This is a genomic window from Bradyrhizobium sp. Ai1a-2 (genome assembly GCF_000426245.1).
Taxonomy (GTDB): Bacteria; Pseudomonadota; Alphaproteobacteria; order Rhizobiales; family Xanthobacteraceae; genus Bradyrhizobium.
Genome location: NZ_AUEZ01000039.1, coordinates 1 through 83,079, shown reverse-complemented (window position 1 = coordinate 83,079; position 83,079 = coordinate 1). Strand labels below are relative to the sequence as shown.

Annotated in this window: 79 protein-coding genes, 1 tRNA gene, 1 pseudogene and 1 riboswitch; of the genes and pseudogenes, 38 read left to right on the top strand and 43 right to left on the bottom strand. The window is 63.7% G+C overall.

Translation table 11 applies throughout. The features are described 5' to 3' along the window. From K288_RS0123920 to K288_RS0123910, 3 genes and pseudogenes are all read right to left on the bottom strand, one after another. A pseudogene (locus K288_RS0123920) lies at positions 1–260 on the bottom strand (IS110 family transposase); the annotation flags it as partial. A 90-nt stretch (positions 261–350) separates the two neighbouring features. Then, on the bottom strand, positions 351–1,577 hold the full coding sequence (locus K288_RS0123915; RefSeq protein WP_027581839.1) for an ABC transporter substrate-binding protein: 1,227 nt from the start codon (positions 1,575–1,577) through the stop codon (positions 351–353). Positions 1,578–1,827: 250 nt separating this feature from the next. Then, positions 1,828–2,754, bottom strand: a complete 927-nt coding sequence (locus K288_RS0123910) for a methyltransferase domain-containing protein (RefSeq protein ID WP_027581838.1) — start codon at positions 2,752–2,754, stop codon at positions 1,828–1,830. Between the two features lie 134 nt (positions 2,755–2,888). On the opposite strand from K288_RS0123910, the gene K288_RS0123905 reads away from it, so the two are divergent. The 5 genes from K288_RS0123905 (at position 2,889) to K288_RS0123885 (ending at position 8,276) form a co-directional block, all read left to right on the top strand. Beyond that, positions 2,889–3,929, top strand: coding sequence for a ligase-associated DNA damage response exonuclease (locus tag K288_RS0123905; RefSeq protein WP_043160538.1), 1,041 nt, complete (start codon positions 2,889–2,891; stop codon positions 3,927–3,929). Next, a complete protein-coding gene (locus K288_RS0123900; protein ID WP_027581836.1) occupies positions 3,926–5,785 on the top strand; it encodes an ATP-dependent DNA ligase in 1,860 nt (619 codons plus the stop codon). The genes K288_RS0123905 and K288_RS0123900 overlap by 4 nt, the downstream gene beginning before the upstream one ends. A 100-nt stretch (positions 5,786–5,885) precedes the next feature. After that, entirely contained in the window at positions 5,886–6,191 is a 306-nt protein-coding gene (locus K288_RS0123895) for a DUF6460 domain-containing protein (protein ID WP_027581835.1), read from the top strand. A 17-nt stretch (positions 6,192–6,208) separates the two neighbouring features. After that, on the top strand, positions 6,209–6,943 hold the full coding sequence (locus K288_RS0123890; protein WP_027581834.1) for an MBL fold metallo-hydrolase: 735 nt from the start codon (positions 6,209–6,211) through the stop codon (positions 6,941–6,943). 4 nt (positions 6,944–6,947) lie between these two features. Next, positions 6,948–8,276, top strand: coding sequence for an MATE family efflux transporter (locus K288_RS0123885; protein ID WP_027581833.1), 1,329 nt, complete (start codon positions 6,948–6,950; stop codon positions 8,274–8,276). An 88-nt stretch (positions 8,277–8,364) separates the two neighbouring features. On the opposite strand, the gene K288_RS0123880 is transcribed toward K288_RS0123885, so the two are convergent. Further along, entirely contained in the window at positions 8,365–9,462 is a 1,098-nt protein-coding gene (locus K288_RS0123880) for a quinone-dependent dihydroorotate dehydrogenase (protein WP_027581832.1), read from the bottom strand. Beyond that, positions 9,459–9,803 (bottom strand): DUF952 domain-containing protein, encoded by a 345-nt coding sequence (locus K288_RS0123875; RefSeq protein WP_027581831.1) that lies wholly within the window; start codon positions 9,801–9,803, stop codon positions 9,459–9,461. The genes K288_RS0123880 and K288_RS0123875 overlap by 4 nt, the downstream gene beginning before the upstream one ends. Before the next feature lie 183 nt (positions 9,804–9,986). Between K288_RS0123875 and K288_RS0123870 the strand changes: the two genes are divergently transcribed. The 5 genes from K288_RS0123870 (at position 9,987) to K288_RS0123850 (ending at position 15,065) form a co-directional block, all read left to right on the top strand. Further along, on the top strand, positions 9,987–10,643 hold the full coding sequence (locus tag K288_RS0123870; RefSeq protein WP_201449715.1) for a helix-turn-helix transcriptional regulator: 657 nt from the start codon (positions 9,987–9,989) through the stop codon (positions 10,641–10,643). Between the two features lie 457 nt (positions 10,644–11,100). Beyond that, complete coding sequence (locus K288_RS0123865; protein WP_027581829.1) at positions 11,101–11,559, top strand: cupin domain-containing protein; 459 nt, start codon at positions 11,101–11,103, stop codon at positions 11,557–11,559. A 65-nt stretch (positions 11,560–11,624) separates the two neighbouring features. Continuing rightward, complete coding sequence (locus K288_RS46375) at positions 11,625–12,095, top strand: SgcJ/EcaC family oxidoreductase (RefSeq protein ID WP_084799711.1); 471 nt, start codon at positions 11,625–11,627, stop codon at positions 12,093–12,095. Between the two features lie 189 nt (positions 12,096–12,284). Further along, positions 12,285–13,694: an MFS transporter gene (locus K288_RS0123855; RefSeq protein ID WP_043160528.1), complete on the top strand. Its 1,410-nt coding sequence runs from the start codon at positions 12,285–12,287 to the stop codon at positions 13,692–13,694. Positions 13,695–13,853: 159 nt separating this feature from the next. Next, positions 13,854–15,065 carry an NAD(P)/FAD-dependent oxidoreductase gene (locus K288_RS0123850; protein ID WP_027581827.1) on the top strand — a complete coding sequence of 404 codons (1,212 nt, stop codon included), beginning with the start codon at positions 13,854–13,856 and terminating at the stop codon, positions 15,063–15,065. A gap of 144 nt (positions 15,066–15,209) precedes the next feature. Here K288_RS0123850 and K288_RS0123845 read toward each other — a convergent pair whose 3' ends face one another. Then, a complete protein-coding gene (locus K288_RS0123845; protein ID WP_244443230.1) occupies positions 15,210–15,992 on the bottom strand; it encodes a class II aldolase/adducin family protein in 783 nt (260 codons plus the stop codon). Positions 15,993–16,229: 237 nt separating this feature from the next. Between K288_RS0123845 and K288_RS0123840 the strand changes: the two genes are divergently transcribed. Continuing rightward, positions 16,230–17,162 carry a 2-dehydropantoate 2-reductase gene (locus tag K288_RS0123840; protein ID WP_027581825.1) on the top strand — a complete coding sequence of 311 codons (933 nt, stop codon included), beginning with the start codon at positions 16,230–16,232 and terminating at the stop codon, positions 17,160–17,162. A gap of 174 nt (positions 17,163–17,336) precedes the next feature. After that, entirely contained in the window at positions 17,337–18,092 is a 756-nt protein-coding gene (locus tag K288_RS0123835) for a carbonic anhydrase (protein ID WP_027581824.1), read from the top strand. A 232-nt stretch (positions 18,093–18,324) separates the two neighbouring features. Here the strand turns inward: K288_RS0123835 and K288_RS0123830 are convergent, their stop codons facing one another. The 5 genes from K288_RS0123830 to K288_RS0123810 form a co-directional block, all read right to left on the bottom strand. After that, entirely contained in the window at positions 18,325–19,965 is a 1,641-nt protein-coding gene (locus tag K288_RS0123830; protein ID WP_027581823.1) for a lysine--tRNA ligase, read from the bottom strand. Between the two features lie 61 nt (positions 19,966–20,026). Beyond that, positions 20,027–20,947: a transporter substrate-binding domain-containing protein gene (locus K288_RS0123825; RefSeq protein WP_027581822.1), complete on the bottom strand. Its 921-nt coding sequence runs from the start codon at positions 20,945–20,947 to the stop codon at positions 20,027–20,029. A gap of 176 nt (positions 20,948–21,123) precedes the next feature. After that, positions 21,124–21,714, bottom strand: a complete 591-nt coding sequence (locus K288_RS0123820) for an SCO family protein (RefSeq protein ID WP_027581821.1) — start codon at positions 21,712–21,714, stop codon at positions 21,124–21,126. A 21-nt stretch (positions 21,715–21,735) separates the two neighbouring features. Continuing rightward, the gene (locus K288_RS0123815) at positions 21,736–21,900 is read right to left on the bottom strand and encodes a hypothetical protein (protein ID WP_244443229.1); all 165 of its coding nucleotides are present in this window, start codon (positions 21,898–21,900) and stop codon (positions 21,736–21,738) included. A 240-nt stretch (positions 21,901–22,140) separates the two neighbouring features. Next, positions 22,141–22,605 (bottom strand): hypothetical protein, encoded by a 465-nt coding sequence (locus K288_RS0123810; protein WP_027581819.1) that lies wholly within the window; start codon positions 22,603–22,605, stop codon positions 22,141–22,143. A 277-nt stretch (positions 22,606–22,882) separates the two neighbouring features. On the opposite strand from K288_RS0123810, the gene K288_RS0123805 reads away from it, so the two are divergent. From K288_RS0123805 to K288_RS46370, 3 genes are all read left to right on the top strand, one after another. Beyond that, entirely contained in the window at positions 22,883–24,541 is a 1,659-nt protein-coding gene (locus K288_RS0123805) for an FAD-binding dehydrogenase (protein WP_027581818.1), read from the top strand. A gap of 65 nt (positions 24,542–24,606) precedes the next feature. Beyond that, complete coding sequence (locus tag K288_RS0123800) at positions 24,607–24,957, top strand: RidA family protein (RefSeq protein ID WP_027581817.1); 351 nt, start codon at positions 24,607–24,609, stop codon at positions 24,955–24,957. Between the two features lie 121 nt (positions 24,958–25,078). Next, the gene (locus K288_RS46370; protein ID WP_084799710.1) at positions 25,079–26,206 is read left to right on the top strand and encodes an SbmA/BacA-like family transporter; all 1,128 of its coding nucleotides are present in this window, start codon (positions 25,079–25,081) and stop codon (positions 26,204–26,206) included. 79 nt (positions 26,207–26,285) lie between these two features. Here K288_RS46370 and glk read toward each other — a convergent pair whose 3' ends face one another. The 3 genes from glk to K288_RS0123775 all read right to left on the bottom strand — a co-directional run bounded on the left by glk (position 26,286) and on the right by K288_RS0123775 (position 29,245). Continuing rightward, entirely contained in the window at positions 26,286–27,254 is a 969-nt protein-coding gene (gene glk, locus K288_RS0123785) for a glucokinase (RefSeq protein WP_027581816.1), read from the bottom strand. A gap of 26 nt (positions 27,255–27,280) precedes the next feature. After that, the gene (locus tag K288_RS46365) at positions 27,281–28,684 is read right to left on the bottom strand and encodes a GH1 family beta-glucosidase (RefSeq protein ID WP_043160535.1); all 1,404 of its coding nucleotides are present in this window, start codon (positions 28,682–28,684) and stop codon (positions 27,281–27,283) included. A 105-nt stretch (positions 28,685–28,789) separates the two neighbouring features. Continuing rightward, positions 28,790–29,245 (bottom strand): CBS domain-containing protein, encoded by a 456-nt coding sequence (locus K288_RS0123775; protein WP_027581815.1) that lies wholly within the window; start codon positions 29,243–29,245, stop codon positions 28,790–28,792. Positions 29,246–29,293: 48 nt separating this feature from the next. Between K288_RS0123775 and K288_RS0123770 the strand changes: the two genes are divergently transcribed. Further along, complete coding sequence (locus K288_RS0123770; RefSeq protein WP_343208305.1) at positions 29,294–30,382, top strand: universal stress protein; 1,089 nt, start codon at positions 29,294–29,296, stop codon at positions 30,380–30,382. Positions 30,383–30,507: 125 nt separating this feature from the next. Here the strand turns inward: K288_RS0123770 and K288_RS0123765 are convergent, their stop codons facing one another. After that, positions 30,508–31,530, bottom strand: a complete 1,023-nt coding sequence (locus K288_RS0123765) for an ABC transporter substrate-binding protein (protein ID WP_027581813.1) — start codon at positions 31,528–31,530, stop codon at positions 30,508–30,510. Between the two features lie 275 nt (positions 31,531–31,805). Here K288_RS0123765 and K288_RS0123760 point away from each other — a divergent pair, with 275 nt between their 5' ends. Together K288_RS0123760 and K288_RS0123755 are read left to right on the top strand one after the other, a co-directional pair. Then, positions 31,806–32,480 (top strand): helix-turn-helix domain-containing protein, encoded by a 675-nt coding sequence (locus K288_RS0123760; protein WP_201449714.1) that lies wholly within the window; start codon positions 31,806–31,808, stop codon positions 32,478–32,480. Positions 32,481–32,506: 26 nt separating this feature from the next. Next, positions 32,507–32,710 (top strand): hypothetical protein, encoded by a 204-nt coding sequence (locus tag K288_RS0123755; RefSeq protein WP_027581811.1) that lies wholly within the window; start codon positions 32,507–32,509, stop codon positions 32,708–32,710. Between the two features lie 27 nt (positions 32,711–32,737). Here the strand turns inward: K288_RS0123755 and K288_RS0123750 are convergent, their stop codons facing one another. Next, positions 32,738–33,814 (bottom strand): alpha/beta fold hydrolase, encoded by a 1,077-nt coding sequence (locus K288_RS0123750; protein ID WP_084799709.1) that lies wholly within the window; start codon positions 33,812–33,814, stop codon positions 32,738–32,740. A 251-nt stretch (positions 33,815–34,065) separates the two neighbouring features. Between K288_RS0123750 and K288_RS0123745 the strand changes: the two genes are divergently transcribed. After that, entirely contained in the window at positions 34,066–34,284 is a 219-nt protein-coding gene (locus tag K288_RS0123745) for a ChaB family protein (protein ID WP_027581809.1), read from the top strand. Positions 34,285–34,383: 99 nt separating this feature from the next. Here the strand turns inward: K288_RS0123745 and K288_RS0123740 are convergent, their stop codons facing one another. Further along, a complete protein-coding gene (locus K288_RS0123740; RefSeq protein WP_244443228.1) occupies positions 34,384–35,310 on the bottom strand; it encodes a universal stress protein in 927 nt (308 codons plus the stop codon). A 162-nt stretch (positions 35,311–35,472) separates the two neighbouring features. Between K288_RS0123740 and K288_RS0123735 the strand changes: the two genes are divergently transcribed. From K288_RS0123735 to K288_RS0123725, 3 genes are all read left to right on the top strand, one after another. Then, complete coding sequence (locus K288_RS0123735) at positions 35,473–35,838, top strand: nuclear transport factor 2 family protein (protein WP_027581807.1); 366 nt, start codon at positions 35,473–35,475, stop codon at positions 35,836–35,838. Between the two features lie 241 nt (positions 35,839–36,079). Continuing rightward, the gene (locus tag K288_RS0123730) at positions 36,080–37,138 is read left to right on the top strand and encodes a class I SAM-dependent methyltransferase (protein WP_043160525.1); all 1,059 of its coding nucleotides are present in this window, start codon (positions 36,080–36,082) and stop codon (positions 37,136–37,138) included. 139 nt (positions 37,139–37,277) lie between these two features. Next, positions 37,278–38,810 (top strand): aldehyde dehydrogenase family protein, encoded by a 1,533-nt coding sequence (locus tag K288_RS0123725; RefSeq protein WP_027581805.1) that lies wholly within the window; start codon positions 37,278–37,280, stop codon positions 38,808–38,810. Positions 38,811–38,827: 17 nt separating this feature from the next. Here K288_RS0123725 and K288_RS46360 read toward each other — a convergent pair whose 3' ends face one another. Further along, a complete protein-coding gene (locus K288_RS46360) occupies positions 38,828–40,354 on the bottom strand; it encodes an amino acid permease (protein ID WP_084799712.1) in 1,527 nt (508 codons plus the stop codon). A 197-nt stretch (positions 40,355–40,551) separates the two neighbouring features. Next, positions 40,552–40,625, bottom strand: a tRNA-Gly gene (locus tag K288_RS0123715). Positions 40,626–40,799: 174 nt separating this feature from the next. Here K288_RS0123715 and K288_RS0123710 point away from each other — a divergent pair. The 4 genes from K288_RS0123710 (at position 40,800) to K288_RS0123690 (ending at position 43,117) form a co-directional block, all read left to right on the top strand. Continuing rightward, on the top strand, positions 40,800–41,639 hold the full coding sequence (locus tag K288_RS0123710; protein ID WP_027581804.1) for an AraC family transcriptional regulator: 840 nt from the start codon (positions 40,800–40,802) through the stop codon (positions 41,637–41,639). A 57-nt stretch (positions 41,640–41,696) separates the two neighbouring features. Continuing rightward, positions 41,697–42,056, top strand: a complete 360-nt coding sequence (locus K288_RS0123705; protein WP_027581803.1) for a VOC family protein — start codon at positions 41,697–41,699, stop codon at positions 42,054–42,056. Positions 42,057–42,185: 129 nt separating this feature from the next. Next, a complete protein-coding gene (locus tag K288_RS0123695) occupies positions 42,186–42,587 on the top strand; it encodes an SRPBCC family protein (protein ID WP_027581802.1) in 402 nt (133 codons plus the stop codon). After that, entirely contained in the window at positions 42,587–43,117 is a 531-nt protein-coding gene (locus tag K288_RS0123690; RefSeq protein ID WP_027581801.1) for a hypothetical protein, read from the top strand. The genes K288_RS0123695 and K288_RS0123690 overlap by 1 nt, the downstream gene beginning before the upstream one ends. 68 nt (positions 43,118–43,185) lie before the next feature. Here K288_RS0123690 and K288_RS0123685 read toward each other — a convergent pair whose 3' ends face one another. Then, positions 43,186–44,631 (bottom strand): MATE family efflux transporter, encoded by a 1,446-nt coding sequence (locus K288_RS0123685; protein ID WP_027581800.1) that lies wholly within the window; start codon positions 44,629–44,631, stop codon positions 43,186–43,188. 358 nt (positions 44,632–44,989) lie between these two features. On the opposite strand from K288_RS0123685, the gene K288_RS0123670 reads away from it, so the two are divergent. Both K288_RS0123670 and K288_RS0123665 read left to right on the top strand, forming a co-directional pair. Beyond that, positions 44,990–46,327, top strand: a complete 1,338-nt coding sequence (locus tag K288_RS0123670) for a sorbosone dehydrogenase family protein (protein WP_027581799.1) — start codon at positions 44,990–44,992, stop codon at positions 46,325–46,327. A gap of 210 nt (positions 46,328–46,537) precedes the next feature. Continuing rightward, the gene (locus tag K288_RS0123665) at positions 46,538–46,771 is read left to right on the top strand and encodes a hypothetical protein (RefSeq protein ID WP_027581798.1); all 234 of its coding nucleotides are present in this window, start codon (positions 46,538–46,540) and stop codon (positions 46,769–46,771) included. Positions 46,772–46,932: 161 nt separating this feature from the next. Here K288_RS0123665 and K288_RS46355 read toward each other — a convergent pair whose 3' ends face one another. After that, a complete protein-coding gene (locus K288_RS46355) occupies positions 46,933–48,747 on the bottom strand; it encodes a chloride channel protein (RefSeq protein ID WP_051334687.1) in 1,815 nt (604 codons plus the stop codon). A 237-nt stretch (positions 48,748–48,984) separates the two neighbouring features. Between K288_RS46355 and K288_RS0123655 the strand changes: the two genes are divergently transcribed. After that, positions 48,985–49,440, top strand: a complete 456-nt coding sequence (locus K288_RS0123655) for a MarR family transcriptional regulator (RefSeq protein ID WP_244443231.1) — start codon at positions 48,985–48,987, stop codon at positions 49,438–49,440. A gap of 40 nt (positions 49,441–49,480) precedes the next feature. On the opposite strand, the gene K288_RS0123650 is transcribed toward K288_RS0123655, so the two are convergent. Further along, positions 49,481–50,092, bottom strand: a complete 612-nt coding sequence (locus tag K288_RS0123650; protein WP_027581796.1) for a TetR/AcrR family transcriptional regulator — start codon at positions 50,090–50,092, stop codon at positions 49,481–49,483. Between the two features lie 103 nt (positions 50,093–50,195). Here K288_RS0123650 and K288_RS0123645 point away from each other — a divergent pair, with 103 nt between their 5' ends. Continuing rightward, a complete protein-coding gene (locus K288_RS0123645) occupies positions 50,196–50,936 on the top strand; it encodes an SDR family NAD(P)-dependent oxidoreductase (RefSeq protein WP_027581795.1) in 741 nt (246 codons plus the stop codon). Positions 50,937–51,256: 320 nt separating this feature from the next. Beyond that, positions 51,257–51,583 carry a hypothetical protein gene (locus K288_RS52585; RefSeq protein ID WP_027581794.1) on the top strand — a complete coding sequence of 109 codons (327 nt, stop codon included), beginning with the start codon at positions 51,257–51,259 and terminating at the stop codon, positions 51,581–51,583. Positions 51,584–51,835: 252 nt separating this feature from the next. Here K288_RS52585 and K288_RS0123635 read toward each other — a convergent pair whose 3' ends face one another. Further along, on the bottom strand, positions 51,836–53,248 hold the full coding sequence (locus K288_RS0123635; RefSeq protein ID WP_027581793.1) for an adenylate/guanylate cyclase domain-containing protein: 1,413 nt from the start codon (positions 53,246–53,248) through the stop codon (positions 51,836–51,838). A gap of 707 nt (positions 53,249–53,955) precedes the next feature. Here K288_RS0123635 and K288_RS0123630 point away from each other — a divergent pair. Beyond that, a complete protein-coding gene (locus tag K288_RS0123630; protein WP_027581792.1) occupies positions 53,956–54,864 on the top strand; it encodes a LysR family transcriptional regulator in 909 nt (302 codons plus the stop codon). A gap of 322 nt (positions 54,865–55,186) precedes the next feature. Then, on the top strand, positions 55,187–55,960 hold the full coding sequence (locus K288_RS0123625) for an enoyl-CoA hydratase/isomerase family protein (RefSeq protein ID WP_027581791.1): 774 nt from the start codon (positions 55,187–55,189) through the stop codon (positions 55,958–55,960). 58 nt (positions 55,961–56,018) lie between these two features. Here K288_RS0123625 and K288_RS0123620 read toward each other — a convergent pair whose 3' ends face one another. Continuing rightward, positions 56,019–57,125 (bottom strand): 2'-deoxycytidine 5'-triphosphate deaminase, encoded by a 1,107-nt coding sequence (locus K288_RS0123620; RefSeq protein WP_027581790.1) that lies wholly within the window; start codon positions 57,123–57,125, stop codon positions 56,019–56,021. A 108-nt stretch (positions 57,126–57,233) separates the two neighbouring features. Further along, a riboswitch (SAM riboswitch) is annotated at positions 57,234–57,313 on the top strand. 64 nt (positions 57,314–57,377) lie between these two features. On the opposite strand from K288_RS0123620, the gene K288_RS0123615 reads away from it, so the two are divergent. Beyond that, the gene (locus tag K288_RS0123615) at positions 57,378–58,571 is read left to right on the top strand and encodes an O-succinylhomoserine sulfhydrylase (RefSeq protein WP_027581789.1); all 1,194 of its coding nucleotides are present in this window, start codon (positions 57,378–57,380) and stop codon (positions 58,569–58,571) included. Between the two features lie 81 nt (positions 58,572–58,652). Here K288_RS0123615 and K288_RS0123610 read toward each other — a convergent pair whose 3' ends face one another. From K288_RS0123610 to K288_RS0123600, 3 genes are read right to left on the bottom strand one after another with little or no spacing between them, the layout of a single operon-like run. Next, positions 58,653–59,675, bottom strand: a complete 1,023-nt coding sequence (locus K288_RS0123610; protein ID WP_027581788.1) for an SGNH/GDSL hydrolase family protein — start codon at positions 59,673–59,675, stop codon at positions 58,653–58,655. Positions 59,676–59,690: 15 nt separating this feature from the next. Continuing rightward, a complete protein-coding gene (locus K288_RS0123605; protein WP_027581787.1) occupies positions 59,691–60,449 on the bottom strand; it encodes a GDSL-type esterase/lipase family protein in 759 nt (252 codons plus the stop codon). Further along, complete coding sequence (locus K288_RS0123600; protein WP_027581786.1) at positions 60,446–61,696, bottom strand: OpgC domain-containing protein; 1,251 nt, start codon at positions 61,694–61,696, stop codon at positions 60,446–60,448. The genes K288_RS0123605 and K288_RS0123600 overlap by 4 nt, the downstream gene beginning before the upstream one ends. 229 nt (positions 61,697–61,925) lie before the next feature. On the opposite strand from K288_RS0123600, the gene apaG reads away from it, so the two are divergent. Next, complete coding sequence (gene apaG / locus K288_RS0123595; RefSeq protein ID WP_027581785.1) at positions 61,926–62,324, top strand: Co2+/Mg2+ efflux protein ApaG; 399 nt, start codon at positions 61,926–61,928, stop codon at positions 62,322–62,324. Between the two features lie 126 nt (positions 62,325–62,450). On the opposite strand, the gene K288_RS0123590 is transcribed toward apaG, so the two are convergent. The 3 genes from K288_RS0123590 to K288_RS0123580 form a co-directional block, all read right to left on the bottom strand. Beyond that, positions 62,451–63,449: an Hsp33 family molecular chaperone gene (locus K288_RS0123590; RefSeq protein ID WP_027581784.1), complete on the bottom strand. Its 999-nt coding sequence runs from the start codon at positions 63,447–63,449 to the stop codon at positions 62,451–62,453. 202 nt (positions 63,450–63,651) lie between these two features. After that, the gene (argF, locus tag K288_RS0123585; protein ID WP_027581783.1) at positions 63,652–64,578 is read right to left on the bottom strand and encodes an ornithine carbamoyltransferase; all 927 of its coding nucleotides are present in this window, start codon (positions 64,576–64,578) and stop codon (positions 63,652–63,654) included. Further along, a complete protein-coding gene (locus K288_RS0123580) occupies positions 64,575–65,786 on the bottom strand; it encodes an aspartate aminotransferase family protein (RefSeq protein WP_027581782.1) in 1,212 nt (403 codons plus the stop codon). The genes argF and K288_RS0123580 overlap by 4 nt, the downstream gene beginning before the upstream one ends. Before the next feature lie 498 nt (positions 65,787–66,284). Between K288_RS0123580 and K288_RS0123575 the strand changes: the two genes are divergently transcribed. Further along, complete coding sequence (locus tag K288_RS0123575; RefSeq protein ID WP_027581781.1) at positions 66,285–66,800, top strand: GcrA family cell cycle regulator; 516 nt, start codon at positions 66,285–66,287, stop codon at positions 66,798–66,800. A 157-nt stretch (positions 66,801–66,957) separates the two neighbouring features. On the opposite strand, the gene phoB is transcribed toward K288_RS0123575, so the two are convergent. From phoB to K288_RS0123525, 10 genes are all read right to left on the bottom strand, one after another. After that, positions 66,958–67,665: a phosphate regulon transcriptional regulator PhoB gene (gene phoB, locus K288_RS0123570; protein ID WP_027581780.1), complete on the bottom strand. Its 708-nt coding sequence runs from the start codon at positions 67,663–67,665 to the stop codon at positions 66,958–66,960. Between the two features lie 118 nt (positions 67,666–67,783). Next, complete coding sequence (gene phoU / locus K288_RS0123565) at positions 67,784–68,500, bottom strand: phosphate signaling complex protein PhoU (RefSeq protein WP_027581779.1); 717 nt, start codon at positions 68,498–68,500, stop codon at positions 67,784–67,786. Between the two features lie 11 nt (positions 68,501–68,511). Beyond that, positions 68,512–69,333, bottom strand: coding sequence for a phosphate ABC transporter ATP-binding protein PstB (gene pstB / locus K288_RS0123560; RefSeq protein ID WP_027581778.1), 822 nt, complete (start codon positions 69,331–69,333; stop codon positions 68,512–68,514). Further along, positions 69,330–70,175, bottom strand: a complete 846-nt coding sequence (gene pstA, locus K288_RS46350; protein WP_028163451.1) for a phosphate ABC transporter permease PstA — start codon at positions 70,173–70,175, stop codon at positions 69,330–69,332. Before pstA ends, pstB begins: the two co-directional genes overlap by 4 nt. 3 nt (positions 70,176–70,178) lie before the next feature. Then, positions 70,179–71,168 (bottom strand): phosphate ABC transporter permease subunit PstC, encoded by a 990-nt coding sequence (gene pstC / locus K288_RS0123550; RefSeq protein WP_043160514.1) that lies wholly within the window; start codon positions 71,166–71,168, stop codon positions 70,179–70,181. A 192-nt stretch (positions 71,169–71,360) separates the two neighbouring features. Beyond that, positions 71,361–72,371 (bottom strand): phosphate ABC transporter substrate-binding protein PstS, encoded by a 1,011-nt coding sequence (gene pstS, locus K288_RS0123545; protein ID WP_027581776.1) that lies wholly within the window; start codon positions 72,369–72,371, stop codon positions 71,361–71,363. A gap of 142 nt (positions 72,372–72,513) precedes the next feature. Then, positions 72,514–73,812, bottom strand: a complete 1,299-nt coding sequence (locus K288_RS0123540; RefSeq protein ID WP_027581775.1) for an ATP-binding protein — start codon at positions 73,810–73,812, stop codon at positions 72,514–72,516. A 32-nt stretch (positions 73,813–73,844) separates the two neighbouring features. Further along, positions 73,845–74,900, bottom strand: coding sequence for a lysylphosphatidylglycerol synthase domain-containing protein (locus K288_RS0123535; protein WP_027581774.1), 1,056 nt, complete (start codon positions 74,898–74,900; stop codon positions 73,845–73,847). A 354-nt stretch (positions 74,901–75,254) separates the two neighbouring features. Then, on the bottom strand, positions 75,255–75,551 hold the full coding sequence (locus K288_RS0123530) for a hypothetical protein (RefSeq protein ID WP_027581773.1): 297 nt from the start codon (positions 75,549–75,551) through the stop codon (positions 75,255–75,257). After that, positions 75,551–76,945 carry an OmpA family protein gene (locus tag K288_RS0123525; protein WP_027581772.1) on the bottom strand — a complete coding sequence of 465 codons (1,395 nt, stop codon included), beginning with the start codon at positions 76,943–76,945 and terminating at the stop codon, positions 75,551–75,553. The genes K288_RS0123530 and K288_RS0123525 overlap by 1 nt, the downstream gene beginning before the upstream one ends. Before the next feature lie 183 nt (positions 76,946–77,128). Here K288_RS0123525 and K288_RS0123520 point away from each other — a divergent pair, with 183 nt between their 5' ends. Together K288_RS0123520 and K288_RS0123515 are read left to right on the top strand one after the other, a co-directional pair. After that, positions 77,129–78,187: a polysaccharide deacetylase family protein gene (locus K288_RS0123520; RefSeq protein WP_027581771.1), complete on the top strand. Its 1,059-nt coding sequence runs from the start codon at positions 77,129–77,131 to the stop codon at positions 78,185–78,187. Between the two features lie 160 nt (positions 78,188–78,347). Further along, positions 78,348–79,157: an SDR family oxidoreductase gene (locus tag K288_RS0123515; RefSeq protein WP_027581770.1), complete on the top strand. Its 810-nt coding sequence runs from the start codon at positions 78,348–78,350 to the stop codon at positions 79,155–79,157. A gap of 143 nt (positions 79,158–79,300) precedes the next feature. Here K288_RS0123515 and boxB read toward each other — a convergent pair whose 3' ends face one another. The 3 genes from boxB to K288_RS46345 form a co-directional block, all read right to left on the bottom strand. Continuing rightward, positions 79,301–80,737, bottom strand: coding sequence for a benzoyl-CoA 2,3-epoxidase subunit BoxB (gene boxB / locus K288_RS0123510; RefSeq protein ID WP_027581769.1), 1,437 nt, complete (start codon positions 80,735–80,737; stop codon positions 79,301–79,303). A 120-nt stretch (positions 80,738–80,857) separates the two neighbouring features. Continuing rightward, positions 80,858–82,546 (bottom strand): 2,3-epoxybenzoyl-CoA dihydrolase, encoded by a 1,689-nt coding sequence (gene boxC, locus K288_RS0123505; RefSeq protein ID WP_027581768.1) that lies wholly within the window; start codon positions 82,544–82,546, stop codon positions 80,858–80,860. 221 nt (positions 82,547–82,767) lie between these two features. Next, a partial coding sequence (locus K288_RS46345) for an ISAs1 family transposase (protein ID WP_027583589.1) occupies positions 82,768–83,079 on the bottom strand: 312 nt, incomplete at its 5' end.

Below are 83,079 nucleotides of genomic sequence, written 5' to 3'. Positions count from 1 at the left end.
AGCCAGAAGCCATCGTAGCCGGCCTCGTAGCAGCTCACCACACGCGGCACCGATCCGAGCTTCTCCGCCGCCCGGCTGCGGACCTTCTCAATCAACTCCAGCAGCCCCACATGAGCGCCGCCCTCGAGCTTGTGGCGCGACATCCGATCCCGATCCGGGCTGTGCAGCGTCACCAGCCACGTCTTCTGACTGAGTTCGATCGCAACGAAAATTGTGCCATTATGGCCGGTGGTGGGCGTGTCTACGGTCGATGCTTGCATCTGACTCTCCGAGGGTTCGAGTGTGGAAACCCAAACCTATCGGAAAGGCCACGCTCACCGCCCCATGGAATCTACAGCTTGCTAGATGCCCTACTCCGTCACGGGCTTGTCGGAGATGTCCCAATCCTTGCCGTTGAAGATCGAGATGTAGAGCGTCTTCATCGGCGTGTAGTCTTCGGGCGTGTAGCTGAAATTGACGCCGTCGAGGAAGTAAGGCGAGTGGAATCCGGCGAGCGTGGTGGCGTGCTTCAGCACGTTCGCGCGGGTGAGGTCGTCGCCGCAGCGGCGCAGGATTTCGGCCATGCTCGCGACCTGGCCGTAGCCGGCGAACGCGATGGTGTTATCAGGATCGACATTGGGCAGATATTTCTTGCGCAGTTCCTCGAAGGCGAGCACGTCCGGATCCTTCTCGAAGCGGGGCACGCCGACTTCCTTGGCGTAGCGGATCGCGACGATGCCCGCGGCGTTCTCGAGGCCCGCGGCATTCAGGATCGAGCGGCCGGTCGAGCCCGCCGACAACAGATGCAGCGGCTTCCAGCCGAGCTCGGCGACCTTGCGGATCGACTGCGACGTCGCCTTGCCGGTGCTGATATTGTAGAAGACGTCGGCGCCTGACTTCGAGAGATTGATGAGCTGGGAATCGACGGTCGGATCGGTGAGATCGTAGGTCTGCTCCATGATCACCTGCGCCTTGCCGCCTGCATCCGCCAGCACCTTCTTGAAGGGCCCCAGGAAATCGCGGCCGAAATCGTCGTTCTGGTAGAGGATGCCGACCTTCGCCTCCGGCTTCACGCTGACGACGTGCTTGGCCAGGATGCGCGCCTCGGTCGGGTAGAGCGGCAGGCCAGCCATGGTCCATTTGAAATTCTTCGGGTCATTCCATTTCGATGCGCCGGTGTTGAGCAGCAACTGCGGCACGCCCTTGGAGTTGAGATATTTGTGCACGGCGGTCTGCGGCGCGGTGCCGAGCGAACCGTAGAGCGCCAGCACTTCCTCCTGCTCCACCAGGCGGCGCGTGGCCTCGACGCATTTCGGCGCGCTATAGGCGTCGTCCATGGTCAAGAACTTGACCTTGCGCCCGTTGATGCCGCCCTTCTCGTTCAGCATCTGGAAATAGGCTTCTCCGACGCGTCCGAGCACGCCGTAGAGCGAGCCGGGGCCGGAATGCGGCACGGTCTGGCCGAGCTTGATCTCGGTGTCGCTGGCGCCCGGATCATATTTCTTCTCGGCGGCCCAGAGATAGGGCGCGGGCAAGGTGGACGCGGCGAACGCACTGATGGCGGTGGCGCAGAACTCGCGCCTGGTTTGCCTTTTCATTGTTGTTGTCTCTCCCTAGACGACAACAATGATCAACATTCCGCTTTGCTCGGCAATACCGAACTTATCGCTTTGCGACGCAATGCCGCTCAGCGCATTTCCGTATGGTGGAACTGGTAGCGCCTAGACTCAAGTTTTGTCCGATGTCGTAGCCCGGGTGAAGCGCAGCGCAACCCGGGACATCTGTCTCCACGTCTGCGAGCGATCCCGGGTTACGCTGCGCTCCACCCGGGCTACGGCCCTACGGCCCTCACATCTTGCTGGCGACCACGACCAGACCGGGGACAGGCACCTTGCCTTCCTTGCGCGTGGAGGCGGCCTGCAATGCGGACAGTGTCAGGGCTGCGGTCTCGATCGCGGCGCGAATGTAGGGCGCGCCGTGCGCGTAGCGCAGCCCCTCGCCGATCACGACGCCTTCGCCATCATGCGTCTCGACGGTGAAAGCGACGACGCCGCCGGGCGCGAGCACGCGTCCGGCCTCGGCCAGCACAGATGCGAGGTCGCAGACATAGACCATGGCATCCGCCGCGAGGATGAAATCGGCGCTGGCGTCGTCCCTGGCGCGCAGGCCGTTCAGCATGTCCTGGACTTCGAGCTCGGCATAGTGACCTGTGGCGCGCGCCTGCTCGATCATGCCCGGCGACAGGTCGATGCCGATGAAGCGATCGACGTTCCTGGCAAAGGCCGCAGCACCAAGCCCGGTGCCGCAGCCAAGATCGATGCCGCGCTTGAAAAAGGCGGGCTTGTTCGCGGCAGCGCGCGTCGAGAGCACCGCCTTCAGCAACAGCGACGGGCCGCGATAGCCGAGATCGCGCAGCAGCGCCTCGTCGAAGCGCGGCGCGTATTGATCGAACAGCGCCTGCACATAAGCCTTCGGCATGTCGGACAATCCTTCGGCGCCGAGCTGCATCAAATGCAGGCTGGCACCGTGATGATCTTCCGGATCGTCATCGCGGGCGCGGCGGAAAGCCATGATCGCCGCCTCGCGTTCGCCGAGCTCCTGGCGGATTTCGCCGAGCACGAACCAGGCGGAGACGAAATGCGGTGCGAGCTCGATCGCCTGTTCGAGCAGGTCGGCGGCGGCGGCGAGATCGCCCCGCATTTGCAGATCGCGGGCGAATTCATAGCGACGGTCGGCGACGAGATCGCCGGAGGACAGGAATAGACGTCCAAGCATCCTTCAAGGAACCATCTGGTCATGGCCGGGTTCGGCCGCGGCGGCGAAATCGGACTTTTCCGGGACATGGAGGCGCGGGTCAAGGGCGGCGTGAGATGGTTAAACATCGTGGCCACACTGCCTATATGGATGGGATGCGTCCCCAAGACATCCTGATGCCAGTTGCCGCCGGTCTCTGCTGCAAGGTGGGCGGCTTCCATATCGATCCGGTCCGCCCGGTCGAGCGCGCGGTCATCACCCATGGCCATTCCGACCATGCGCGGGCCGGCCATGGCGCGGTGCTGGCCACCCAGGAGACGCTCGACATGATGCGGCTGCGCTATGGCGACAATTTCGCCGGCTCGACGCAGGCGGTTCGTTACGGCGAGGAGATCAGGCTCGGCGACGTCACGGTGAAATTCCATCCCGCCGGCCATGTGCTGGGCTCGGCGCAGATCGCGGTCTCCTGCAAGGACCTCTGCATCGTCGCCTCCGGCGACTACAAGGACGCGCGGGACCCGACCTGCGCGCCATTCGAGCTGGTGCCCTGCGACGTCTTCATCACGGAGGCGACCTTCGGCCTGCCGGTGTTCCGGCATGGCGATGCGGCGGACGAGGTGAGGAAGCTGCTCGCATCGGTGGCGCTGTTTCCGGAGCGCGCGCATCTGGTCGGCGCCTATTCGCTCGGCAAGGCGCAGCGCGTGATCGCGCTATTGCGCGAGGCCGGCTACGACGCGCCGATCTGTCTGCATGGCGCGATGGAGAAGATCACGCGCTATTACGGGAGCCACGGGATCGCGCTCGGCGAGCTGCGCCCGGTGCGCGGCATGAAGAAGGCCGAGCTTGCCGGCACCATCACGCTGGCGCCGCCGACGGCGACCTCCGACATCTGGACGCGGCGCTTTCCCGATCCGGTCACCGCGTTTGCCTCGGGCTGGATGCGGGTGCGCGCCCGCGCGCGGCAGCGCGGCGTCGAACTGCCGTTGGTGATCTCTGACCATGCCGACTGGGACGGGCTGACCGCGACGATCGGCGCCACCGGCGCCGGCGAGGTGTGGGTGACGCACGGCCAGGAAGACGCGCTGGTGCATTGGTGCAAGTCACGCGGGCTTGCCGCGCGGCCACTCGATCTCGTCGGCTATGGCGACGAGGAGGAGACCGAGGTCGTGCTCGAGGGCGAGGAAGGCGGGGCATGAACCGTTTCGCCGAACTGCTGGACCGCCTCGCCTATGAGCCCGGTCGCAACAACAAGCTCAAACTGCTCACGGCCTATCTGCGCGACACCGAGGATCCCGACCGCGGCTATGCGCTGGCGGCACTCACCGGCGCGCTGTCGTTCAAGCACGCCAAGCCGGGCCTGATCCGCGACCTGATCATGGAGCGCACCGACCCGGTGCTGTTCGGATTCTCCTATGACTACGTCGGCGATCTCTCCGAGACCGTGGCGCTGATGTGGCCGAGGCACGCGAACAATCATGACGAGTCTTTTCCGGGCTACCCCCCTCCCCAGCCCTCCCCCGCAAGGGGGGAGGGAGCGCAGCGGAGTTCTGCGCAAACATCTCGCACCGACGATAATGCCACCGCAGCCTCCGCTCTCTCCGTTCCCTCCCCCTTTGCGGGGGAGGGGCAGGGAGGGGGGTACCGCGGGCTCGGCTCGCCAAGTGAATCTCGACCTCGCAACCTGCACAACAATCCCCCGCCTCCTACCCTCACCGAGGTCGTCACCACCCTGCGCACGCTCGGCAAGACCGAACTGCCGGCGCAGCTCGCGCGCTGGCTGGACGAGCTCGACGAGACCGGGCGCTGGGCGCTGTTGAAGCTCGTCACCGGCGCGATGCGGATCGGGATTTCGGCGCGGCTGGCGAAGACCGCGGCCGCGGCGCTTGGCGAGAAAGATCCGCACGAGATCGAATTGATGTGGCCGGGGCTCGCGCCGCCTTATCTCGATCTGTTCGCGTGGCTGGAGGGCCGTGCCGAAAAGCCCGTCAACCGCGACCCGGCGCCGTTCCGCCCGGTGATGCTGGCGCATGCGATCGAGGATGCGGATTTCGCCGGCCTCGATCCGGCTGATTTCATCGCCGAATGGAAATGGGACGGCATCCGCGTGCAGGCAGTCTCCGGCCGCGACGAGCGCGGGTATTTGCAGGCGCGGCTCTATTCGCGCAGTGGCGAGGATATCACCAGGAGCTTTCCGGATTTGCTGCCGTCGCTGCATCTGCCCGGCGCGATCGACGGCGAGCTGCTCGTGCTGCGCGAGGGCCGCGTGCAGACCTTCAACGTGCTGCAGCAGCGGCTCAATCGAAAAGTGGTCTCGCCGAAACTGATGAAGGATTATCCGATCCATCTGCGCGCCTATGACCTGCTCGGCGACGACGAGAACGATCTGCGCGAACTGCCGTTCGAGGAGCGCCGCGCGCATCTGGAAGCCTTCATCAAGAAGCTCGCCGATCCGCGCATCGACCTGTCGCCGACCGTCCCCTTCGCCGACTGGGACGCACTGACCGCTGCGCGCGCCGATCCTGCCGGCGCCGGCGCGGGGCTCGATGCGGAAGCGGTCGAGGGCGTGATGCTGAAGCGGCGCGATGCGCCCTATCTGCCGGGACGGCCGAGAGGACAATGGTGGAAGTGGAAGCGCGATCCGCACATCATCGACGCGGTATTGATGTATGCCCAGCGCGGCCACGGCAAGCGCTCGTCCTATTATTCCGACTATACCTTCGGCGTCTGGACCAATGGCGATGCTGGCGACGAGCTGGTGCCGGTCGGCAAGGCCTATTTCGGCTTCACCGACGAGGAACTCTTGCAGATCGACCGCTTCGTCCGCCGCAACACGACAGAGAAATTCGGACCCGTCCGCCATGTCGTCCACGAGCCGGACCAGGGCCTGGTGCTCGAAGTCGCCTTCGAGGGCCTGCAGCGTTCACCGCGGCACAAATCCGGCGTCGCGATGCGCTTTCCGCGCATCAACCGATTGCGCTGGGACAAGCCGCCACGCGAAGCCGACCGGCTGGAGACGCTGGAGCGGATGCTGAAGAGCGTGACGGCGAATTAAGGTTCCAGCCGTGGATGACAAGCATTGACGGCGCGGCGCGGGTTCCCCATGTGCATCGCCTTGCCTATAATGCGGATGCAGACCCCGCGAGGAGACAGCAATGCCTGATGACGTCCGTGACCTGCCGGCCAGCCAGAGTGACGGTTTGTACCGCTTTCTCGGCGGCTCGCCGCTGTCGGTCGCCTTCCGGCTGATCCTGCTGTCGATCCTGGTCGGCGTCGTGCTCGCCGCCATCGGCTTCGATCCCTGGAACATCATCCACAGCATCCGCTTGCTGTTCCAGCGATTGTGGGACCTCGGCTTCGACACCATCAATTGGCTGTGGCGCTATTTCCTGCTCGGCGCCGTGATCGTGATCCCGGTCTGGCTGTTGTCGCGGCTGTTCGGCACGCCGCGCGGCCGCTAGCTGTCGCGAGCGGGGCGATGCAACTGCGATTTGTCGGCTGCGGCGACGCCTTCGGCTCCGGCGGCCGCGCGAACACCTGTTTCCACGTCACCGGCACCAGCGTCAATTTCCTGATCGATTGCGGCGCGTCCTCGTTGCCGGCCATGAAGCGCTTCGAGATCGCGCGCGATGAGATCGATCTCATCCTGATCACGCATTTCCACGGCGACCATTTCGCCGGCCTGCCATTCTTCCTGCTCGATGCGCAGTTCTCGCGGCGCAGCCGGCCGCTCGTGATCGCGGGGCCTCAGGGTATCGAAACGCGGCTCAGCCAAGTGATGGAAGCGCTGTTCGAGAATTCGTCGAAAACGAAGCAGCGCTTCGATCTCTCCGTCGTTCCGCTCGTGCCCGAGCAAAGCCGCAGCTTCGGCGCGGTGACGGTGACGCCGTATCCGGTGGTGCACGGCGAATCCGGCGGACCATTCCTGGCCTACCGCGTCGAGGCCGAGGGCCGCGTCATCAGCTACAGCGCCGACACCGAATGGACGGAGACGCTGATCCCGGCGGCGCGCGACGCCGACCTCTTCATCGCGGAAGCCTATACCTACGACAAGATCGTCAAGAACCACCTCAGCCTGACGACGCTGGAAGCGCATCTGCCCGAGATCGGCGCCAAGCGGCTGGTGCTGACCCATATGAGCGATGACATGCTCGACCGCGTGGACAAGCTCCCCTACACCACTGCCAGCGACGGCATGGTGGTCGTGTTCTAGAAACATGCACGCACCAAACCCACGCACTGACGTCACGAGCAAGCAGGTGTTCGCCATCGCGGGTCCCGCGATGGTCGCGAACCTGACGACCCCGCTGATCGGGATCGTCTCCACCACCGCGATCGGACGGCTGGATGATGCCGCGCTGCTCGGCGGCGTCGCGATGGCCTCCGTGCTGTTCGACTGCATGTTCTGGCTGTTCGCGTTCCTGCGCATGAGCACGGTTGCCTTCACGGCGCAGTCGCTCGGCGCTGGCGAGACGCAGGAATTGCGCGCGATCCTGGTGCGCGGCTTCATCGTCGCGGCGATCATCGGCGCCGCGCTGATCGTGCTGCAGGCGCCGCTTTCGGCGATCCTGCTCGCCGCGATGGGCGGCAGCGAGGGCGTCACCGCCGCCGCGAAGACCTATTTCCTGATCCGGATCTGGTCGGCGCCGCTCGCGCTCGCCAATTACGTCGTGCTCGGCTGGCTGATCGGCCAGGCGCGGGCGACATTGGCGCTGTCGACGCAGATCGCGATCAACGTCGTCAACATGGCGGCGACCATGCTGCTGGTGCTGGTGTTCGATCTCGGCATCGCGGGCGCGGCGATCGCCGCTGTGATCGCGGAAGCGGCCGGGCTCCTGCTCGGCATCCTCATTGCGCGGCGCCTTACGGGAGGGAAGCTCGACATCCCGCCCGGCATGCTGTTTGCGCGCGAAAAACTGATGCGGATGCTCGCGGTCAACCGCGACATCATGATCCGCACCGCCGCGCTGATCACGGCGTTCCTGTTCTTCACCGCGCAAGGCGCCCGGGCCGGCGACGTTACGCTGGCAGCGAATGCGGTGTTGAACAATTTCCTGCTGGTCAGCGCCTTCTTCCTCGACGGCCTCGCCAACGCCGCCGAGCAGCTCTGCGGCCGCGCCTATGGCGCGCGCGACCGCTATGCGTTTGCCGGCGCGGTCCGGCTGGTGATTGTCTGGGGCTTCGTATTCGCGCTCGCGGTGATGGCGGCGTTCGCGCTGTTCGGGCCGGCGCTGATCGACGTGATGACCGCGAACACGGAGGTGCGGCAGGCCGCACGCGCGTTCCTGCTGTTCGTGATCCTGTCGCCGCTGCTGGCAGTGTTCGCCTTCGCCTATGACGGCGTCTATATCGGCGCGACCTGGGCGCGCGACATGCGCAATTTGATGGTGCTGTCGCTCGTGATCTTCCTCGCCGCCTGGTTCCTGCTGCGTCCCTTCGGCAATGCCGGGCTGTGGACCGCGCTGCTGGTGCACTACGCCGCGCGCGGCGGACTGGAAGCGCTGCGCTATCCGGCGCTGTTCAGGGCGTCGTTCGCGAAATCGTAGCCCGGATGGAGCGCAGCGTAATCCGGGGTTCTGTATCCACGGAGAGCGACTTCCCGGGTTGCGCTGCGCTTCACCCGGGCTACGGCCATTACCGTACCGGCCAGTCTTCGGCCGTGATGGTGGCGGCATCGGCGCCGACGATTTCGGACAGCGAATCGCGGCCGGTGCGCAGCAGCGTCGAGGAGAGATCGCGCTTGATGTCGTCGACGAGGCCGAGGCCCTTATAGACGAGCGCGGAATAGAGCTGGATCAGGCTGGCGCCGGCGCGGATTTTTGTCAGCGCGGCACCGCCGGAGTCGATGCCGCCGACGCCGATCAGAGGAAACGCGCCCTCCGCGCGCACATAGGTCTCCGCCACCATCCGCGTCGACAGGCGGAACAGCGGCCGACCCGAGAGACCGCCCTGCTCTTTCATGCGGGCCTGCTCGCGCAAGGTCGAGGGCCGCGCCAGCGTGGTGTTGGCGACGATCATGCCGTCGACCCGGCGCGAGCGCGCAATGTGGACGACATCGTCGAGCTCGGCGAGGCTCAGATCCGGCGCGATCTTCAACAGCACCGGCGAGTCGCCGGCATTCTTCCGCACCCGCTCGCGTGCATCGATGACCCGCGCCAGCAGGTCATCGAGCGCGGCCGATTGCTGCAGATTGCGCAGGCCCGGCGTGTTCGGCGAGGACACGTTGATGGTGAAATAGCTCGCGACCGGAGCAAAGGTCTCGATCAGCTTCACGTAGTCGGCGGTACGGTCCGGCGAATCCTTGTTGGCGCCGACATTGACGCCGACGATGCCGGAAAGATGCGCGCGGCTCGCAAGCCGCCGCAGCACGGCCGCCGCGCCGTCATTGTTGAAGCCCATGCGGTTGATGATGGCCTCATCCCGCTCGAGCCGGAACAGCCGCGGTCTCGGGTTGCCGGCCTGCGGCAGCGGCGTCACCGAGCCGATCTCGACAAAGCCGAAGCCGAGCTTGAGCAGCGCATCAGGCGCCTCCGCGCTCTTGTCGAAGCCTGCGGCCATGCCGATGGGATTGGGAAAATTCAGTCCGAATGCCCGCACCGCGAGCTTCGGGTCATCCAGCCGCTGGCGGATCGGGGGCAGGAAGCGCAGCCCCTGGATCGCGAGCCGGTGGGCGTCCTCCGGATCGAGCCAGCGCAAGAGCGGCAGCGAGACGGCATCGAAGGCGCGGATCACGGTAACGTCTCCGGGATCGCATGCGTGCCGTCCGCGCGCGCCGGCAGGTCGTAGACCGCGGTAACCGCGCCGAGATCGAGCTCGCCATAGAGATGCGGAAACAATTCATCGTGACGGGAGGGCTCCCAGCGCAGGGCGTCGCCGAGCGCATCGGCGTCAACCGCGATCAGAAACAGGCCGGTCTGGCCGAAAAAATGCTTCCGCGCGGTCCCGTCGAGCTGGGATGCGGTGGAGAAATGGATGAAACCGTCGCGCAGATCGTCGGCACTACCCCGGTACACCCCGGCACGCTCGGCCTCGCGCCAGGCGGAGGCAGGGCTGATTTTATAGATCGTGCGCACCTATCCGGTGTCCCATGCTTGTCGCTTGAGTCTGTTGGGGTTTTCCCGAAGCTGGCCGGGCCAGCCACGGAACGTATCGGCGGCCGTGTCGCAACTCAAGCACCAGAGCAGGGCCGATTGGGGACATTTGCGGAAAGCCGCGGGTTCCGGCAATAATTCCTAAATCCGAATGGCGGAATTCCGATGGTCAGACCGCCCAAGCATTCGCGCCTGCTCACCCATGGCCAGGTCTGGGCCGCGCTGGACCGGCTTGCCGAGCGCGCCGGACTGTCGCCCTCCGGGCTTGCCCGGCGCGCCGGGCTGGACCCCACGACCTTCAACAAGTCCAAGCGCATCACCGCCGATGGCCGCGAACGCTGGCCTTCGACCGAATCGGTCGCCAAGGCGCTGGCCGCGACCAACGTATCCATCGACACTTTCGTGCAGTTGATCGGCGATGGCGGCGGCCGCGGCGGCCCCTCGGTGCCGCTGATTGGCCTCGCCAATGCGGCAGCGGCCGATGCTTTCGATGACAACGGCTTCCCGACCGGCAAAGGCTGGGACGAGGTGGCGCTGCCGACCATTCCCGACGAGCATGCCTACGCGCTCGAAATCTCCGGCGATACATTGCGGCCGGTCTTCCGCGAGGGCGACATCGTCATGGTGTCTCCGTCCACCCCGATCCGCCGCGGCGACCGCGTGGTGGTGCGAACGAAGGAAGGCGAGGTCCTAGTGAAGGAGTGCAAACGCCGCACGGCGAAGACGCTCGAATTGCAGTCGCTCAATCCGGCGGAGGCCGATCGCACGCTCGCCGCTGACGACGTGGCCTGGATTGCAAGGATCGTGTGGGTGCGGCAATGACGGCAGCGCGGCCAGACCGCCCCGGACATGCTTGCTCCAACCAGGTTTCGAGCGCTGCGCCCTCGATGCTTGATCACATCCGTAGCGGATCCACCAATCCACGAGAGCACGATTCGGAAAGGTGGAAATCGGTTTTCCGAAAAGATCATGCTCAAACAAAGAGATGAGATCATGATCCGATTCCGTCTAGTTGGATCATGATCTAAATTGCTCCCGCTTTCGGCGGATGGTGGACATGGCCACGTCTGCCCGCGGCGCGCCCTCGCAGCGAATGACCCCAAGCGGACAGCCTCCCCTCGCAACCTTAAGTCAATGTCTCTGACTTATGGCTCGCCCATCCCTGATGATGTAGTTTTCCTCGTGTGAGGCACCCAACAGCGCAGCTTCGAGCTAGTTTCAACACTGACCGCGCAGTGCGATTTGCGTCTCTTCTGCAGACAGCTTGGGAGAAACCCGCATGAACAAATTACTGCTAACGGCGACCAGTTTGATTGCGCTCTCTGTTCCGGCAACGGCGCAAAATACTGCGGTCCGGGTGATGCCCGATACGCTCGTTTGGAAAGACAATCCAGCCTTTCCGAAGGGCGTTCAGATTGCCACTTTGGTTGGTGATCCCACGAAAGCGGGTGAGGTCGTCATCTTACGCATCAAGTTTCCACCTAATTTCCAAATGCCTCCTCATGCCCATCCCTATTCCGAAGTTGTTACAATCATAAGCGGTGACGTCGGCACCAGCCATGGCGAAAAATTCGAAAAGAAGGGCGATCTCCTGAAGCCAGGCTCGTTATGGGTGTACCCCGCAAAACACCCACATTACGCTTGGACCGGAAGCGAGGAAGGGGTACTTCAAGTTCAATTTGTCGGCCCAGGTGGCATCGATTACATCAATCCAGCTGACGATCCGCGCAAACAGTAGCCACACGCATAAGAGACTGTCTCACGCGGACACTTATCTGTCCGGTATTCGCAAGGGAGGATGTCATGCGGTTTTCTCCAAAGCTTGCGAGCGCAGCACTTGCGCTCTGCATCGTGTCAGTATCGTTCTCCTCTAGCGCCTTGGTCGAGCCGAAAGCGGACGTGGCGGCCGCAACCCTGGCATGGGGGCAGGCTGTTGGCGAAGACGATCCCGAAAAGGTGTTACCCCTCTACTCGGACGACGCCGTGCTCTGGGGCACGCTGTCACCGACCGTGCGATCCGACCGGGCGGCGCTACGAGACTATTTCGTGACTGCGTTCAAGGTTCTGCCCGGTCTCAAGGTCGCCTTCGGCGATCAGCTGATCCGCGTGTACGGGAATGCGGCGGTCAATACCGGCTACTACACCTTCTCCTATACAAAGGATGGCGAGACGAAGAGCCTGCCCGCGCGATACAGCTTCACCTACGTCAAGAACGGCGAGCGTTGGCTGATCGTCGACCACCATTCCTCGGCGATGCCATCGCCTCCGAAATAGCTCACAGACCCTTCGGGTGATGACGCCCGTAGCACTTTAGCTGCCGTACTTTGGTGGCGATCACGCCGTGCGGCGTCTTCGCTTCGGACCGTTCAAAAGCTTGCGATGAGAACCTTCGCGCGTTTGCAACATTGGCGAGAAGCCCTAGCCTAGAACAAAATCGTTCCAACGAGGTCAATCGCTATTCTCCTGGCATCTCGCACCACTGAACATGTCGACGGCCTACCCTCAGCACAGCGTTACCTAGCGATCCTGACGATTGCGCTTGGGCTTGTAATGGCTGTGATCGACAGCACGATCGTCAATGTCGCGCTCCCGACTATAGCCAAGGATCTGAACGCGAGCCCCGCCCTCTCGATCTGGATCATCAACGGCTATCAATTAGCGATCACAATTTCGCTGCTTCCACTCGCTTCGCTCGGCGACATCGCCGGCTATAGACGCGTCTATCTGGCGGGACTTGCTCTGTTTACAACAGCGTCCGCAATCTGCGCGCTGTCGCACACGCTGCCGCTGCTCACCATGGCCCGTATCCTGCAGGGTTTCGGCGCGGCCGGCTTGCTGAGCGTCAATACGGCGCTGGTCCGCTTCATCTATCCGCGAGCCCAGCTCGGCCGCGGCCTCGGACTCAATGTGATGGTGGTCGCGACGTCTTCGGCAGTCGGCCCTACGGTCGCCGCCGGCATCATGTCGGTCGCTACCTGGCCCTATTTGTTTGCCGTCAACGTTCCGCTTGGGCTTTTGATCTTGATGCTGGGCGTACGCTCACTGCCGCACACGAAGCCCGCAGCGCACAAGTTCGATTGGCCGAGCGCTGTCCTTAGCGCCGTCACATTCGGCCTCGGCATCGCCGCCATCGACTGCGCAGGACATGGCGTGGCCCTGCCGGTCTGTCTGGTGGAATTTTTCGTCGCGGCAGTCGCCTGCGTTCTGCTGGTCTACCGGCAGACACATACGGTTTCGCCGCTGCTGCCCATCGATCTCTTGCGCATTCCCGTAGTGGCACTATCGGCCGCGACCTCGATCGCCTCCTTTTGCAGTCAGATGCTGGCGCTCACCGCGATTCCATTCTATTTCGCGACTCGTTTCGGTTATTCGGCGGTCGAGATCGGTCTCATGGTCACGCCCTGGCCGATCGGCGTCGCTATTGCCGCGCCAATCGCTGGACATCTGGTCGAACGCTATTCGGCGGGCCTGCTGTGTGGCGTCGGCCTGGTCCTGCTGGCGATCGGTCTCAGCGCACTCGCGATGATTCCGGACCATCCCACACTGCTCGACGTGGTCTGGCGTATGCTCCTCTGCGGCGCGGGGTTCGGCATGTTCCAGACTCCCAACAATCGCACCATGATTGCCGCCACACCACGCGAACGTTCGGGTGGCGCGAGTGGAATGCAAGGCATCGCGCGCGGGCTCGGTATGACGACCGGCGCAACGCTCGCCGCGCTGTGTCTCAATCGCGATCCGACGAGCGGCACCCAGCTCGCGCTGTTCACAGGCGTGGGATTCGCGCTGCTTGGCGCAACATTGAGCGTGCTCAGGATATCGCCGGCCGGCCGGCGCGGCAGCACTCGCGAGGGCGAGCGGCTTAGGGAAGATTAGGCATCCGCGGTCTCGGCTCTTCGAGCCGCTCCCACGAGCGCCGCACGGTCAAGTAACCGATTTATGGGTACGCGCCCCGACAGGGGAAATGCGCCGGCTCGCCCGGCTTGATTGCCGCGCCGGTTCAGGACAATCTCACTGACGGAGCTCGGAGGGGAAATGGCGCGCATTATTGTCCTCGGTGCGGGATTTGCCGGCCTCTGGGCTGCCATTGGCGCTGCGCGCAAGCTCGATGAGATCGGGCAATCCGCCGAGGTCGAGATCCTTGTTATCGACCGCAATCCCTACCACAACATCCGCGTCCGCAATTACGAGGTCGACCTGAGCGAGGCGGCGATCCCGCTTGCCGGACTGCTGGACCCTATCGGCGTCGCGCACAGGGTTGCCGAGGTGCAGGCGATTGATCCGGTCAAGCAACAGGTGACGGTTGCAACGAGCGACGGCCCGGAGATCTTGACTTACGATCGGCTGGTTCTGGCGCTTGGCAGCGAACTGTCGCGGCCTGCGATTCCCGGCCTCGCCGCCAACGGCTTCGACGTCGATACCTATGCGGCGGCAGTCCGGCTCGACGCGCATCTCGCGGCGCTCGGCGAAGAGGCGCCATCGGAAGCGCGCGCCACAGTGGTCGTGGTCGGCGCCGGTTTCACCGGAATTGAAGTCGTGACCGAGATGCCGGACAAGCTCGATCGCGCCGGCGTAACCGGCGAGCGACGCATCATTCTCATCGACCCCAACCCCGCGGTTGGCGTCACGATCGGCGATAACGCGCGCCCGGTCATCAACGAGGCGCTGTCGGCGGCCGGCGTCGAAACGCGCCTGGGCGTAAAGGTTGCCGCTGTCGAGCCGAACGCGATCGTACTCAGCTCAGGAGAGATCATTCCCACGCAGACGGTCGTGTGGTGCGCGGGCATGCGCGCAAGTCCGCTGGCTGAGACGCTTGATGTTGAACGGGACCGATATGGTCGCGTCATCGTCGATCAGTTCATGCGCGTGACCGGTGCAGCGAATGTCTTTGCTGCCGGCGACGTCGCCTGCAGTTTCGTGGATGGCGTCCGCCCCTCCGTGATGTCCTGCCAGTTCGCCCGACCGATGGGGCGCTTCGCAGGCCACAACGTCGTGGCCGACCTGTTCGGGCAGCCGATGCTGCCGATTCATATCGACTGGTATGTCACCGTGCTCGACCTCGGCGCGTGGGGAGCCTTGTACACGGAAGGATGGGACCGCCAGGTGCGCACCAGCGGGGCTGCTGCGAAATTGACCAAGCAGACGATCAATCACGTGCGGATCTATCCGCCGCGGACCGGCAATCGTGCAGAGATTCTAGCGGCGGGCGCACCAACGCCGCAGGCGCCTCCGGCCGTGCGATCGTAGGGGCGCGGCCTTTCAAGAACGCGACGACGCCGTCATTGCGAGCGAAGCGAAACAATCCATGCCTCCACTCGCGGAGACATGGATTGCTTCGTCGCTTCGCGCCTCGCAATGACGGCTTGGATGCAGTATCGCGTACGCCTAACGTTACGTCGCGTAGTCTGGCTCTTTGCGGTCCAGCATGCGCTTCAGCGCATCGAAGTGTCGCTGCGCCGGGCTTGGGCCCTTGTAGAGGCTGGTGCCGCCGATATCGCGCATCGTCTTTTCGACCACGGGAGCAGGCAGCTTCTTCAGTGGCTGTCCGGTCCACATCGCGTAGATCTGCACCTGCGCGGCGCGCTCGATGTAATACAGCCGGTCATAGGCCTCCGCGACGGTTTCGCCGACGGTCGAGATGCCATGGTTGGCCATGAACAGGATCGTCTTGTCGCCGATCACCGTTGCGAGCCGCGCGCCTTCGGCGGGATCGAGCGCCGGGCCGGTATATTCCTCGTCATAGGCGATCTCGCCGGCCATCCCGACTTCGGTCTGTCCGATCTCCTTGATGCGGGGATCCTCGAGCCGGGTCAGCGCGCTGGCAAACGGCATGTGGGTGTGAAACACCGCCTTCGCCTGCGGCAGCGCCTTGTGGATCGGGGCGTGGATGCAATAGCAGGAGCGCTCGACCTCGCCCTCGCCGCGCTTGATCTCGGCATCGTCGATGCCGACTTCCATGAAGCAGGAAGCCGTCACCTCCGACCAGTGCGTGCCGAATGGAATCTGGTAGTAGCGGTCGCTGCTGCCGGGCACCACGAGGGTCAGATGGTTGAAGATGCCCTCGCTGAAACCCTGGATGAAGGCGAGCCGGTGCGCGGCGGCGAGATCGACGCGGGCCTGCCACTCTGCGGCGCCCTGATCGGTAAGCGTATCCGGTGAAACCCTGAACTGCATGTTGATCCTCCCTTGCACGCCTGTGCTGGCGGCTTGTTATCGCGGCAGTCTAACTCAAATTGCCGTCGCTCCGATTGAAATTACCGTACACCAACCATCCCGATTTCGCGGAGCGCGCATGGCTCACTGGCGGCAGATGGCAGCATGTTTTGGATAGAACAACGCGGGTCGACACAGTTTGCATTGGCAAAGCCGGCAATGTTCGCCCTACAGTGGGAATGAGGAGACCCGTCACGGATGACTGCTGGCACTGAAAGAAACCCTGATCGCAAGACCATTGCCGTCGTCGGCCTCGGAAGCATCGGCGGCATCATCGCCGGCCTGTTGCGCGCGGCCGACCGGCACGAGGTCGTCGCCTGCGTCCGGCGGCCGCTCGATCGTCTCGTGGTCGAGCGAGCGGAAGGCACAATCGATGTTCCGCTTCGCGCCCTGACCGATCCGCAGCAGGCCATGCCAGTCGACTGGGTGCTGTTCTGCACCAAGGCGCAGGACACGCCTTCAGGCGCACCGTGGCTTGCAAAACTCTGCGGCGCCAACACGCGGGTCGCGGTCCTGCAGAACGGCATCGGGCACAAGGAGCGGCTGGCGCCCCTGGCCGGGCACGCGTCGATCGTGCCCACGCTCGTCTATTACAACGGCGAGCGGCTGGCGCCGGATCGCGTTCGCTTCCGACGTGCCGGCGACTATGAGTTCACCGTCGCAGACGATGCGGACGGGCGGGCGTTCGAAACCCTGCTCGAAGGAACCGGCATGCGGGTGCTACGCAGCAACGACTTCACTACGCTCGCCTGGCGAAAGCTCCTGATCAACGCGGTCGCCAATCCGATCACCGCGCTGACCCTGCTGCGACAGGCGGTGTTCCGACGCGAGGACGTCAAGGCGCTGTGCCTTGCCATCCTGGAAGAAGCTGTTGCCGTCGGACGCGCCGACGGCGCTCGCCTCGAGGCAGATGAGGCCAAGCGAATGCTGGCGACGCTGCTGACCTATCCGCCCGACGCCGGCACCTCGATGTATTTCGATCGCCTCGCCGGCCGGCCGTTCGAAGCCGACGCGCTCACCGGCGCGATCGTCGCGGCCGGTGAACGACATGGCGTGGCGACGCCGCTCAACGGCCTCTTGCTGACCCTGCTGCGCGCGACCAGCGACGGGCTACGCGATGCGAAGCGGTAGGGTGGTGGGCAAAGCGTAGCGTGCCCACCGCTCCTTGCACTGCTCGTGATGGTGGGCGCGCTGCGCTTTGCCCACCCTACGACCTCGGCTGTCATTGCCGCGCCACCATTTGCAACCTGACGTTTACCTGGAATCGGATATTGCAGAATCCTTCGTCAAACCCTGGGGGCTCACTTGGACCGTCGACATTTACTGAAAGCACTGGCCGGACTTGCAGTTTGCCCGCTCTGCACAACCACCGGCCTTGCCGCGGAAGGCGTACACTGGGGTTATGAGGGAGAGGCAGGGCCGGGCAAATGGGGCGAGCTGGACACCGGCAGCAAAGCGTGCGCTGTTGGATCGCAGCAATCGCCGATCGACATTACTTCGCCCATCAAGTCGCGTTTGCCGGCACTGAAGCTTGCCTGGGGCAAGACCGCCGACACCATCGTCAACAACGGGCACACCATTCAGCTCAACTTCGCCGAGGGCAGCACGCTCAAGCTCGGCGATACCACCTACAAGCTGGTGCAGCTTCATTTCCACCGGCCGAGCGAACATCTGGTCGGCGGCAAGAATTTTCCGATGGAGGCGCATTTCGTCCATCGCGCCGATTCCGGCGCGCTGGCGGTGATCGGCGTGCTGATGAAGGAAGGCAAGGCGAATGCGAGCTTCGGCAAGATCGTCGCCACCATGCCCGCGAAGGAGGGACCGGCGGTGAAGGCAGATGGCAGCATCTATCCGAACGCGCTGTTGCCGGCGAAGCTCGGCTATTACCGCTACTCCGGCTCGTTGACGACGCCGCCCTGTTCGGAAGTTGTCGAATGGCTGGTGCTGACCGACCCGATCCAGGTCGCGGCAGCCGATGTCGCAGCCTTCGCCAAGCTCTATCCGATGAACGCACGCCCGGTACAACAGGACAATCGCCGCTACGTGCTGCAGTCGAGCTGAGCCAGTCGTAGGGTGGGCAAAGCGCAGCGTGCCCACCATCAAGAGCGCTGCAAGGAGTGGTGGGCACGCTGCGCTTTGCCCACCCTACGCATTCTACTACGCGGCTACGAGAAACAAGCCAGTCGCGTAGCCCGGATAGAGCGAAGCGTAATCCGGGGCAGAAGAAGTTGCGGCCCATGAAGGTCCCCCGGGTTGCGCTTCGCCCCACCCCCGCCACGGCAGGCATGCCATTCTACGACGACCTTGCCAGAGCGCCGTCGATCATGTTGACCGCGTTCTGGATGCCGTAGACCGCGACGAAGGAGCCGAAGCGCGGGCCTTTCTCCTGGCCGAGCAGGACCTGGTAGAGCATGTTGAACCAGTCGAGCGAGACGCCAGGGCGGCCGTCCTTGCCCTTCTTCACGGGATCGAGGAACGGCTCGCGGCGGCCGATCTCGTAGACCACGTTCTGGATATCCTCCGCGGTCGAGCCCGGCGGCATGTTGGACAGCGCATCGCGCAAATCCTGCAATGCGGCACGCTCGCTTTCCGTCGGCTCGCGGAATTGCTTCGTGGGCGCAACGAAGTCGCGGTAGTAGTTGATGGCGTAGCCGACCATTGCATCCAGCTTCGGATGCGTTTGTGGCGTCACACCCGGACGATAGCGGCCAATGAAGCCCCACAGCGTGTCGGCATTCTCCGCATTCGACGACGACACCAGCGTCAGGAGAAGCTGGAAGGTGACGGGCATGTCCACCTTCGGCGGATGGCCGGAGTGGATGTGCCAGACCGGATTCTGCAATTGCTGCCGGCCTTCCTGGCGCGGGAAGGCGTCGACGAACTGCTGATATTCATCGACATTGCGCGGGATGACGTCGAAGTAAAGCCGCTTTGCCGCCTTGGGCTCACGGTACATGAACAGCGACAGCGATTCCGGCGAGGCATAGCGCAGCCATTCGTCGATCGTCAGCCCGTTGCCCTTCGACTTCGAGATCTTCTGGCCCTTCTCGTCCAGGAAGAGCTCGTAGTTGAAGCCTTCCGGCGGCGTGCCGCCGAGCGCGGTGCAGATCTTGCCCGACAGCTTCACCGAATCGATCAGGTCCTTGCCGGCCATCTCATAGTCGACGCCGAGCGCATACCAGCGCATCGCCCAATCCGGCTTCCACTGCAATTTGCAGCGGCCGCCGGTGACAGGGACCGTGACGCTCTCCTTCGTCTCGGGGTCTTCATACGAGATGGTGCCGGCCTTGGCGTCATGCGCGGTGACGGGAACGTAGAGCACGAGCCCGGTACGCGGGCAGATCGGGAGGAACGGCGAATAGCTCGCGGCGCGCTCCTCGCGGAGCGAGGGCAGCATGATCGCCATCACCTTCTCGATCCGCTCCAGCATCCGAAGCAGCGCGGCATCGAAGCGGCCCGAGGTGTAGTAGTCGGTCGAACTGGCGAATTCGTAGTCGAAGCCGAACTGGTCCAGGAAAGCGCGCAGCCGCGCATTGTTGTGCTCGCCGAAGCTCGGATGCGTGCCGAAGGGATCCGGCACCTTCGTCAGCGGCATGCCGAGGTGCTGCTCCAGCAGTTCCTTGTTCGGGACATTGTCCGGCACCTTGCGCAGGCCATCCATGTCGTCGGAGAAGGCGAGCAGGCGCGTCTTGATCTTGTCCTCGGTGAGCACGCGGAAGGCGTGGCGCACCATGGTGGTGCGCGCGACCTCGCCGAAGGTCCCGATATGGGGCAGGCCGGACGGGCCGTAGCCGGTCTCGAACAGGACCTCGTCCTTCGGAGTTTTTTTCAGCCGCGCGACAATCGCTTTCGCCTGCTCGAACGGCCAGGCGTTGGATTGTTCGGCGAGCGCACGCAGGTCGCTCGGGCTTGCGGCAAGGTCAATCACGGACATCAGGGGGTCTCCAAGGCCGCGGAAACTAACGGCCTCTGCAGCAAAATGCAAAATGACGGCGTCAGAACGGGCTGACGGAAAAATAGCGCAGCCACAGATCGGTGTAGCGGCCTTTTTCCCAGAGCCGGAACAGGGCCCAGTTCAACGCCTGCCGGAGCAGGTCGTTGCCCTTGCGCACGGCAATGCCGACGCCCTCGCCGAAGAAGCGGCTCTCGACGAAGGGGCCGCCCGAGAAGGCGCAGCATTCGGCCGAATCCGTGCCGTTGATCCAGAACGCGAGCGCGATCGCATCGCCGAAGATGAAATCGACCTCGCCGCGGCGAAGCGCCTGCCTGAGCGCATCGTCATTGGGATAGGCGTGGACCTCGGCGTCGGTGAACATCGCCTTCAGATAGGCTTCGTGCGCGGTGCCGCCGACGACGCCGACCTTCTTGCCTTCCAGATATTCCGGCCGCACTTCCGGCAGCACGGTGTCGCGCCGTGACGCGAAGCGGGCCGGCGCGCGGTAATAGGGATCGGAGAAATCGACCCTTGTGCGCAGTTGCGGCGTCACCGCCATCGAGGCGATGATGGCATCGCCCCGGTTGGTGGCGAGCGCGTCCACCAGCGTCTCGAAGCGGCGCATCTGGATGGTGCAGGTGACCTTGATCTCGTCGCAGATCGCCCGCGCCAGGTCGACATTGAAGCCGGCCGGATTGCCGTCGGGGCCAGTGAAGTTGAACGGCGGATAATCGGTTTCGGTCAGGAAACGGATCACGGTGAGGCGCGACAGGTCCGGCCGCTCCGGCCGCCGCCGCGGATCCCAGAAACCGGGCACCGCCTGCGGCGCCGCCTCGACAGGTGGCTTCGGCTGCGGGGTTTGCGGCTGCGGGGTTTGTGCGATCGCCGCGCTGCTACAGACAGCCAACGCCGCTGCAACCAGCCATCCGGCGATGGCGCGGATAGCACGGGAGATGTCGAGCGAGGCGGTCTGATCTGGCATTTGGCCGGGCAATGTTGCGGAATTGGAGGGGCTTATAGACCATCCGGGGCATGATGCGAGGGCCTAGAGCATTTCGGTTCTGATTGAATCAGAACCGAAGCTCTAGATTCTTGATTTGACGCGTTTTCTTCACGCGAACCGGTATCCACTTCGCTCGAAAACGCTCTAGTGGCGATTCAAAGGTAGCGCTTGAGGTCGGCCGCGGCCTCTTCCGGCGAGCGTTTGAGGTTGAAGGGCGAGACGAACTTGCCGTCGCGGTCCATCAGATAGATCAGCGCGGTGTGGTCCATGGTGTAGTCGCCGTCCTTCAGCGGGACTTTCTTGGCATAGACGCGGTAGGCCGACAGCACCTTGGCGATGGCATCAGGGTCGCCGGTGAGGCCCTTCAGATGCGGGTCGAAGCTGGACAGATAGTCCTTCATCGCCGCCGCGGTGTCGCGCTCCGGATCAACCGAGACGAAATAGGCGTTCACCTTGTCGGCGTCCGTGCCCATCGCCCGCAGCACTTCGGAAATCTCGAACAGCGAGGTCGGGCAGACGTCGGGGCAATGGGTGAAGCCGAAGAAGATCAGGGTCGGCTTGCCCTTCAGGCTCTTGTCGGTGACGGTCTGGCCGACCTGGTCGGTGAGTTGGAACGGGCCGCCGATCGCCGCCGGCGTGCTCATGCTGCGCAAGCCGCCCATGGTCCAGAACAACAGCAATAGCCCGACCGCCAGGCTGCCGGCGAAGGCGGCCACGATCACAAGCGGGCGGGTGGTCCGATCCATGAAAAAATTCCTCTTAGCGGCTCAGAAACAAGCCGAGACGCCGGCCGCGATGGTCTCGAAGAACACCGTCGTGCCGTAATGGAACCAGAGCGCGGCCGCGCCCAGCACCATCAGCGCGCCCAAGCCCGCCGCACTCCAGGCGATGACGGACGCCACCTTGCCCTGTGCCGAGACAGGTGCGGTCATTCCTTGCGAGGCGGAAACCGGCTGAACCATGGTCTTGAGATAAGCCCGGTTCCGCCGGCCGGCAAGCGCAATGCTGCACCGCGTCGTCAGATCATGCGGAGTGCTGCAGGGCCGTAGCCCGGGTGGAGCGTCAGCGTAACCCGGGGCCGCTCGCAAATGTTGACACAGCGGCCCCCGGGTTGCGCGTTCCGCTCCACCCGGGCTACGGCCCTTCCCGCAAAGCAACGAGAAGGTGAACCGTTAGCGCGGCCGACTGGCCGAGGCCTGGGCGTCAAGATAGCAGGGCCTGAACATGGCCTGCAGGGTCTTGCCGCGCAGGAAGATCATCCGCGGGGTGAGGCCGCCTCGCGAGGCGATCCAGCGGCGGATCGGCGCCGGGTACATCGAGTACAGCATCTGGGTCGCTTCGGGATTGGTGATGGCGCGGCCGTTGGCGCCGAAATCCCAGGCGGCGTGGAAACCGAGATTGGCGTGGGAAGTGACGCAGATCCGACTGTGTGGAACCGCGCCGAGGACGATGGTGCAGGCCGACGCGCAGAGACCATCGATGATGACGGTTTCGCCGGAACTGCGAAGGCTTTGATACCTGTCGACATAGGTGCCGATCCTGCCGCCGCGATCGTCGGCGATCCGCACCACCGCATGTGAAGCCCCCATACCCGCCAGCAGGAGAACCGCCGCGAGCAACCCCGTAATGAACTTCATGGCCTGCCCCAGTCGAATATCGAATCTGTAGTTGGTCTAGTGATGCAAGACTTTGGCCAGCGTGTTGCGGGACCGGATTTTTGTCCAGCCGTCACGGGTCGGTCGAAACAAATTCAAATCGAGTGTTGCGCGCACGCTGCAGTTTGATGAAAGGTCCCATACCGGAACAACCTTACCGTGTCCTCGCGGCAGAGCCGCCACAAGCAAGCTCCCCATCGGCCATTGACCGCGCGCGAACGCACAGGTCTCATTCGCGGGGAACTTGGGGGAGAAAGAAATGGCTGAGGATGTAGACGTCATTGTGGTCGGCGCGGGTTTGGCAGGCCTTGTTGCCGCCACAGAGATTACCGATGCCGGAAAACGCGTCATCGTGGTCGAGCAGGAAGGCGAACAATCGCTCGGTGGCCAGGCGTTCTGGTCATTCGGCGGATTGTTCCTGGTCGATTCGGCGGAGCAGCGCCGGCTCGGCATCAAGGACAGTTACGAGCTCGCGCTGCAGGACTGGATGGGAACGGCGGGCTTCGATCGCGACGAAGACCATTGGCCGCGGCGCTGGGCGGAAGCTTACGTCGCTTTCGCCGCAGGCGAAAAGCGCGGCTGGCTGCGCGCGATGGGCCATCGGCTGTTTCCAATCGTCGGCTGGGCCGAGCGCGGCGGCTATGACGCGATGGGCCACGGCAATTCGGTGCCGCGCTTCCACGTCACCTGGGGCACCGGGCCCGGCATCGTCGAGCCGTTCGCGCGCCGCGCACGCGAGGCCGAGAAGAGCGGCAGGCTGATCTTCAAGTTCCGCCATCGCGTCGATGCGCTGTCGGTGACGAACGGCGCCGTCGACGGCGTCACAGGCGCGATCCTCGAGCCGACCAATATGGAGCGCGGCAAGAGCACCTCGCGCAATGTGGTCGGCGAGTTCTCACTTCGCGCGCAAGCCGTGATCGTGGCCTCCGGCGGCATCGGCGGCAATCATGACCTGGTGCGGCAGAACTGGCCGAAGCGGCTTAGCGAGCCGCCGAAGCACATGATCTCCGGCGTGCCCGAACACGTCGACGGCCGCATGATCGGCATCACCGAAGCGATCGGCGCGCGGCTGATCAACCGCGACCGGATGTGGCACTACGTCGAGGGCATCCAGAACTGGAATCCGATCTGGCCGAAGCACGGCATCCGCATCCTGCCGGGACCGTCATCGATGTGGTTCGACGCGACCGGACGGCGGCTGCCGGCGCCGCTGTTTCCCGGCTCCGACACGCTCGGACAACTGCAATACATCATGAGCACCGGCTATGATTATTCCTGGTTCATCCTGACCCAGAGCATCATCAAGAAGGAGTTCGCGCTCTCGGGCTCCGAGCAGAACCCGGATCTCACCGGCAAGAGCTGGCGCATGACGATCAGGCGCGCCACCAACAAGGGCGCGCCGGCGCCGGTGGAAGCGTTCAAGACAAACGGCGTCGATTTCATCGTGCGCGACGGGCTCGAGGATCTCATCGCGGCGATGAACCAGCTTGCCGGCGACAATTTGCTGAAGCTCGATCAGATCCGAACCCAGATCGAAGCGCGCGACCGCGAGCTCGCCAACGCCTACGTCAAGGACGCGCAGGTGATGAACCTGCACAATGCGCGCAAATATATTGGCGACCGCCTGATCCGCACCGCCGCGCCGCACCGCATCCTCGATCCCGCGCATGGACCGCTGATCGCGGTGAAGCTCAACATCCTCACCCGCAAGACGCTCGGCGGCTTCGAGACCGATCTCGATGCGCGCGTGTTCGGGAGTGACGGCGAGATCATCCGGGGACTCTACGCCGTCGGCGAAGCCGCAGGATTCGGCGGCGGCGGTATGCACGGCTATCGCTCGCTGGAGGGGACTTTCCTGGGCGGCTGCCTGTTCTCGGGACGAAACGCGGGCCGCGCCGCGGCGAAGGCGGTGGGATAAATCGCGACTCGCCAGAGCTTGACCGCTGCGCTAGGTAGTCACCCGCCAATCAACGGGAGAACAATATGACCATTCAGCGTTTTGAAACCGGGCCGCGGATGAGCCAGGTCGTCGTGCATGGCAACACGGTGTATCTGGCCGGGGTCGTCGCCAACAAGACGGCCGGTGAAAGCGTGACGAAACAGACCCAGGAGATCCTCTCGATCATCGATGGCCATCTGGCAAAGGCCGGCACCGACAAATCGAAGCTGCTGACGACGACGATCTACATCACCGACATGAAGACGTTCGGCGAGATGAACGCCGTGTGGGACGGCTGGGTGTCGGCGGGCAACACGCCGGCACGCGCCACCGTCGAGGCCAAGCTGGCGGCGCCGCAATACAATGTCGAGATCATGGTGACCGCGGCGAAGTAAACGCGCATTGCACGAGAATGGCGATGCCGGCCGTTGCGATGCGGCCGGCATCGCCGCATTGGCCGGAGTTTGCGCAAGATCAATCGCAGACCCGCGATACGACCTAGAGTTCGATCATAAAATGATGATCGACAATCGCGACATCCGGCAGAAGCGGTGGCATCGATTCTGGGAGAGCGCCTCGGGTTTCTGGCTCTCGCCGGCATCGTGGCGGATCTGGCTGCTCTGCGCCCTCTTGGTCAGCGTCGTCGTGCTGCAGCTCTACGTGCAGTTTCGGCTCAACTACTGGAATCGCGATTTCTTCAACGCGCTGGAATCGCGCAGCCCGGAGCGGCTGCACGCGGAGGTACTGCTTTTGATCCCGCTGGCGGGCGCGAGTATCCTGCTCGCGGTGACGTCGGTCTGGGGCCGCATGACCGTGCAGCGCAAGTGGCGCGAATGGATGACGACGCACCTGATCGACTACTGGATCGATCATGAGCGTTACGCCCGCCTGACCGTCGAAGATGAGCAGACCATTCCGGAATACCGCATTGCCTCGGACGCCCGGGTCGCGACCGATGCACCGATCGATTTTGCGCTCGGCCTGGTGTCGTCGCTGCTCACGGCGATCATCTTCCTCCAGGTGCTCTGGACGACCGGCGGCAATGCCGAGTTCAACCTGTTCGGCCACCAGATCTGGATCCCCGGCTATCTCGTCGGCAGCGTCATCATCTATTCGGGCGGCGTCACCGCCGTGATGGTGCTGGTCGGCTCGCCGCTGACGCGCATCATCCAGATCAAGAACCAGACCGAGGCCGAACTGATCAACGCCGCCAACCTGCTGCGCGACCTCGGCGAAGGGGTGGTGCCGGAGCTGAAGGAAGCCGACGTCGAGCGCGGCCTGCGCGGCGCGCTGCAGAATGTGCTGACCCAATGGCGCTATCTGTGCTGGCAATTGATGCGGACGACGCTGGTGTCGCACGGCAACACGCTGCTCGCCCCGATCATCGGGCTCATCCTGTGCGCGCCGAAGTTCTTAGCCGGCGCCATGACACTCGGCGAACTGACACAAGCGGCCGCCGCCTTCACGCTGGTGCAAAGCTCCTTCAACTGGCTCGTCGACAATTACAGCCGTCTCGCCGATTGGGTTTCGTCGCTCGAACGCGTCGGCGGATTGCTGCTGTCGCTCGACCGACTCAGTGGCGACACGCGACCGATCGCGGCAAAGCCCGGTGATGCCATCGCGGCGGTCGAGCCGCTTCCGTAGATCGTGAGCCGATCAGATTGAGGCGCAGCCGCGATGAAGCTGCGCTCCCTCTCCCGCTTGCGGGACAGGTGAAGCGAATCTATGCCGCCGCGACGTTCGTCTCGAAGAACGCCCTGAGCCCGACGAAAGTGACGTCAGGCCGGGTGATGATATGGACTGGAATCTCCCGCAGATAGGCTTCGAACCGGCCCTTGCTGGCGAAGCACGTGCCAAAACCCGATGCAGCCAAATGGTCGACGAAACGGGGCACGATGCCGCCGGCGATGAAGACGCCGCCGCGGGCGCCGAAGGTCAGCGCCAGATTGCCGCAGACCATGCCAAGCATCGCGCAGAACATGTCGAGCGCCGCCCGGCTCGTCGCGCAGCTGCCGTCAAGCGCAGCCTGCGTGATCGACGCCGCGTCGCGCGCGGGCGCGCCGGCGCCGTCGATGGCGTTCAGGGCATCATAGAGATAGGTGAGGCCGGACCCGGATAGCGCACGTTCAATCGAGACGTGACCGAAGCGCCCGCGCAGGTGATCGATCACCCGCTCCTCCCGTTCCGACGTCGCCGGCAAGGTGGCATGGCCGGCTTCGGTGACAATAGCCACCGGCGGTTTGCTCGACGGAACCAGGCAGGACGCGCCAAAGCCGGTCCCCGGACCGACCACGAGCATGGGAGCACCGGCGACCGGAGTTCGGCTGCCGAGCGACACCAGGTCGGAAGCGCCGAGTGCCGGCAGCGACCAGGCCAGCGCCTCGAAATCATTGAGGAGGTGCACGGCCGCAAAAGCGAATTGTTGGCGCAGGCTGGCCGCATCGAACATCCACGGGCTGTTGGTCAGCACCACGCGGTTGTTCTCGATCGGCCCCGCGATGCCGAAGATCGCCGCGGTGGTAGCGCCGCCCGTCGCGTGGCGGGCAAGGAAGGCGGCAATCGCCTCCGCCGAGGTCGGATAGTCGGCGACCTTGACGTGTTCGATGGGGCCGATCTGACCACCCCTGACGAGCGCGAAACGCGCATTGGTGCCGCCGATGTCGGCGAGCAATGCTTGGCTGGTCCCGGTCATTGACTCCGTTCCTGTCGAGCTGCGCGTCATCCTTTCGCCGCGACGACGTCCGTCATCTGTCTGCCGGTTCCAACCGGCGTCCGCCTGGCAGCGGCGATGAGGTCCGAGTACCACTGCGCGGAGGCTTTGGGAATCCGCTGCTGCGTGGGATAATCGACGTAGACCAGGCCAAAACGCTGCGAATAGCCCGCGGTCCACTCGAAATTGTCGAGCAGCGACCACACGAAATAGCCGCGGACGTCCGCTCCGGCCGAAATCGCCTCCTGCATGGCCGAGGTATAGGCCTGCAGATAGGCGATCCGGCCGATGTCCTGGACGTGCCCTTCGTTATCGACCTTGTCGTCGGCCGCCGTGCCGTTCTCGAGCACATAGATCGGCAGGCGGAAGCGCGCATCAATATCGAGCAGCGTGTCGCGGAAGGCATCGGGAACAATGGTCCATCCGATCGAGGTCCGCTGCACGTCGGCGGGCGCGGGGCCGAACGAACATCCGATCACGTTGCCGGGGTCCGCCTTGATGTAGTGCGGCGAGTAATGGTTCAAGCCGAACCAATCGACCGGCCGCGCGATCAGCGCCATGTCGCCGGGTTTCTGGAACGGCTCGATCGCCTCGGCCAACTTGGCGGGATAGCGTGCGAAGTGCTGCGGCAACGGGAAGGCGTCATTCCAGTAGTCGGCAAAGGCCAGCGCCGCTTCCTGGTCCTCCTTGCTGGTTCCGGACGGAAAGCATGGCTGCCGGTTGTGGATCGCGCCGACCGAGACTTCAGGGACCGCATCCCGCAAGACATCGACCGCGGCGCCGTGGCTCAGATTGACGTGGTGGATGGCCTTGTGGAGCGCGGTCCGGTCGGCGATCCCGGGCGCGTGCCAGCCAAAGCCATAGCCGAACAGCGTGAACACGCAGGGTTCGTTGAACGTGGCGAACCGCCTGACGCGGTCGCCATAGCGACGGGCGACGAGCGCCGCATAGTCGGCAAACCAGCCTGCGATGTCCCGGTTGGTCCAGCCGCCGAGATCGTCGAGCGCCTGCGGAAGGTCCCAGTGGTAGAGACAAATCCAGGGATCGATGCCGTCGGCAAGCAGCCTATCGATCAGCCTGTCGTAGAAGGCCAGGCCCGCCTCGTTCACGGCGCCGCGGCCGCGCGGCAGAATTCGAGGCCACGACAGCGAGAAGCGGTACGCGTCAACGCCGATGTCGCGCAGCAGTGCGACATCTTCGGCGTAGCGGTGATAGTGATCGCATGCGACATCGCCGGTGTCGCCATTGCTGACGCGATTTTGCTGCCGGCAAAAGGCATCCCAGATGCTGTCGCCCCGGCCATCCGCCTGCGCCCCACCCTCGATCTGAAAGCTCGATGTCGAGACACCCCATACAAAAGCGGGTCTTGAAGCGGGCGCCCGCCCGCGATCCCCGGAACCATCCTCAGCCATGGCTTCATGCATCCCCTGCGTAAACTCGTGTACGAATTCACACTGGATGCATTTCCTGGGCGCTGCTTGATGCGGATCAATCTCCGCCGGCGCCAACCGCTTTCGTCACTGTTGCCGGCTCAAACAACGTTCGAGCGCGCTGAGCAACTGCGTACGGCCGACGATTCCGATGGGCTTGCCGTCGCGGACCACCAGCACCTGCGAGATCTGGTGCGTGTCCATCCGCGTGACGATGTCGTCGACGGTCGCCGTCTCATCCACCCGCAAAGGATCCCGCGTCATGACGGCATCGACCTGCAGCCCCTGCGTCCGCTCGCGCATGTGATGACCTTCCGCCCTTCCGACCAGCCACTCCAGCAAGAACCCTGCTGGGCCGGTCACGCCCAGTTCCTGACGGTGGAGGAAATCGCCCTCGGAGATGATGCCGACCAAGGCTCCGTCGTCGTCGATCACCGGCAAGCCACGCTGGTTGGTCTCCAGGAGCAGGTGGACGGCATCGAGCAGCGGCGCGTTCGGCTTTATGGTGGCGAACCAGGTTCGCATGACATCCGTTGCCAGCATTGTTTCTCTCCAACAAGCTTTGGTCGCTAGAGCGTTTTCGAACGAAGCATGCCCTCGGACCTGATCCGAGGGTGGGCGCCGGTTCGCCTGAAGAAAACACATCAGGACAAGAAACCGGAACTTCGGTTCTGGTTCAATCAGAACCGCAGCTCTAGCGTGCACCGGTGCGCCAGCCCGGCCTTGATGTGCGTCAAAATGACGACGGTGCCGTCTGACCTGGATCAATACACCGATCGGCCGGTGTGCTCTTATGATTGTGTTCAGTTTGCCGATCGCCACCAATTGTGGGGGAGAATGACGATGTTCAAGAACCTGCTGGTGCTCATCCCTTCCGAACGTCCGGCGCGGCCGGTCATTGACGGGGCCGTGCTGCTGACCATGGCATACGGCGCCCACCTGGATGCGCTGGCGGTCGCCTACGAGACCGCCAATGTTCCGATCGCCGCGGCCGGCGGCGCTGCGGTCGCCTTGATCGTTGAAGAAACCCGGCAGCGTGCGCTTGAACGCGCAGAGGCCGCGATGCGCGTGTTCGAGGTTCAGGCAAAGCACGCAGGGATAGCGTACACCTGCCGCACAATGAGCGCGACGCCGGGCCAGGCGATGGCGATTGCCAGTGCCAGCGCCCGACTTCATGATCTGACCGTCGTCCTGCAGCCGGAACCCGGACGCGATACGTTCGACAACGACGTGCCGCAGGAGATCCTGTTCCAGTCAGGCGGCCCGGTGTTGTTCATGCCCTATACCTTCCGCGGCGCATTTGCGGCACGGCGCATCGGGATTTGCTGGGACGGCACCCGCCTGGCCGGCCGTGCGCTGCGGGACGCCATGCCGCTGCTGCGGTACGCCGACGCGCTCACGATCATTTCCCTCGGCAATCCAGCGGCGATTCCGGAGGAAGCAAGCCCACAGCGCCTTGTTGAGCATCTGGCGCGGCTTGGACTGCCGGCCAGGGTCGTGGCGTTCCCGGCCGCACACTCCGAAATCCAACCGGCCATCCTCTCCGTGGCGGCCGACGAAAGCCTCGATCTGCTGGTGATGGGCGGTTACGGGCATTCGCGGCTGCAGGAACGGCTGCTCGGCGGCGTCACCCGCGAGATGCTCCAGAGCATGACGGTGCCGACGCTGATGTCGCATTGATCTTTCGGCCGGCATCAAGCTCCGCCATCTTGCCGTCCGTCATTGCGAGCGTCAGCGCACTGGATTGTGCTGCGTTCCATCCGGGTTACAGCCTGCGCCTGTCTGCGCCGCCTATAAGGCTCCGGTCATTTTGTCAGCGGTGCGCCTTGGGTGCCGGCGTGATCGACGAATCTATTGGTGTACGTCTTGCTGACGTCGATATGCGCCTGGGCAACTATCGGCGAACTCTCGCTGAAGACCGACAGTACGACCTCAGCGCCTTTGGGGTCCATTCTCCCGGTTTCCGAAAACATGGGAATCGTGTTCTTCAGCGCCGCGAGATACAGCTCCCGATCCTTGCCGATTAATTCGCTCGGCATCTTCGCCATGATCTCCTCCGGCGAGTGCGAATGAATCCAGGCTAGCGTCCTCACGATCGCATCGGTCAGCGCCTGCGCCTCCTTCTCGTGCGAACCTATCCAGGCCGCCGTGCTGTAAAGCGCCCCGCCGGGATAGTCGGCACCGAACACAGAACGAGCGTCCCGCTCAGATCGCGTATCAGCCAGCGCCTTCAGATCAGAGTGTTTTCCCTGCAGATACGTCACGGACGGATCCAGCATCACCGCTGCATCGATTTGACCCTGCTCCATCGCGGCGACCGCGGTAGCGCCCACGCCAATGCCGATGACCGATACGGTCGCAGGATCGACGCCGCTTTTCTTGAGGAGAAACTTGAGAAAGAAGTCTGAGGTTGAGCCGGGTGCCGTGACCCCAACCTTCTTGCCTGCCAGGTCGGATAACGACTTGATCTCGGTGTTATGCGCCGGAGAGACAACGACGACTTCGCCCGGGTATCGGTCGAACACAACGAACGACTGCAGCGCCTGCTTCCTGGCGGCGAGTTCGACGCAATGATCAAAGTATCCGGTTACGACGTCCGCACTTCCGGATAGAACTGCCGTGAGCGTGTCAGAGCCGCCCCTGAGGTCCACCATATCGACGGATACGCCAGCCCGATCATACTCCCCTAACTGTCGTGCAAGAACGGCCGGCAAATAGCACAGGCAACTGCTGCCGCCGATAGCGATCGTTACCTTGTCCTGCGCGACTGCGCCGCCTGACGACAATGCGACCGCAACGAGACCTGCGACCATTCTCATTGATTTCATCCGTATTGCTCCCTCCGGCACGCTCATCGGCCACTTTGGAGCCACTTTACCTAACCGCTCGAACTACGGTGCCAACTCAATTCACAAAGAATTATGGACTGACTGGCTCGATCATTTCGTTGCTGTTCGCCCTTCGTGCTGACGCGCAGCTCTGCTTGTTACGACGGTAAGGAATCGTATTCCCTCCGTAATCTTCCTTAGGGAAGGACTCCGAATTTTCAGGCGCGGTGCGAGCAGGCACTCTGGCTCCATCAGATGATTTGAAGGAGCCCGCCATGTACACCGAAGCTTCCCGCACCGTCCTCCGCCAAGCCGCGAGCACGCCGCACCGTCTCGGAAGCCCGGCCATGCAGGGGCCGCTTGCGCTGATGGGCACGCCCTTCCAATACGCGCGCAATGCCGAAATCTACGGGGAAGGTGACGAAGCCGAATATCTCTATCAGGTGGTCTCCGGCACCGTCCGCACCTACAAGATGCTGGAAGACGGCCGGCGCCAGATCGGCGGTTTCTATCTGCCGGGCGACATCTTCGGCTTTGAGGCGGGCGAAACGCACTCCTCTTCCGCCGAGTCTGTGAACGGGGCCCAGGTCCTGATCATCAAGCGCAGCGCGGTGATGCTGCGTGCCGAGCGCGAGAGGGATCTGGCGCAGCAGCTTTGGGATGCCACCACGCGTGAATTGCAGCGCTTCCGCAACCACATGCTGCTCCTGATCAAGACCGCGGAGGAGCGGGTCGCGGGATTCCTGCTCGATATCGCCCGCCGCACCGCGAGCACGACGTCGATCGAACTTGCAATGTCGCGCCAGGACATTGCCGACTACCTCGGCCTGACCATCGAGACCGTGTCTCGCACCTTCACTCAGTTGGAACAGTCCGGCGCCATCGCGCTGCCGACCTCGCGCCGGATCGAATTGCGGAACCGCGCCGCGTTGAACCGCCTGAACGCCTGACCGGATGGAATCGACCGAGGTGTGCCATGAACCATTCATTGACCAGCGCGGATCGTGGCACCCATCGCAAGATCATTGCGCTTGGTGCCGCTGCCGCGGTCGCGATCATTCTGCTGGCGGCTCATGGCCGAAGCAGCGAGCGGATCGAAGCTTCGCACCGGCAGCCCACCGTTCAGCGTATAGCCGCGTCCAATGCGATGCGCCCACTCACCGTGGCCGAGTTGCGCTAGCGCTGCTTCCCGCTGAAGGCTTGCGGTTCACGCACGGATCTTGGGCCTTAGCTCCGCGATGTCGTCACCACCGGCCTGGAGCCAGTGGATGATCCGGCGCCATGAGCGGCCCAGGCTCTCGCGCCCCATGAAAAGACCGAGATGACCGCACGGCTCGGAGGCTTGTTCCAGCCGTTGTGGCGGCGTGCCGAGCAGGCGCGCCGTGGCAAGCGCCTGATCGAGCGGGACGACAATATCCCTCTCGCCTGCCAGCAGGAAAACCGGCACCGTCACCTCGGCGAGATCGATCTGGCGGCCAAGCGCGATGAAGCGTCCCTCGGCGATCCGGTTCTCGCGGAAGATCCAGTTGGTAGCCTCGAGATAAAAGGTACCCGGCAGATCCAGCACCTCGCGATCCCAGCGCTCGAAACGAGCCAACAGCGCATTGCCCTGCTCCGATCCATCGGCGACATCCCTCTGCAATGCCGCCGCAACATCATGCAGGGTGACCGGCATGCTCCAGAACCGAAGCGTATGCCTGCCGCTGATGATGCCCTCTCCCTGGTGCACCAATTCGTCGAACGCTTCCTTGGGCACACTCGCCACCATCCGCGACAGCTCCGAGGGCGCGGAGACGTCGACCGGCGCACCGGCGAGCACGAGCCGCCGCACCTTGTGCGGAAAACGGGCGGCATAGACCAGCGACAGCCATCCACCCTGGCACAGGCCGATGAGATCGACCGGTGCGCCGATGTCATCGACCGCCACATTGAGATCGGCGAGATAGCTGTCGATCGAGAGATAGCGCATCTCAGGCTTGGCCGAGCACCAGTCGGTGACATAGATGCGATCCAAGCCGCCCTGTTGCAGCGCCTCCACTAGGCTGTGGCCAGGCGCGAAATCGGCGATCAGGGCCTCGTGCAGCGAAAAGGGGGCGCAGATCAGAAGCGGCTGGCCTGTCTCCTTGCGTGAAAAATCCCGCAGCCGCATCGAAGCAAGCTGCAACGCGATCACGTTCGGCGTCGTCCAGGACAGCGGCGGTTCGCTCTGCTGTTCGGGCGGCGTCGGCTCGCGATGAGCGAACCAATGCAGATAGGCTTCCAGCGCCAATCGCGTAGCCGCCATTGGCCATAGCAGTGTCTGCACCGCCCAATCAGTGTCGGCGCTCGGCTTCTCTTCCGGCCGTTCAAGCTTCTCGCTCAAGCTCACTCACCCCTTTTGCTCGCCGGCGCCATGGTCAGGCAGGCAGCGGCGGAAGGTTTGACCTCGATCAAGCACCAAACGCAGGACTGCTATATTAGCTCCATTTCGGCGAGGAACGCACCCGCGCAAGGAATTGCGGTGCCGGCCAAGGGGGCTGGTCGAAGGAGTTCTCCATGCCCTATCGCTCGAATGCAGATCTTCCTTTTCCGGTTCGCAGCCATTTGCCTCCGCATGCGCAAGACATTTATCGCGAAGCCTTCAACCATTCCTTTGCCGCGAATGCGGGAGACAGCCGGCAAGAGGAGATCGCACACCGGACCGCCTGGGCGGCGGTGAAGCGATCCTATGAGAAGGTAGGCGATCATTGGCTCCCGAAATCCCAAATCTTCTAGAGCATTTTCGCTTCTGATTTAGTCAGAACCGACACTCTGGATTCTCGTATTGACGCGTCTTCTTTACGCGAACCGGTGTCCACTTCGCTCGAAAACCCTCTAATGCGACATCATGAGGCAGATCGGGGCCTCCTGCAGCAGGCCGCGGGTCATGCCACCGAACATCCATTCGCCGAGCCGGCTGTGGCCATAGCCGCCGGTGACGATCAAATCCGCCCGCTCTTCCCTTGCGAACCGGATCAGGTATCGGGCATCGGCTTCGGCCGTATGCACGCGAACTTCGCATTGGCAGTGCGCGCCGTGGCGTTCGAGATAGTTTGCGACGTCGCGCACACGGAGCCGCGCGGCGTCCTGCTGGTCCGAAGTGCAGAGCTCGACGACGGTCACCCGCGACGCCCTGGCGAGGAACGGCAGCGCATCATGCACCGCCAGCCGCGCCTCACGGGTGTCCTTCCAGCCGACCACGATGCGGTCGGCCGACAGCTCCGTCATCCCGTCCGGCACCGAGAGAATGGGCCGGCCCATCCGCAGCATCGCCTCTGCTGAATCGATGTAGTGATAATAGTCCTCGCCCAATTGCTTGCGTTTCATGACCACGAGATCCGCGGCCCTTGCCTGCGCGGCCAGGAACACGGTCGGATATTCAACGCCCCAGCGCCACTCGACCTTCTCCTTTGCCAGGCCGACGACTTTCCTGAACCATTGCTCTTTCGCGGCGACGTCCGCCTGCATCCGATCGACATCGGCCTTCGTGGTCTCTGCGATCACCACGCCTTCGGCAACGAAGGGCGGCTCGATGGCGAAGGCGGAGACGCCGATGATCGATGCCCCGAACCTGGTCGCGATGGCTTCCGCGACACGGATCTGTCCCTCTTCCTGCTGCTGGGGATCGACGTACACCATGACGTTGGCAAGGCTCATAACCACGCTCCGATAATCCGGGATGACGGAGGGTTTGTCCCGCATCGTCAGGTCATCACCATTGACCGAGATCAAGCGACGCGACGAAACCGGCCGGCGCCGCATGCGCGATCTCGTGCGAGACCAACGACCGGCACCTCATCGGGTTTCGTCCGCTGTCGATTTCCAGGCAGCAGGTGATGACCTCGGAGGTAATCGATTAGCTCACGCCGACATCCGATAGTCCGCGGCAGCCGATCCATTCGGCGAGACGCGAAGGAGAGCAAGATGACCGACCACAAGACCATCGCAAGCCGCTATATCGAACTTTGGAACGAGCGCACGCCGAGCCGGCGCCGCGAGATGCTGGCCGAGAACTGGACCGCCGATGCCCGCTATGTCGATCCGCTGATGAGCGGCGACGGCCACGAAGGCGTCGATGCGCTGATATCGGGCGTCCAGGAAAAATTTCCGGCGTTCAAGTTCAAGCTGATCGGCGAACCCAACGGTTTCGGCGACTATCTCCGCTTTTCCTGGGGGCTCGGTCCCGACGGTACCGACAGCCCGATCAAGGGCACGGACTTCGCGGTGCTGAAGGACGGCCGCATCAAGAGCATCACGGGCTTCCTCGACCAGGTGCCGCAGGGCGCGTGATGCGAAACGGTGCATGGCGGTGCGGCCGGCGAACATCCGTCAGCCTCGCTGCCATGCGCTTCCGCTCGCGCGCTTGTGACGGCAATCTGGCCATCGTGAGACGTTATGCCTCACTCTTCACACCAAAACGGCCATACCATCACCTCGCGCTGCGATGAGGCGGTCTTGCATCCTGCAATGTCCGCTTCCGCAGCGTTAAGGTGACAGGATTCGGTGAAAACAATTTCGATGGAGACATATCATGGAAGTTGATAATGACCGCCTGAACTCTTTCATGGGTAAGATGATTGGTGACATCGGCGCCGCCATGAACGCGTCGCTGATGCTGATCGGCGACAGGCTCGGCCTCTACAAGGCGTTAGCCGAGAAGGGACCGATGAACTCTTCCGAGCTGGCGAAAGCGACAGGCACCGCGGAGCGCTATGTACGCGAATGGTTGTCGGCACAAGCGGCCTCGGGCTACGTCGAATATGACACCGCATCGGGAAAATTCTCGATGCTGCCGGAACAGGCCATGGCGCTAGCTGACGACGAGAGCCCGGTTTTCCTGGGCGCGGTCGGCAACGTCGTGGCGGCGACATTCCTCGACGAGGCCAAGATCTCCGACGCGTTCAAGACCGGCAAGGGCGTCGGTTGGAACAAGCGCAGCGAATGCCTGTTCTGCGGAACGGCGCGCTTCTTCCGCACCGGCTACAAGCATCATCTGGTGCAGGAATGGCTGCCGGCGCTGGAGGGCGTCGTCGACAAGATGAAGCGGGGCGCCAAGGTCGCCGATGTCGGTTGCGGCCACGGCATATCGACCCGGCTGATGGCGGAGGCGTTCCCGAAATCCACATTCTTCGGGTTCGACTATCACGAGGGCTCGGTCCAGGCCGCACGCGAGCAGACGCGAGATGCAGGATTGTCGGATCGCATGACCTTCGAGACCCACACCGCAAAGACGTTTCCGGCAAATGGCTACGACCTCGTTTGCTTCTTCGATTGCCTGCACGACATGGGCGATCCGGTCGGTGCACTCAAGCATACCCGCAGCACCATGGCCAAGGACGGCACCTGCATGCTGGTCGAGCCCTTCGCCAACGACCGGCTGGAGGACAATCTCAATCCGATCGGGCGGGTCTATTATGCGGCTTCGACCATGGTCTGCACGCCGGCCTCCCTCGACCAGGAGGTGGGGCTCGCCCTGGGCGCGCAGGCCGGCGAGGCCAGGCTGCGCGAGATTGCCCGCGAGGCCGGCTTCACCCGGTTCCGCCGCGCCACCGAAACGCCGTTCAACCTGATCCTGGAAGCACGGCCATAACAGCGCAGCGCGTACCACCGCCCCGCGAAGTTTCTTCGCGTGGCGGGTGGGTGACTTGAAGCGGACGAGCGCTTGCGGGACTTGCTAGCGGATCGAGCGGGCGCTTGCATGCGCGGCCGCTGATCCGAGGACATCCGCCATGAGCAGTTCCGCGCCAAAGTCCGTCGTTGCCAAAGAAGCCATCGATCTCCTGACGAAGCTGGGGGCACTGCCAGCCTTCGTCACGGACGGTGGGCTCATCGCCCGCTCACCGATTGACGGCGGGGTCATCGGGCGTCTCAGGCCTGGAAGCGATGACGACACGCGCGCGGCGATTGCCCGTGCGCGGAGTGCGTTTCTGGCGTGGCGTACCGTCCCTGCCCCACGCCGCGGCGAACTGGTGCGCCTCCTCGGCGAGGAGCTGCGCAGCTCGAAAGAACTGCTCGGGCGGCTGGTGACGATCGAGGCCGGCAAAATTCTCTCCGAGGGCCTCGGAGAGGTGCAGGAGATGATCGACATCTGCGACTTCGCCGTCGGGCTGTCGCGCCAGCTTTATGGATTGACGATCGCCTCCGAACGTCCCGGTCATCGGATGATGGAGACCTGGCATCCGGCCGGCGTGTGCGGCATCATCACGGCGTTCAACTTTCCGGTTGCCGTGTGGTGCTGGAATGCGGCGCTCGCGCTGGTGTGCGGCAACGCCGTGGTATGGAAACCCTCGGAGAAGACACCGCTGACCGCCTGCGCGGTACAGGCGATCGTCGAACGCGCGCTCGCGCGTTTCGGTGACGCGCCGCAAGGTCTCGCCGAACTGGTGCAGGGCGACCGCACGGTCGGCGAGGTGATGGTCGATCATCCCGATGTCGCCGTCCTGTCAGCGACCGGATCGACGCGGATGGGCAAGCAGGTGGGCCGGCGCGTCGCCGCGCGCTTTGGCCGGGCCATTCTCGAGCTCGGCGGCAACAATGCCGCGATCGTGACGCCCTCGGCCGATCAGGATCTCGCTTTGCGCAGCATCGCGTTCTCCGCGATGGGCACCGCCGGCCAGCGATGCACCTCGCTGCGCCGTCTGTTCGTGCACGAAAGCATCGCCGATGGTTTCGTGCAGAAGCTCAGCCGCGTCTATCGTTCGGTCAGCATCGGCGACCCGCGCGAGCCGCTCACCCTGGTCGGCCCGCTGATCGATGCGGCCGCCTTCGAGGCGATGGGCCGCGCACTGGATGAGGCAACCTCGCTCGGCGGCAAGGTGCATGGCGGGACCCGCGTGGATCATCAATCCCCCAGCGCTTATTACGTCGCCCCCGCCCTGGTCGAGATGCCGTCCCAAACCGGGCCGGTGGCGCGCGAGACGTTCGCGCCCATCCTCTACGTGATGCGCTACCGCGATCTTGCCGAGGCGATTGCGAGCCACAATGCGGTGCCCCAGGGGCTCGCATCGTCGATCTTCACGACCGACATCCGGGAGGCCGAGACCTTCCTGTCCGCGCTCGGCTCGGATTGCGGCATCGCCAACGTCAATATCGGCCCGTCGGGCGCCGAGATCGGCGGCGCGTTCGGCGGCGAGAAGGAAACCGGCGGCGGCCGCGAATCCGGATCCGACGCGTGGCGCGGCTACATGAGACGGGCGACCAACACCATCAACTATTCGCGCGAACTGCCATTGGCGCAGGGTGTCAAGTTCGACGTCGGGTAAGGCTCAGCTGACGGCGCCTATCGTAGCCGCGAAGACGCTCGATCGTCCTTCCGCCACTGGCTTTGGAGCCGTTCCACCGGTGACCGCATGACGAGCCGACTGCGCCTTGCGCCGTAGGCGAAGTAGATCAGCAGGCCGATGACCAACCACACGGCGAGCCTGATCCAGGTGTCGAGCGGCAGCCCCAGCATCAGGAGAAGCGAGGTCCCGACTCCCGCCGGTGCAACGAGCCAGATCGCCGGCGCGCGAAAGGGACGGTGCAGGTTTGGCTCGGTGATGCGCAGCACCAGAACGCCGAGACAGACGACAGCGAACGCAAACAACGTTCCGATGCTGACGAGTTCGGCAACAAAGCCGATCGGCAACAGCGCCGCAAGGACCGCCACGACGAGACCGGTCGAGATTGTCGCGACGTAGGGTGTGCCAAGCTTCGGATGGATCTTTGCCGCTCCCGGTGGCAGCAGACCATCATGGGCCATGGCGCGGAAGACCCGCGGCTGCGCCAACAGAACCGCGAGAATACCAGAGGTGAGACCGAAGATGATCCCGAGCTTGATCAAGGGCCCGAGCCAGCCTATCCCGGCGGCGTCGATGCCGACCGCGATCGGATCGGGCACGTTCAATCTATCGAACGGCACGATGCCCGTCAGCACGAAGCCAACGGCCACGTAGATCGCCGTACAGATCGCAAGAGAACCCAAAATGCCGATCGGGATGTCGCGCCTTGGATTCCTGGTTTCCTGCGCCGCCGTGGAGACGGCATCGAATCCGATGTAGGCGAAGAATATCAGGGCCGCGCCGCGCGCCACTCCCGACCAACCGAAAATGCCCGTGCCGGCATTGGGCGGGATGAAAGCGCCCGAGGGATTGACCGGCGTCACCCAATGCGCCGTGTTGATCGCGGGTGCGGCGCAGACGATGAACAGCCCTATGACGATCAGCTTGACCGCGACGATGACGTTGTTGAAGCGGCACGTTTCCCGGATGCCTGTCACCAGCAGCGAGCCGACGAGGATAACCACGACCATCGCCGGCACGTTCACAATGGCACCGGTCAACGCCCATGTGTGCGATACCGCGTCGTAGGCAAGCGGTGCGGTGGCGAAGCGTGCCGGAAGGTCGAGGCCGAAATCCCGGGCAAAGCTGACAACATAGCCGGACCAGCCGATCGCGATCGTAGCGCCGCCCATCAGGTATTCGAGGATCAAGTCCCAGCCGATGATCCAGGCCACCAGCTCGCCCAGCGTCGCATAGGCGTAGGTGTAAGCACCGCCGCTGACCGGAACGATCGCGGCCATTTCGGCGTAACACAGCGCGGTGAACGCACAGGCGATGCCGCCGAACAGAAACGAGAGCACCACCGCCGGCCCAGCGTTCTCTGCCGCCGCATGCCCGGTTACCACGAAAATTCCCGCGCCGATGACGACGCCGACCCCCAACGCGGTCAGATCGGCTGCCGACAGCGTGCGCCTCATCGAACCCACCTTGGTGTCATCTTCAGCGGCGAGGTCCGCCGCCGATTTGCGGCTCCAGATGGTGGTCATGAGCAACAGTCGCTCCGATACCCTTTTGATCGTCACGCTTAGTGACGGGGTCGAGCTACAATCGTGTTGCTGAAAGCCAGAACAGAGTTACTGCGGTAACACCAACAGTTGGACGCCAGGCCGAATCTCTGCCTGTGGTTGCGATGTGGATACAAGCCAAGCTTCGAAGCGCCGGCGATGAGAGCGGGCGGTAAAGCTGGAGCGGGCGAAGGGAATCGAACCCTCGTATGCAGCTTGGGAAGCTGCCGTTCTACCATTGAACTACGCCCGCGGATCGCGCTGCCCCTCCTGATTAGCCGAGACCGGGGCTTTCGCCAAGTCGCCTCTCGCGTTCTCCTTAACGGAAAACGTCAAGATTCCAGTTTCGACGCCGCAATCGCCTGACCTAATTCGACGTGCTGCGGCCCCGTTGCGCCGTCGCGGGCGCATCGCTAAGTCTTACGGCATGATCCGAAGGCCGCTGTTGCAGCGTGAGCGCATTGCCGTGAACGAGTTCCGCTGCACCGCGGTGCCCGGCGAGAAACCGTTTGCCGAACAATATGATGCGCATTCGATTTCCTATGTGCGCAAGGGCAGCTTCGGCTGCCGCTGCCGCGGCCGTTTCCATGAGCTGGTGACCGGCGCGATCCTGGTCGGCCATCCCGGCGACGAATATACCTGCACCCACGACCATGTCGGCGGCGACGAATGCCTGTCGTTCTTCCTGCATCCGGAACTGGTGCAGGCGATCGGCGACAGCCGCGCGGTCTGGCAGATCGGATCAGTGCCGCCGCTGCCGGAATTGATGGTGCTCGGCGAGCTCGCGCAAACGGCAGCAGATGGCAACAGCGACATCGGCCTCGACGAGGCCGGCCATCTCCTGGCCAGCCGCTTCATCGAGGTGGTCTCGGGCCGCGCGGCGAGGCCGGTGACGGCGGGCCTGCGCGACCGCCGCCGGGCAGTCGAAGCGGCGCTGTGGATCGACGCGCATGCGCACCGGGATATCGGCCTGGACGATGCGGCGGACCAGGCCGGCATCAGCACGTTCCACTTCCTCAGGCTGTTCTCGGAAGTCCTCGGCGTGACGCCGCATCAATATCTCGTGCGCTCGCGGCTGCGCCACGCGGCGCGGCGGCTGGCCGATGACGACAGTCCGATCACCGAGATCGCCTACGACGTCGGTTTCGGCGATCTCTCCAATTTCGTGCGCACGTTCCACCGCGCTGCCGGCGTCTCGCCGCATGCGTTCCGGAAGGCTTCGCGCGGCGACCGCAAGATTTTCCAAGAACGGCTGGCGCTGCACTAGCTAGCCTCCTCCAGTCCCGCGCGTCGTCAGGCGCGCTTAAAGCACTGGAGAACCATCATGTACGACCATATCGGACTGCGCGTCGGCGATCTCGACGCCAGCGTGCGTTTCTACACCGCAGCGCTTGCCCCGCTCGGCTATGTCCTGTGCTCGCGCGATGCCGCCGGCGCCGGCTTCGGCCCGAAGGGCGAGCCGGCGCTATGGCTGCATCTGCACAAGGGCAAGAGCAATGGCAGCGCCCATGTCGCATTCCGCGCGCCGGACCACGATGCGATCAAGACATTCCACAGCGAAGGATTGAAAGCCGGCGGCCGCGACAACGGCGCAGCCGGCTCTCGCAAGGATTACAGCCCGACCTACTACGCGGCGTTCCTGATCGATCCCGACGGCAACAATGTCGAGGCGGTGTGTACGTGACCAACACCGTCATCTCCGCCGTCATTGCGAGCGGAGCGAAGCAATCCATTTCGCCGCTTGTGGAAGCATGGATTGCTTCGTCGCTTCGCTCCTCGCAATGACGATCCCACCTGCAAAAGGACTCCTCCCATGGCTTCCATCCACAAAGAATTCATCATCGACGCGCATCCCGACCAGGTCTGGGATGCCTTACGCGATTTCGGCGCGCTGCATACGCGGCTGGTGCCAGGCTTCGTGCTCGACACCAAGCTCGACGGCGATGCCCGCATCGTCACCTTCTCCAATGGCACGGTGGTGCGTGAACTGCTGGTCGACTGCGATGATTCGCGGCGGCGGCTGGTCTATGCCGTCGTCAGCGAGCGGCTGAAGCAGCACAGCGCATCCATCCAGGTGGTTGCCGACGGCGACTCCCGCAGCCGCGCGACGTGGATCGCCGACGTGCTGCCGAACGAGATCGCGCCCTACATCTCCTCCCAGATGGATCTTGGCGTGAGCGCGATGCAGAACAAGCTCCGCCGGGAAGCGGCGTGATGAACCCGTTCCTCGACGCGCTCGGCGCGGACGGTGCTGCAGCCGACCGCGCCGGCAAGATGGATCTCTACGGGCGCTTCGTCGGCTCCTGGGATCTCGATGTCACCCACATTGCCGAGGACGGCACCAGGCGAGAGCGAAAGGGCGAGTGGCATTTCGGATGGGCGCTGGAGGGCCGCGCGATCCAGGATGTCTGGATCGTGCCGCCGCGCGGCGAATTGCGCCGGACCGACGCCACCGCCAACGCCAATTCCTACGGCACCACGCTCAGGGTCTACGATCCCGAGCTCGACGCCTGGCGGATACAATGGAGCGATCCGGTCACGCGCACCTTCCTGCAGATGATCGGCCGCGCCGAGGGCGCCGACATCGTGCAACTGGGCACGCGGCCGGACGGTCGATTGGTGCGGTGGGGCTTTTCGCAGATCACGCCAGATTCCTTTCTCTGGCGCGGCGAAGTCTCCGCCGACCAGGGCGCGACATGGCGTCTCAACGTGGAGTTCACCGCGCGCCGGGTGCCCGCTCCGTGATCTCACTCACAGAGGGCCGGAATCTCGAGATTCCGGGTTCGTCCTTCGGACGCCCCGAAATGACGGTGCTATCCCAGCGCCGGCCGCACCTTCGCCATCGGTACCGGCTTCGGCTCCCAGCGTGTCAGCACCACGCTTACGCATGAGAGCACGCCGAGCACGACCATCGAGGCGGCTGCGAGCATGAAGAAGTTCTGCGCGGTCGCCTCATGCGTCGACAGCCACCAGCCGCCGGCTGCGATGAAGGCGAGGCGCGCGGTCTGCGCCAGCACCGGGCCAAGCACCTTCGCTGCGCCCTGCGAGGAGAAGTACATCGACATCGCCAACCCGATGAAGGCGTACATCGGCGCCGCCGTCGACAAATATTGGCGGCTGGCGAGGCGCACGGCGGGATCATCGGTGAAGATGTTGACCCAGAGGTCGGGGAAGATGGCGAGGAAGGTGCCGATCGCGCCGACCGCGACGAACGATACCGTGCCCGCGATCCAGGCGATCCGCCGCGCCCGCGCGATGCGGTCGGCGCCGACGGCCATGCCGATCATCGGCACCGAGGCGATGCCGGTCGCGAACGCGAGCGACGTCAGCATGAACTCGAGCCGTGCGCCGATGCCGTAACCGGCGAGGATCGCGGTGCCGAAATTCGCCAGCATGTGGGTGAAGATGCTGATGGTCAAAACCGACTGCAGCGGCGAGAAGCAGGCAATGGCGCCGACCCTCAGGATGTCGATGAACATCGCCCACTGGACGCGCAATCCCCTGAGCTTCGGCTTGACGCGGGCGCGACCGGAGAACAGATACCAGCCCATCACGGCAATGCTGATCGAATAGGCGATCAGCGAACCGGCCGCGACGCCGCGCATGCCGAATTGCGGGATCGGGCCGAGCCCGAGGCCAAGCGTGCCGCCCAGAATGATCTGCCAGATCGCGGACGAAAGGATCATGGTCGACGGCAATTTCATGTTGCCCGTGCCGCGCAAAACGCCCGCCATGGTGTTCATCAGCCACGGCAGCACGGCGCCGCCGAAGAAGATCTGGCTGTAGGCGATCGCCTGCGCCAGCACGTTGCCGCGGCCGCCGAGCAATTCCAACAGACTCGGTCCGAAGATCAGCATGCCCAGCATGAAGACGAGCCCGAAGGAGATGCCGATCAGAAGCGCATGCGCCGCGAGCGTGGAGGCACGCTCGGTCTCGCCGGCGCCGAGCGCGCGCGCAATCGCCGACGCCACGCCGCCGCCCATGGCGCCGCCCGACATGGTCATGGTCAGGATCACGCAGGGAAATACCAGCGCCATCGCAGCCAGCGATTCCACGCCGAGCCGGCCGATATAGGAGGTCTCGGCGATCACCACGCAGGTGCCGGCCGAGAGCGCGATCACGTTGGGCCAGGCAAGCCACAACAGCGTGCGCAGGATCGGCCCGTCGAGCAGGCGGTTGCGCGCCGGCGCCCTCACCGGCGGCGGCAGCGGGCGCTCTTCCTCGTCGACAGGTATTTCGGCAACCGCGATATCAGCCATTTCCACTCCCAGCCACGCGGTCTGGTTGCCGCGGCGCGGTGCTTCCCTACCACGGCCGCGATCAATTCCACGTGCGCCCGGCGCAGGGGCCCCCTGCGCGATTAGCCGATCGCCTGGCGAATGGCGCCCTGCCGCCGGAAACAAGCTTCAGAAGCACCGGAATCTGGCGGCGGGCCCGTCACCAGCCGCTCGAACAGGCCGGTCAGCATGCTCACGCGAGCCAGCCTGCGGTCATGCTTGCTCCCGTTCCGGTTGCTGCGAGGTTGGCCGCGTTGCGCCACACGAAATTCACGCCTGACGATACGAACATTCGCGCTCGCGCCGCATTGTCCCTGCGCCACATTTCAAGGAACCCAACATGCGCACAAATCTGCTGTTGGCACTGTCGATCGGCGCATTGGCGCTGTCGCTTTCCGCCTGCAATGATCCGCAGGACACCAAGACCGTCGCGCAGAGCTACGGGGCGTCGCCGGCGCTGCCGCCGCCAGAACATTCGCTGATCCCGACCGTCGACATCGCCACGCCGAATCCGTGGCCCGCCGGCACCAAGCCGACCGCCGGCAACGGAATGGCCGTCAACGCGTTCGCGAACGGGCTCGATCATCCGCGCACGGTCTATGTATTGCCGAATGGCGATGTGCTGGTGGCCGAGAGCAATGCGCCGCCAAAGCCGGACGACGGCAAGGGCATCAAGGGCTTCATCTACAGGCAGGCGCAGAAATGGGCCGGCGCCGGCGTGCCGAGCGCCAACCGCATCAGGCTGCTGCGCGATGCCGATGGCGACGGTGTCGCCGAAACCCGCAGCATTTTCCTGAAGGACCTGAATTCGCCATTCGGCATGGTGCTCGTCGGCAATGACTTCTACGTCGCCAACTCCGACGCGATCATGCGCTTCCCCTATGGCGAGGGAGACACCAAGATCGACGCACCCGGCGCGAAGCTCGCCGACCTGCCCGCCGGCACCCTCAATCATCACTGGACCAAGGACCTGACCGCGAGCCCCGACGGTAGCAAGCTCTATGCGACCGTCGGCTCTAACAGCAATGTCGGCGAGAACGGCATCGAGGCCGAAACCAATCGCGCCGCGGTGCTCGAAGTCGATCGCGGAAGCGGCGAGTGGCGCGTCTTCGCCTCCGGCCTGCGCAACCCCAACGGGCCATCATGGAATCCGCAGACCGGCGAACTCTGGGTCACCGTCAACGAGCGCGACGAGATCGGCAACGACCTGGTGCCCGACTACATGACCTCGGTGAAGGATGGCGGCTTCTACGGCTGGCCCTACAGCTATTTCGGTCAGCATGTCGACAGCCGCGTCGATCCGCAACGGCCGGACCTGGTCGCGAAGGCGATCGTGCCGGACTTTGCGCTCGGCGCACATACCGCCTCGCTCGGGCTCACATTCAATACTGGGAATCTTTTTCCGCCTGACATGGCGGGTGGCGCCTTCATGGGCCAGCACGGCTCGTGGAATCGGAAGCCGCGCTCCGGCTACAAGGTGATCTTCGTACCGTTCGCGAATGGCAAGCCCGCAGGGCTACCGAGGGATATCCTGACCGGCTTCCTCAACGACAAGGGCGAGGCCCAGGGCCGTCCCGTCGGCGTGCGCATCGCCAAGGACGGCGCGCTGCTGGTGGCCGATGACGTCGGCAACACGGTCTGGCGCGTGACGCCGGCGACGCATTCGGCGGCGAAATAGCGGGCGGATCGACCTTGACGCTTTCGCGCGAAGTGGAAACCGGTTCGCGTGCAGAACCGAATTTGCTCTAGGCCGACCGAGTTCCTACTGTGGCTTTGTTGCACGCGAACGCAAACATTACCCGCGGCAGTCGCATCCTCGCCCAAAAAGCTTCTCGGTGCCGCCACGAATTCGGTTCACCAAGCCTCAACCATACTTGGGGAGATGGTTATGCGGGCGACCAGACTATCTGCGCCGGTGGTGTCCACTGACGCCACGGCAGAGATCAACCGGCTTCAGCATGAGCTGGCCGGCTTCAATGAGCGAATCACCGAGCTGGAAAGACAGCATCCCGAGGCTTCAAAGCTGGAGGCGCTGAGGGCGAGCGCGTTGCTGCTGGCCCGGCAAATCGATGAGCTGCGCTGTTCGAGCTCGACCGACCTGACCGAGCTGCTCGCGAAGTAGGTCGGCGGGGTTCGGACGAGAGCGTTTTCGAGCGAAGTGGACACCGGTTCGCATAGCAATCAAGTTTACGCAGATTGCGTAGACTTATCTGCGTAGAAAACGCGTCAAAACAAGAATCTAGAGCTTCGGTTCTGATTCAATCAGAACCGAATATGCTCTAGTCAACCTTGCTGGCCGGCCGCCATTTGCGCGGCCTTGGGAAGCGCCGGACGTCGCGTCCCGAAATAGGCAACGCGCGCCTCTTCGGCCAGCCGGGACGTTCGCCGGATGTGCAGCAGGTCTTTTCGGGAGACAAGGCCGACAAGCTGCATCGTACCGAACTCGACGATCGGAACGCGGCCAACGCCTTCGGTCGCCATGCGATCGGCCAGCCGGGAAACGGGCTCATCCGCGTATCCCACGATCGGCGCATCGTCCGACAAGCGGTCGCCGAGGGTATCATTGTTGGTTGGTTCTTCCAGTCGCCATCGCAGGATATCACCCCTGCTGACCATGCCGACGACGCGTCTATCCGTGGTCAGGATCGGATAGGACTTGTGGCGCGGATCATCTGTCGAGAAGAAGTTGATCGCCTCTTCCATGCCCATGTCGGCCGGAAGCGTTTCGACCTCGCGCACCATGACTTCACCGACGCGCAGCAGCTCGAAAGGATCGATGCCGTATTCGCGCACGATGTGCTGGCCGCGCCGGGCAATCTTCTCGGTCAGGATCGATCGCTTGAGCATCAGCACGGTCACGGCATAGGCCGCTCCGGTCGCGATCAACAGTGGCACCAGAAGCGCAAAATCGCCGGTCAATTCCACGGCGAATAGCGCCGCGGTCAATGGCGAGCGCATGGTGCCGCCCATCATCGCCGCCATGCCGATGAGTGCCCAGGCACCGGTATCGCCGGGCAGATACTGCCCTTCGAGCCATCCGAGGCAACCGCCAAAGATGAGAAGCGGCGCCAGCACACCGCCGGAGGTGCCCGACGCAAGCGCGACGATCCAGATGATCGACTTGACGATGAGGATGAGTGCGACTTGCCTCGCAGTGACATGGCTTGCGAGCAGGTCGCCGATCACATCGTAACCGACCGCAAGCGCCCTTGGCTCGATGAGGCCGCCGAGACCGACGGCCAGTCCGCCAAGCGCCGGCCACCACATCCAGTGGATGGGTAGAGCACCAAAGAAATCCTCGAATTTGTAAAGAAGGCCGGTCAGCAATCCCGATTGCAGTCCGGCGACGATACCGACGCCGGCGCAGACGACAAGCCCCCAGCCCGACACCGCGAGCGTCCCGGACAACGGGAATAGCGGCCCGGATCCGAGCAGGTACGGCCGCAAGGCGATCGAGACCGCGCAAGCGGTGATGACCGGGATGAGGCTGCGCGGCTTCCATTCGAACAGCAGCAATTCGACTGCCAGCAGCACTGCCGCGACCGGCGTGCCGAAGATCGCGGTCATGCCGGCGGTCGCGCCGGCCACAAGCAGGGTCTTGCGCTCGGCCGCGCTGAGGCTGAAGCATTGGGCAAACAGCGAGCCAATCGCGCCGCCCGTCATGATGATCGGTCCTTCCGCACCGAACGGGCCGCCCGTCCCGATCGAAACGGCCGACGAGAGCGGCTTGAGGACGGCCACTTTCGGCGACATGCGGCTCTCGCCGATCAGGATCGCTTCGATCGCTTCGGGGATGCCGTGGCCGCGAATCTTCTCCGAGCCGAAACGGGCCATCAGCCCGATCACCACCCCGCCCAGGACTGGAGCGGCGACCATCCACCAGTCGGGCTTCACCTCGGCGAGGGAACTGGCATGGGTGCTGATGGTCTGGAACCAGACCAAGTTGGTGACGAGCGCAATCGCATTCAGCAACACCCAGGCCCCGGCAACACCGCCCGCGCCGACGACCGCGGCCATGGCGACGAGCACCAGCACACGCGGGTCGGTGGTGAAATCGCCCAGGCGCGGCCGCGACCCGGCCGAACGCAGATGATGCATGCAAAATTCCCTCTTCTTGCCCGCGGCGCGGCCGCGGTCTCGTGCTGCAACGCCTATACCGCGCTGCAAATAGATCGTACTACGATATATTTTGAAGGGTGGCCATGACGCGAACGCAACAGGCCGAAAGCGAGGCTTGAGCGCTCGAACGCCGAGTCCGGCCTTTCACCGCCATGCGATCTGTGATTGATGAGCGTTGAGCGCAATCGAGAACATCCCGTGACCACCCAAACCAGGATCAGACGGCTGGTGAAGCGGCCGGTCTCAAAGGCAGCGGACGAGGTTCGGACCGTCGACTACCACGCGCTGGCCCGATTCCGGTACGAACTGCGAAGATTCCTCGCCTTCAGTGAGACCGCCGCCCGCAAGGAGAAGCTGACGCCGCAGCAGCACCAGGCATTGCTGTCGATCAAGGGCTTCTCACATGACAAGCCAGTCTCGGTCGGCGACCTGGCGAAGCTTCTCCTGATCCGGCATCACACCGCAGTCGAGTTGATCGATCGGATGACAAAGCTCGGCCTGATTGCTCGCGCTGCTGATCCCGACGACAGGCGGCGCATCCTGGTTCGGTTGACTGCAAAGGGCGAGCGCCGCCTGCGTAAACTATCCAGGATCCACTTCGAGGAATTGAGCGCGAGCGGCGAAGCCCTCATGGACATGCTGCAGCACTTCCGGCAATCCGGACACGGTTGACCTGGCTGCGGCAACCGGCGGCGACGATCTGCCCTAAGGCTCAGCCGGGCGCGCTGGTCAAAGGCTTCCATGCCGCGAGCGCCGCGTGCGCAACGCGTTCCAGCTCCCGCCGTGTCGCGCCGTCGCGTGCCTGGATCGACATGCCCTGTTGCACGGTGACGTAGTATCGCGCGATCGCCGCGAGATCGGCCTCTGCTGATATCTCGCCGGATACCACGCCCTCCTGGAGCCGCAGCCGCAGATCCTCGACATTCTTCGCGCGCATCGCGATCAGTTCGCGCCGCACCGATTCGGACTGCTCGGTCTCGTGCAGCGCCGACAGCACCACCAGGCAACCCGGCGGCCGGTTCCGGCGCGTGAACGCCCTCGCCGTCTGCATGAGATAGCTTTCCACCGCCTCATAGGCGGTAGGCGCGCGCGCGATGCCACCCCAGATCTCGGGCCCCTGGATCGCGCGATACAATTGCAGCGCTTGCCGGAACAGTTCTTCCTTGCAGCCGAAGGCCGCATAGAGGCTTGGCGAAGCGATCCCCATCGCCGTCGTGAGATCGGTCATCGAGGCCCCGTCATAGCCCTTCACCCAAAACACCTCCATGGCGCGCGCGAGCGCCGCATCCTTGTCGAAGCCCCTGGGGCGACCTCGCTCGACCATTCGTCCACCCTATTTCTGTGTCGTTCACTAAATTAATGCGCTTGACGGCCCGACGCAACGGGCGCTATTTCTGTATCAATCGACACACAAATGGAGATGGAACATGAGCGCATTGCAGGGAAAGCGGGCGTTGGTAACCGGCGCGAGCCGCGGGATTGGCGCTGCGATCGCAAGACGGCTCGCCGCCGATGGCGCGAACGTTGCAATCACCTATGAACGTTCGGCCGACAAGGCGCAGGCGGTGGTCGCCGAGATCGAGCGATTGGGCCGGCGGGGACTTGCGATCAAGGCCGACAGCGCCGATGCCGCCGCGGTCAAAGCCGCCGTGGATCAAGCCGCGAGGGCGCTTGGCGGCCTCGATATCCTCATCAACAATGCCGGCATCGCCAGGGGCGGACCGATCGACCAGCTGAGCCTTGAAGACATCGATGCGACGCTCGCGGTCAACGTGCGGGCGGTGGTGGTCGGATCGCAGGCGGCGGCAGCGCACATGGGCGAAGGCGGCCGCATCATCTCGATCGGCAGCAATCTCGCGACCCGCGTGCCCAGTCCCGGTCTAAGCCTCTACTCGATGAGCAAATCCGCGCTGATTGCCTGGACAAAAGGCCTGGCACGCGATCTCGGCGACCGCGGCATCACGGTCAACATCGTGCATCCGGGCTCGACCGACACCGACATGAACCCCGCGGAAGGCGAACAGGCGGCCGCCCAGCGGGCGCGGATGGCGATCCCCCGCTACGGCAAGGCGGACGACGTCGCAGCGCTGGTCGCATTCGTGGCCGGGCCAGAGGCGCGCTCGATCAACGGGGCGGAATTTACCATTGACGGCGGCGCCAACGCGTGAGCGGCCACCCCGCATCGGCAGCGGGCGGATCGGGCACCAGTTGAGACAGACGCCGCCGGGACACTGTATTTCAAGCCCGGCGGCGCAGTTTTGTGAACCACCAAACGCTCAGACCGCGCTGATTGAAAGCTTCATAAAGGCGTCAAGCAACGACGGTATTTCCGTAGCTTCAAAATTGACTTCTTTTGCAGATAGATGCTCGGTGACCGACGAGAAAGCGTAGGTCAATCGCACGCATCCACGGGGCTTGAGAGACTGCTGCTATAAGAGCATCGCTGTCGCCACAGCTCGGTGGTTCTTATTGTGCCGGAGAGGAGTCCATGAAGCTCATCTATGCTGGCCTACTGTTCGCTGCAGTATTCTGCCAATCTGGCGACCGCTGTCATGCCCAGCAGGGCTCGTTGGGGCCTACCGATGTAGACGGCTTCTATCAGCCTCCAGCGGAAGCCATCCCTTCTCTTCCGCAACAACGGACGACCCGCAAGCGGTCCAAGGCCGAGACGGAGCAGGGTTCGGCGTCAAAATCCACGAACTGGGAGGAAGAAGCAGCGCGCCAGCAAGCTGATGACGATCAGCTCAAGCGCAAACTGAATATCTGCCAGAATTGTATTTCGCCAAACCAGAAAGGCAAACCGGCAGGCTTTTAGTCTGTGAAGCCCGTCCGCTCGCGGTCAGCCCGGCTGGAGCGTGATGCGTTTTCGTTGAATCGGCCCGTCCACGCGTTCACCTCTCCCGCTTGCGGGAGAGGTCGGCGCGCAAGCGCCGGGTGAGGGCTCTCTCCACGCAAAAGAACAGCACGACTCGCGGAGACACCCCCACCCCAGCCCTCCCCCGCAAGCGGGGGAGGGAGCGCAGCCTCCAGCGAGGATGCAATTCAACCTGATCTCATCGCGCTCTGGTCAACTTATCGCGAAGATGGGCATGCGCTCGCCGACACCGCGGAGCGCGATCATCTGAGGTTGGGCATCCACCCCGCGCGACGAAATGAGTCGGGCCGATTCCGGATCTTGTACGACCGCCTGGGTGGCGAAGATGCTGTCGCCGGTGGCCAAGGCCTGCACCCGCGACGCGATGTTCACCGTCTGGCCGAAATAATCCTGCCGGTCGTTCAGGTTCACCGCCAGGCATGGCCCCTCGTGGATCCCGATCTTCAGGATCAGTTCCTCCGCTCCCCGCCGGACATTCAGCTGCCGCATCGAATCGCGCATTCTCAGGGCGGCGGAGACGGCGCGGTGCGGCACCGGGAAGGTCGCCATGACGGCATCACCGATGGTCTTGACCACGGCGCCGGATTCAGACGCCACGATTTCGTTCAGGATCTGGAAGTGTGAGCGCACCAGATCATAGGCGACGAGGTCGCCGACCCGATCGTACAAGTCGGTCGACCCCTTCAGGTCGGTGAACAGGAAGGTCAGGCTCATGATCTTGAGCCGCTGCTCGACGTCAAGGGTCTCCGTCCGATAGAGGTCGCGGAATGTCTGGTTCGTCAGCAGTCGCTTGGCGGTTAGGAACGGGCGGCGACCGCCGATCAGCCGTTCCAGCTCCGGGCCCGTGACATAGACGCCGACCAGGACCCGGCGCTGCGTCCGGTTGTCCAGCAGAAGACGCAATGGCCCCGGAGACAGGGTCACGCGGCTGAGGCCGGTAGGCGGGTTCATGAAGATCATCGAGAGCTCGCGGCGGTCCGCCGTCGGCTCGCCTGAGGTCTCGATCAAATGGGCACTATGGGTCACCGGGTCGAAGACGATCACGGGCTGCGTCGGCAGTTGCAGAGATAGGATCATCCGGTCGCCGGCCTGCAGCTCGATCGTCTCCAACAGAGCCTTACGAGCGAGCTCGGCGAACACGTCCGGCTCGGGGAAGACAACCCCCGTCCCGAAAAAGACTTGCCGGTGATAGTCCCAGAAGCCGAGTTCGTTTGGAGAGTGGGCGGCGATGCGGCGAACCCGGGGGCTGACGGTGAAGCTGACCTCCACCGTTTCGTCCAGCACCGGCTCGCTCGCCACCCCGCAGAAAGCGCAATGGTAATCCTCTCTCTGCACGCTTCGCAGCGTCGCGTTGGCGCCGAGGATGCCGCCGCAACTCGGACATAGAATGTTCCAGGACATCTCGAACAGGCCCAGCCGCGACGCGTGCAGAAGGGCAGCAATGACCTTTGCCTCGTCCAGCCCCGTGGCGGCGGCGAAGGCTACGGCATTGACCCGGGCCAGTTCCTCGCCACGGCCATTCTGGACAAGATTATCGACGGCATCGACCACGACAGGGTCGGCAGAGCGGCGCAAGGCGTCCAAGAGGGTGTCGCTATCCTGCATGTGCGGAGCATACCCCAATTATCCCGGCGATGGCGCTTCTATGTTGATTTCCGGCGCAGATAAATATCTGGACGACACTGGACCGCTAGGGTCGAAGTGCGTCGATCGCGTGGGCTATGAGAATACCAACGCTCAATATAATCAGACATGAAATTGCTGCATCAAACATGCCTCTAGTGGATGATCTCACGCCCGATCAGTCAAAAAGATTCGACCGCGGGGAAACGTTTCCGGCACTGTTGATGCGTCTGCGCCACAACGCGCGTCGCGCGAGACCAAGCGAGTGTTACGTAGGCTTGAACACGATCAAAATTGTCGTTTCCCCTTCCGAATGGTGGCGGCTACGACCGCGGTCGACAGGTTCTGATCGATGACGGCGCCAAAGGCGCTCACCCGGAGCGCAATAGGTCAGTACAATGGCAACAAGCCCATTGAAGGCGAGCCAACCCGCAATGACCTCGAAAAAGGTTACAGTGTAGTCCACACTACCACCCATCAAGCCGTCGCACGCTGAGGTAGGCCACAACCTCTTTGTGTCGTTATGGTGGTCACAAAGAATGTAAATTGTGATCGGGGACTAACGGTGCCGAAGGGCCACAGGAAATTTCGCGCTCTCTCGGCGCGCTGGTCGGCAGCGCCGCGACGCGCGGTTGGTAAAGCCCGGTCAGCCGCCTAACTTATGACCAGGGCTCCAAATCGAGGTCGACATGGATTTCGCCGCAGTCACCGCGTTCGTGCATGCGGCCGAACTGAAGAGTTTCACGGCGGCCGCAGCCAAGCTGAATCTGACAGCCTCCGCAGTAAGCAAGGCGGTCTCGCGTCTGGAGACAGAGGTTGGGGTTCGGCTCATGAACCGCACGACGCGCAGCTTGAGCCTCACGGCTGACGGCGAGGCATTCCTTGGCCGGTGCCGGAACGCATTGGCCGAGCTCGAAGATGCCCGCGAGATGCTGGCCCGGACCGGGGCCGCGCCACGCGGCCTCCTGCGTATCAGCCTGCCGCTCGCATATGGACGACTGGTTGTCGTGCCTGAGCTCACGACTTTGCTCGCTTGCCACACCGAGCTCTTCATCGAAGCAAGCTTTTCGGATCGCCGTGTCGACCTGATCGAGGAGGGTTACGACCTCGCGATCCGAATCGGCGAGCTTCCCGACAGTCGACTGATCGCTCGCCGGATCGATACCGCACGGTTCGTTGTCTGTGCCTCGCCCGGTTATCTGGCGCGCGCGGGTCGCCCAGGAGATTCCGCGGCGCTCAGGGAACACACGTGCATCATGTGTCGCTCAACATCGGATGGACGCATGCACGCCTGGCGCTTGCCAGGCCCCGATGGAGACGTTCGGGAAATTATTCCGGAAGCGCGCCTGATAGCGGATTATGGAGAAGCACTCGTCAATGCCGCGCTGGCCGATGCGGGGCTGATCTATATCCATCGCTATATGGTGGAGCCGCTCCTCATTGAAGGCCGGCTGGAAATCGTCTTGGAAGACGACGCGCGCGATGCCCAAGGTGTGTTTGCACTGTTTCCGCAGACCAAATCACTGTCACCCCGAGTGCGGGCCGTCGTCGATCATCTTGTGCGCGGCGCGGCAGTTCGCAAAGCGACGCCCGATTGATCGGCGTTGTTCTTTTGCCGGCTCGGTCCTCAGTCTCTTACCTTGCTATGATGCAGCAGCAGCGGTGATTGATTAGCTTCCCTGCGATCCTTTCAGTTGTGAATGGCATTCCGGAATGAGGAATCCACCACCGCAGAGCCTCGAAAGTCGGCTTTCAGCACGTCCAAATGGCTTCTTACGGAGTCTCTCGGGACTTGAAGGCTCGGATAGCGGAATCACGTGATTGTCCGCATCGCCGAAACCCGACTAGCATCGAGACAGCAGACAAGCTGGACGTACCTTCCGCTCGGCTGGCTCAGCAAAAGTGCAGCAGGAGACAACCATGACCCAGTTCGAAGATTATAAGAGCAAATATTCCAATATCCGGATGGAGCGTAGCGACGGAGTTTTGGAGATCACCTTCCATACGAATGGAAAGACCCTGGTGTGGGGCAGCGGTCCGCATAGTCAGCTCGGGGCGGCCTTCCATGACATCGAAAGGGACAAGGAGAACAAGATCGTCATCATGACCGGCACCGGCGATGCCTTCATCGAAGAGATCGACTCGTCCACGCTTGGCAAGCGACTTCCCAGGAGCGAAATCGAACCGACCACCTGGCACCACATCTATCGCGATGCGAAGCGTCTTCTGATGGACCTTCTCGATATTGAAGTCCCGGTCATTGCGGCCGTGAACGGCCCCGTCAACATCCACGCCGAGATCGCGGTGCTGAGTGACATCGTGCTCGCGTCCGACACCGCGGTCTTTCAAGATGCTCCACATGTTCCGAACGGGCTTGTTCCTGGAGACGGAGTTCACGTCATCTGGCCGCATCTGCTCGGGATAAATCGCGGCCGCTATTTCCTTTTGACAGGCCAGCGTTTGTCGGCGCAGGAGGCACTCAAGCTCGGCGTCGTCAACGAAGTCCTCGCCGCAACCGAACTGCTGCCGCGCGCCAGGCAGCTTGCGCGGCAACTTCTCAAGCAGCCGCCTCTCACGCTTCGCTATGCGAGAGTGGTGATGGTGCAGGAGCTCAAGGAGATGATGCTGAAGCATCTGAGCCACGGCCTCGCGCTTGAAGGCCTCGCAGCACATGAGTATTGGCCGGAGAGCTGATTTCCGCGCGAGCCAGTGCATGCCCTCGGCAGCCATGCATTGGCGGCAGTGATAGCTGCTATACCCTGAAATGCTTGGAGAGCTTCAGGCCCTGGGCCTGGTAGTTCGAGCCGATGCGCTGGCCGTACATCGCATCCGGCCGGGCGAGCATCTTCTCGTAGACGAGGCGGCCGACGATCTGGCCGTGCTCGAGGATGAACGGCACCTCGCGCGAGCGTACCTCCAGCACGGCGCGTGCGCCCTGCCCGCCGGCGCCGGCATAGCCGAAGCCCGGATCGAAGAAGCCGGCATAGTGCACGCGGAATTCGCCGACCAACGGATCGAACGGCACCATCTCGGCGGCGTAGTCCGGCGGCACCTGCACCGCTTCCTTTGATGCGAGGATATAGAACTCGCCGGGATCGAGGATCAGGCTGCCGTCGGCGCGCGCGCGGATCGGCTCCCAGAAGTCATCGATCTGATAGCCGCCGCGGCGATCGACGTCGACGACGCCGGTGTGGCGCTTGGCGCGATAGCCGACGAAGCCGCCGGAATTCTCGCCCGAGAGATCAACCGAAACCGCGACGCCATCGGTGAGATCGGCATCGTCGATATCGACCAGGCGTTCGGCGCTATGCAGCGCGTCGAGTTCGTCGGCATTGAGGATGGCATCGCCGGTGCGGAAGCGCACCTGGGACAACCGCGAGCCTTCGCGCACCAGGATCGGAAACGTCTTGGGGCTGATCTCCGCATAAAGCGGGCCGTGATAGCCGGCGCCGATCATGTCGAAACGACGCGTGCCGTCGGCGATCACGCGGGTGAAGACGTCGAGCCGCCCGGTCGAGCTCTTCGGGTTCGCAGCCGCGATGATCTCCGGCGGCAGCGCGAGGCTCTCGAGCAGCGGCACGATGTAGACGCAATTGGTCTCCAGCACCGCGCCGTCGGCGAGGCCGATCTCGTGCAATTTCAATTCATCGATGCGCTCGGCGACGGTGGCGTCGGGACCGGGGAGAAAGCTCGCGCGCACGCGATAGGCGATGTCGCCGAGACGAAGGTCGAGGCTCGCAGGCTGGATCTGGCTCTCGACAAAGGGATAGGCCGGCAGGATCAGGCCCGCATCCGCCATCGCCGCGATCATGCGGTCGGGCAGGATCCCATTGGCATCGTCTTGCAGCACGAACGACACGGACGCAGTCCCTCAAGACGGCTTGGAGCCATAAAAGGCCCAAAACATGGATTTTACCGGTTAGCCGATGCCCGCCTTGACGGAAAGAGCGGGAACGAATATCAGCAGCACTTATCCCGTGGTGATTTGAGCCGGCCGGCTTGCAGCCACGTTAAATAAGTCGCTAAACAGGCCGGGGACCCTAGCGATCCCGGCCCTTTAGGCCGGTTTTTTTGTGACCATTTCCGAAAGGATGGTCACGTTGGAGGTCCTATGTCCGAGTCCAAATCATCCGCCCGCTACCGCCCTGAAACCCGGCTAGTTCATTCCGGAACGCTCCGCTCACAATTTGGCGAGACGTCCGAGGCGCTGTTCCTGACCCAGGGGTTCGTCTACGCCACCGCCGAGGAATGCGAGGCGCGGTTCAAGGGCGAGGATCCCGGCTTCCTCTATTCGCGCTTCTCCAACCCTGACATCTCCATGTTTGAGCGCCGCATGATCGAGCTCGAAGGCGCGGAAGCCGCACGCGCGACCGCGACCGGCATGGCGGCGGTGACGACCGCGATCCTCGCGCCGCTGAAGGCCGGCGATCACGTGGTGGCCTCCAAGGCGATGTTCGGCTCGTGCCGCTACGTGGTCGAGGATCTCTTGCCGCGCTACGGCATCCAGTCGACGCTGGTCGACGGGCTCGACCTCGACCAGTGGAAAAAGGCGATCCGGCCGAACACGAAGACGTGTTTCCTCGAGAGCCCGACCAATCCGACACTCGACGTGCTCGACATCGGCGCGATCGCGGAAATCGCGCATCAGGGCGGCGCGCGGCTGATCGTCGACAATGTGTTCGCCACCCCGATCTGGCAGAGCCCGCTGTCGCTCGGCGCCGACGTCGTGGTCTATTCCGCGACCAAGCATATCGACGGCCAGGGGCGCTGCCTGGGCGGCGTCATCCTCTCCTCCGAGGCGTTCATCAACGAGCACATCCATAACTTCCTGCGCCAGACCGGACCGTCGATGTCGCCGTTCAACGCGTGGGTGCTGCTGAAGGGGCTGGAGACCTTGGCGGTGCGGGTCCGCGCGCAGACCGAGACGGCGGCGAAGATCGCGGACGTGCTCGCAAGCCATCCGAAGATCACACGGCTGATCTATCCCGGCCGCGCCGATCATCCGCAGGCGGCCACCGTGAAGAAGCAGATGCGGTCGGGGTCGACCCTGATCGGGTTCGAGGTCAAGGGCGGCAAGGCCGGCGCGTTCCGCTGCCTCAACGGGCTCAAGATCTCGCGCATCTCCAACAATCTCGGCGACGCCAAGAGCCTCGTCACCCACCCCGCCACCACGACGCATCAGCGCCTGGCGCCGGAAGCGCGCGCCGAGCTCGGCATCAGCGAAGGCTTCATCCGCTTCTCCGCTGGCCTCGAGCACGCGGATGATCTGATCGAGGATTTCGCCCAGGCGCTCGAGACGGTGTGATTCAAGGCGAATGGCGAATAGGGAGTAGCGAGTGGTTTTTAGATCCTATTCGCTATTCGCCACTCGCCATTCGCGTCTTATTCACATCGGCCTATACGTCCGCACGTCGGCGGGCACGTTGACGCCAAGCTTGATCTGGCCGACCGACTTGATGATGTCGTCGCCGAGCAACTGCGCGAAGCAGGCATAGCCCCAGTCGTTCATGTGCAGGCCGTCGGCGATCACGAAGCTGTCGATCGGGATCGACTGCTTCTCGTGCCATTCACGCATCACCTCAAAGCGCGGGAAGATGCTGACATGGCGGAGCTCGGCGATCCGGTTGAGCAGCCGGATGATCTTGTTGGCGTTGGCGGCGCGCTCGGTGACGCGCGGCGAGTATTGGGGATCGACCAGCACCACGTCGGCGCCGGCCGCCTGGATCCGCGTCACGCCATCCTCGACCATCTTTCCGGTCTCGCTGGGATCGAGATCGCGCAACACCGCATTGGTGCCGACCTGCCAGATCACGAGGTCCGGATGCGCATCGATCACCTCGGTCTGCAGGCGCCGCATCATTTCGGGCGCGTCTTCGCCGCCCCTGCCGCGATTGACGACACGGATGTCGGCGCCGGGATATTGCCGGTGCAGTTGGGCCGCGAGCCGGTTCGGGTAGGTGAATTCCGGCGCCGAGGAGCCATAGCCCTGGGTCGAGGACGAGCCGAAGGCGATGATCGTGACCGGCTGGCCCGCGGCAAGCTTGCTCGCCACGTGGGGCAGCGAACCCATCGTCTTCGACACGCCCTTCGGCGACAGGCAAGGCACGCGACGGAAGATGTCGCCGGCGGACTTGGCGACCTCCTTCACCTTGTCGATCGCCTTGCCGGCAATGCCCCTCTGCGCAGCGTCGGCCTCAGCGGCGCCGGCCGCATTGGCCGCGGCGGCGACCGGTATCGACGATCCCGATTTGTCGGATGAGGGATAGGATTTCGCGCCCTCAGAAAGCGTCGCATGCTGGTCGCCTGGCGCAACCTGCGCGCGCAGCGGCGAGGTCACGAGCACCGATGCCGTGACGGCGGCGACCGCGACCAGCCATGTGCTTCGACAAAAAGGGCGGTAGCTACTCATTAACGCTGGTTCCCTTTAGTTCTGCTGCGCCGGTCCGAGGTGGGCCGCGTCGATCACGAATTTCGACAGCGCACGGCCGAGACAGGCATGCACCCGCTTGGCCAGCTCCACGCCGTGGGCGGCGCTGAACAGGTCGAAATCCCCTGCATCGTTCCAGTGACGCATGATGGCGAAACGATCAAACAGCGGAACGTCATGTTCCTGTGCCGACACCCGCATATTATCTAAGTATGGCGAGCCGGAAATCATGCTTTCGGTGCGGGGGCTGTATTGAAGGTTGACCAGGACCACGTCGGTTCCCGCCTGTTGCAACGCAGTAATCCCGGCATCGATGGCGTTGCGAAAATCGTCGGGATCGATCGATCGGATAGCATCGACTGTTCCCGTCTGCCAAATCACTAAAGTAGGCTTTTTTGCTTCCACGAGCTTAACGAGCCCGGCCGCCATATCCTCCGTGGTCTTGGCGCCCTGCACCTCCACGGACAGGTTCACGGTCGTCGAGGGCAGGCTTTCCTTGAGCGCCGCCTGCAACTTTGCCGGGTAGGCGCTGGCCTCGAAGGAGGGAATGGTGGAGGAACGGCTGCCGACCACGAGCACGTTCAGGGGCTGGCCGCTCCTCACCGCCTCGGCCACCCTGGTCAACGAGCTTTCGGTGGACAGCAGATTGGCCGGGACGTCACAAATCTGTTCGGCATCGCCGGCGCGTGCCGGGGCCGCGGCCAGATAACCGGCCAGCAGTGTCGCGCCCAGCACGGTCCATAAGCCGGACTTCATACCGCCCCTCCCGCCAAGTCGGCATTGCCACCGGCGCTCTTGTATCGCGAGGCGCCCTTGTCGGCGGAGTGCTTGTACCACGAAATCACCCACGCCATGGCGCACATGATGACAATCCCGGTGACGCTGACCAGGAAGTGCATCCCGGCGCTGCCGGACACCTCGGCCAAGATGAAATGCCCGGCAAATGCCAGAAAAACACCGAGGCAGAATATCTCAAGGGAGTGCTGGCCACAGAGGATCAAAGGTCGCAGCCACGGCGATTTCAGGCCCGGCCAATCCTTCGGCAGGACGCGAACCGTGATAGCCGCCAGCGCCAGGAAATGGGCAAAGCGCAATACGTCCAGATCGGTCTTGTTGATCGGGTACATCCACTGCTCGATGCGGCGCGGTACGATGTGGCCGAGCTGCGGCAGATACCAGGACAGCGTGACCAGGAACGCCGCGAACAGATAGGCGATGCAGATCCAGAGCGTGACGGGAGAGGCCAGGATTCGCGACATCCTTCTCGCGCCCCCTAGCGCACACCAGGCGCCGAACACGAACAGCAACTGCCAGGCGAACGGGTTGAACGCCCAGACGCCGTTCGGATAGGCGGTGAGATGGAGATCGAAATGCCAGGTCAGGACGTAGAGGCCGGCCGAGAGCGCCAATGTCACGTCGGTCCGCCATTTCATCAGCCACAGGATCAAGGGCAGGAACAGCATCAGCACGATGTAGAGCGGCAGCACGTCCATGTTGACCGGACGGAAGCGCAACAGCAGCGCCTGGACGATGGTGACATCGGGCTGCTTGAGGAAATCCATGATCCCCATCTCTTCGGAGTAGAGCGGGTTCTCGAAGCGGGTGGCGACGTAGGAGATTTCCGCAAGAAAGATCGTGAACAGGAACACATGCGCGACGTAGATCTGCCAGACGCGGCGCAGGATGCGCGCGGTCGCGACCACAAAACCGGCCTGAAGCATCGCGCGGCCATAGACGAAGGCCGCGGTGTAGCCGGAGATGAAGATGAAGATCTCGGTCGCGTCGGAGAAGCCGTAGTTGCGGATCGTGAGCCAGGTCAGGATGTTGGTCGGCAAATGGTCGATGAAGATCAGCCACAGTGCGAGCCCGCGGAACAAATCCAGCCGCAATTCGCGCTCGGAGGTCGCCTGCATCGTGATCGCGGGCGCGGCAACGACCGCTCCGCTCGCGTCCTTGGCGTCGGCAAGCTGCGTTCCGGAAATTGGATCGGCAATCGACGTCATCGGGCACCGTAAACGAACAGATTTTTGCGCCGCCCCGACTCGAAAAATATAATATCTGCCCGCAACTTGTAGACAAGATACGGCGATTGGACGCGGACGTTCGCGCCTTTAGAGCGGAACTATGGTCAAACGGCGATGAAAAACGCTGCTGAGCAAACTTTCGTCACCCGGCCCGACGATTGGTTCCGACGGACTTATTGGCTATGATATGATTTGAGGAGACTGAAACGTGTACCGCGCCGTCACCCGCGACATCGAAGTCACCGTCGAGCCGAACTTCCTGCCGGAACGTTCGTCGGTGGAGAACCGGCAATATTTCTGGTCGTACACCATTGTGATCACCAATTCCGGCACCGAGACGGTGCAACTGCGCACCCGGTATTGGATTATCACCGACGCCACCGGCCACCAGCAGGAAGTGCGCGGCGAAGGCGTGGTCGGCGAGCAGCCGGTGCTCGCGCCGGGCGAGCGCTGCTTCGAATACACCTCGGGCGTGCCGCTGCCGACCGCCTCCGGCTTCATGAGCGGCCGCTACCAGATGGTGAGCGAAAGCGGCGAACGGTTCGAGATCGATGTGCCGACATTTTCGCTCGACAGCCCGGCGGACGGGAAGAGGGTGTTGAACTAGCCTCTCTCGTCATGCCCCGCATCCAGTAGGCGGTGGCTTCTCAACTCAAGCGCGGACGCCTCTGGAATACTGGATCACCCGCATGCGCGGGTGATGACGGTTGTGTTTGTGGCGAGCGAGCGCGCCCTACTCCACGCCGGCTTCATCCGGCGTGAATTCGTACACCGACGAACAGAACTCGCAGGTGACGACGACCTTGCCGTCCTTCACCATGTCGGCGCGGTCCTTCGCCGTAAAGCTTTTCAGCATCGAGGACACCGCCTCGCGCGAGCACGAGCATTGCGCGCGCAGCGGCAAAGGCGCGAACACGCGCACGCCGCGCTCATGGAACAGGCGGTACAGCAGCCGCTCTCCCGACAGATCGGGGTCGAGCAGTTCGACGTCTTCGACCGTTCCGATCAGCGACTGACCCTCGACCCAGGCATCGTCTTCCGGAACCTCGTGAGCGACAGTGCCTTCGGGCGCATCGCCGGGATGCAGGTCGGCCTGCCGCGCGCGCTCCGGCGCCTTCGGCAGGAACTGCAGCAGCATGCCGCCGGCACGCCAGCGATGCTTGCCGCCGTCGCCGCCGCGCCATTCCTCGCCGACCGCAAGCCGCACGCGCGTCGGAATCTGCTCCGAGCGCAGGAAATATTCATGCGCGGCGTCTTCGAGGCTGCCGCCATGGAGCGCGACCAGCCCCTGGTAGCGGCTCATGTCCGGACCCTGGTCGATGGTCATCGCGAGATGGCCCTTGCCGAGCAGCGCGCCGGAAGCGAGCCCGTCCTGCAGCCGTGTCGCATCGTAGCGCGCATAGGCGCGCAGCCGGTCCGGCGCCTTGAAATCGACGATCAGGAACGAGACCGGGCCGTCGGTCCGGGTCTGCAGGATGAAACGGCCGTCGAATTTCAGCGACGAACCGAGCAGCGTCGTCAGCACGATCGCCTCGCCGAGCAATTTGCCGACGGCGGGCGGATAGTCGTGCTTGTGCAGGATGTCGTCGAGGGTGGGACCGAGCCGCGTCAGCCGTCCGCGCAGATCGAGCGCATCGATCTCGAATGGCAGCACCGCGTCGTCGACCGGCACGGCCGATGGCGCGCGGGTCGGCGTTTCCGTGATCTTGATGTCGGGGGATTGTGAAACCATGGCGCTCTATCTGGGGTCTTGAGAGGCGAAACGAAAGGGGTTCACGAAGTGTGAGTTCATCTGTCGTCCCTGCGAAGGCAGGGACCCATAACCACCGGCGATGGTGGTTGCGCTCCGCTGTCGTTCCAGCGAACGCGATCACATCGGCCTGTGGTTATGGGTCCCGGGTCAAGCCCGGGACGACAGCCGTTCTTGCAGTCGGCTACGCGACCGCGTCAAAACACCAGGCCAGAATGCCCTTTTGTGCGTGCAGGCGGTTCTCGGCCTCGTCGAACACCACCGACTGCGGACCATCGATCACCTCGTCGGTGACTTCCTCGCCGCGATGCGCAGGCAGGCAATGCATGAACAATGCATCGGGCTTCGCCAGCGACATCAGCTTGGCATTGACCTGATAGGGCCGCAGCAGATTGTGCCGGTGCTCGCCATCCTTGTCGCCCATCGACACCCAGGTGTCGGTGACGACGCAGTCGGCGCCGCGCACGGCCGCTTCAGGATCGTTGCCCAGCACGATCGGCGCCTGGGTCGCCTTGATCCAGTCCCGCATCGCCTTGTTCGGCGCGAGCTGCGGCGGCGTCGCGATGTTGAGCTTGAACTGGAAACGCTCGGCGGCATGCGCCCATGACGCCAGCACATTGTTGTCGTCACCGGTCCAGGCCACGGTCTTGCCCTGGATCGATCCGCGACGCTCCTCGAACGTCATCAGGTCGGCCATCACCTGGCAGGGATGCGAGCGGCGCGTCAGCCCGTTGATGACGGGGACGGTGGCATGCGCGGCAAGCTCCAGCAGCGCGTCGTGGTTGAGGATGCGGATCATGATCGCATCGACATAGCGCGACAGCACGCGCGCGGTATCGGCGATGGTCTCGCCGCGGCCGAGCTGCATCTCGGCACCCGTGAGCATGATCGATTCACCGCCAAGCTGGCGCATGCCGACATCGAACGATACCCGCGTGCGGGTCGAGGGGCGCTCGAAGATCATCGCCAGCGTCTTGCCTTCGAGCGGCGGCGTGCTCTTCTCATGCGCCTTCAGTCTCGCCTTCATGGCGGCGCCGGCAGCGAGCATGGCGCGCAGCTCATTGAGCGACATTTCGTTGATGTCGAGGAAGTGACGGGGCGCCGTGCTCATTGCCCCGCGGCCTTCTTCGAGGGATCGCTGGAGAGCGCCGTGCAGGCGCGCTCGAGGCAGGCCATCGCCTGCTCGATCTCGGCCTCGCTGACGATCAGCGGCGCGAGGAAGCGCACGACATTGTCACCGGCGCCGACCGTGAGCAGCTTCTGCTCGCGCAAGGCGTTGACGAGGTCGCCCGAGGGCACCACGGCCTTGACGCCGATCAGAAGCCCTTCGCCGCGCACTTCGGCAAGAATCGACGGATAGCGGTCGACGGCGGAGGCGAGCTTCTGCTTGAGCAGGAGCGACATCTTCTGCACGTAATCGAAGAAGCCGGGCTCAAGCATCACGTCGAGCACGGCGCTGGCCGCCGCGACCGCGAGCGGGTTGCCGCCGAAGGTCGAGCCGTGCGAGCCCGGCGTCATGCCGGACGCGGCTTCCGCGGTCGCAAGGAAGGCGCCAATCGGAAAGCCGCCGCCGAGCGCCTTGGCCAGCGACATCACATCGGGAGTGACCCCGGTGCGCTTGTACGCGAAGAGATCGCCGGTGCGGCCCATGCCGGTCTGCACCTCGTCGAAGGCGAGGAGCAGGCCATGATCGTCGCAGAGTTGCCGCAGCGCCTTGAAGAAGGCCGGCGGCGCGGAGCGCACGCCGCCTTCGCCCTGTACCGGCTCGATCAGGATGCCTGCGGTCTCTGGACCGATTGCGCGTTTCACCGCTTCGATGTCGCCATGCGGCACCTGGTCGAATCCGTCCATCGGCGGTCCGAAGCCCTCGAGATATTTGGCGGCGCCAGTCGCAGCGAGCGTCGCGAGCGTGCGGCCGTGGAAGGCGCCTTCGAAGGTGATGATGCGATAGCGTTCCGGATGACCCTTCGAGAAGTGATAGTGGCGCACGATCTTGATCACGCCCTCCATCGCTTCCGCACCGGAATTGCAGAAGAACACGAAGTCCGCGAAGCTCTGTTCGCACAGCCGCGCGGCAAGCTTCTCGCCGTCCGGGCTCTTGAACAGGTTCGACATGTGCCAGAGCTTTGTCGCCTGCTCCTGCAGCGCCTTGACCAGACGCGGGTGCGCATGGCCGAGCGCGTTCACCGCGACGCCGGAGGTGAAGTCGAGATAGCGCTCGCCTTTGGTGGAGATCAGCCAACAGCCTTCGCCGCGCTCGAAGCCGAGATCGGCCCTGGCAAAAACGGGAAGCAGATGCGACGTGGCGCTATCGGTCATGGCGATCACTGAAGGGTTTCAGACAAGCCTTTCAGATGAGCCTTGGCGGCGTGCAACGATGCGGACACGCGGCTAGAGCTCATCCAGCGAAAACAAAACGTGCCGCCTTTGCAGGGCGGCACGTAGAGGCATTCTATGCGTGCGGCGGGTGCTGTCAATCGCCAGGAAATCGCCAGGCTGCGCTGCAAAGTACCGGTAATCCGTGGCTTTCCGGTGCGGTGGAAAAGCCCGATTGCAATCCCTAAATATCGGAACATGTGGACGCGTAGGCGCGGACTCTTGCGCCAGAGTCACGCCATATTGTAGCGTCTCGCCTGTCGGGTACGACATCTCGTGCGGCAGTTTTGATCCCAAGAGTCCTCTGTGTGCAGCGTACACGTTCGGGCGCGGTTTTCGCGCCCGGCGAGCCTTAAGGGATTCTGCCCGCAGGGATTTTTGAGAATTGGCATCGCAGCGCTGTCCCAGGATCGGCCGGCGCAACGCGAAGGGAAACATGCGATGACGGTATTAACCTGGTCCGACGAACGCGTCGAGCAGTTGAAGAAGCTCTGGGAAGCCGGGCTCTCGGCCAGCCAGATCGCTGCGGAACTCGGTAACGTGACCCGCAATGCGGTGATCGGCAAGGTTCATCGATTGGGCCTGTCCGGCCGCGCCAAGAGTCCTGCTGCAGCCGCGCCGCGGCAGCGCAAGGCGCGTCCCGCACAGCCGATGATGCGCGTGGCGCGGCCGGTGTCCCGCGGCAACACCGCGCTCGCCCACGTCTTCGAGGTGGAGGTGGAAGCAGACCCGGTCGCGTATGACAATGTGGTGCCGATGAGCCAGCGGCTGTCGCTGCTCGAGTTGAACGAGGCCACCTGCCACTGGCCGGTCGGCGATCCCTCGAGCCCGGAATTCTTCTTCTGCGGCGGCAAGGCGCTTCCCGGCCTGCCCTATTGCGCGCACCACTCGCGTGTCGCCTACCAGCCGGCGGCTGACCGCCGCCGCCCGACGGTCAAGCCGTCACACGGCAAGTAAGTCGAGTTGTATCGATGATGTGGTCCCGGGCCTGGCCCGGGACCATGGACCGGAGCCCGGGTGAAGCGCAGCGCAACCCGGGAGCGCTGTATCAGCATATCCAATTTCCCCGGGTTACGCTTCGCTGCACCCGGGGCTACGGATTGAGGTCGGCGATTTACGGCTGCTCGGCCTTCGCGAAGCGATCGTCCAGCGCGTAGCCCGCGCCGCGGACGGTGCGGATCGGGTCCTGCTCCCGGCCGGGATTGAGCAGTTTGCGCAAGCGGCCGATGTGGACGTCGACGGTGCGCTCGTCGATATAGATGTCGCGGCCCCAGACGCTGTCGAGCAACTGCTCGCGGCTGAACACGCGGCCCGGATGCTCCAGGAAGAACTCCAGCAGGCGATATTCGGTCGGGCCGAGATCGATCGGCCGGCCCGAGCGCGCGACACGGCGCTTCTCACGGTCAAGCTCGATGTCGCCATAGGTGAGCACGGTGGCGAGCCGCTCCGGGCTCGCCCTGCGCAACAGGCCCTTCACCCGCGCGAGCAGCTCTGGCACCGAGAACGGCTTGACGATGTAGTCGTCGGCACCGGTGGCCAGTCCCCTCACGCGCTCGCTTTCCTCTCCGCGCGCGGTCAGCATGATGATCGGGAGCTGCTTGGTCTCCGGCCGCGCCCGCAAACGGCGGCACAGCTCGATGCCGGAGAGCCCCGGCAGCATCCAGTCGAGCACAACAAGATCGGGAATGCGTTCCTTGAGTCTTGTATCCGCGTCGTCTCCACGGGCGACCGTTTCGACATCATAGCCTTCTGCATCGAGATTGTAGCGCAACAGCGTCGTCAGCGCTTCTTCGTCTTCGACCACCAGAATGCGTGCGCTCATCGGCTTGGCTTCTCCTATAGCGGGATGACTCTCGTCTTGAACTGTCATCCCACTCTTCCTTTGATGTTTTGAGCAGGAACTTGGTGGAAAACCGGCGTGGATTTTCCCGGATGATGCTCTAGTTGCCCGGGACGGTCGTGGCGAACGTCGTCATGTCCCCCTTCGGTCGCTTGTCGGTGATCTGCTGACCTTCGATCATGTAGAACACCGTTTCCGCGATGTTGGTGGCGTGGTCGCCGATCCGCTCGATATTCTTGGCGCAGAACATCAGGTGGATGCAGAAGGAAATGTTGCGCGGATCTTCCATCATGTAGGTGAGGAGCTCGCGGAACAGCGAGGTGCAGATCGCATCCACCTCCTCGTCACTCTTCCAGACGTTCATCGCCGCCGGCAGATCGTGCGCGGCATAGGCGTCGAGCACGGACTTGACCTGCGACAGCACGAGGTCGGTCATGTGCTCCAGGCCGCGGATCAACTTCAGCGGCTGGAAGTCGTTCTCGAGAGCAGCGACGCGCTTGCCCATGTTCTTGGCGAGGTCGCCGATCCGCTCGAGGTCCGTCGCTACCCGCATCGCACCGACGATCTCGCGCAGGTCGACGGCCATCGGCTGGCGGCGGGCGATCGTCAGCACGGCGCGCTCTTCGATCACGCGCTGCAGGCTGTCAATCTCGATATCGGAAGCGACGACACGCTTGCCGAGCGCGATGTCGCGGCGGATCAGTGCATCGACGGATTCGGTGATCATCCGCTCGACCAACCCGCCCATCTCCGCGACCAGGCGAGTCAGTTCCTGCAGATCGCTGTCGAACGCCTTGGCGGTATGTTCAGAAGCCATGATGTCCCTCCTCAGCCGAACCGGCCGGTGATGTAGTCCTGGGTGCGTCGATCGCTCGGCGAGGTGAAGATCTTGCTGGTATCGTCGAACTCGATCAGTTCGCCCAGATACATGAAGGCGGTCTTGTCGGAGACGCGCGCCGCCTGCTGCATGTTATGCGTGACGATCGCGATCGTATAGTTCTCCGACAGTTCCTGGATCAGCTCCTCGACCTTGGCGGTCGAGATCGGATCGAGCGCCGAGCACGGCTCGTCGAACAGGATCACCTCGGGGCGGACGGCCACCGTGCGGGCAATGCAAAGGCGCTGTTGCTGGCCGCCGGAAAGGCTCAGGCCGGAGGCATTGAGCTTGTCCTTGACCTCGGTCCACAGCGCACCGCCGCGCAATGCCTTCTCGACGCGGTCGTCCATCTCGGACTTGGAGATCTTCTCGTAGAGGCGAATGCCGAACGCGATGTTTTCATAGATCGTCATCGGGAACGGCGTCGGCTTCTGGAACACCATCCCGATCCGCGCCCGCAGCAGGTTGAGGTCGAGCTTGGGGTCAAGGATGTTGGTCTGATCGAGCATCAGCTGGCCGGTGGCGCGCTGGCCCGGATAGAGATCGTACATCCGGTTGAAAATGCGCAGCAGCGTTGACTTGCCACAACCGGACGGACCGATGAACGCGGTGACGCGGTTGGTGCCGAGCGTCAGGTTGATGTTCTTCAGCGCATGGTGTTCGCCATAATAGAAGTTGAGGCTGCGTGCCGTGACCTTCGGCGGAGCTTCCGGCAGCGACTTCTGGGGAATGGCCGCGCTCGGGCTGGTCGTCGATACGGACAAATCGGTCATTTTGCGCTCCTTTCGGCGCCGAGGATACGCGCGCCAATGTTGAGCGCGAGCACGGTCAAGGTGATGAGCAAAGCCCCGCTCCAGGCGAGCTCTTTCCAGTAGGCGTAGGGGCTCTGCACGAAATTGTTGATGGTCACAGGCAGGTTCGCCATCGTCTTGGTCAGGTTCAGGCTGAAGAACTGGTTGGACAGCGCGGTGAACAACAGCGGCGCGGTCTCACCGGCAACGCGGGCGGTCGCCAGCAGCACGCCCGTGATGAGGCCGGAGCGCGCCGCACGATAGGCGATCCTCTTGATCACCAGCGAGCGCGGAAGGCCCAGCGCGGACGCGGCCTCCCGCAGCGGATTGGGAACGAGCAGCAGCATGTCCTCGGTGGTGCGCAGCACGACGGGGATGACGATCACCGCCAGCGCCAGACAGCCGGCCAGCGCGGAGAAGCCGCCCATCGGCACGACGACCGCGCCGTAGATGAACAGGCCGATGATGATCGATGGCGCGCTCAGGAGGATGTCGTTGATGAAGCGGATCACCGAGGTGAGCCGGTCATGCTTGCCGTATTCGGCGAGATAGGTGCCGGCGAACAGGCCGAGCGGGGCGCCGATGCCGACGCCGATCACGGTCATGATCACCGAGCCGACGATCGCGTTCAAGAGACCGCCATCGGTGGAGCCGGGCGGCGGCGTGTTCTTGGTGAAGACGTCGAGGCTGAGGCCGGCGAGGCCGTTATAGAAGAGCGTGAACAGGATCAGCGCCAGCCAGGTCACCCCGAACGCGGCCGCGGCGATGCAAAGCCCGCGGATGATGATGTCGTTGCGGCGACGCGCCTTGTAAATCGGGTTCATGGCTCAGTTCCCCGCCTTCCTTTCCAGACGCATCAGCATCAGTCGCGCACAGGCGAGAACAATGAACGTCAATACGAACAGCAGCAGGCCGAGCAGGATCAGGCCCGACTGGTGCAATCCGTCGCTCTCGGCGAATTCGCTTGCGATCGCCGCGGAGATCGTGGTGCCCGGCGCGAAGATCGAGGAAGAGATGCGGAACGAGTTGCCGATGATGAAGGTCACGGCCATGGTCTCGCCAAGCGCACGGCCGAGTGCCAGCATGATGCCGCCGATCACGCCGACGCGGGTGTAGGGGATCACGACGTTGCGGACGACTTCCCAGGTGGTGCAGCCGACGCCGTAAGCGGCTTCCTTCAACACGGGCGGCACCGTCTTGAACACGTCGACCGAGATCGCCGTGATGAAGGGCAGCACCATGATCGCCAGGATCAGCGCCGCGTTGAACAGGCTGAGATAGGACGGCGGTCCTGCGAACACCGCGCCCAGCACCGGCACGCCGTCGAACAGGCGGATCATGAACGGCTGGAAGGTGTTGGCCAGGAACGGGCCCAGCACGAAGAAGCCCCACATGCCGTAGATGATCGAGGGGATCCCAGCCAGGAGTTCAATCGCGATACCGATCGGGCGGCGCAGCCATTGCGGGCAAAGCTCGGTCAGGAACACGGCGATGCCGATGCCGACGGGAATGGCGATCATCATCGCGATGATGGAGGTGATGAGCGTGCCGTAGACCGGCCCGAGCGCACCGAGCACCGGCGGATCTGCCGACGGCGCCCAGCGCTGCGTGAACAGGAAGGCGAAGCCGTATTCCTTCATCGCCGGCCAGGCGCCGGCAATCAGTGAAAGAATGATGCCGCCAAGGATCAGGAGCACCGAAATCGCGCAGGCGCGGGTGATCCAGTAGAAGGTGATGTCACCGAGTTTGAAAGCGCTGAGGGCCTTGGCGCGATCATAAGGCCCAGCCGCTGCCATTGCGTCGCTTTGAACGGCCATGTCCGCCACGCCAATCCCCTATGTTGACTTGCTACAGAAAAAAGGTCGCTTCTTGTCGAGCGATCTTGCTGACGACTTTTTCCGGCGTCACTCCGGGGTCCGAGGACCAGACCCGGAACCCCCTTGGGGTTCCGGGATCACTTGCCGCACTCGCGCCCCGGAAGATGGGGCACGAGGGTCGCGATGCAAGGCTCAGCTCTTGATGTCCGACGACCAGGTCTTTTCGATCAGCTTGACGACCGCTTCCGGCATCGGGATGTAGTCGAGCTCTTCGGCCGCCTTGGCGCCCTTCTCGAACGACCACTTGAAGAACTTGATGGCTTCGGCCGAAGCCGCCTTATCCGTCGGCTCCTTGTGCATCAGGATGAAGGTCGCCGCGGTGATCGGCCAGGACGCATCGCCCGGCTGGTCGGTCAGGATCACGTAGTAGCCCGGAGCCTTGGACCAGTCCGCGTTGGAAGCAGCGGCCTGGAACGCAGCAATGGTCGGCTGCACGGTCTTGCCGGCCTTGTTGACCATCGCAGCATAGGTCAGCTTGTTCTGCTTGGCGTAGGCGTATTCGACATAGCCGATGGCGTTCTTGGTCTGGCTGATGTTGCCGGCAACACCCTCGTTACCCTTGGCGCCCACGCCCACCGGCCACTCGACCGCGGTGCCCGAGCCGACCTTGGACTTCCAGTCGGCATTCGACTTGGAGAGGAAGTCGGTGAAGTTGAAGGTGGTGCCCGAACCGTCCGAGCGGCGCACGACGGTGATGGCGTCCGAGGGCAGCTTCAGCTTCGGATTGAGCTTGGCGATCGCCGCATCGTCCCACTTGGTGATCTTGCCGAGATAGATGTTGCCGAGCACTTCGCCCGACAGCACGAGCTCGCCCGGCTTGATGCCTTCGAGGTTCACGACCGGCACGATCGCGCCCATCACCATCGGCCACTGGACGAGTCCGTCCTTCTCGAGCTGCTCGGCCTTCAGCGGAGCATCGGTGGCACCGAAGGTCACGGTCTTGGCCTGGATCTGCTTGATGCCAGCGCCCGAGCCGATCGACTGATAGTTCAGCCCGTTGCCCGTCTCCTTCTTATAGGCGTCCGCCCACTTGGAATAGATCGGGAACGGAAATGTCGCGCCCGCGCCAGTGATATCGGCCGCAAAAGCCGACGTCGACACGGCGACCAGGCCGGCAGCGACGATTGTCCTAAAGAAATTCATGGGGTGGTCTCCATCCTGTGAGCGAAGCGCCGGATGCGCCCGATCGCGCTCACGCCGGTCCGTTTAGGAGCGGTCGATGCTCGTTTTACGAAGGTTGAATGACAGTTGGATGACACATTCAAGCAATTGAAATTGCTTGATTTTAAGCCGCCGCGGCGACCTTCACCTGGGGAAAACAGGCGGTGAAAGTCGCACCGTTTTTAGGCACGCTTTCGATCAAGAGACGGCCGCGATGACGGTTAAGAATATGTTTCACCAAGGATAATCCAAGGCCAGTTCCGCCCTGGGCCCGGCTGTCGCCGACGTCGACCCGGTAGAACCGCTCGGTCAGCCGCGGCAGGTGTTCCGGAGCAATGCCGGGGCCGAAATCCCGCACCATGACCCGGATCTCAGGGGCGCCCTCCCCGGAGGCGGCCTCCTTCAGCGAGACGATCACCCGGCCGCCGGAGGCGCCGTATTTCAGGGCGTTCTCGATCAGGTTCTCGAACAGCCGCAACAACTCCTCGCGGTCGCCCGCGATCATCACCGGCATCTCCGGAAGCTGGATCTCGATCACGACCTGCCGCTCGTGCGCCAACGCCTCCAGGCCGTCGGCGACCTGGCGGATGATCGGGATCAGGTCGACGCAAGTATCGGGGCGGACATGGGCCGAGAGCTCGACCCGCGACAGCGACAACAGGTCATCGATCAGCCGCGCCATCCGCGTCGCCTGGGTATGCATGATGCCTAGGAAGCGCTCCCGCGCCCGCGGATCGTCCCTGGCCGGCCCCTGCAGGGTGTCGATGAAGCCCGACAGCGCCGCGAGCGGCGTCCGCAATTCGTGGCTTGCATTGGCGACGAAGTCGGCGCGCATTTCCTCGACCCGGCGCAGCGGCGTCAGGTCGTGGAAGGTCATCAGCATGCATTTGTCGGTGCCGCCGAACAGGGTCGGTACCGGCACCGGCGTGATCACCAATTCCATCCAGCGATCGACCGGCACATGGTCAAGATAGCTGGCGCGCCGCGGCTCGGTTGTGGCGATCGCCTCGCGCAACGCGGTGATGATCTCCGGCGAGCGCAGCGCGAACTGCGCCAGCTCGTTCTTGCGCAGCGCCGGCGCCAGCTGGGCCGCCGCGGCATTGAGGTGGATGACGCGGCCGGCGCGGTCGAGCAGCACCGCCGGGTCCGGCATGCCGGCGACGACGGCGGCAACTGCTCCGGTCTCGACCGGGTTGACGCTGCGGGTATCCTCGCGGGACGTCGCCACATCGTGCAGGCGCCAGGGCACCAGCGCCGCGGCGGCGATGCAGAGGAACACTGCAAAGGCGCGGATCAGCGACAGTTCATCGAGCGCGACCAGGACGCTGAGCGCCAACCCCGCCGCAAGCAGGACAATAGCCGAGTGCCGCAGCCGGTCGGGCCACGGTGAGAAGAAGGAGGAAGAGGATTCATGAAGTGCCATCGAGCCGGCTTCTTCCTGTTCAGGCGACGGCGTCAGGCGCTGGTGTCTCCGCGCTCGCGGACATAAACGGCCTCATGCCGCGGTTTGGCGTCGGAGCCAGCTGCCAAATGGCGCAGGCGCTTGATTCGCGCTCCAAGGATAAGCTCCCGAAACGTCAGCAAGATTACAGATATGACAAAAGGTGAAATATAGTAGAGCATCCGGAACAACAGCATCCCGCCGAGCAGGTCCTCACGGTCCATCTGCCAGAGGCCGACCAGCATGGCGGCGTCGAACACGCCGAGGCCGCCGGGCGAGTGGCTGGCAAAGCCCAGTAGCGTCGCCGAGACGAAGATGACGGCCACCACGATGAAGCCGAGATTGGGCTCGTCCGGCACCAGCACGTACATCGCCAGGGCGCAGAACCCGAGGTCGACGATGCCGATGCAGATCTGCAGGAGCGTGAGCGGGCCGCCCGGCAGCGTCACCGTCCAGGGCCCGCGCCCGACCACCCGCGGCTGGGTCCAGACCCAGACCACATAGGCCACCAGCGCGACGATGATCGTGAATGCCGCGACGCGATTGAGCCAGGGCGGAAGCTGATCGATCGAGGCGGCGGCTTCCGGATGATAGGCAATCCCGATGCCGAGCACGGCGGCATTGCCGAGCCAGAAGGTCAGCCCGGCCAGGAAGCAGATCTTGGCGACGTCGATCGCGTTCAGCCCCCAGGCCGAATAGATGCGGTAGCGGACCGCCCCGCCGGTGAAAACGCTGGCGCCGACATTGTGCCCGATCGAATAGGAGGTGAAGGCGGCAAGCGCGTTGATGCGGTAGGGAACGTGGCTGTGGCCGATCGCGCGCACCGCGAACAGGTCGTAGAAGGTCAGGGTGAAATAGCCGGCCGTCACGAACAGCGCCGCCAGGGCGATCTGGCGCGGCTCGGTGCCCTTGATGGCCTCGAGCACCTCGTTGGTGTCGATGCCGCGCAGCATATGATACAGCACATAGCAGGCAATCGCGATGACCGTGATGCTGATCGCAACGCCGAATCTGTGCAGGACCTGCTTCTGGCGCAGAAACGCGATCGCCCTGCGGATTGCTTGCAGCATCTAGACCTCGAGTTGCGATCCCGCGACGACGGCTACCGGGCGAACCCCGCCGACGCTCCGCTGTTCCCTCCCGCCTTTCGTAGCGCGTTTCGGGCCCAAGTGGAATTCGTCTGGCGACGATAAAACGCGCATCTTCAACACATTAGGGGGAGTTCATGACAGCAGATGCACAGTTTTGCTGCATTCTCGCAGATCCGACAAGGCTTTGACATGTTAGCGCGGATCGTAGCCAGCGCGCCACCGATGCGACCGAACGTCCCGGCGGCGACATCGGGATCAGAAAAATCGCGCCTGGCAGTCGCAACCCGGTAGCCGTCACTTGCCGTTCTCACCTCGCGACCTCACTTGGCGACCTCATCTGGCCGGCTGGCTGCGTGACACCACCCAGTCTCGCAGCCACGATCCCACCAGGCATCCGACGAGGTAGAGCGCAAACATGATCAGGAACAGGTCGAGCCAATAGCCGAAGCGGCCGGGAACGACGTGGCCGAGCGCAAGGGCGATCAGGATCACCGCGAGCAGCGCCAGCCATCGCGCCAGCTTTCGTGACACGCCTTCCCCGCGCTGCACCACCGATATCCAGCCCATCGCAAGGCCGATCAACAGCGCCGCGAGCAGCCAACCCCAGAAGAACGTCGCCAGATAGGCCATCACTTCACCACGAAATCGATGCGGCGGTTCTGCGCCTTGCCTTCTTCACTGTCGTTGCCGGCAAGCGGCTGCGCGGCGCCATAGCCGACCGCCTGGAAGCGCGTCGCGGGCAGGCCCGCCTTGACCAGATAGTCCATCACCGCTTCGGCGCGCCGTTCCGAAAGCGCCTGGTTGGCGCCCTCGTCGCCGTCGCTGTCGGTGTGGCCGGCGATCTCGATCGTGGCATTCGGGCAGCGCAGCGCGGTCTCGGTCAGGCGGTCGAGCAGGCCCATGGAGTCCGGCGAGATGTCGGCCTTGCCCGATTCAAACCGGATCCTCGCCTTCGACAACAGCTCGGTGAACAGCTGCTGGCACACGGTCGCGTCCACCGGGGCGGCGGCCGGCTTCACCGAAATATCGGCCTTGTACTGCCAGCCTTGCGGAAAATCGCGGCCGAGGCCAGCGCGGATCTGGTTGGCGGCGGCGTCATAGAATGCGTCGCCCGACAGCTTCACTTCGCGATCGCTCACCACGAGCGTGCCGGTCGACAGCCGCGACAAGGCGCCGAGCGCCGGCGCCACGGCGTTCGCAAAACCGGCAGGGGCGCCGAGGCTGGCCTTGAGGTTGTCGACGACCTTCTCCGAGAAGAACTTGCGCCCGGCCGCCGCGACGAGCGCGGCGTGAGCATTGTTGTCGGGGACATTGCCGGTAAGCGTCAGCGTCACCGCGACCGGATCCTTGTAGGCCTGGAAGATGTAGGGCGGCGCCTTGATGTCGTTGGCTGCGACCGAATAGCCGTCGGGCAGATTCCGCAGCGCTGCCGCGATCGCCTCGCGCCCGCCGAGCTCGCGCGCCATGCCGGACAGGTTGACCTTGGTGTCGGTCAGCGTGATCTTGCCTTCCTTCAACTTGCCGATCTGATCAAGCAGCAGCAGCGCCGCGCTGTCGAAGCGCGGCGGCGCGCCGCGAGCGAGCGACATCTGGTCGGCGACTTCGACGCCGCCAAGCGCGTTGCGGGCCGCTTCGAGCAGCTTGCCCTTGCTCGATGGTAACGGCGCACTACCGGCGAGCGTCACCCGGACGACGTCGCGCTCGGCCGACCAGACAAATGGCTTTGCTTCGGGAACGAGACGCGTCTCGTCATTGACGAGGCGCACGCCGGGCACCGCCTCGACGGAAGCCACCGCACTCTGACGGCCCTCCTCCGAGAACGCCTCGGCGGCAAACGTCACATCCCGGCCGGCAACGACGATCCTGCGCTTGTCAAGGATGGTATCCTTGAGCGCGGCGTTTGATCGCTCGGCGAGATCAGCCTCCACAGTTGCGGTCGAGGTCCAGGCCGCGATACCCCAACAGATGACCAGCGGAATCACGCCCGGCCACCACTTGCGACTCCACTTGAAAAGTTCGTGCATTCGGGGTCCTGGCTCCGGAACCAGAGAGAAAACAAACCCTTGGCTGACTGTCAAACCCGAAATACCGCTCTTGATACCGCCTTTGGCAAAGAGCCGCGTATAATCGGGCCGGCTAACCGTTTGTTCAGCGGTGGTTCGCTAATTTCGCTCCGCAATGCAACCGGCCGGCCGATTTTCCGGATGATGAAACAGCTCAGAAAAACCGTTATCCGCGCCGGACTCGAAGCGCTGTATTTCTCAGGAGCCCATTTCCTGCTGCGACCAATATTCGCAGGCGTCGGCGCGATCTTCATGCTGCACCATGTTCGGCCACGCCGCAACGATGAGTTCCAGCCGAACTTTCACCTCGAGGTTGAGCCGGAGTTCCTGCGCGCGATGCTGGAGCATCTGCGCTCGCTCGATATCGACATCGTCACCATGGACGAGATGCACCGGCGGATGACCGAGCGTGATTTCGCGCGGCGCTTTGCCTGCTTCACCTTCGATGACGGCTATCGCGACAACCGCGATCATGCACTGCCTGTCATGCGCGAGTTCGACGCGCCGTTTACTGTCTATGTCGCCAGCGATTTCGCGGAAGGCACGGGGCGGCTGTGGTGGATCGCGCTGGAACACGTGATCGCAAAGGCGGCCGCGATCGAGGTGCCGATCGGCGGAACGATGACGTCGATCGATACCTCGACGCCGGAGGCGAAACAGACTGCTTTCGAACAGCTGCACGATTGGCTGCGGAGTTTGCCGGGCGAGGAGGACGTGCAGCGCGAAGTCGCAGTGCTCTGTGCGCGCCATGATGTCGACGCAACGACGATCGCGCGCGAGTTCTGCATGTCCTGGGACGAACTGAAGGAGTTCGCCGACGATCCGCTGGTGACGATCGGTGCGCACAGCATCACCCATTGCAATCTCGCCCGCCAGGCCGAGGACGTCGCGACGTTCGAGATGACGGCCAGCCGGGAGCGGATCGAAGCGGCGCTGGCGCGGCCGGTGCTGCATCTCGCCTATCCCTATGGCGACAAGATCGCCGCCGGCCAACGCGAATTCGCGCTCGCCAGCGCCGCAGGCTTCAAGACCGCGGTGACGACGCGGCCCGGCATGATCTTCCCGGAAAGCGCCGATCATCTCACCGCCCTGCAGCGCGTTTCGCTGAACGGCAATTACCAGGACGCGCGCATCATCCCCGTCCTCACCTCCGGCGCCGCCACCGCCGTCTGGAACGGCTTCCGCCGCATCGACGCGGCGTAGCTCCGCCGTCGTAGCCCGGGTGAAGCGCAGCGCAACCCGGGGACCTTCAATGCGGCTGGCTTTCCCGGATTACGCTTCGCTACATCCGGGCTACGGCACCGGTTCCTTGACTTGCTTCCTTGCGCCTTTCACAAGCGTGGGCAAGCAATCGGAGGAACGCATGTTCAAGGATCTGTTTTCACTCAAGGGCCGCATTGCGCTGGTGACGGGCGGCTCGCGCGGCATCGGCAGGATGATCGCCGCGGGCTTCCTCGCGCAAGGCGCGGCCAAGGTCTACATCACCGCGCGGAAGGCCGGGCCGTGCGAAGAGACCGCAAAGGAGCTTTCGGCCGAATATGGCGGCGAGTGCATCGCGCTGCCGATCGACATCTCCAGTCTCGCCGGCATCGACATGCTGGCTGCCGAGTTCAAGAAACGCGAGCCCAAGCTCGACATCCTCGTCAACAATGCTGGCGCGGCGTGGGGAGCAGACTTCGACGAGTTCCCGGAAAGCGGCTGGGACAAGGTGATGAACCTCAACGTCAAGGCGCCGTTCTTCCTGACCAAGGCGCTGGCCGTGCCGTTGCGCGCAGCCGCGAGCGCCGAGCGGCCGGCGAAGGTGATCAACATCGCCTCGATCGACGGCATCTTCGTCAACCCGCTGGAGACTTATTCCTATGCCGCGAGCAAGGCCGGGTTGATCCACCTGACGCGGCGGATGGCGGTGAAGCTGATCAAGGATCATGTGGTGGTCACCGCGATCGCGCCGGGGCCGTTCAAATCGGACATGAACCGCGCGGCGCGCGACAATGCCGATGAGGTCGCGACCAAGGTGCCGTCGGGCCGGGTCGGCACCGACGAGGACATGGCCGGTGCTGCGATCTATCTCGCCTCCCGCGCCGGCGACTATGTGGTCGGCGCCACCATCACGGTGGACGGCGGCATCGTCTATGCGAATGCCGGGATCCAGGGCAGCGGCTGGGATAGCTGAGGGCGAGGACACGCTGCCGCCGCTCCACACTGTCATGCCCCGCGAAGGCGGGGCATCCAGTACGCCGTGACGTCAGTGAAATTCGAGAGGCCGGTGACTACTGGATCATCCGCCTGCGCGGGTGATGACAGCTCGGCAAGGCTTCACGACTCGATCTTCACATACTCGAAATCGCCTGGCTTGTTGTCGATGCCCACCTTCGGTGGCGATATCCACGAGGCGAACTTGCCGATTTCGGTGACGGACTTCATCAGCGAAGCGATGAAGTCGCCATCTTCGGTTGACGGCAGCCATTCGTTCTTTCGCTTCGCCCAGGTGGCGTCGTCGATCAGGATGCCCTCGGGCGTCGCGTTGACATCCCTAAACTCGCCGATGGCACGGTGGAAGGCAACGTGCGGCACCGCGAGCTTGTAGTCGTAGCCGGCGGTCGAGATCACCTTGTTCCACCGCAGCATGCCCTTGACGCAGTCCTGGGTGTAGTCGTCGCGCAGGCGCATGTTGAGCGCGGTCAGCGCCAGTTCGTCGACCAGCTTGAGCTCGCCGTCGACCAGCTTCAGCACCGGATAGGTCGAGTTCTGGAGCTGATGATCGTCATCGATCGTCGTCTCCTTGTAGCGGCCCTTGATGCCGGCGTTGAAGGCGTTGGCGGCGTTGGTCGAGACCTCGGAGCCGAACAGATCGAGCGACAGCGAATAGTGCAGGTTCAGCTTCTTCTGGATGGTCGGCAGGTCGATCACCCCTAACGCCCGCACTTTCGCGATGTCGTTCGGATCCTCGATGCCGGCCTCTCGCATCGCCTCGCAGGTCCGCTGCACGACACGGCTGATGCCGGTCTCGCCGACGAACATGTGATGCGCTTCTTCCGTCAGCATGAAGCGGCAGGTGCGCGACAGCGGATCGAAACCGGACTGCGCCAGCGAGTGCAGCTGCATCTTGCCGTCGCGGTCGGTGAAGTAAGTGAACATGAAGAAGGACAGCCAGTCCGGCGTCGCCTCGTTGAAGGCGCCCAGCATGCGCGGCGCGTCGGCGTCGCCCGAGCGGCGCCGCAACAAATCATCCGCTTCCTCGCGGCCATCGCGGCCGAAATATTTCTGCAAGAGATAGACCATCGCCCAGAGATGGCGGCCCTCCTCGACATTGACCTGGAACAGGTTGCGCATGTCGTAGAGCGAGGGCGCGGTCTTGCCGAGATGACGCTGCTGCTCGACGGAAGCCGGCTCGGTGTCGCCCTGGATCACGATCAGGCGCCGCAGCATGGCACGGTGCTCGCCGGGCACTTCCTGCCAGGCCGGCTCGCCATAATGCGCGCCGAACGGCACCACGCGGTTCTCTTCCTGCGGCGCGAGCAGGATGCCCCAGCGATATTCGGGCATCTTGACGTAGTCGAACTTGGCCCAGCCGCGCGGATCGACCGAATAGGCGGTGCGCAGATAGACCAGCGACTGCTGGAAGCCTTCCGGCCCCATGTCGCTCCACCAGTCCATGTAGCCGGGATGCCAGCCCTCCAGGGCTTTGAGGACCTGGCGGTCCGCCGACAGATTCACGTTGTTGGGAATCTTGGTCGAGTAGTCGACGTTCATGATGTTCATGGGGACCTCCCGTTGGAGATGATCTCGTCAAAAGCTGGCAGCGGACCGTGGGCCGGCGAGTAGCGAATGGCGAGTAGCGAATAGAAACCATTCGCCATTCGCTACTCGCCCCTAAACTCTCGTCATGTCGAACTGCGCCTTCTGGCCGGTGCCGTAGCGACGCAGCGCGCCTTCTTCGCCGACCGCATTGGGGCGCTGGAAGATCCAGTTCTGCCACGCGGTCAGACGCGCAAAGATTTTCGATTCCATCGTCTCGGGGCCGACGAAGCGCAGGTTCGCTTCCATGCCGGTGAGGCCATCGGGGGAGAAGCTGGTGCGCTCCTCCAGGAACACGCGCACCTCGTCGTCCCAGTCGATGTCGTCGAGCGCAAAGGTGACGAGACCGAGCTCCTCGGCCTCTTCCGCATCGAGCGCCTTGCCGATCGCGCCGCGCGCGCGCTCGAGATCGGCAGGGTCGGCCTGGAAGCGCGATTCCAATCGCGTGAGGCCATGGCTCATCGGATAGGGGCCGAAGTTCATCGCGGTGAGCTGGATCGCGGGCGGCGGGCGATTGTCGCCCTCGCGCGAGCCGATCAGCATGTAGGAGCGGTCGGCGGCGAACACGAGTTCGGCGAGCGTGCCGACGAAGCAGGAGCCAGGCTCGACCAGCGTCACCAGCGTGCGCGAGGTGACGTCGATGCGCTTCAGCACGCGCTTCCAATAATGATTGATCTCGTTGACCAGCCAATGCGCCTTGTTGGCTTCGAGGAAATCGTCGTAAGCGACGACTTGGGCAGGATCGCCGTGGCTCTTGAACACCAGCATCGCGATTCCGAGCTCGTTGATGCGCAGATGCAGGATCGCATCATCGAGCTCGCGCGCAACCTGCAGCGGCCAGAACGAGGCGCCCTGCGCGACCAGGCCGTCGATATCAGCAGGCGGCGCGGCCTCCGGCGCCTGGATCGAGATCGTCGCGATGCGCGCGGCGCGATCGATATCGATGCTGACGAAGTTGTAGCGGATGCTGTTCTCGTCGATCACGCGGTTGAGCGGCGAGAGCGTAATGCCCTTGCCACTACCGCTGCGGGTCGATTTGCCCGCGAATTCCTTGACGCGCTCGGCGAGCTTGCCTTCGAGCTTGCTGTTCGACGCGATCTCGTCGACGAGGCGCCACTGCACGGCGCGCTTGCCCTTGATGCCTTCCTCGATAGTGCAGAAGAAGTCGGCATGGTCGCGGCGCACCTTGCGCTTGTCGACGACGCGCGTGAGACCACCGGTACCCGGCAGCACCGCGAGCAGCGGCACTTCCGGCAGCGCCACGGCAGCCGCGCCATCGTCGGCGAGGATGATGTGGTCGGTCGCGAGCGCGAGCTCATAGCCGCCGCCGGCCGCGGTGCCGTTGACGACCGTGATGAAGCGCTGGCCGGAGTTCTCGGAGGAGTCCTCGATCCCATTGCGGGTCTCGTTGGTGAATTTGCAGAAATTCACCTTGTGCGCGTGCGTCGAGCCCGCGAGCATGCGGATGTTGGCGCCGGCGCAGAACACGCGGTTCTTGCCCGAGCGCATCACCACGACCTTCACATCGGGATGCTCGAAGCGCAGCCGCTGCACCGCGTCGGCGAGCTCGATGTCGACGCCGAGGTCGTAGGAATTGAGCTTGAGCTGATAGCCCTCGAACAGGCCGGCGTTCTCGTCGACGTCCATGGTCAGGGTCGCGACCTCGCCGTCGACATCGAGCTTCCAGTGCCGGTACCGGGACGGGTCGGTCTGGAAATCGATGTATTTCGCGCCATTTGCGAGCACGCGATCTTCACCGGCCATGAGCCACCCTTGCACGTTATTGGTTATCTGATCATGCACAATAATGCATGTTTTGGAATGGGTCTAGTCAAAAACGCGAGAACATGCACTTTGCTTCATGTTAATCCACCTCTCCCGCTTGCGGGAGAGGTCGGCGCGAAGCGCCGGGTGAGGGCTCCCTCCCCACGGACGATCCCATCGCGGAAACACCCCCACCCCAGCCCTCCCCCGCGAGCGCAGGGCTATCGCATATGGCTGAGGAGCTGCATGAGGAAAGCATCGTCCCAGCCGGCACGTTTGATCTTGAGACGGATGGATTTGCGATCGGGGTGGGTTCGCAGGAGATTGAGGGCGAGCCGACGCAGAATGGCCAAGTTCTCCGGCGCATGATCCTTTCGCGCGCGATTGCCGTCTTCGGCGAAGTGGACGTCGAGCACCCAATGGAGCTGGTTCTCGATGGCCCAGTGGCTGCGCGTAACGTGGAGCAGCCGTTTGGGGGAAATGTACTTGGACAAGAGATAATGTCGCACGACCGGCGCATCGGCAGGCCGGCC

Coding starts and splice junctions, on each gene's coding strand:
- K288_RS0123915 (WP_027581839.1), bottom strand. CDS start 1,577: ATGAAAAGGCAAACCAGGCGCGAGTTCTGCGCCACCGCCATCAGTGCG.
- K288_RS0123910 (WP_027581838.1), bottom strand. CDS start 2,754: ATGCTTGGACGTCTATTCCTGTCCTCCGGCGATCTCGTCGCCGACCGT.
- K288_RS0123905 (WP_043160538.1), top strand. CDS start 2,889: ATGCGTCCCCAAGACATCCTGATGCCAGTTGCCGCCGGTCTCTGCTGC.
- K288_RS0123900 (WP_027581836.1), top strand. CDS start 3,926: ATGAACCGTTTCGCCGAACTGCTGGACCGCCTCGCCTATGAGCCCGGT.
- K288_RS0123895 (WP_027581835.1), top strand. CDS start 5,886: ATGCCTGATGACGTCCGTGACCTGCCGGCCAGCCAGAGTGACGGTTTG.
- K288_RS0123890 (WP_027581834.1), top strand. CDS start 6,209: ATGCAACTGCGATTTGTCGGCTGCGGCGACGCCTTCGGCTCCGGCGGC.
- K288_RS0123885 (WP_027581833.1), top strand. CDS start 6,948: ATGCACGCACCAAACCCACGCACTGACGTCACGAGCAAGCAGGTGTTC.
- K288_RS0123870 (WP_201449715.1), top strand. CDS start 9,987: ATGGTCAGACCGCCCAAGCATTCGCGCCTGCTCACCCATGGCCAGGTC.
- K288_RS0123865 (WP_027581829.1), top strand. CDS start 11,101: ATGAACAAATTACTGCTAACGGCGACCAGTTTGATTGCGCTCTCTGTT.
- K288_RS46375 (WP_084799711.1), top strand. CDS start 11,625: ATGCGGTTTTCTCCAAAGCTTGCGAGCGCAGCACTTGCGCTCTGCATC.
- K288_RS0123850 (WP_027581827.1), top strand. CDS start 13,854: ATGGCGCGCATTATTGTCCTCGGTGCGGGATTTGCCGGCCTCTGGGCT.
- K288_RS0123845 (WP_244443230.1), bottom strand. CDS start 15,992: ATGCAGTTCAGGGTTTCACCGGATACGCTTACCGATCAGGGCGCCGCA.
- K288_RS0123840 (WP_027581825.1), top strand. CDS start 16,230: ATGACTGCTGGCACTGAAAGAAACCCTGATCGCAAGACCATTGCCGTC.
- K288_RS0123830 (WP_027581823.1), bottom strand. CDS start 19,965: ATGTCCGTGATTGACCTTGCCGCAAGCCCGAGCGACCTGCGTGCGCTC.
- K288_RS0123825 (WP_027581822.1), bottom strand. CDS start 20,947: ATGCCAGATCAGACCGCCTCGCTCGACATCTCCCGTGCTATCCGCGCC.
- K288_RS0123820 (WP_027581821.1), bottom strand. CDS start 21,714: ATGGATCGGACCACCCGCCCGCTTGTGATCGTGGCCGCCTTCGCCGGC.
- K288_RS0123815 (WP_244443229.1), bottom strand. CDS start 21,900: ATGACCGCACCTGTCTCGGCACAGGGCAAGGTGGCGTCCGTCATCGCC.
- K288_RS0123810 (WP_027581819.1), bottom strand. CDS start 22,605: ATGAAGTTCATTACGGGGTTGCTCGCGGCGGTTCTCCTGCTGGCGGGT.
- K288_RS0123805 (WP_027581818.1), top strand. CDS start 22,883: ATGGCTGAGGATGTAGACGTCATTGTGGTCGGCGCGGGTTTGGCAGGC.
- K288_RS0123800 (WP_027581817.1), top strand. CDS start 24,607: ATGACCATTCAGCGTTTTGAAACCGGGCCGCGGATGAGCCAGGTCGTC.
- K288_RS46370 (WP_084799710.1), top strand. CDS start 25,079: ATGATGATCGACAATCGCGACATCCGGCAGAAGCGGTGGCATCGATTC.
- glk (WP_027581816.1), bottom strand. CDS start 27,254: ATGACCGGGACCAGCCAAGCATTGCTCGCCGACATCGGCGGCACCAAT.
- K288_RS46365 (WP_043160535.1), bottom strand. CDS start 28,684: ATGGCTGAGGATGGTTCCGGGGATCGCGGGCGGGCGCCCGCTTCAAGA.
- K288_RS0123775 (WP_027581815.1), bottom strand. CDS start 29,245: ATGCTGGCAACGGATGTCATGCGAACCTGGTTCGCCACCATAAAGCCG.
- K288_RS0123770 (WP_343208305.1), top strand. CDS start 29,294: ATGCCCTCGGACCTGATCCGAGGGTGGGCGCCGGTTCGCCTGAAGAAA.
- K288_RS0123765 (WP_027581813.1), bottom strand. CDS start 31,530: ATGAAATCAATGAGAATGGTCGCAGGTCTCGTTGCGGTCGCATTGTCG.
- K288_RS0123760 (WP_201449714.1), top strand. CDS start 31,806: ATGTACACCGAAGCTTCCCGCACCGTCCTCCGCCAAGCCGCGAGCACG.
- K288_RS0123755 (WP_027581811.1), top strand. CDS start 32,507: ATGAACCATTCATTGACCAGCGCGGATCGTGGCACCCATCGCAAGATC.
- K288_RS0123750 (WP_084799709.1), bottom strand. CDS start 33,814: ATGGCGGCTACGCGATTGGCGCTGGAAGCCTATCTGCATTGGTTCGCT.
- K288_RS0123745 (WP_027581809.1), top strand. CDS start 34,066: ATGCCCTATCGCTCGAATGCAGATCTTCCTTTTCCGGTTCGCAGCCAT.
- K288_RS0123740 (WP_244443228.1), bottom strand. CDS start 35,310: ATGCGGCGCCGGCCGGTTTCGTCGCGTCGCTTGATCTCGGTCAATGGT.
- K288_RS0123735 (WP_027581807.1), top strand. CDS start 35,473: ATGACCGACCACAAGACCATCGCAAGCCGCTATATCGAACTTTGGAAC.
- K288_RS0123730 (WP_043160525.1), top strand. CDS start 36,080: ATGGAAGTTGATAATGACCGCCTGAACTCTTTCATGGGTAAGATGATT.
- K288_RS0123725 (WP_027581805.1), top strand. CDS start 37,278: ATGAGCAGTTCCGCGCCAAAGTCCGTCGTTGCCAAAGAAGCCATCGAT.
- K288_RS46360 (WP_084799712.1), bottom strand. CDS start 40,354: ATGACCACCATCTGGAGCCGCAAATCGGCGGCGGACCTCGCCGCTGAA.
- K288_RS0123710 (WP_027581804.1), top strand. CDS start 40,800: ATGATCCGAAGGCCGCTGTTGCAGCGTGAGCGCATTGCCGTGAACGAG.
- K288_RS0123705 (WP_027581803.1), top strand. CDS start 41,697: ATGTACGACCATATCGGACTGCGCGTCGGCGATCTCGACGCCAGCGTG.
- K288_RS0123695 (WP_027581802.1), top strand. CDS start 42,186: ATGGCTTCCATCCACAAAGAATTCATCATCGACGCGCATCCCGACCAG.
- K288_RS0123690 (WP_027581801.1), top strand. CDS start 42,587: ATGAACCCGTTCCTCGACGCGCTCGGCGCGGACGGTGCTGCAGCCGAC.
- K288_RS0123685 (WP_027581800.1), bottom strand. CDS start 44,631: ATGGCTGATATCGCGGTTGCCGAAATACCTGTCGACGAGGAAGAGCGC.
- K288_RS0123670 (WP_027581799.1), top strand. CDS start 44,990: ATGCGCACAAATCTGCTGTTGGCACTGTCGATCGGCGCATTGGCGCTG.
- K288_RS0123665 (WP_027581798.1), top strand. CDS start 46,538: ATGCGGGCGACCAGACTATCTGCGCCGGTGGTGTCCACTGACGCCACG.
- K288_RS46355 (WP_051334687.1), bottom strand. CDS start 48,747: ATGCATCATCTGCGTTCGGCCGGGTCGCGGCCGCGCCTGGGCGATTTC.
- K288_RS0123650 (WP_027581796.1), bottom strand. CDS start 50,092: ATGGTCGAGCGAGGTCGCCCCAGGGGCTTCGACAAGGATGCGGCGCTC.
- K288_RS0123645 (WP_027581795.1), top strand. CDS start 50,196: ATGAGCGCATTGCAGGGAAAGCGGGCGTTGGTAACCGGCGCGAGCCGC.
- K288_RS52585 (WP_027581794.1), top strand. CDS start 51,257: ATGAAGCTCATCTATGCTGGCCTACTGTTCGCTGCAGTATTCTGCCAA.
- K288_RS0123635 (WP_027581793.1), bottom strand. CDS start 53,248: ATGCAGGATAGCGACACCCTCTTGGACGCCTTGCGCCGCTCTGCCGAC.
- K288_RS0123630 (WP_027581792.1), top strand. CDS start 53,956: ATGGATTTCGCCGCAGTCACCGCGTTCGTGCATGCGGCCGAACTGAAG.
- K288_RS0123625 (WP_027581791.1), top strand. CDS start 55,187: ATGACCCAGTTCGAAGATTATAAGAGCAAATATTCCAATATCCGGATG.
- K288_RS0123615 (WP_027581789.1), top strand. CDS start 57,378: ATGTCCGAGTCCAAATCATCCGCCCGCTACCGCCCTGAAACCCGGCTA.
- K288_RS0123610 (WP_027581788.1), bottom strand. CDS start 59,675: ATGAGTAGCTACCGCCCTTTTTGTCGAAGCACATGGCTGGTCGCGGTC.
- K288_RS0123605 (WP_027581787.1), bottom strand. CDS start 60,449: ATGAAGTCCGGCTTATGGACCGTGCTGGGCGCGACACTGCTGGCCGGT.
- K288_RS0123600 (WP_027581786.1), bottom strand. CDS start 61,696: ATGACGTCGATTGCCGATCCAATTTCCGGAACGCAGCTTGCCGACGCC.
- K288_RS0123590 (WP_027581784.1), bottom strand. CDS start 63,449: ATGGTTTCACAATCCCCCGACATCAAGATCACGGAAACGCCGACCCGC.
- argF (WP_027581783.1), bottom strand. CDS start 64,578: ATGAGCACGGCGCCCCGTCACTTCCTCGACATCAACGAAATGTCGCTC.
- K288_RS0123580 (WP_027581782.1), bottom strand. CDS start 65,786: ATGACCGATAGCGCCACGTCGCATCTGCTTCCCGTTTTTGCCAGGGCC.
- K288_RS0123575 (WP_027581781.1), top strand. CDS start 66,285: ATGACGGTATTAACCTGGTCCGACGAACGCGTCGAGCAGTTGAAGAAG.
- phoB (WP_027581780.1), bottom strand. CDS start 67,665: ATGAGCGCACGCATTCTGGTGGTCGAAGACGAAGAAGCGCTGACGACG.
- phoU (WP_027581779.1), bottom strand. CDS start 68,500: ATGGCTTCTGAACATACCGCCAAGGCGTTCGACAGCGATCTGCAGGAA.
- pstB (WP_027581778.1), bottom strand. CDS start 69,333: ATGACCGATTTGTCCGTATCGACGACCAGCCCGAGCGCGGCCATTCCC.
- pstA (WP_028163451.1), bottom strand. CDS start 70,175: ATGAACCCGATTTACAAGGCGCGTCGCCGCAACGACATCATCATCCGC.
- pstC (WP_043160514.1), bottom strand. CDS start 71,168: ATGGCCGTTCAAAGCGACGCAATGGCAGCGGCTGGGCCTTATGATCGC.
- pstS (WP_027581776.1), bottom strand. CDS start 72,371: ATGAATTTCTTTAGGACAATCGTCGCTGCCGGCCTGGTCGCCGTGTCG.
- K288_RS0123540 (WP_027581775.1), bottom strand. CDS start 73,812: ATGGCACTTCATGAATCCTCTTCCTCCTTCTTCTCACCGTGGCCCGAC.
- K288_RS0123535 (WP_027581774.1), bottom strand. CDS start 74,900: ATGCTGCAAGCAATCCGCAGGGCGATCGCGTTTCTGCGCCAGAAGCAG.
- K288_RS0123530 (WP_027581773.1), bottom strand. CDS start 75,551: ATGGCCTATCTGGCGACGTTCTTCTGGGGTTGGCTGCTCGCGGCGCTG.
- K288_RS0123525 (WP_027581772.1), bottom strand. CDS start 76,945: ATGCACGAACTTTTCAAGTGGAGTCGCAAGTGGTGGCCGGGCGTGATT.
- K288_RS0123520 (WP_027581771.1), top strand. CDS start 77,129: ATGAAACAGCTCAGAAAAACCGTTATCCGCGCCGGACTCGAAGCGCTG.
- K288_RS0123515 (WP_027581770.1), top strand. CDS start 78,348: ATGTTCAAGGATCTGTTTTCACTCAAGGGCCGCATTGCGCTGGTGACG.
- boxB (WP_027581769.1), bottom strand. CDS start 80,737: ATGAACGTCGACTACTCGACCAAGATTCCCAACAACGTGAATCTGTCG.
- boxC (WP_027581768.1), bottom strand. CDS start 82,546: ATGGCCGGTGAAGATCGCGTGCTCGCAAATGGCGCGAAATACATCGAT.